This is a genomic window from Candidatus Formimonas warabiya, assembly GCF_002777255.1.
GTDB classification, from domain to species: Bacteria; Bacillota; Dehalobacteriia; order Dehalobacteriales; family Dehalobacteriaceae; genus Formimonas; species Formimonas warabiya.
Map to the genome: position 1 here is coordinate 4901652 of NZ_CP017634.1, position 115343 is coordinate 5016994.

Consider the following 115343-nt stretch of genomic DNA (forward strand, 5'->3'; position numbering starts at 1 on the left):
GTTGTCGACCCGGGAAGGAGGTGGAGTTTTTGCCAACTATCAGCCAACTGGTGAGAAAAAGCAGAGAAACGATGGAGAAAAAATCAACGGCTCCTGCATTGAAGGAGTGCCCGCAAAAAAGAGGTGTTTGTACCAGGGTTTATACGACCACGCCGAAAAAGCCTAATTCTGCTTTAAGAAAAGTAGCCCGGGTACGTTTAGTAAACGGGGTAGAAGTAACCGCATATATTCCGGGGATTGGCCATAATCTTCAGGAACACTCTGTGACCCTGGTAAGGGGTGGTAGGGTGAAAGATTTACCTGGTGTTCGTTATCATGTTGTTCGAGGCGCTTTGGATACGGCCGGCGTCAATAATCGGCTTCAGGCCAGGTCCAAGTATGGAACAAAAAGACCGAAAGCAAAAACAAAAAAATAGGTCCTCATTAAAAAAGGTGCCGTGACGCAAAAAACCGCCCCCCTTGCGGGCCGGTGTTTTTGCATGTACAACGAGGATGACCGAAAAACAAGAGACAAAGGGGGGAATTGAATGCCAAGAAGAGGAAATGTACAAAGAATTGAAATACTCGCTGATCCGGTTTATCACAGCAAAACGGTGACGAAATTTATTAACCAGATTATGCTTGATGGGAAGAAAAGTACGGCAGAGGCCATTGTTTACGGGGCCTTTGACATGATTCAAAGTAAAACGGGAAAAGACCCTTTAGAGGTTTTTGACGCCGCGATGAAGAATGTGATGCCGGTACTGGAAGTAAAGGCCCGCAGAGTGGGGGGCGCCAACTACCAGGTCCCGATTGAGGTGCGGTCTGACCGCAGACAGACTTTGGGCATCCGTTGGATGGTCAATTATGCCCGGAAACGCGGCGGCAAAAGTATGGAAGAAAAAATTGCCGGTGAATTGATGGATGCCGCAAATAACACCGGTGCCTCGGTGAAAAAAAGAGAAGACACACATAAGATGGCGGAAGCCAACAAGGCTTTTGCGCATTATCGCTGGTAAAGGTTTACTGGCAGCAGGGTAAGGGCAGTTAAGGAGGATCTTCATGGGTAGGGAATTTACACTCGAAAATACACGAAATATTGGCATTATGGCACACATCGACGCCGGAAAGACAACCACGACGGAACGGATCTTGTTTTACACAGGCCGGGTCCACCGCATTGGGGAAGTGCACGATGGTGCTGCAACGATGGATTGGATGGTGCAGGAACAGGAACGAGGTATTACGATCACCTCCGCTGCTACTACTTGTCACTGGAAGGGTCATCGGGTTAACATTATAGATACGCCAGGCCACGTGGACTTCACTGTGGAAGTGGAACGGTCTCTCCGGGTTTTGGACGGTGCCGTGGCGGTTTTCTGCTCTGTAGGCGGAGTGGAACCCCAATCGGAGACTGTCTGGAGACAGGCGGACCGTTATGGCGTACCTAGAATTGCTTATATTAATAAAATGGACCGGATCGGTGCAGATTTTTTCCGGGGTATGGATATGATCAGGGAAAGATTGGGTGCAAATCCGGTGGCGATCCAATTGCCCATAGGGGTAGAGGATCAATTTAGAGGGATTGTGGATCTAGTCAGGAATAAGGCTATTTTTTACGTGGATGATTTAGGGACAAAAAGTAATGAAACCGATATTCCTGCAGATATGTGGGAAATGGTGGCGGAATACCGGGAAAAACTCCTGGAAGCAGTTGCCGAAACCAATGAGGAGCTGATTGAGAAATATCTGGGCGGGGAAGAACTCACCGAAGAGGAAATCAAGGATGCCCTCCGGGAAGCAACGGTTCAGGTGAAGATTATTCCCGTATTGTGCGGTTCTTCTTTTAAGAATAAAGGCGTACAGCCTCTTTTGGATGCCGTGGTAGATTATTTGCCTTCTCCCTTGGATGTACCTGCGATTCGGGGAGTCGATCCTGAGAGTGAGATGGAAGCCATCCGGCATTCCAGCGATACGGAAGCATTTGCCGCCCTGGCTTTTAAGATTATGACCGATCCTTATGTAGGGAAGCTGACCTTTTTCCGGGTTTATTCCGGCATTGTGAAAAGCGGATCCTATGTGTATAATTCCACGAAGGGGAAAAAGGAACGGATCGGACGGCTGCTCCAGATGCATGCCAATCATAGGGAAGAAATTCAGGAGGCTTATGCAGGAGATATTTTAGCCGCCGTAGGACTAAAGGATACCACTACCGGGGATACCCTGTGTGAGGAGACCAAACCGGTGATTTTAGAATCCATGGATTTTCCGGAGCCGGTAATTGATGTGGCCATTGAGCCCAAGACCACGGCCGACCAGGAAAAAATGAGCCTGGCGCTGCAAAAACTTTCTGAAGAAGATCCCACCTTTCGGGTACGGGGTGACCAGGAAACAGGACAGACCATTATTTCCGGAATGGGGGAACTGCATTTAGAAATCATTGTGGACCGCTTGCTGCGGGAGTTCCGGGTTGATGCCAACGTGGGTAAACCGCAGGTAGCATACCGGGAAACCATCCGCGCCACGGTCAAGTCGGTGGGACGGTTTGTACGCCAGTCCGGGGGACATGGCCAGTACGGCCATTGTGTGGTGGAGTTCTCCCCCTTAGAGCCTGGATCAGGATTCCAATTTGAAAGTAAGATTGTGGGCGGGGTCATACCCAAAGAGTATATTACCCCGGTGGAGTCCGGCATCAGAGAGGCTATGGGCAACGGGATTCTCGCCGGTTTCCCGGTTGTTGATATCAAGGCGGTACTGGTTGACGGGTCCTATCATGAAGTGGATTCATCGGAAATGGCCTTTAAGATTGCCGGGTCTCTTGCTTTTAAAGAAGGCACCAGGAAGGCGGCCCCGGTCATTTTGGAACCGATTTTTAAACTGGAAGTAACCGTTCCGGATGAATATATGGGCGAAGTGATCGGCGACTTAAATTCCCGGCGGGGCCGGGTGGAAGGAATGGAGCCCAGAAACGGGGTTCAGGTGATCAGAGGATATGTACCTCTGTCCGAAATGTTTGGCTACGCCACTGATCTCAGGTCGAAAACCCAGGGGCGGGGCGTTTATGTGATGCAGTTTGCCCGGTATGAGGAAGTTCCCAAAAATATTGCGGAAACTATCGTGGCAAAACGGCAAGGATAAAAATTTTTAGTGGGCAAAACCTAAAAATAAATTTATTTGTTAATGATATGGAGGGAAAAATTCATGGCAAAACAGAAATTTGAAAGAACGAAGCCACACGTAAACGTGGGCACCATCGGTCACGTGGACCATGGCAAAACCACATTGACTGCAGCGATTACCATTTGTTTATCAAAGGTAGGGGGTGCCGTAGCTACGGCCTATGACCAGATTGACGCGGCGCCGGAAGAAAAAGCAAGAGGAATCACCATCAACACCGCTCACGTGGAATATCAGACGGAAAAAAGACACTATGCCCACGTAGACTGCCCGGGACACGCGGACTATGTAAAGAACATGATCACCGGCGCAGCCCAGATGGACGGCGCGATTCTGGTGGTATCGGCCGCTGACGGCCCCATGCCCCAGACCCGGGAACATATTCTCCTGGCCCGTCAGGTAGGGGTACCCTACATTGTGGTATTCCTGAACAAAGCAGACCAGGTTGATGATCCTGAATTGATGGAACTGGTAGAAATGGAAGTGCGGGAGCTCTTATCCGAATACGAATTTCCGGGAGACGACATTCCCATTATCGCCGGATCCGCCCTCAAGGCCATGGAATGCGGCTGCGGCAAAAAAGAGTGCGAGGCCTGCGGCGCGATTTGGAAGCTGATGGATGCGGTAGATGAATACATTCCCACTCCGGAACGGGATAAAGACAAACCCTTTTTAATGCCTATTGAAGATGTCTTCACCATTACGGGCCGGGGCACAGTGGTTACCGGTCGTGTGGAAAGAGGCCAGGTGAAGGTGGGAGATACCGTCCACATCGTCGGGTTAATGGAAGAAAAGAAACAGACGGTGGTCACCGGTGTGGAAATGTTCCGGAAATTATTAGACTATGCAGAGGCAGGAGACAACGTGGGATGTCTGTTAAGAGGTGTAGAGCGCAAAGAAGTGGAGCGGGGACAAGTATTGGCTAAGCCGAACAGCATCCATCCCCACACCAAATTCCAAGGGGAAGTATACGTGCTGACCAAAGAAGAAGGCGGACGCCATACGCCGTTCTTCAATGGATACCGTCCCCAGTTCTATTTCCGGACCACAGACGTGACGGGAGTGGCTCATCTTCCCGAAGGAGTGGAAATGGTGATGCCGGGAGACAATATCCGGATGAACATCGAACTGATCACACCCATTGCCATTGAAGAAGGACTGCGCTTCGCCATTCGTGAAGGCGGCCGTACCGTTGGCGCCGGTGTCGTCACAGGTATTGTGAACGACTAAGAAGAGATTTTCCGGATAGGATGAGGCTGGAAGCACCGTGCTTCCTGCCTCAGGCTTTAGTTTCAGGAACGCGATGAGGTGAAAGGTTGCGTGGGAAACGGAAATTTTCACAGAGCAGGTCCGTAAATAAATCGGGCGAAGAGGAGGTTATGAAATGGCCAAGCAAAAAATCCGCATTAGGTTGAAAGCATTCGATCATAAAATATTGGATCAGTCCGCGGAAAAAATTGTGGACACGGCAAAGAGAACCGGAGCGCTGGTTTCCGGACCGATCCCGTTGCCAACGGAGAAAAATATTTATACCATTTTACGTTCCCCCCATGTGAATAAGGATTCCCGGGAACAATTTGAAATGAGGACCCATAAACGTTTAATCGATATTTTGGAACCAACTCCCAAAACCGTAGATTCTTTGATGAGGCTGGATTTGCCGGCAGGAGTTGATATTGAGATTAAACTTTAATCTTTCTGAGGGAACGCGTGGATGCGTGGACAAAGAAAGAAGGAAAACAAGCGAGCAATGCCGGTTTCGACCGGTATCTAGCAAGTGAAACGGAGGTGGGATCATGGCAAAAGTGATTCTAGGCAAAAAGATTGGTATGACTCAAGTTTTCAGTCAGGATGGCAGGATTATTCCGGTGACGGCAATTGAAGCAGGGCCTTGCATCATTGAGCAGGTGAAAGCGGAAGCAACAGATGGATATAACGCCATTCAGATTGGTTATGGGGAAATTAAGAACAAAAATGTCAATAAAGCCATGAAAGGGCATTTTGCTAAGGCCGGTACGTCTCCCGTGCGTTTCTTGCGGGAACTGCGGGTGGAAAATCCCGGACAGTATCAGGTGGGACAGAATATCGATGTCTCAGTTTTTCAAGCGGGTGATAAGGTAGATGTGATGGGGGTATCCAGGGGGAAAGGCTTTGCCGGCACCATTAAGAGATGGAATTTTGCCCGGGGTCCCATGGCCCATGGTTCGAAAAATCATCGTCGCCCGGCATCGGCAGGAGCGAAAGGTCCGGCCCGGGTATTCAAAGGCAAAAAGTCACCCGGACGCTTAGGCGGCGCCAGAGTGACCGTACAGAATTTGGAAGTCGTGAAAGTTGACCCGGAAAGAAACCTGCTCTTAATCAAAGGTGCTGTACCTGGTCCCAAACAAGGACTGGTGATGGTGAAAACCGCGGTGAAAGCAGGCTAAGAGACCCGTAGGAAAGGAGGGCTAACATGCCTAAGGTAGCAGTATATAATATGCAGGGAAGCCAGGTAGGCGAACTGGAACTGAATGATAATGTCTTTGGAGTAACCGTAAATACCCATTTGCTGCATCAGGCGGTTGTGAGCAACCAAGCATCGTTGCGGCGCGGGACTCATGCCACCAAGACACGGGCTGAGGTTTCAGGCGGCGGCAAGAAACCATGGAGACAAAAGGGGACGGGACGGGCCCGGGTGGGATCCAGCAGAAATCCTGTTTGGACCGGGGGCGGCATTGCCTTCGGACCCCAGCCACGGCAATACGGTTTTAAGATGCCGAGAAAAACCCGGCGTTTGGCTTTAAAATCGGCTTTGACAGATAAAGTGAATAACGGCAACCTGGTTGTTTTAGAAGAATTAACCATGAATGAGCCCAAAACAAAAGAGATGGTTCAGGTATTAAACGCCCTAGAGGCGGTGAATGCTTTAGTAGTCATCGGCGACCATGACGAAAACGTCGTGAAGTCGGCGCGAAATATTGCGGGAGTGACTCCCGTCCAGGCAATAGGCATCAATGTATATAATATTTTAGCCCACAAAAAGCTGGTTATGACCAAGGATGCAGTTGCCAAAGTTGAGGAGGTGCTTGCCGATGCGTAATCCTCATGATGTTTTGATTAAACCTCTGGTTTCTGAAAAATCCATCAGTCTGATGGAACAAAACAAATATCCTTTTATCGTTGACAAGAATGCCAATAAAGTAGAAATCAAACATGCAGTTCAGGAATTGTTCAAAGTGACTGTGCTAAATGTCACAACAATGACGGTCAAGGGAAAAATGAAAAGAATGGGCAGGTATATTGGAAAAAGACCTGACCGGAAAAAAGCTATTGTGACCTTGAAACCCGGTGATAAAATTGAGGTTTTTGAAGGTCTGTAAGGCGACGGTATAGGAGGGAGTATTGTATGGGAATAAAAAGTTATAGGCCCACCTCGGCCGGACGACGGGGGATGACGGTTTCCACCTTTGAGGAAATTACGAAAGTTAGACCGGAAAAATCTCTCACCGAGCCTCTGAAAAAGACAGGCGGACGGAACAACCAGGGCCGGTTAACCACCCGGCATCATGGCGGAGGGCATAAGCAACTTTACCGAATCATCGATTTTAAAAGAGATAAGGATGGTATTCCGGCCCGAGTAGCCGGTATTGAGTACGATCCGAACCGGACCGCTAATATTGCTCTTTTACATTATGTGGACGGCGAAAAAAGATACATCCTTGCCCCCCAAGGCCTCTCTCTGGGTGATACGGTAATTTCCGGCCCGGATGCGGATATTAAAACAGGGAATGCTTTACCGCTTTTGAACATTCCGGTCGGTACCATTGTGCATAATGTGGAACTTCGTCCCGGGGTAGGAGGGCGCATGGTGCGCACGGCGGGCGGCGCGGCCCAGTTAATGGCCAAGGAAGGCAATTATGCTACCTTAAGAATGCCTTCCGGCGAAATGCGCATGGTGCTGATTCGTTGTAAAGCCACCATCGGCCAGGTCGGTAATTTGGATCAAGAGAATATTACCATGGGAAAAGCGGGACGATCCAGATGGCTGGGCATCAGGCCTACCGTCCGTGGTGTGGTGATGAATCCGGTGGACCATCCGCACGGCGGTGGGGAAGGACGTTCCCCGGTCGGGCGCAATCCGGTTACTCCGTGGGGTAAGCCGGCCCTAGGCGCGAAAACCCGGAAGAAGAAAAAAACATCTGAGAAACTGATTGTGAAACATCGTGGGTCAAAATAAATACCAGACCGCAGTGGGCTAGTTTGGTACTGCGGGACGGTAACCACTGTTGAAGGGAGGCAATTGTTTCTATGGGTAGATCATTAAAAAAAGGACCATATTGTGAAGAGAGCCTATTGGCCAAGATCGATAAGATGAATGGAACAGGTGACAAAAAAGTAATCAAGACATGGTCACGCCGTTCTACAATATTTCCTCAGATGGTAGGACACACCCTGGCGGTACATGACGGCCGGAAGCATGTTCCTATCTATATTACGGAAGATATGGTAGGGCATAAGCTGGGTGAATTTGCACCCACCCGTCTATTTAAAGGCCATGGTTCCCATACGGAAAGGTCTACTGCATTGAAGTAGTCATTTTGACTGAAGTGATACTCTGAATTGAGAGGGGGTTATCTTGTGGAAAGCAAAGCAGTGGCAAAATATATTCGCATTTCTCCCCGTAAGGTCCGTCAGGTCGTGGATTTAATCCGGGGCAAAAAGGTGGATGAAGCAGCAGCCATTTTAAAATTGCTGCCGAACCGGGCCACAGAGCCCGTAAGCAAAGTTTTAAAGTCTGCGGTGGCCAATGCGGAACATAATGCCAGTTTAAACCGGGATGATTTAATTGTTTCCCAGGCTTTTGTGGACCAGGGACCGAGTTTGAAACGGTTTAAGCCCAGAGCCATGGGACGGGCGGATCGCATGTTAAGGCGCACCAGCCATATTACCGTGATCGTTGGGGAAAGGAAGGAGGCTTAATTAGTGGGTCAGAAAGTGCATCCGAAGGGATTACGTCTTGGCATCATTAAGGACTGGGACGCCAAGTGGTACTCCCAAAAGGATTATCGAAAACTGCTTCATGAAGATTTTAGAGTCAGAAAATTTGTCAAAGAAAAATTATTTGCTTCCGGTATTTCCCGGGTGGAGATTGAGCGAGCGGCCAACCGGGTCAAAGTAAATATTTTTACGGCGAAGCCCGGGATTGTCATCGGCCGGGGCGGCGCGGAAGTGGAAAATCTGAAAAAACAATTGGAAGCCCTGACCGGGAAACGGGTCAATATTAACATTTCGGAAGTGAAGAAACCGGAATTGGATGCCCAGCTTGTCGCGGAAAGTGTGGCCAGCGCGTTGGAAAAACGGATTGCTTTCCGGCGGGCCATGAAACAATCTGTTTCCCGCACCATGCGCATGGGCGCCGAAGGAATAAAAATTATGTGTGCCGGTCGTTTAGCCGGTGCGGAAATTGCCCGTACCGAATGGTACGCCGAGGGAAAAGTGCCTCTGCATACCCTGCGTGCCGATATTGATTACGGTTTTGCCGAGGCCAATACCACTTATGGTAAGATCGGTGTCAAGGTCTGGATTTATAAAGGTGAGGTTCTTCCGGAGAAGGAAATTAAGAAGCAAGCTGTGGAGGGAGGCGAGTAATCCAATGTTAATTCCGAAAAGAGTAAAGTATCGCCGCCAACACCGTGGACGTATGGCAGGAAAAGCAAACAAGGGAAACCATGTGGCCTTTGGCGAATATGGGCTGCAGGCTGTGGAACCGGGTTGGATCACCAGCCGTCAGATTGAGGCTGCCCGTATTGCCATGACCCGTTTTATTAAACGTGGCGGTAAGGTTTGGATTAAAATTTTCCCGCACAAACCAGTAACGGTTAAACCTGCTGAAACCCGTATGGGTAGTGGTAAAGGGTCTCCAGAGTACTGGGTCGCAGTCGTGAAGCCAGGACGGATCCTGTTTGAAATGGCTGGGGTTACGGAAGAGATTGCCAAAGAAGCCATGAGATTGGCCCAACACAAACTGCCCATTAAAACCAAGTTTGTATATCGTGAAGAAACGGGCGGTGAAGTAGATGAAAACTAAAGAGATTCGTGATTTGACCAATGAAGAATTGGTGAAAAAGATCGCTGATTTGAAAGGTGAACTGTTTAATTTGCGTTTTCGTTTAGCCACCGGGCAATTGGATAATCCCATGGGCATTCGGGATGTCAAAAAGACCATTGCCAAGGTGCAAACGGTGATTCGGGAACGGGAATTAAAGGGCGCTCGGATATAACCAGGAGCTGGGCGGAAAGGAGGAAGGTACTTTGACCGAGAGAACAACCCGGAAAACGCGTATCGGCCATGTGGTGAGCGATAAAATGGACAAAACAGTTGTGGTTCGTGTAGAAACGCGGGTGCGTCATCCGCTTTACGGCCGTATTATCAAACAAAGTAAAAAGTTTAAAGCCCATGATGAGAATAATGAATCCCGCATCGGGGATAAGGTGAGGATCATGGAAACCAGACCGCTGTCCAAGGAGAAACGCTGGAGAGTGGTGGAGATTATGGAAAAAGCACCAATTGTATAAGAAGGTAATTTGCGGGAAAGAAAGGGGGCGGCGTTCATGATACAAGCCGAAACCAGATTAAAAGTCGGAGACAACACCGGTGCAAAAGAACTTCTTTGCATTAAAGTTCTTGGCGGCTCAAAACGGCGTTATGCTACGGTGGGCGATATTATTATTTGTTCGGTTAAAGAAGCGACACCTGGGGGCGTTGTTAAGAAGGGTGAGGTAGTGAAAGCGGTTGTTGTCCGCACGCACAAAGAGATTAAACGCCCTGACGGCTCCTATATTCGATTTGACGAGAATGCCGGCGTCATCATCAATGATGCCGGGCAGCCTAGAGGAACCCGTATTTTTGGCCCGGTCGCCCGGGAACTTCGGGAAAAGAATTTTATGAAAATTGTCTCCTTAGCGCCGGAAGTATTATAATCTCAGGCTTGTGAGACAATGGGAGGTGAAGCGAATTGGCAAATCCTAAGGTGCATGTGAAAAAAGGCGACACCGTTTTAGTGATCACCGGTAAAGATGCCGGAAAGAAAGGCAAGATTCTGGAAGTGCAGCCGAAAAAAAGCCGGGTCATCGTGGAAGGGATGAATATCGTGAAACGTCATACCAAACCTACCCAGGCGGCTCCCCAAGGCGGTATTGTGGAGAAAGAGGCTGCAATGGCCAGTTCCAATGTGATGCTTTTTTGCCCCAAGTGCAACAAGCCCACAAAAATTGCCAAAAAAGAAATGCCAAACGGTGCGTTTCTGCGTCAATGCAAACATTGTGGTGAAGTATTTGAAAAGTAATTCCGGAGAAAGGAGGTTCTTTCTGTGGCAAGAATGAAAGAAAAGTACGTAAAAGAAATCCGGCCTGCTCTTCAGGAAAAGTTTGGATATAAAAATGTGATGGAAATTCCCAAGATGGAAAAGGTTGTCATTAACATGGGTTTAGGAGAAGCAATCCAAAATCCCAAAGCACTGGATGCGGCCGTTCATGATTTAACTGCCATTGCAGGACAAAAACCGGTGATCACCCGGGCGAAAAAATCCATTGCCGCCTTTAAGGTGAGAACGGGAATGCCCATCGGGTGCAAAGTGACCCTGCGCGGCGACCGTATGTATGAATTTATCGACAAGCTGATTTCTGTTTCCCTTCCTCGGGTGCGCGACTTTAAAGGTGTATCGCCCAAGGCTTTTGACGGCAGAGGCAATTATACCCTGGGGTTAAAGGAACAATTGATCTTTCCGGAAATAGAATATGACAAAATTGACAAACTGCGCGGTATGGAAGTGGGGTTTGTCACATCGGCCCGCACAGATGAAGAATGTCGGGAACTTTTAAGGTTAATGGGAATGCCTTTTCAAGCATAGCCATCCCAACCATTTCAAATAAGGAGGGAAAAATGTGGCTAAAAAATCAATGATCACCAAGCAGCAGCGTCAGCCGAAATTCAGCGTGAGAGGATATAATCGCTGTCAGATCTGCGGTCGTCCTCATGCGTATATGCGTAAATTCGGAATGTGCCGTATTTGCTTCCGGCACCTAGCGTATAAAGGGGAAATCCCCGGTGTCACGAAGTCTAGTTGGTAAGGGATGCCATGGAAGGAGGTAGTTAAATAATGGTTATGACAGATCCGATTGCCGATTTCTTAACCAGAATCCGCAATGCCAATACAGTGTATCAGGATAAGGTAGAAATCCCTGCGTCCAGGACCAAGCAAGGATTAGCCGACATCCTGAAAGAAGAGGGATTTATTAAAGATGTCGAATTTGTCGAAGACGGCAAGCAAGGAATCCTGAGACTTTACCTGAAGTATGGAGCAAACAGGGAAAAGGTAATTACCGGGTTAAAAAGAATCAGCAAACCCGGTTTAAGAGTTTATGCAAAGAGAGATCAAGTGCCTAAAGTGTTAGGTGGTCTTGGCATTGCTGTAGTTTCCACTTCCAAAGGCTTAATGACCGATAAGCAAGCCCGCAAAGAAGGCTTGGGTGGAGAGGTAATTTGCTACGTATGGTAAGCACGGCAAGATGAATCTTGTATTTGGCACAAAAAGTTGCGGATTAGTTTTGCATAGGAGGTGTGAACATGTCCAGAATTGGAAGAATGCCCATTATAGTTCCTGCGGGAGTTCATGTAGAGTTGGACGGGAATACTGTGAAAGTAAAAGGACCGAAAGGGCATCTGGTGCGAGAATTCCATCCTGAGATTTCCATTCAGCTGGAAGAAGGTAAAATTTTGGTAACCAGGCCTTCCGACAGTAAGAATCACCGGTCCCTGCACGGTTTAACCCGGGCTCTGTTGAACAATATGGTTACCGGCGTCACAAAAGGATTTGAAAAAAAACTGGAATTGGTAGGAGTTGGTTACCGGGCGTCGAAACAAGGGAATAAACTTGTTCTCAACGTAGGATATTCCCACCCGGTGGAAATGGATCCCGGCGCTGATTTAAGCGTTGAGGTGCCGGCTCCCACAAAGATTTCCGTATTGGGAATCGATAAGGAAAAGGTGGGCGCATTTGCGGCAAATATCCGGGCGGTACGTGAGCCTGAACCATACAAGGGGAAAGGGATCAAGTATGAAGGGGAACGGATCAAGCGGAAAGCCGGAAAAGCGGGAGTTAAAAAGTAATGTGAGCCCGACTCGTTTAAGGAAGGGAGTGACCAGCGTTGTATAAAAGGATTGACCGAAAAGCCATCCGTACAAAGAAGCATCTGCGCATCAGGAAAAAAATCACCGGGACGGCGGAATTTCCCCGGTTAGCAGTGTACCGCAGCGCTAAACATATTTATGCTCAAATTATCGATGATCAAAAAGGTGTTACTTTGGTCGCAGCCTCCACCCTGGATCCTGATTTAAAAGGGCAGTTCGGCGGCAATAAAGAAGCAGCTAAAAAGGTAGGAATGCTCACGGCGCAGAAAGCTTTGGCAAAAGGGATCAAAAACGTGGTTTTTGATCGAGGCGGCTTAATTTATCATGGCAGAATCGCCGCATTAGCCGAAGGTGCTAGGGAAGGCGGCCTGGAATTTTAATTTCGGGAAAAGGAGGGAAATTGATGACAAGAATTAACGCAAGTAACCTGGAGCTGAGCGAAAAAGTGGTTAATATTAACCGGGTTGCCAAGGTCGTAAAGGGTGGTCGGCGCTTTAGCTTTAGTGCCCTGGTAGTCGTGGGAGACGGCCAAGGTACCGTGGGCGCCGGTTTAGGAAAGGCTGGAGAAGTACCTGAAGCGATTCGCAAGGGTATTGAAGATGCCAAGAAGAATATGATTAATGTGCCCCTGGTTAATGCCACCATTCCCCATGAGGTCGTGGGAAACTTTGGGGCCGGGAAAGTTCTATTGAAACCTGCCGCAGAAGGTACCGGCGTAATTGCCGGAGGTCCTGTACGTGCGGTGCTGGAGTTGGCCGGCATGAGAAATATTTTAACCAAGTCACTGGGTTCCAATAATGCCATTAATATGGTCCAGGCTACCATGGAAGGACTCAAATCCCTGAAAAAAGCGGAAGAAGTGGCAAAATTGCGGGGCAAATCCGTAGAAGAATTGTTGGGCTAGGGGGGATATGACGTGGCTAAGCAATTGAAAATCACCCTTGTAAAAAGTTTGATCGGTTATGAGAAAAGTCAGCGGGAAACCGTGAAGTCTCTGGGATTGGGGAAATTGAACAGTTGGGCAATCCAAAAGGATACACCGGATATTCGTGGTAAAATCAATACCGTACCACACCTGGTCAGAGTGGAAGAAATTGAAGCATAACAACACATTTCCGAGGGAGGTGTAACGATGAATCTAAGCGAGTTAAGACCTGCTCCAGGATCAAAGCCCAAAGCTACCAGGGTAGGAAGAGGGATCGGCTCCGGCTTAGGCAAGACCTCAGGCCGGGGACACAAAGGCCAGAAAGCCCGGTCCGGCGGTGGGGTGCGGCCAGGTTTTGAGGGCGGACAAATGCCTTTGCATCGCCGGTTGCCCAAGAGGGGATTCACAAATATCTTTAAGAAAGAAATTGTCAATGTGAATCTGGATGATCTCAACCTGTTTGAACAGGGGACCACAGTTACTCCGGAATTACTGGTGGAAGCAGGTATTATTAAATCTGTCAAGGATGGCGTGAAAGTACTTGCGAATGGAGAAATTGAGAAAGCACTCACGGTTCAAGTTCATGGGTGCAGTAAATCAGCCGCAGAAAAGATTGCTGCCGCTGGTGGAAAAGTAGAGGTGATTTAGGGTGCTGTCAACTCTGCAGAGCGCATGGAAGCTGGATGAATTACGGAGAAAGATCCTTTTTACGATGGGAATGTTTCTCGTCTTCAGGATCGGGGCGCACATTCCGGTACCGGGCGTTGATTCGGAGGCTTTGAAAGGTTTACTGAACCAAAATATTTTCGGGTTTATCGATGTGGTATCCGGGGGAGCCTTTAAGAAATTTACGGTGTTCGCAATGGGGATCATGCCTTATATTAATGCGTCTATCATCATGCAGCTGTTGACGGTGGTTGTTCCCTATTTCGAAAAGCTGGCCAAAGAAGGCCAAGAAGGAAGAAAAAAGATGGTCCAGTTTACCAGGTACGGCACCGTCGTTTTAGGCTTTCTTCAGGCCGTAGGAATGTCCTTTTATCTCAAAGGAGCGCTGGTACATCCCAACTTCTTTTCCTATGCGGTGATTGCCATCACACTGACCGCAGGAACGGCATTTCTGATGTGGATGGGCGAGCTGATTACGGAAAAGGGTATTGGAAATGGGATCTCGTTGATTATTTTTGCCGGGATTGTTTCCCGACTACCTTCAGGAATTAATACCATGGTCCAATATTTGAAGCAAGGGGAAACCAATATTTTTGCCGTCCTTGCTTTCCTGGTCATTGCCGTGGTGATTATTGCAGGCGTGGTGGCCATGCACGAGGGCCAGAGGCGGATTCCTGTTCAGTATGCGAAACGAGTAGTGGGACGTAAAGTGTATGGAGGGCAAAGCACCCATATCCCTCTCAAGGTCAATCAGGCAGGGGTTATTCCCGTGATCTTTGCCATGTCGATTCTCATGTTTCCCACCACGATTGCCGGATTCTTTCCTAATAATGGGGTGGCTGCGTGGATATCGCACGTGTTAAGTTTTAGGCATCCTGTTTACATGCTGCTGTACAGTTTGCTCATTATCTTTTTTACCTATTTTTATACTGCGGTTACTTTCAATCCCACTGATGTCGCAGACAACATGAAAAAATACGGGGGCTTCATTCCGGGATTGCGTCCGGGAAAACCTACAGCGGAATATATTGACCGTGTCCTGACCCGTATTACCTTAGCAGGTGCTGTTTTTCTGGCTTTTATTGCGCTCCTGCCGAATCTGGTTATGGCGATCACCGGTTTAAACCTTTATTTTGGCGGCACGTCATTGCTGATTTGTGTCGGCGTAGCGTTAGAGACCATGAAACAATTGGAGTCCCATTTGTTGATGCGGCATTACCAGGGATTTATGAAATAATGAGGGTGTAACCGGTATAACAAGGAGGGGAAATAAAAAATGCGTCTGATTCTTTTGGGCCCCCCTGGGGCAGGTAAGGGTACCCAAGCGGAAACCCTGATCGAAAAGCTTGCGATTCCCCACATTTCCACAGGCGATATGTTTCGCAAAGCCATTAAGGAAGGGACCGGACTGGGGAAAAAAGCCAAGGAGTATATGGATGCAGGACAACTGGTTCCCGATGAGGTGACCATTGGGATCGTCAAAGAAAGGATTTCTCAGGCAGATTGTGCCGGGGGATTTTTGCTGGACGGCTTTCCCCGTACCGTGAACCAGGCTGAAGCATTGGACCATATTTTGCAAGAGATGAATTTGACCTTGGATGCCGTGATTAATATTGAAGTTCCCAAAGAGAAGCTGGTGGGCCGATTAACGGGCCGGCGCGTGTGCAAAACATGCGGGGCTACCTATCATTTAATTTTTAATCCGCCTCTCCAGCAAGACAAATGTGATAAATGCGGGGCAGAACTTTACCAGCGGGCGGACGACAGCGAGGAAACGGTTGTGAACAGGTTAAACGTTTATGAACAGCAAACAGCTCCTCTCATTGAATTCTATGGGACCAAGGGTATTCTCAAAACGATTAACGGTGACCAGCCGATTGATCAGGTTTTGGGGGATATCGGCAAAAACCTGGGGAGAAATTGGGCGTGATTACACTTAAATCTGACAAACAAGTGGATTTGATGAGAGAAGCAGGGCGCATCGTCGCGGAAACCCATCAGTTATTGGCCAAGATGATTCATCCAGGCATTACCACCAAGGATTTGGATGAAGCAGCGGAAGAGTATATCCGAAGCAGAGGGGCAATTCCCGCATTCAAAGGCTATAACGGTTTTCCGGCCACGATTTGTGCCTCTGTTAACGATGAGGTCGTTCACGGCATACCAGGTTTAAGGAAATTGGAAAGTGGAGATATTATTAGTATTGACATCGGGGCGGTAAAAAATGGATATTATGGGGATGCCGCCAGGACTCACCCCATCGGCATAGTCTCGGAGGAAAAATTACGATTGCTCCAGGTTACCGAGAAAAGCTTCTGGGAAGGAATCAAGTATGCGATACCGGGGAATCGCCTCAGTGATATCTCCCACGCGATTCAAACCTTTGTAGAAAAGCAGGGCTTTTCCGTCGTGCGCGACTATGTAGGCCATGGTATCGGAAGAGAGATGCATGAAGAGCCCCAAATACCTAATTTTGGTAGGCCGGGGCACGGCCCCAGGCTGGCGAAAGGCATGACGCTTGCCGTTGAGCCTATGGTCAACATGGGTACCTATAAAGTAAGGACTTTACTGGACAACTGGACGGTGGTTACGGAAGACGGACAGTGTTCGGCCCACTTTGAACATACAATTGCCATCACGGCGTCAGATCCGGAAATTTTGACGAAGCTTTAAAGTGAGGTAAATGGTATGGAAAAGAGGATCATGGTTGGCCAGATAGTAAAATCCAAATCCGGGCGCGATCAAGGCAGGTATTTTCTCGTTTCTAGGATATCACCGGAACAAAAGTCGGTTTTCTTGGTTGATGGGGACAAAAGACTGTTAAACAATCCCAAGAAAAAAAATCTTTGCCATGTTCAGGTTACAAAAATGATTGCACGAGAAATCGCGGAGAAAATACAAAAAGGTGTTGCACCATGCGACCAGGAAATTAAAAGGTATCTAAAGGAGTCTAAGGTTGACTGAAGAATCAGGGTTGAGGTACAAGGAGGTTGGTAAGCGGATGTCAAAGCAAGATGCCATAGAGGTTGAAGGTACCGTGATTGAGCCTCTGCCAAACGCCATGTTTACGGTAGAGCTGGCAAACGGACATCGGGTATTGGCCCATGTATCCGGAAAGATTCGCATGAATTTTATTCGGATTCTTCCTGGAGATAAGGTGATTGTGGAAGTAAGTCCCTACGATTTAAAAAGAGGTCGGATTATCTATCGGTATAAATAAGTTTCTCATTAATTTGATTTTATAAAACGTAAAATAAATTAATTTATGAATTATTTAGATCGATATGAAATACGTACCTAATCCGTGTAAAGGGGGGTCAACGTTGAAAGTCAGAGCTTCGGTGAAAACGATTTGTGAAAAATGTAAAATTATCAAACGGAGAGGCAAAGTAATGGTGATTTGCGAAAACGCCAAGCATAAGCAGAAGCAGGGCTAGTCACACGACGCAAAGCATTATTTTGAGGCTTCGATTAAATTAATGGAGGTGCATAAGTTACATGGCACGTATTGCTGGCGTGGATCTACCCCGGGATAAACGGGCGGAAATTGCGCTTACCTATATTTACGGCATAGGCCTTTCAACTTCTCAGAGAGTGCTTACCCAGGCAGGAGTCAATCCCGATACCCGGGTGCGTGACCTTACGGAGGATGAGGTAGGCCGGATCAGGGAAATTATTGATAAGACTTGCCAGGTGGAAGGCGATCTTCGACGGGAGATTGCGTTAAATATTAAGCGTCTCATGGAAATCGGATGTTACCGGGGCATTCGTCACCGCCGGGGTCTTCCGGTGCGGGGACAAAAGACAAAAACCAACGCCCGGACCCGAAAAGGTCCCAAGCGGACGGTAGGAGTAAAACGTAAGAAGTAATGGAAAGGAGGCCGGTGAGAATTGGCGCGAAGACAAACACGCAGGAAAAAGGAACGAAAAAATGTTGAGTATGGAGTGGCCCATATTCAGTCAACTTTTAATAACACCTTGGTTTTGATTACAGACAAAGTAGGGAATGCCATTTCCTGGTCCAGTGCCGGGTCAATGGGATTTAAGGGATCGAGAAAGAGCACCCCCTTTGCGGCTCAAATGGCGGCAGAGACTTGTGCCAAAGAAGCTATGGAACACGGCATGAGACATGTGGAATGTTTGGTGAAGGGTCCTGGCGCGGGCCGTGAAGCCGCAATTCGATCATTACAGGCAGCCGGCTTGGAAGTAAGCATGATTAAGGATGTTACTCCCATACCTCATAATGGTTGCAGACCACCGAAAAGAAGAAGAGTATAGGAGGTACAGTGTAGATGGCAAGATATACAGGGCCAGTGTGCAGGTTATGTCGGCGGGAAGGGACCAAACTGTATCTTAAAGGCGATCGATGCTATTCAGATAAATGTGCGGTGGTAAAAAGAGCCTATGCACCGGGACAGCACGGTCAATCCCGCAAAAAGACGTCTGAATACGGAATTCAGCTCCGGGAAAAACAAAAAGCGCGGAGAATTTATGGTATTTTGGAAAACCAGTTCCGCAACTATTTTGAAAAAGCTGAACGACAAAAAGGGGTCACAGGGGAGAATCTGTTGCGCTTATTAGAGTGCCGTTTGGATAATGTGGTTTACCGTTTAGGCTTTGCCAATTCTCGGGTGGAAGCCAGACAGCTGGTACGGCATGGGCACTTTACCGTCAACGGGCGCCATGTGAATATACCTTCTTTTATTGTTCGGGTAGGTGAGCAAATTGCTGTGAGCGAAAGCAGCAGAAAATCTCCCAAAATTGCTGAGATCAGTGAATTGGCTGCGCATAAAACGACCCCTGCCTGGCTGGAAATGGATAAGGATCAGCTGGTAGGGAAGGTGGTAGCACTACCATCCAGGGAGGATATTGACGTACCAATTGAAGAACATCTGATCGTAGAGTTGTATTCACGTTAATTGTGATGAGAAAAGGGTTTATTTTGATGGATATTTTAGATCGGGTGTCCAAGAAGGAGGGCGAATAAATGTTAGAGATTGAAAAGCCCAAAATTCAGTGCATCGAGATGGCGAGCGACAAAACGTATGGAAAATTTGTGGTAGAACCTTTGGAAAGAGGCTATGGTATTACCTTGGGCAATTCTCTCCGCCGGGTGCTTTTGTCTTCTCTCCCCGGTGCAGCGGTTACGGCCGTAAAAATTGACGGGGTGTTGCACGAGTTCTCTACTATTCCAGGAGTAGTAGAGGATACCACGGATATTATCCTCCAGTTAAAAGGCCTTTCTGTAAAGATGTACTCTGATGAGCCGCAACAAGTCTATATTGAAGTTGACGGGCCTGGTCAGGTTACCGCCGGTGATATTAAAGGGGATTTGGATGTGGAAATTTTAAATCCGGATCATCCCATTGCCACCTTAGACGATTCCGGCCATCTGTTTATGGAAATTACCGTAGAGAAAGGCCGGGGTTACGTTTCCGCAGAAAAGAATAAAAAAGAGGGGCATGTCATAGGGATCATCCCGGTAGACTCTTTGTTTTCGCCGGTGACAAAAGTGAATTATCATGTGGAAGATACCCGGGTAGGTCAACAAACAGACTATGATAAGCTTACTTTGGAAGTCTGGACGGATGGGACCATCGCTCCTGATGAAGCAATCAGTTCCAGTGCCAAGATATTAAATGATCACCTAAAATTATTTATTGGTCTAACTGAGTCCATTTCCGACGAAATCACCATGGTGGAAAAAGAGGAAGAAAAGAAAGACAAGCTTTTGGAATTGACCATTGAGGAATTGGATTTGTCGGTACGCTCCTATAACTGCCTGAAAAGGGCGGGAATCAATACGGCGCAGGAACTCATTCAGCGCACAGAAGAGGATATGATGAAAGTCCGGAATTTGGGCCGGAAGTCCTTGGAGGAAGTTCAGGAGAAATTAAAGGAACTGGGACTCAGTTTAAGAAAGAGCGACGAATAATCTCAGGCAAAGGAGGTTTAGACATGGCATATCGTAAACTGGGAAAAACCAGCAGCCACCGTCGTGCAATGTTCAGAAACATTGTCACTTCATTACTGGATAAAGGACGTATTGAAACCACGGAACCAAAGGCGAAGGAATTAAAAAGCATCGCCGAAAAAATGATTTCTCTGGGCAAAAGGGGAGATCTCCATTCCCGGCGCCTGGCTTTGTCCTATTTGATGGACGAAGATGTGGTCACAAAATTGTTTGCTACTACAGCCCCTCGTTACCAGGACCGGCCAGGAGGATACCTGCGCATTGTGAAGCTGGAGCAGCGGCGGGGGGATTCAGCTCAAATGGTTCTGGTGGAATTGGTTTAATTAGCGTTTAAGTGCGGAACCCCATATTTTTATCGAAGTAAGAGTCAGGAGGCAGGTTCCTGGCTTTACTTTTTCATTCAAAGGATGCATCAATTTCGGGCTGCTGGAGGGGAGAAGCTTGATTTCCATTAAGAGCCTTTCGTATGCATATAAAACACAAAAGGGTGAAACAAAGGCCTTAGATGAGGTGAATTTGGACATTAAAAAAGGGGAGTGGCTGGCGATTATCGGACCCAACGGTTCGGGAAAATCAACTTTAGCCCGTCATCTCAATGCCCTTCTATTGCCGGAGTCAGGTACTGTAACCGTGGAAGGAATGGATACCTCTGATGCTGCCATGATCTGGAAAATCCGCCAGAAGGTAGCCTTTGTCTTTCAAAACCCGGACAACCAGTTGATTGCGACCACGGTGGAGGAAGACGTGGCTTTCGGTCCGGAAAACCTGGGGTTTCCTCCGCAAAAAATTGCCGAACAGGTTGCCCAAGCCTTACAGGTGGTAGGAATGATGGACTTTCGTGAGTCCGCTCCCCACCTTCTTTCCGGGGGGCAAAAGCAAAGAGTGGCCATTGCCGGGGCCTTAGCTATGAACCCGGAATATTTGGTGATGGATGAAGCAACTGCCATGCTGGATCCCCAGGGGCGGCAGGAAGTGATCAAGACATTAAGTCACCTGAATCAAGAATTAAAATTAACCATTGTTTACATTACCCATTTCATGGAAGAGGTAGTCTTTGCCCATCGGGTAGCAGTTTTAGATCAAGGAAAAGTAAAAATAACAGGGACACCCAAAGAGGTGTTCGCCCAGTCCGGTGCCTTGATGAAAATGGGACTGGACGTTCCGGAAATTACCCTTTTGGCGGATAAATTAAAGCAAAAAGGCTGGATCCGGTCGGGTGGCATCACGACGATAAATGAAATGGTGGAGAGCTTATGTCAATTGAAATAAAAGATCTCTCTTATATCTATCTGCCCGGTACTCCTTACGAAAAAACTGCCTTAAAAAAAATCAATATGCACATCGGCAAAGGGGAGTTTATTGGTCTGATAGGACACACCGGATCCGGTAAGTCCACCTTGGCCCAACATTTGAACGGGCTGTTGAAGCCTACCCAAGGCAGTATTTCCATTGACGGCGTGAGCCTCTGGGAAAAAAAGAAACCGCCCGCCGATTTATGCCGTAAAGTAGGCCTGGTATTTCAGTATCCAGAGCATCAGCTTTTTGCCGAGACGGTCTATGAGGATGTGGCCTTTGGGCCCCGCAACCTGGATATTCCGGAAGCAGAATTACCTTCCCTGGTCAGACAGTCTTTAGAGTGGGTAGGCTTGTCCTATGAGGAATTTAAAGACAGGTCGCCTTTTGCCTTAAGCGGGGGCCAGAAAAGAAGAGTGGCCATGGCAGGGGTGCTGGCCATGCAGTCTGACGTACTTGTGCTGGACGAGCCAACCGCGGGCTTGGATCCGGCGGGACGGAAAGAGATGATTAGCCTGGTCAAACAGCTATATCAAAAATACGACAGAACAGTGGTATGGATCTCTCACAATATGGATGAAATTGCCCGTTTAGTTAACAGGCTCATTGTGATGTACCGGGGGAAAATATATCTGGATGGCGCGCCCAGGGAAGTCTTTGCCCGGGAGCAGGAGCTAAAAAATATCGGCTTGGATATTCCGGCGGCAGCTGCTGTGGTACGGAGATTGAAGGAAAGAGGTAAGCCGGTACCGGGGAGAGCCATCACCATAGACGAGGCTTTTCAGGAAATATCACAATGGATGGGGGGCAACCGATGATCAGTAACTTTAGTATTGGTCAGTATTATCCCATAAAATCGCCCCTGCACCGGTTGGATCCCCGGACCAAAATCAGCGCGGTATTTTTTTTCATTATTGCCCTGTTTTTTGCCCATGATTATTACAGTTATTTTGTCGCCATCCTCTTTTCCCTATTGCTGATATTTTTGTCCCGGGTGCCGATAAAGATTTTGCTCAGAGGTCTGAAGCCCATCTTTATTTTTGTGATCATTACTGCCTTTATTCATCTGTTTTTTACGCCGGGAACGGAGATTTGGCGCTGGAAAATCCTTAAATTAACAAAAGAGGGGTTGGATCAAGCCATTTTTATGTCCATCCGATTGATCCTGCTCATCGGCGTATCTTCTTTGCTCACGCTGACAACGACACCTGTTTCTTTAACAGATGGGATGGAGCGGCTATTGGGGCCCTTTAAAAAAATAGGCCTTCCGGCCCACGAACTGGCCATGATGATGACCATAGCCCTCCGGTTTATCCCCACATTATTGGAAGAGACAGAGAAGATTATGAAAGCACAGGTATCCCGCGGGGCTAATTTCTCTTCAGGCAGCCTGCTGAAAAGGGCGAAAGTTTTGGTGCCCTTGCTGGTTCCTTTGTTTATCAGCGCCTTTAAACGAGCGGAAGAGCTGGCCTTGGCCATGGAAGCCCGGGGCTATCACGGCGGAGAAGGACGCACCAGGATGCGGGTACTGGTGATGAAATGGTTTGACTGGATATCTTTAGGAGTAATCATGCTTTTTTTAGCTTACATGGGATATTACAGGTGGCTGGCGTAAAGTCGAAAGTTAAAAGCCAAAAGTCAAAAGTCAAAAGCCTAAGTCCGAAAGCGAGTCCAAGAGCTTTGGAGGAAGATTAGACAGAATAGCTAGTAATAAGTGACTTTTGACCTTAGACTTTTGACTTTCGACTGAACCGAAAGGTAGGAAGAGCAGGATGACGCGAAATATTAAGCTCCTCATCGAATATGAGGGGACCAATTATGTAGGGTGGCAGAAACAGCCGGAAAGCCACGGAAAAAGTATTCAAGGACTATTAGAAGATAGTTTACGCACCATGGTCCAGCATGAGGTACACTTAACTGCTGCCGGGCGTACCGATGCAGGCGTTCACGCCCAGGGCCAGGTGGCGAATTTTTTTACCCCGAGCGCCATTCCTGCGGAGAGATTTCCCCCTGGACTGAAGGGATTGCTTCCCGCAGATATCGTGGTAAAGGGGGCCTGGGAGGTGCCGGAGCAGTTTCATGCCCGGTATAGTGCGCTTAGAAAGACCTATCGCTATACCATTCGAACGGCAAGGGCACCGAGTGCTTTTGAATGGCGGTATAGTCTGCATCTGCCCATACCGTTAAATGTGGAGGCGATGAAAACGGGGGCCGGTTTTTTCCTGGGAACCCATGATTTCACTTCATTTTGCGCCAAAGGCAGTCCGGCAAAAAAATTTATCAGAACGGTCCATGCCTGCCGGATATCTTCTGATCAAGAGCACATTTATTTTGAGGTTACGGCAGATGGCTTCCTATACAACATGGTGCGCATTATGGTAGGTACCTTAGTGAATGTGGGCCGGGGCAGATGGGCCCCGGAGCACGTAAAAACGATCATAGAAGCCAAAAATAGAAATCTGGCCGGACCGACGGCCGAACCGCAGGGATTGATGCTCTGTGAGGTAAACTATTAGCACCAAGTTTCTGGTACCTTTATCATCGGTTAGAGGCTCTTGACATATTTAGCTTATTTTATTAAAATAACTTTGTGTGAGTTTATCCAAGATTCATTACCAACCTAATGCAGAATATTGGCGTGCCTGTGATCTTCAGCCCCGTTGGTTATGGGCGAGACAATAGATGTTACTCAAGGTATAAGGAGGGAAAAAGCGTGCAAACATTTATGGCAACCCCCAAGGATATAGAGAGAAAGTGGTATATCCTGGATGCGACAAACAAGCCTCTGGGCAGGTTAGCGACTGAAGCGGCCCGCTTGTTACGAGGAAAGCATAAACCCATTTTTACCCCACATATTGACACAGGAGACCATGTGATTGTAATTAATGCAGAAAAAGTTTTGCTTACCGGTAATAAGCTTCAGCAAAAGAAATACTATCAGCATTCCCGGTATCCAGGTGGGTTAAAAGCGGTAGATTATCAAACTCTGTTGGCAACCAAACCGGAGCGGGCGATCGAAAAAGCTGTAAAAGGGATGGTCCCTCATAACCGTTTGGGAAGAAAAATCATGACCAAAATCAGAATTTATCGCGGTGGGGAACACCCCCATGCAGCTCAAAAGCCTGAAGTTTGGAACTTTGAATCTTAAGATTTTTTGAAGGGAGGATTCGATCAGTGGCAGAGGTAAAATATTATGGCACCGGGCGCCGGAAAAATGCCATCGCAAAAGTATGGGTTGTACCCGGCGAGGGAAATGTGTTGGTAAACGAGCGCCAGCTCGACGAATATTTCGGCAAGAAAACCCTGGAAATGATTGTGAAGCAACCTTTGGAGCTTACAGGTACTTTGTCCCGGTTCAATGTAATTGCCAAGGTTCAAGGCGGCGGCACCACCGGACAGGCAGGCGCAGTCAGGCATGGGATTGCCCGGGCCCTGGTTCAGGCCGATGCAGGTTTACGACCGAAACTGAAATCAGCCGGCTTTATCACCCGGGATCCCCGGATGAAGGAAAGAAGAAAGTACGGGTTGAAGAAAGCACGTAAAGCAAGCCAGTTCTCGAAACGTTAAAATATCAACAAGGCAAAAGCCATGGAGAAAAGTCCATGGCTTTTACGCTTTATGGGAAAGGAAATTCCCTAAAATTATTTTCTTTTTTATCGCTCTCTGATACAGGATTTATCTTGATCATCGCGAAACAGTTAAATATAGAATTGTATCCATGGATACTAGAAAGGGAACAAGCATGGAAAAATGGAAAAGGAACCTGTTTATTGTAGTACTTGCCCAGTTTGTGATCCGCGCAGCCCATACTTTTGTCCTCCCTTATTTAGCATTATTTGTCGCGGAGTTGGGGGTCAGTGATCCAAAACAAGTGGCATTTTGGGCCGGTGCCATTGCTTCGGCTAATTTTTTAGGCCAGTCTCTTTGCTCTCCTATTTGGGGTTCTTTAGCCGATCGATACGGGAGAAAGGCCATGCTCCTCCGGTCCATTCTCGCTATTGGCATTTTCACGCTCATGATGAGTATTGTGGTCAGTCCGCTGCAACTTTTTTTGGTGCGGCTGACATTAGGGTGTTTCAGTGGATTTAATGCCGCCGCCATCGCCTATATTTCCACGGAAACGCCGAAAGAAAAATTGGGGTATTCCTTAGGGTGGCTGCAGACCGGACAGATGGCAGGCTTTTTAATCGGACCGGCCATTGGCGGGGTATTGGCGCACATTTGGGGTTTCAAAGGAAGCTTTATCATTGCCGGTCTGATTACCCTGGGCTTGTTTGGTCTGGTTTATTTTGTTACGGAAACCCGAACCGGTCATCCTTCAGGCAATCCCACTCAGGAAAAGCGTAAAGGGATTCTGGAGGCCTTAAAAATTATTGGAAAACAACCGGTCCAGATGGCATTGTTTTTTATCATTATTATTACGCAGCTTTCCAATAAAAGTATTGAGCCCCAATTAGCGATTTTTTTGTCCACGATTTATGAGGGGAAAAATCTGGAATTGGTTATTGCCAATGTTTTTATGATTACGGCTGTTTCTAATGTGATTTTAGCCCCCATCCTGGGACGGTTTGGAGACAAAAACAACCATTTTCAGGTGTTGTTTTGGTGTCTCTTAGGAGCGGGCCTGGTTACCATCGGTCAAATCTGGGTGAACAACATCTGGCAGTTACTGATCCTCCGTTTTGCCTTAGGGGCTTTTTTAGCGGGTATTCTTCCTTCCGCCAATGCTCTGATTGGGACCCATACTCCCTTTGCCCAAAGAGGAGCCGTATTTGGCTTTTTGGCAAGTGCCAATGCTTTGGGAAATTTTGCCGGTCCTATTTTTGGGGGAAGCATCATTGGATTATTTGGCGTAGATTACGGTTTTTATCTTGTTTTTTGCCTTACGGGAATGATGTTTTTGTTGGGTGGTGCGTTCATTAGACGGTGGGGCAGATATGGGAGAGAGGAGGAGGCATAATGGGCCAAATCTTGTTTATCGCTCCGGAAGAAAAAACAGCCCAATTAGCCCGGGAAATTTCTGCAGGTTTGCATATCCCGATTCATGCCATGGTTATGTTTGGTCTGGAACGGGAGAAATTGTTAACTACCCTTTCACCCGACGACACAGAGGTGGTGGTGTCCCGGTGGGGCTTTGATTACCGGAGGCTTGTGGAGCTATCCCGGGTTCCTTTGATCGAAATTCCCTTAACAGCATTTGACTTAATCGATTCTACCTACAGGGCGATGCAGTATGCCAAACCTATGGGCATCATCCATTCCAAGTGGGTGATAGAGAAATGCATGGATCTTGCTGCTTATTTGGGATTAAACAATTTGGTCCATTTTGAGATCAGCCGTCTTGACCTGGAAGAAATAAAAAAAGGACTATTATCTTTGAAAAAAAATGGGGTAAAAATTGTCCTGGGGGGAATAACGGCCACGAATATGGCCAATACATTGGGATTGACGGGGATCTTAATCCGGGCGGGACGTGAATCCATCGAACAGGCTTTAACCGAGGCGGCAAGGCTGATTCCGGCCCGGAAAATAGAACGGGAACGGGCGGAACGCTGGGAAACCATTCTCAGGTCTTCCCATGACGGCATTATTGCCGTCGATACAAAGGGCCTGGTGACCCTGTTCAACCGAAAGGCGGAAAAAATCTTTTCCTGCCAATCCAGCCGGGTTCATGGGTGTCACTACCGCACAGTAGATCCTTCCCTGCCGTTTGCCCAGGTCCTGGCCGGGAAAAAAAATTATGAAGCGGGAGAACTGCTCTGGTTTGACCACAAACCCTATTTAACGAAAATTGTCTCTATTACGGTGTCGGGTAAGACCGTTGGCGCTGTGGCTACAATTTTAGAAGCATATGAGCTGCAGAACATGGAAGCCCGGTTAAGAAAAAAGCTGCACAGCCAGGGATTTGTGGCAAAATCTACTTTTGAAAATATTATCGGAGAAAGTGAGGCCATTCAATACACCATTGCATGTGCCAAAAAATACAGCCGGGTGGAGAGTGCGGTCCTGATTCAGGGAGAGTCCGGCACCGGAAAAGAAATATTTGCCCAAAGCATCCACCGCAACAGCCCCCGGGCCAAGAAACCCTTTGTGGCGATCAATTGTGCTGCTCTGCCCCCCTCTCTTTTGGAGAGCGAATTGTTTGGGTACTCGGAAGGGGCTTTTACCGGAGCCAGGCGTCAGGGAAAGCAGGGAGTTTTCGAACTCGCCCATGGCGGAAGCATTTTTTTAGACGAGATTACCGAGGTTCCCCTGGATATTCAAGGACGATTTCTCCGGGTTTTACAGGAAAAAGAGGTGATCCGGATCGGCGATGATAAAGTAATTCCTGTGGATATCCGGGTGATCGCCGCCACAAATAAAAATCTGCAGAGCGTAGGGGAACAGGGAAAATTCCGTAAGGACCTGTTTTTCCGGCTCAATGTTCTTCCCCTGTGGATTCCTCCCTTGCGGGAGAGAAAAGAAGACATCCCCATTCTATTCCAATTTTTTTTAGAGAAAACTGCGCCTAAGTTAGGAAAAGTGTGCCCCCGGGTAGAAAAAGGGGTTGATGCGTTATTATGCCGGTATCACTGGCCCGGAAATGTGAGACAGCTGGAGAATCTGGTGGAAAGGGCATTGGTGTTATGGGATACCAAGATTCTCACTGTAAAACAGATTGATCAATTGCTGGAATGGAATATGGGATATGGTGATGTGGAGGAAGTAAATGATCTAAAAACCTTTGAATCCGATGTGATTTTCAAGATTCTGGACCAATACGGGGGAAACCGCAAAATGACGGCGAAGCACTTAGGGATCAGCACCACCACTCTTTGGCGGCGCCTTAAATTAAAAAACATTCCAAAATGAAATCATAGCTTCCAAATTGTAATGTTTTTTGAGCAGAAAAATTAAATAGCTCGTGCAAAATGAAGCACCGTGCCTCAAGTTGTTTGGTTTTTACGATTGGCACGGTTTTTGCTTTATCTACCCTTTGAAAAGAAAAAATTAGGTGAGCGCTGAAGGGGACATCTGAATACCAAACAACAAAAAGAATGGTGAATAAAAAATTATCAAGGATGGTGAAGGGGACGTGCGTGATTTAAGGGATTGGTTAAAACAAGTAGAAGCCATAGGTGAACTAAAAAAAATCAGTGGAGCGGCCTGGGACGGCGAAATGGGGGCATTAACGGAACTTACGGCAGAAAAATATCCAGGCAAGGCTCCCGCGCTGCTTTTTGATGATGTACCGGGGTATCCCGGTGGTTTTCGGACCTTGTATGGTCATTTTACCACTCTGAAAAGGGTTGCCCTCACTTTGAATATTCCTCTTGAAGAGGCGGAGAATAAGGTGAAATTGGTAAAGGCTTACCAAGACAAATGGACGAACATCAAACCCATTCCCTATCATTTTGTGGCAGATGGACCTATTCTGGAGAATGTCCTCACGGGAGGCGATATTGATTGTTTTAAATTTCCTGTTCCCAGGCATCATCAGAGAGACAAAGCCAGGTTCATCGGTACGGCTGCCTGCGTTATTACCAAGGATCCGGACCGGGACTGGTACAACTTAGGGACTTATCGGTCTCAGGTTTATGACGCGGCGACCATCGGCTGCCAGATTACCGAGGGAAAACATGGACGGATTCACCGCGACAAGTATTTTGAGCGGGGAGAAACCATGAAAGTGGCGATCGTCGTCGGTCAAGATCCTTTGCTTTACCTGTTATCCGCAAGCCAGGTTCCGGAGGGTGTTTCCGAATATGATTATGCCGGAGCCATCCTGGGAGAGCCCTATCCGGTGATAAAAGGCGTCTATACCGGTTTCCCGGTGCCGGCTAATGCGGAAATCGTTATTGAAGGCGATATTACTCCCGGTGACCTCTTGGACGAAGGACCCTTTGGCGAGTGGATGGGCTACTATTGCAGCGCACCGGTAAAAAGGCCTTGTGTCCGGGTGAAATCCATTATGCACCGTAATCAGCCGATTTTATGCTGTGCGCCCCAGCATAAGCCTGTGGACGAAACTGTGTTGTTAAAAGCAGTGGCCGGGAGCGCCGCGATCTGGGATGCTCTTAGGCTAGCGGGGATACCTGACATCAAAGGGGTTTGGCAGCATGAAGGAGGTATGGGTGTTCGTTTTTTAGTAATCTCCATTCAGCAACGCTATCCCGGCCATGCCCGTCAAGTCCTCCATGTGGCATCCAGCTGCCAGGCCGGAGCCTACAACGGCAAATGGGTCATTGTAGTGGATGAGGATATTGATCCTTCTAATATGGATCAGGTGATGTGGGCGCTGACCACCCGTTTTGACCCTGTTGACGATATTGACATCATCAAGAAGGCTTGGTCCTCCGGACGGGATCCCCTGGTGCAAACCGGTAATTTTAATAACCGCATCCTTTGTGATGCCTGTATCCCTTATCACAGAAAATTAAAGGGTGATTTCCCGGTGGTGGTGGAAGTAGGTGCCGAGGAAACTGCCCGGCTTCTTGAGAAATGGAAAGGCATACTTTTTTAACCTGACTAACTTGGCGTAGGTCTCCCCCATAATTGGGACATTGCCTTAGCCGCTCTACGAGGAGTGGCCCTCAATAGTGTTCCCTGACCGCTAACGGCGGGAGTCCAACGCCTATTAAGTCATGCATTCGCAGTTCTCACGCTGTATTAGCAGTTCTAAAACTTGCTAAGAAAACCACTTAGCAAGTTAAGAACTTGCGTCAAAATTCAGGTGGAGTAAAAGAATCTCCATCGAATTAAGAACTAGCTTCAACCAAGCTGCTGCTAAGCTTGAAAAGGAGGGCAAAATGGGAGAAACGCAGTATCAGACAGTCGGGCAGCCCATCACGAGGACGGATGCGAAAGAAAAGGTGATGGGAAGGACGATTTACGGGGTAGATTTAGTCTTACCGCGCATGCTTTACGGAAAAGCCTTGTTGAGTCCCTATCCTCATGCCCGTATTGTAAATGTAGACACCAGGGCGGCACGCCATCTTCCTGGGGTCAAGGCCATTGTAACCGGCCAAGAATTACCTTATACCTATGGATCCACGATCAAGGACCGGCCGATTCTGGCCCGCGATATTGTGCGCTTTGCCGGAGAACCTGTCGTAGCCGTAGCTGCAGTCGACTTAGACACGGTGGAAGATGCTTTAAGTCTGATCCAGGTAGAATACGAGGAACTGCCCCCCTTGCTGGACCCGGAGATTGCTATGGAAGCCGGAAGTCCTTTGGTGCATCCTGAATTAATGAGCTACTCTCACAGCTATGCCGCCCGTCCTATCGTGAACACCAATATCTGCAGCCACTTTAAATTAAGACATGGGGATATTGAGGCCGGTTTTGCCCTGGCCCACGATATTATTGAAGAAACCTACACGACCCAAATGGTGGAGCAAATGTGTATGGAACCGCATATGGCTATCGCCCAGGCTGACCCGGTGAGTGGAAGATATACCCTTTGGGTGAATACAGCCGCTCCCTATATTTCCCGGACCGAATTAGCCCAGGCCCTGGAAATTCCCATGAAGGATATCCGCATTATCGTCCCTCCTGTGGGTGGTTCTTTTGGGGCAAAAATGTATTTGAAGGTTGAGCCAATTGCAGTGGTGCTGGCCCAAAAAACAGGGAACCGGCCGGTGAAGGTTGTGATGACCCGGGCGGAAGAACTGACCACCATGGTGGTGAAAGGGCCGACCAAAACCACTCTGAAAAGCGGCCTTACCAAGGAGGGCAAGATTATTGCCCGTCAGGTAACAACGATATGGGATACCGGGGCCTATGCGGATTGTGGTCCCAGGATTAGCCGCAACGGGGGGCACACTTCGGCAGGACCTTATTACATTCCTCATATCAGCATTGACGGGTATTGTGTCTATACCAATAAAAATATCGGCGGGGCTTTTCGGGGCTATGGGGTGCAGGAAGTTTCCTGGGCTTATGAAAGGCACATGGAGACCATCGCCCATCAGCTGGGCATAGATCCCCTGGAATTTCGCCTCAGGAACATTCTTCAGGAAGGCGATGAAAACCAGACCGGGCAAAAAGTACACAGCGTAGGTCTAAAGGAATGCCTGGAAAAAGCTGCTGCAGCTATTGAGTGGGGTAAACCGTCTCCCAAAAGCGGGGAAAATGGAAGTATCCGGCGCGGCAAAGGAATCGCGTGCATTCATAAAGCAACGGGAGCACCGTCCAGTTCTTCCGCAATCGTCCGGGTGAACGAAGACGGCACGGTGGGATTGCTCATGAGTACGATTGAACAGGGACAGGGGTCCAATACCATTCTGGCCCAAATGGTTGCCGAGGAACTGGGCGTGCCCACGAACGCAGTTGCTGTCAGTCAGCCGGATACAGATTATACGCCTTTTGATTCTTCTACTACTTCCAGCCGGTCTACTTTCCATATGGGTAATGCCATCCGTTTGGCCTGCGCAGATATTCTAGAACAACTGAAGCGGATTACGGCTGAGACTTTTCAGGTAACCATGGAAGAGGTGGAAAGTAAAAACGGCAAAGCCTGGGTGCGGGAGAAACCGGATCAGGTGCTGAATCTGAAACAGGCCATCGGCAAATATTTTGGGGCCAGGGGGGGCACCTTAATCGGCCGGGCTTCCTATCGGCCGGATGTGATTGCCATGGATCAGGACGCCCAAAGTCCCAAAGCGGTCCCCTATTATATGTATGCTGCCCAGGCTGCTGAGGTGGAGGTCGATATAGAAACCGGGAAAGTTAAAGTCCTCAGGTTGTCGGCGGCCCATGACGTGGGGCAGGCGATTAATCCGGTTACCTGCCTGCAGCAGATTGAGGGAGCCTTGGGTATGGGTTTAGGAGGAGCGCTCACGGAAGAGGTAAAAGTGGATGCCGGAATCACCCGCAATCCCAATTTTCATGACTATAAAATCCCTACGGCGCTGGATATGCCCCTCTTCATTCCCATGATTGTGGAAGTGCCCCACAGGGATGGCCCTTATGGGGCAAAAGGGGTAGGAGAACCCGGATTGGCGCCTACGGCTCCTGCCATCGCAAATGCAGTTTACGACGCAGTTGGCGTCGCCTACAATGATTTACCTTTAAACCCGGAACGAGTTTTAAGAGGAATAAAAAAGCAAGTTTAAATAAACCAATCAGGGAGTGATCTCACGCTCAGCTTTTTAGACAACTAAGGCAGGGTAATAAATTTGCAGGGGAGGGAATTATTTTGATTGAGGCAATGTGGCAGGGATTAAGCCTTACGCTTCAACCGGATGCATTCATCTACCAATTCATCGGTATTCTTTTAGGGTTAGTATTTGGTGCCATCCCAGGTTTATCAGGAATTCAAGCTCTCGCGATTTTGATCCCGTTTATTTTTACCATGTCCCCGGCGGTGGCATTTTCCTTTCTGCTCGGTGCCCACGTAGCAACTTGTTTCGGTGGTTCTGTCACGGCGATTTTGCTGAATGTTCCGGGAACATCCCTTAGCATTTCCACCTGTTGGGACGGCCATCCCTTAGCGAAACAAGGGAGGGCGGGATATGCCCTGGGCATCTCGGCCATGTCCAATGTCCTGGGGGGCTGGTTCGGGGTAATTGTCTTAGGATTATCTATACCGGTGATGCAGCCCATGATTTTGGCGCTTCAGCCTGCGGAGTTTTTTATGGTTGCTTTATTGGGCTTAACCTTAATTGTCACCTTAAGCGGCAAATCAATGATCAAGGGTCTGGTTTCCGGGATCCTGGGCTTATTAATCTCCTTCATCGGTCAAGATCCCGTCACCGGTGTGTCCAGATATACTTTTGACTCGGTATTTCTTATGGATGGCATCGATTTGATTGCCGTCGTTTGCGGCCTTTACGCCGTAGGAGAAATGATTAAGCTCTTTGTCGAGGGTAGTTCTATCGCTTCCACAAAGGTATCAACCAGCTTTGCCGGTGTTTGGGAGGGAATGAAGCAGCCCTTCAAACATAAACTTTTATTTATTCGGTGCAGTATTATCGGCGCCCTCATCGGTGCCTGTCCCGGGGTGGGAGGCACTGTGGCGAATGTGGTAGCTTACGGTCATGCCGTCCAAACCTCAAAAAATCCGGAAACATTCGGCACGGGAAGAGAAGAAGGGCTGATCGCACCGGAATCTTCCCATATTGCCAAAGAAGGGGGCCAAATGATCCCTACTTTAGCTTTGGGTATTCCGGGCGGGGAAGCAACCGCAGTATTGCTGGGGGCCTTTTTAATCCTGGGCCTGCAGCCGGGACCGGCCATGATTAGGGAACACTTGGATATGACTTTCTCCATTATGTGGATCATCGCCCTTTCCAGCTTATTTGCCAGTGCCATAGGCCTTCTGCTGGCGGGACAATTAGCCAAAATCACTTCCGTGCCGTCGGACATATTGGCACCCATGATCGTGATGTTTGGCGTGGTAGGCGCCTTTGCCAGTAAAGGGAATATAGCCGATGTCTTTTTGTGCCTGGGCTTTGGGGTAATAGGATATTTTATGCGGCGTTTCAACTATTCGGAGGCCTGCCTGATTATTGGTTTAGTCCTGGGGACCATCTTCGAACGCAACTTCCAAATGGCCAGAATGATGTATGGGTTAGGTTTTCCTTTTACCCGGCCCATCAGCTTCGTTCTTTTAATTTGTACGGTTTTATTACTTTTGTATCCTAGCCTCAAAAAGAAATTCGGTAAAAAGGAAGCAGGTGCAGCGGTATGAAAATAAGTGGGGAAAAGATTTTCAATTTGGGTATCCTTTTGGTTTTATGCCTATTCGTCATCATGTCTTTGACATTTCCACCGAAAGCAAAGCTGCTGCCCTTAATCATCGGTATTCCTGGGATCATTTTAATGATTGTCTTGTTGGTCAGCGATTTTCTTAAGCCTCAAAAAGAAGCGACGTCTTTAACAAAAGAAGAAAAGAAACGTCAATATCAGATGTTTCTTGGCGTGGTCGCTCTTTTTTTCATCATTATCTGCACCGGCATTAGTTTAGGTGTAGCTCTATTTTTATTCGCCTTTATCCGCTTTGTAGCGAAAAGAAAGCTTCTGGTTGCTTTTGGGATGGCCTTGTTTGGCTTTGCCCTTACCTATGGTCTTTTTGGAGTAGCCTTGCATTACCCGTTATATAAAGGGCTGCTTAATTTAATTTGACAAATTAACCTTAAAGGGGAAGGGGGGGAGTTTGTCAACCAACCAAAGAGGAAGGCTGGAAAAAATGTTGTAAACCCAAAAAGGGATGAGGAGGGGTAGTATGAAACAAAGGAAAAAAGCACACCGAGCCATGGTAATGTTATTCATCTGTGCATTCTTAGGCACCATGTTTTTAGCCGGGTGTGGAGGGAGCAATACCGCACCCGCACAGGATTCCGGCACGCAGGCACCATCGGAACAAACCAATCCGGTGGCGGGAAAAACGATTACCTTTATTGTGCCCTATTCCCCCGGCGGCGGTTTTGACACTTATGCCCGTTTAATGGCTCCTTTCCTGGCCAAAGAAACAGATGCCACGGTGGTTGTGCAAAATGTGCCTGGGGGCGGTTCCATTATCGGCACCAATAAGCTTTATGAGTCCCCGGCCGACGGCACCGCAATCGGCATCCTGGGTGGGGCTAACATTGTATTTGCCCAGACCTCCGGAGCCGATGGCGTGGTATTTGATGCGGCCAAATTTAATTATCTGGGACGTGTCTCCGCAGACCCTAGCGTTCTGATCGCTTCAACCAAGAAGCAATTTAAAAGCGTTAAAGATTTTCAGGATGCTCAAGGGGAAATTAAGACAGCCTGTACCGGTGTTGGTGAAGATGATTTTTACACCACCAGTGTAATTTTCAAAGCTTTTGATATCACGAATTACAAAATTGTCACGGGATGGGAAGGCACTTCCCAGTGGCTGGCGGCGGTTGCTGCCGGAGAGATTGACGGTGGGCAGATTTCTCTAAGCAGTGCTTTGGCGCCAATTGAAAATAAGTTTGCCGTTCCCTTATTAATCGTGGCCCCAGAACGAAACCCCCGTCTTCCGGATGTTCCTACCGCGATAGAACTCTTATCACCTGGTGAGAATAGGGACATGGTGGAAACCCTGACCAATATCCTGGTGGCTGACCGTATTATTACCATGCCTCCGGGGGCAGATCCCGCAGTAGTGGAATTTATGCGGGCTGCAATTGGCAAAGTGCTGAATAATCCCGAATTTCTGGATCAGGCAAAGAAAGCTGAACGGGATGTACTTTATTTGCCTGGGGCTGATGTGCAGTCTGCCGTAGAAAAAGCTATGGAATCGGCTCAGGCGTTAAAACCGATTTTTGACGAGGCGGTAAAAAAGGCTAAATAGTACTGCTGTTATAGAGAGCAGGGAAGGGACTCCCTTCCCTGCCCCAAAGTGTCGACAGGGGGAAAAGGCTGAAGCCAACGCCGTTAAAGAGGAATGCTTCCCCGTACTGTTCCAGGATAAAAATTTATTTATTACTGCGAAGAAAATAGTATTTGTATACCTGCATACGATAAGTATTTACGATAAATGAGCCATCCACTCGGCAAATGCCGAGAGACGATAGATGTAAAAGGAGGAAAATCCGGCAGAACTGGCGGGAAAAAGTTTTTAGCCCAAGTTGCTTGGTAAATACCAAGAGTCTATGCAAATATGGGGGTGTTTCTATGCAGCGTTTAACCAAATTTGAGTATGTTTTTCCGCAAAACCTAACAGAAGCTTTTGTTATTCTTAAGGAAGAAGGGGCAGGTGCCAAAATATTAGCCGGGGGAACCGATGTTTTGGTGGCCATAAAAGAAAAAGGACTTAAACCTGCAGTTCTGGTGGACCTTAAGGGGTTGTCCGAATTAAAAGGGATTAAGGTTAATGAAGACGGTTCCGTGGAAATTGGCGCTCTGACAACCCTGCACGAAGTAGAGATGAGTCCGTTGATCCGCAAAAATTATTCCGCACTTGCCGATGCGGCCGGTTATGTAGGATCATATCCGGTGCGTAACCGGGCTACTTTAGGCGGAAATGTCTGTAATGCTGCCCCATCGGCGGACACCTCACCTGCGCTGATTGCCTTTCAAGCGAAAGCAAATATCGTGGGTCCCGAAGGCAGTCGCTCCATTGCCTTAGAAGAGTTCTTTACCGGTCCCGGTAAATCTGTTCTACAGCCAGGAGAATTGTTAGCTTCTTTTTCTCTCCCGGCGGCGGATGCCCGTATGGGGGGAGCCTATCTGAAACACGGACCCCGGGAAGCAATGGATATAGCGATTGCAGGCGTGGCAGCAACAGTGCTGATGGATGAACAGGGGATCTGCCGGCAAGCTAGAATTGTTATGGGGGCAGTTGCTTCAACCCCTCTCCGGGCTAAGACGGCCGAAGAAATATTGGTGGGGCAAAAGATAAGTACAGATCTGATCGCGAAAGCCGGAGAAATTGCCGGAGGGGAAGCCAGGCCAATCAGTGATCTGCGCAGTTCGGCAGATTATCGGCGTAAAATGGTGATAGTCTTAACACGCCGGGCCCTTCATGAAGCCCTGAGCAAAATTTCTTAAGCGGAGGGAAGACATAAAATGGAAAGATATTTAGAAAAGAAAATCCAAGTCAGAATAAATGGTGAAATCTATGTGAAACGGGTTCCTTCCCGGCGTACCTTACTGGATTTTCTCCGGGAGGATTTAGGTTTAACAGGTACCAAGGAAGGCTGCGGGTCGGGAGACTGTGGCGCCTGTACCGTATTACTGGATGGTAAACCCGTTAATTCCTGTCTCGCTTTAGCCATAGAAGTAGACGGCCATGACATTATTACCGTGGAAGGCTTGTCTAAAGAGAATGTGCTTGATCCGCTGCAACAAGCTTTTATTGATGAAGGAGCAGTGCAATGCGGCTTTTGCTCCCCCGGCATGTTAATGACGGCCAAAGGTCTACTGGATGAAAACCCCCATCCCACGGAGCAAGAAATTCGCAAGGCCATCGCGGGAAATCTCTGCCGTTGTACGGGCTATGTCAGAATAATCCAGGCCATAAAAAAAGTAGCCGACCAAAAGGATTAAAATAGAAATGATTTATGTATACATGGATTCCAAGAGTAGTAAGATTTTTCAAAATTTATTATATAAATGGGGTATCCTTTTTAAAAACTTTACCTAATTTTAAAAAAAACCAAGATATTTTTATTCATAAAAGAGGAAAATGAGTAAAAAGTCAGAATATATCTCTTATAAAATTAGTTGGTCGGGATACATGTATTCGAAGGGAGGTGGGTTAAAGGTCAAGAAGAAGACTTTCTGCATGTGCAGGGTCAAAATTAATTATTTAATAAAAAAACCCACCTTCCGGAAAAGCTTGCTTCAATTAAACCCATAAAAAAGTTGGAGCACAACCTTAGGTTTGTTGATGGAACTAAAAAAATTTACAGGTAATGAGGAGGCAAGAAATGTTTAAGAAGCGATACTTGATTATAATGGCTGTATTATTAACATTTATGCTGGGGATTACCGGATGTAGTTCTACGCAATCGACGCAATCTACAGAACCTGCTAGTGGTGATGAACAAACGCAAGCCGTAAATTATCCTACCAAGCCCATCAAGTTAGTGATTACGCATGGACCGGGCAGCGGAACCGATATTATCGCCCGGATTATGCAGCCGTTTTTGCAAAAAGAACTGGGCCAGCCCGTGGTTGTGGAAAATATGGAAGGCGCCGGTGGGCGGCTAGCCCGGGCCACGGTTTTTAAAGAAAAAAATGACGGCTATACCCTCTTAGTTACGAACTTTCCTTCCACCCAGTTAGGAGAATTATTGTATAAAGGTGATTATAAGACGTCGGAATTTACGCCGATTTACTCTTTCGTAGGCAGTGAAGCTTACTTTGTGCTCTATGTAGCCCAGGATTCACCTTTCAAGACGTTGAAAGATATGGTTGACGCCTCACAGAAAAAACCCGTCACGTTAGGGGTACCCGGCTTAGGGTCCGGCGCCCACCTGGCTGCTGCTCTATTCAAGGAGAAAGCAGGGTTGAAGGCTGATTTAGTACCCTTTGATGCGGCCCAGGTGTTGTTAAATGTGGCCGGAAAGCAAATTGACGGCGGCACCGATACCGGTGATGGGGTGGCGGCAGAGAACGGGAAGCGGATTCGTGTTTTGACCCAGGCCAGTGATTCCGGACGTTCCCCCTTGTACCCGGATGTGATGACTACGGCGGAAAACGGCTATCCGGGGATGGAACTGGCCAATTCGACCTGTCTTTTAGCTCCCCCCAACACGGATCAAGCCATTGTGGACGTGTTAGTTGCCGCGATGGAAAAAGTCGCCGCCAATCCGGAATATATTGCCAACGCGGAAAAGGCCGGCTATATTCCCTGTGCCCTGGGGCCGGATGAGGTGAAGAAGATGAATGACGACATGATGGCGAATCTGCAAGAGATTGTACCGACCATGCTGAAGGAAATGGAATCTTCCGGGCAGACCAATTAAGGAGTCTTATGCGTAAGGCGTGTTAGGAGGAGCGAAAGTGTTTGCGAAAAGATTTTTCATCCAGGAAAACTTTTTCCTCATGGGACTTGGCGTTTTCTGTATAGGGTTTTTACTTCAGAGCATAGGCATACCGTACTTATCCGCCCGGTTTCCCCGTTTGGTAGCGCTTTTTGCCTTAGTTTTGATCCTTTGGCTGTTGGCGGGAAGAGCAGTTAAGGCTGCCCGGTCCGCAGGGGCTTCAGAAGCCCCTGCGGCCGCAGCGGATGCTCATGAAGAGAATCATGAAGCTGCGCCAGCCAAGCCGGGTAAGACGATCTATTGGGGAACCATGTGGCTGTTAAGTTTACTGTATCCGGGACTAATGCTTATCGTTGGTTTTCCCATCGCCACATTTACTTATCTTTTCGGCATCGGCCGTTTGATGGCTTATAGCTGGAAAAAAGGGCTCGCTTTTTCTTTAATTTATTCGGCAATTACAGTAGCTGTTTTTCAATACTTCCTGAATGTGCCATTGCCGATCGGCATGCTCTGGGAAATGGCGCTGGGATTGTAAAGAATCGTAGGTAAATCATCATCCAATTGAAGCTGTAAAGGGGATTATATATATGGAAATTGCTTCAGCATCTTTGTGGTTGCATGGTTTTGGAGAGGTATTTTCCCTAAATAACCTGATGTTTTTAATATTAGGTACTCTGTTAGGCATGATTGTGGGAGTCTTACCCGGGATCGGCCCTAACTTTGGAGTAGCTTTACTGCTGCCCATGACCTTCACAATGCCGCCGGCAACTGCAATTATCTTTTTATGTTCTGTACATGCAGCAACGGCTTATGGTGATTCCATCGCCTCCATTTTGATCAATGTACCCGGCGGTGGAGGTTCCGTTCCCGCTTGTTGGGACGGCCACCCCTTATCCAAGCAGGGACGCGGCGGTTTGGCCTTGGGACTGTCGGCAACCGCTTCTCTTACCGGGGGGGTTGTGAGCTGGTTTTTTATGGTGCTTTTTTCTCCGCTCCTGGTGGCCTTTGCATTAAAACTGGGCCCGCCGGAGATTTTTATGGTCGCTCTCCTGGCTTTATCTATGCTGGCGGTAGCGGTGAAAGGGAATACCATCAAGGGCATGATCATGGCATGTATCGGCTTGATGCTGTCCTTTATCGGCATGGATGAAATGACGGGTCTTTACCGGTATACCTTTGGCATTCCCTATTTGGAAGACGGTATCGATCTGATTCCGGTGGTCGTAGGGATGTTTGCCATGGCGGAAGTCTATACCATGGTCAACGAAGGCGATCTTACCGGAAAGCTGACGAAGGTACAGGATAAAGCCTTTGATGCGGTAAAATTAGCTTTCAAAAACTATAAATCTTTAATCAGAGGCGTGATGACAGGCGTCTGGATGGGCATTTTGCCGGCACTGGGCATCAACGCGGCCAGTATGTCGGCTTACCTGCTTGAGAAGCAATCTGCCAAGGATAAAGCGGACCAGGATTCCTTCGGCAAGGGTAATCCCAAAGGTGTGATTGCGCCCGAGGGGGCGAAGGGGGCCTGTGTCATTGGCGATCTGGTCCCTACCTTTACCCTGGGTATACCCGGATCCGGCAGTGCCGCCTTGTTAATGGCCGCCTTGATTGTACACGGCTTAAGACCGGGACCGGATTTTTTTCAAGGGGATTTTCCCTATATTGTTTTTGCCGGAATTTTAATTGCCCAGTTTAGCTACTTCTTGGTGGGGATCTTTACGGCAAAGTATTGGGCAAAGATTATTCAGTTTCCTGTGGCCGTCTTGGCCCCGGCTATCGCCGTGATTGCTTTTGTAGGCGTATTTGCCGATAATAACCGCTTGGAAGTTGCTATTGTCTTATCCGTGTTTGGTTTTATCGGTTACTTTATGAACAAGTACGATTATCCGGCTGCTGCTTTAATCCTGGGGCTGGTCCTGGGAAATTTAGTGGAATCAAACTTTAGCCGCTCCATGATGCTTTCTAAAGGCAGTTATTCTTGGGCTTATATGCGGCCGATCACCTTGGTATTGCTCATTATTACCATCGCTTCCTTTGCTTGGCCGTGGGTGAAAGGATTTTTTATCTGGGTCCGCGGGCGAGGAAAAGAGGGCCTGAAAGCGGATTAGGTCAACGCCAAAAGGGGGTGTAACGAAGCTTTTTAGTTTCGCTACACCCCTCCTTCATATTTGAATTTATCATAAATATTAAAAATAATTAATGGGACAAATATGGAACGATGGAAGAAAAATTTAGTTATTTTAGTCTTGGCCCAATTTGTGATGATGGCATCATTTACGATGATGCTCCCCTATTTTGCCTTATTTATTGGCGAACTTGGCGTAAAGGATCCCAAACAAGTTGCTTTTTGGGCAGGCACTATTGTATCAGCCAATTTTTTGGGCCAAGCTCTTTTGTCTCCTTTTTGGGGTTCATTAGCTGACCGATACGGAAGAAAAGCAATGGTTCTGCGGTCTGCCGTGGCGTGCGGCATTTTTACGATCATGTCGAGCTTTGTTCAGACCCCGTTTCAATTGTTGGGAGTCAGGCTTCTCTTGGGAAGTTTTAGTGGATACAATGCTGCTTCTATAGCGTTTATCTCTACTGAAACTCCTAAAGAGAGAATAGGATATGCTCTCGGATGGCTGCAAACCGGACAACAGGCCGCTAATCTAATAGGTCCGGCCCTAGGAGGGGTCATGGTGAGCTTTTGGGGATTCAGGGAAGGCTTTGTTATAACAGGTATTATGAATCTTTTCGTGCTTGCAGCAGTATCCCTGGGAACTAAGGAAACCTTTAAGCCGGCCCCTGAAAAGCGGGTTCCTCAAGAACGGGAGAATACGTGGGGCGTATTAAAATGGCTGAGCACACAGCCTTTGTTGGTATCCTTATTTTTGGTTATTATTATTACCCAACTTGCCAGCAAGAGTATCGAACCTCAAATGGCGATTTATATTTCCCCAATATACCACGGGGATAATACCAGATTAATTATTGCCTATGTTTTTATTGCTACGGCAATTTCTAATGTAATCCTGGGGCCAATTCTAGGAAAGCTTGGGGATCGGCATAACAGTTTTAAGATCCTGTTTTGGTGTTTATTTGGGGCGGGTCTCGTTAGCATTGGCCAAATCTGGGTCGGAAATATGTGGCAGTTGTATGTGGTGCGTTTTGCTTTTGGAGGTTTTTTGGCAGGGATTCTGCCCTCTGCAAATGCTTTAATCAGTATCCATACGCCAATGGAGCATAGGGGATCCATATTTGGTTTTATGGCGAGCGCCAGTGCTTTCGGTATGTTTACCGGACCTATTTTTGGCGGAAGCATCATTGGATTGTTTGGGGTCAATAACGGTTTTTTGGCTGTTTTTGCCCTTACAGGAATTATGTTTATTATGGGAAGTGTTTTCATCAACCAATGGGGTAAAGGCCGGGAAGGATCGGAGATGTTCATGAAGTAGAGGGACAATTTGGTGCATAACCAAATAGTTTGCTCCGGACATAGTAAAAAGCTGATTTGGTGGGAATATTTAATTTTCCAGAAAAACGCAGGATAATTTATTTGTCCATTACTGGGCGCCATACCGTCAATTTATATCTATTTTCTAAGTAGGAGGAGAACAGCGTTGGTTACTTTATCAGAACTGCTGTCTAAAGGGGGATTGGCAAAGGGGCGGGTAGTTGCCGGTAAGGATTATCTAAGCAATATTGTGACATGGTTGCATGTATTAGAGAGTCCTAGCATTGTAGATTGGATGGCGCCGGGCGAATTAGTCATTACGAATCTATACTCTCTCATAGAAAAACCGGATATGCAGCGGGAACTTATCCGGCGCATGAAAGATGCTCAAGCAGCGGGCATAATCATTAAAGTCCGCCGGTGGGTGGAGGATATTCCCAAAGCCATATTTGAGGAAGCGGAAAACTGTGGACTCCCCATCATTGAGTTACCGCCGGAAGTGAGTTACCACCAAGTGATGCAGCCAGTGTATACGATTCTTTTAAATCAGCAACTGGAACTGTTGGAAAGGTCGGAGCAGATCCATCGCAGTCTTACGGAGGTCATTGTAACGGGTGGGGAAATTGATACGCTTTGTGCGACGATTTCTGAGCTTGTTGCTAATCCGGTTTTGATTTTTGACAGTACGGCGACCCTTATTGCAGAATATGGTGCCAATGACTGCAAGGGGGAAAACCTGGCAGTTCTGGACGAGTATTTTACAAAGGCTATATCGGAAGGGGCGCAAACCAAAGGACCCGTAGAAATACAATTTTCCTTCCAGGGTAGACCGGTGGATGCCTTAATTACCCCGGCTGTGGCTGGAGAAGAACTGTGGGGGTTTTTAATGGTGCTCCAATCCGGTCGCCCCATTGACAACCTGGACAGAAAAACCATGGAACACGGAGTCCTGATATTAGCCCTGCTGGAAGCAAAAATACGGTCCATGCGGATCGTGGAAAGCCGCCTGAAAGGTAACTTCTTGCATGACCTGCTGGCGGGAAAAGCGGGCGCTGAAGAACAAATGATTTATCGCAGCCAAGCGCTGGGTCTGGATCTGACAGCTAGTTTGACAGTTGCCGTCTTTTCCTTGCCGGAGACAACTTGTAGAGATATTTCTGATGAAGAGACCTTTCGGCTTTGCTCTCGTATCTTGGAGCAAATAATTGCCGAAGTAAGCGCGGCAAGGGTGCCGGCGATATTTAACCATGAAGGGCTTAAAATCATAGCACTTTTTGAGACAGAAGGTCAATCAGTACCCCGGCTTGTTGAAGCTTGTATAAAAAGAATCAGACGAAGTTTCCCGAGCGTAGAATTAAATGTTGGGATCGGCGGTAACAGTACAGGGAGTTCCCAAATTATCCAGAGCTATGAAGATGCGCTTCAGGTCTTGCGGGTTGGGAAAAAGCTCTCCGCTGGAAAGCCGGGTATCTACACTTATGAAAATTTGAGAATTTACTGTCTGTTGGATAACATTGCGTCAAATCCAAAAACGAATATTTTTATCTCTGAAAAATTAGGCGCGCTCATCGAATATGACAAAACAAAAGGTAATATGCTGGTCCCGACAATGGAAGAGTATTTTAGCTGTCACCGGAATGCCAAAGAAACCGCAGCCAGATTGTACATCCATCGGCATACTCTAAGCAATAGGCTGCGTCAAATTGAAGAGATTACCGGTTTGAGTTTTGACAACCCGGAAAATTTTTTTGTATTAGAGCTGTTGTTGCATCTAATAAAACTTAAAGGTTAAATAAAATTAGATAAGGAGAAAAAGGAGTACCCGGAAGCTTAAATAAACTTCCGGACACTCCTATCAAATTATACACTTTGTACATTTTATTTAGCCAACAGCAATATTGAATACCAGAGAGTTCAAAACTATCATAATAGTATAACATATAGCACCAAATTAAGTTCCTCTTCTAAAAAAAATTATCATCTCAAGCAGGAATCTTATTGTTAATGTATAATAGTATACTTGTATACAATAATTTTGTTGCTGTTTTCAGTCCGATGGTGCTGTATTCTGAAGAAGAGGAAAGTATGTACAGGTTGGCTGAATTATTGGCAATATTAAGCGCTTTATTTTATGACTTGAGCAGCTTTTTTTCAAACTTGGTAAGGATAAACTATCCTCTGAGCACGCTTACATTAAGCAGGATATTCTTTCAAGGGGTGGAGAATGTTACCAAGCGCGCCTGGTTATATAGCGTCTTAATTGTTTTGGGAACTATTTTGTTGTTGCTTATGTGAAATAATGGGGTCAAAAAAATTTTTCAGAAAGAAGGATTTTACACAAGAAAAACAGTATTTATTGTATACAAGTACACATTAAATAAAATGGACACAGGCCCCATAAACCTAACAGCCAACAAAGACCTGGTCTTAACAAATAATAAGGAGGGTAAAACGATGAGTGAACAATACTCACTGGCAGCCAAGGTTGCCTTGGCATGTCGCATTGTAGTCATGGAGGGACAAGATGATTTTAGTTTAGGGCACATTTCCGCTCTGGACGAGGATGGTTTGATTTGGATGAAACCAAGCGGCCTGGGATTGGAAGAAGTCAGAGAGGAAGATATTATTGCCCTGAATTTTAAAGGGGAAGTAGTAAAAGGTACCAGGAAGCCGCACAATGAACTGACCATTCATACGGAGATTTATAAAGCCCGTCCGGATGTGAAGTGTGTTATTCATACCCATCCTTTTCATGCCATTGCCCTAAGCACTTTAGAAAGACCGCTGGCTATTCTGAATCATGACGGTGTTCCCTTAGCAGGGGAAATGGCTTATTTTAAGGAGACGCCGGATCTGATCACCACCGAAGAAGAAGGTAAAAGCCTGGCCCAGTGCTTAGGATCAAAAAGAGCGGCTTTGCTCAAAAATCATGGTGCGGTTATTGCTGCACCCAGTGTAGAAGCGGCTACTTGCTGGGCCTTGCACCTGGAAAAGGCCGCCAGGATGCAGCTGGTAGCCGGCCCCGAAGCACAGGAAATAGGTCTTGAAAAAGCCGTAGAAATGAGAAAGTCCTTTGAAAAAATGAGCGGCCGGTATCCCGGATTTTTTGCCTACGAAGTACGAAAACTGGCGCAAAAAGGTTACTAAAACATGGTTTTTTATGGAAAGGGGTGAAAAGATATGCTGCCTCCATTTGAGTATATTCGACCTAATACTTTAGAAGAAGCAGTTTCCCGTTTGGCAGAATTGGAAAGCACAAGGATCTTAGCAGGAGGAACCGATGTTTTGGTGCAGATGAGGGCCGGGAGCAGCAATCCCGGGGCTCTGGTAGACATAAAAAAATTAGATGCCTTGAAAGGTTTTGAGTTTTCCCCGGAAAAAGGGCTGGTCATTGGGGCTTTGGCGACCCACAGCGAGCTTGCCAACTCGAAATTGATTCAGGAAAAATATGCTATTTTATTCGACGGGGTGAGCCGGGTGGGGTCGGTGCAGATTCGAAACCGGGCTACCGTGGGGGGAAATTTGTGCAGTGCACTCCCTTCTGCCGATAGTGCGGGCCCGCTTCTGGCGTTAAATGCGGTTTTGGAAATATATGGTCCGGAAGGAAAGAGGGAAGTTCCCTTGGATCAATTTTATCTTGGCACCAAAAAAACCGTTCTGAAAAAGGGAGAAATTCTCACAAGGATTTTTATTCCCGCTTACGGTAAGAACAGCGGTGGTGCATATATCAAATTTACCCGCAGAAAGGCAATGGATTTAGCCCTTCTTGGGGTATCGGTATTCCTGGAAACTGAGGAGGATCAAAAGACCTGTAAAGGGGCAAGAATTGCTTTGACGACTGCTGCTCCTACCCCGATCAGGGCATATCAGGCCGAAGCGGTATTAAAAGGGCAGGTTCTGGATCAAGAGCTGTTCAGCCAAGCTGCCGCCGCAGTCCTTAATGAAGCAAAGCCGCGCAGCAGTTGGCGTGCTCCTGAGGAATTCCGGAGAAGGCTGATTAAGCATCTGGTCCCAAGAGCAGGGATGCTTGCCTGGGAGAGACTTAAAAAGCCGGTTCTTGACTAAGCGGGGAGGTGAAATGATGAAAAGGGTACCTATAAAACTCAAGGTAAATGGCCAGGCATATGTTTTTGACGCTGTGCCTGAAAATAAAACGTTATTAAGCCTGATTCGGGACGATATCGGTCTAACGGGCACGAAAGAGGGCTGTGCGGAGGGAGACTGCGGCGCATGCACGGTTTTGCTCAATGGGAAGACGGTGGATTCCTGTCTGGTTTTGGCTGTTGAGGCGGATGGGGGAGAAGTGCTGACCATTGAAGGGCTGTCCCGTGACGGGAATCTTCATCCGATTCAGCAAGCTTTTGTTGATGAAGGCTCCGTTCAGTGCGGCTACTGTATCCCGGGAATGATTATGTCCACCTATGGACTGCTCCAAGAAAATCCATCACCCACAGATGCCGAGATAAAAAAAGGGTTAGAAGGGAATATTTGCCGGTGTACCGGCTATGTAAGGATTCTCAATGCAGTGCACAAAGCCAGTGAAATGATGGCCAAGGAAAGTAAGTAACAGGAGGTGATTAAGATGCCAGAACATTTCGTAGGAAAACCAATTGTTCGAGTTGATGCCGCAGAAAAAGTTACCGGTACGGCAATTTTTGGTCCGGATGTGGTATTGAGCGGGATGCTGTACGGGAAAATACTGCGCAGCCCCTATGCCCATGCCAAAATTAAATCCATCGATGCCTCCCGGGCCTGGGAGCTCTGGGGTGTACGGGCGATCGTTACAGGTGATGACTTCCCCGGCATTTTGGGCGGCGAGGCGATGAAGGATTTGCCTTTTTTAGCGCAGGGGAAGGTTCGTTACGTGGGTGATCCTGTGGTGGCTGTTGCTGCAGAAAGTCTGGAGATTGCGGAAGAGGCGATCAAGTTAATCCAAGTTGAGTATGAAGAGATTCCCGCGGTCTTTGATCCCCGCGAGGCGATGAAGGAATCTGCCCCGATCGTTCATGAAAATCACCATCAGTATCAGCATATTCCGGTGATGAAACCAGTACCAAACAGTAATATTATGACAGTCAGTGAGTTTAGCAAAGGAGACACAGACCAGGGATTTGCGGAAGCAGATTGCGTTTTTGAAGATACTTTTTACAGCCATTCTATCCAGCATGCCCCCATTGAATTACATTCGGTAGTAGCACAAATGACAGCGGACGGGAAATACACCGTCTGGGTGCCGAACGACGGGCCCCACCGTTTGCGTAAAGATTTGTCTGATGCCCTGAAAATTCCCTTAACGAAAATCAGAGTTCTTTCTACTTATATCGGAGGAGGTTTTGGCAGTAAGGGAGGCCTGAAGCTTGAGCCTGTGGCCGTTGCTTTGGCCCAGAAGGTTAATCACCGGCCTGTAAAAATTGTCAATACCAGAGAAGAAGAATTTTCTGCCTGTGTTGTCAAGCATGCTACCTATCTTACCGTTAAAACAGGGATCAAGAAAGATGGGACGATTACAGCACGGGAGGTTACTTCTATTTGGGATGCCGGGGCTTATGCGGAAAAGAGTCCTACTGTCTGCATGCAGGCTACGGCAGCATCCGCCGGTCCGTATAAAATTCCTCATGTTAAGTTGAAGGGATATTGCGTCTATACCAACAAAGTGATTGCCGGAGCCTACCGGGGTTACGGGGTTCCTCAGGTAACCTGGGCCTATGAATCCGCGATGGATGTAATTGCCCGGAAAATGGGCTGGGATCCCCTGGAATTCAGATTGAAAAACATCCTTAGAGAAGGTGATGAAAATCCCACAGGGCAGCCGGTACACAGCATTGGCGTAGAAGAGTGCCTGAAAAAAGCTGCCGATGTAATTGGTTGGGAAAAACGGAAGAATGCTCCTGCTCCCGCTGAAAGCTACAAAAAAAGAGGATTTGGCATTTGTTGCGCCGCTAAAAACACGAAAACACCTTCCGGCGCTGCGGCCGTTGTCCTCCTCAACCAGGATGGTACCGCAAATGTAGTGACAAGTACGGTAGAGATAGGACAGGGAGCAAAAACCATCTTTACTCAGATTGCTGCCGAGGTCTTAGGAATTCCGGTGGAAAAAGTATGCGTCTCTAATCCCGATACGGATTTGTCTCCTTACGATGCTTCGACTACTTCCAGCCGGGCTACCTTCCATATGGGGAATGCCGTGAAAGAGGCCGCAGAAGACATTAAAAAGCAGCTCTGTAATTTGGCCGGAGAGATCATGGGATGTCCCGGTGATGATTTGATCGCAGAGGGCGGGGAAGTAAGACCTAAAGACCAAGCCGGTTTAAATAAAGAACCTCTTCCATATAAACAAATCATGATGAAGAAGTATGGGGCCGGTGGTACCATATTGGGCCGCGGTTTCTATTATCCCGAAGTAAAAACGAACGGCATGTGGTCGGCGCCCAGTATTTTCTGGATGTATTGCGCCCATGCGGCTGAGGTTGAGGTCGACACCGAAACAGGGAAAGTTGACATTATAAAACTAGTAGCTGCTCAAGATGTCGGCAAGCCCATAAATCCCGTCACCTGTTTGCAGCAGGTGGAAGGAGGGGCAATTATGGGCATGGGAGCGGCTATGTCCGAAAGTTTAATTTTTGATAATAAAGGAAGAATGTTAAATCCCACATTGCACGACTACAAGCTTCCCACATTTATGGACCTTCCCGATTTGGAATCTTTCATTATTGATGCGCCTGATCAAAACGGTCCTTTTGGCGCCAAGGGAATCGGGGAAATTGTGGTAGCTCCTACGATGGCGGCACTTGCTGCTGCGATAGAAGATGCCGTAGGTGTCCGGATCAAAGAAGGGCCGCTTTCCGAGGAAAAGGTGATTGCAGGATTGGAAAAACTTGAATCCGGGCAGGAAGCCCGCTAATTAAACCAGGGTAGGGCCTCTTTAGAGAGGAAAAATATATCAAAATTATTCAAGGAGGGAATTTTTTCATGAAAGTAGATCTATTAATCAAGAATGGTAAAGTGGTAACCCCAGAGGCCACCTATGACGCAGCAGTGGCGATCAGTGGAGGAAAATTTGTCGGTCTGATTTCCGGTAAGGAACTTCCCGAGGCGGATGAAGTATACGATGCCAGCGGCAAGTATGTTTTGCCGGGTTTAATTGATTGTCACGTACATTTCCGTGAGCCGGGTGTAACCTACAAGGAAGATTTCCAAACGGGTTCTTTGGCTGCCGCTTGCGGCGGTATTACCACGGTTGTGGATATGCCCAATGTGAATCCTGCTACCTCCACGGTAGAAGCATTTAATTTGAAATTGGATGCGGCTGAGGATCATTCCTATGTAGACTTTGGTATTTACGCGGTAATTCTTCAGGAAAACATTAATGATCTGATTCCTTTGAGAGATGCCGGGGTAGTCGGTTATAAAATTTTCCTGGGCGCCACAGTAGGAAATATTCCTGCACCGGATGACGGCATGATGTATGATGCCATGAAGGTTGTCGCCAGTACCGGGCTGCGTATTGGTTTCCATGCGGAAAATAATGAAATTATTAACCACAGAGTTAAGCAATACAAAGGGCAAGGAATTATGGATCCGAAGATTTGGGCCGAAGCCCGTCCGGCTGTGGCGGAAGCCGATGCCATTGCCAAACTGATCCGTTTTTCAGAATATACCGGCGTAAAAGTGCACATTTACCATATGAGCAGCAAGGAAGGCGTAGAACTAGTACGGGCCGCAAAAGAAAAAGGAATCGATATTACGGCAGAAAGCGGACCCCATTATCTCTTAACGGATGTTAGTTTAAGTGATAAGGTTGGGTCCATGCTGAAGATGAATCCTCCTGTGCGGTATAAAGAAGATTCCGAGAAATTATGGGAAGGCCTGAATGATGGTACCGTAGAAGCTATTGCTACTGACCATTCACCTCATACCATGGAAGAAAAAGACAAAAACATTTGGGATGCCATTCCTGGCTTCTGCGGCGTGGAAACGAGTGTTCCTTTAATGCTTACGGCGGTCAATGAAGGCAGAATGACCCTGAACCAGTACGTAAAGGTTGCCTCTGAAGGACCGGCGAAGATTTGGAACATGTATCCCCAAAAAGGAAGCTTAAACATTGGTACCGATGCGGACCTGACCATTGTGGATATGGAAAGAACAGGTGAAATTAAAGCGGAAGAACTGCACAGCAAAAATAAAGTGACCCCCTTTGACGGCTTCAAAGTAAAAGGGATGCCGGTCTGCACCATCGTCCGGGGCAAATTTGTCATGAAAGACAGTGAAATTGTGGGTAAACCGGGACATGGGACCATTGTAAAACCTGCAAAATAAGAGGAGGAAAAAAATCATGTTTCAGGGAATTAACATTATTCGTGGGGCAAGCTATGACCGGGGCGTTCAACACGGGGAAAATGTCCGCGAATTAATTGACAGCAACTTAAAGCGTTTTTGGACCGGCGTGGAAACCTGCGGCCTGAATAAGCTGGAATTGATGCGCGCGGCTGAAAGCCTTCAGGGCGTGCTCAGCCTGAACACTCTAAAAGAAATCGCGGGAATCGCTGCAGGCGCAGGTAGGAATTTTAAGGACCTGTTAGCTTTTAACCTGTACCATTCCGTAATCTTGCCGGAAGATTGCACGGTCTATATGGCTGTAGGCTCTGCCAGTGCTACCGGATATACGGTTTTCGGCAAAAACAGCGATAAAGTAGGCGGCACCAGCTTGGTGGGCGACCGCTTTTATAAAAACAAAGAAATAAATGTGGTGTCATTTTCTCAGGCAGAAGACGGCAGCCGCATTGTGGGAGTTTGTGCCGCCGGCGCTACCGGCCTGAAATTCGGCATGAACAGCAAAGGGGTTGCTGCCGGAACCAATATCGGCCGGACCAAAGAATTAAAAGCAAAGAATTTGGATCTCACCAAGCTTCGCGCCATTGATAGAGCCCAAATCATCCGGGACGGCCTGGAATTTGGTGCCGCTCTGCCTGCCGCCCAACAGGCTGCCGCTAGTTTGATAGCAACGCCAACGGCCACGCCGGGAACGGTAGAATTTGCCGATGCAAAAGAGGCCTATATTGTGGAAAGTTCCTATGACCGCATCGCGGTGAAAAAGGTTGTGGACGACATTGACTCCCGGTCCAACTGCTTTGTCGTCTTGAAAGAGCTGAACCAGGAGGATGACTTGTCCAGTATTGGCCGCTACTATCGCACCCAGGAAATGCTGAAGGCGAAAAAAGGCCAGGTTACGGTGGAAGACTTAAAGGCCATCTCTATGGATCATGCCAACGGGCCCGGACCGAACTCCATCTGCCGGCACGATAGCAGGATTGAAGAAGAGACGTCCTTGAGCGCCGGTTTAATGGAATTAAACGGGGAAAACCCGGAAAAATCAAAATTCAGTATTTGCCTGGGCAAACCATGCCAGGCATGGCGTGAAGCAGACGGACATATTACCCTGACCATGGATGTCAAATTAGAAGATATTCCGGAAAGCTTCCGTAACGGCGAGGTATTTAAGAAGTATTACATCGAAGAAGCTCGGTATGAATAGTCATTAGGAGCTGAGGTAAAATGGATGGCGCAACAGATGAAATTAAGGTTAGCTTTACCGTAAATAGAAAAGCGGTGGAAATTGTTTGTAGTTCCGATGCGACCCTGCTGGAAGTGTTAAGAGATCAGTTGCGGCTTACCGGCACCAAGCACGGATGCGGTGTGGGAGAGTGCGGGGCCTGTACAGTGATTTTGAATGGAAAAGCGGTAAATTCCTGCCTGATTCTGGCGGGAAGCGTGGAGGGACAGGAAGTTCTTACCATTGAAGGCCTGGCGGAAGACGACCTTCACCCGATACAAAGAGCCTTTATTGAAGAGGGAGCCGTGCAGTGCGGCTATTGCACGCCGGGGATGATCCTTTCGGCCAAGGCTTTATTGGATGAAAACCCCGCCCCCTCCCAAGAAGAAGTTAAGGTGGCTATTTCGGGTAATTTATGCCGGTGCACCGGCTATCATCAAATCGTATCCGCCATCCTCAAGGCATCACAAGAAATTGCCGGGAGGGGATGAGAATGATGGAATATGTAGGTCATAATCTGTTAAAAGCGGATGCACCTGACAAAGTGACGGGAAAGGCCAAATTTGTGGCCGATCTGTCAAAAGAAGGGATGCTTTGGGCAGCTGCCGTGCGCAGTCCTTATGCCCATGCGAAAATTACCGCTGTTTCCGTGGAAGATGCCTCTGCTTGTCCGGGAGTCCGGGCGGTTTTAACCGCCCGGGATATTCCCGGTATCAATGCCGTCAGTCCCACAGGGGTTGAGGATCAACCGGTATTAGCGGAAGACAAAGTGCGCTTTTTCGGTGAGGCAGTCGCCCTTGTGGTAGCAGATAGTTTAGCGGCGGCAAGAAAAGGGGCGGCCCTGATCCGGGTGGATTATCAGCCTCTGCCCGTGGTGGAAAGCCCGGAGGAAAGTTTGCAGACCGATAGTCCCAAGATTCATGATCAGGGGAATCTTTGCCAAGCCAAAAAACTCCGGAAAGGAGACTTTGCGGAGGCGGAAAAACAAGCGGATCTGCTCATTACCAATACCTACCGGACCCATGCCGTGGATCATGGCTACCTGGAACCGGACGCCTGCTTTGCCGATTGGGTGGAGGGAAAACTAATCGTCCGTACCACCACCAAGAGTGCCCACCACGATCAGCATCAGATTTGCCGGGTTTTAGGTTTGCCCAGTGATCGCGTACGGGTGATCGCCGCAGTGATCGGGGGAAGCTTCGGCGGCAAGGCGGATATGCCCTTGATCTGTATGACCAGTCTTGCGGCCTGGAAAACCGGGTGCCCGGTGAAGATTGTTTATTCCCGGGAAGAATGTTTGCAGACCACGACCAAAAGACATCCCTGCATCGTTACCTTTACCCATGCGGTGCGGAAAGACGGCCGGATACTAGGCGTTAAGGGAGAGATCCTGCTTGATGCCGGTGCTTACAGCGGCTATAGCTCATCTGTATTAGGGAGGTCCTTGGGCAACGCCGTGGGACCTTACGCCGTGGAGCACATTGAAATTGACGCCAAGGCTGTTTTTACCAACAACCCCAGTTCCGGGGCCATGCGGGGGTACGGTACGCCCCAGATGTGCTTCGGCCATGAAGGTCAAATGGACCAGATTGCAGAGCAATTGGGCCTTAACCCCTGGGATGTCCGCTTGATCAATGCCTTGAAGCCGGGGGATGACTCGGCGACAGGACAGATGATGCGGGAAGATATTAAGTTTCAGGAAACGATTTTAGCAGCACGGGAAAAAGCAGGGACCTTGCCCCAAGGAAACAATCCCCTCTGGATCAAAAAAGGGTGGGGGGTGGCCTGTTTCTGGTATGGCAACGGACGCACCGGCCTGCCTAATCCGGGCCTCGCCCATGGGGAACTGAATCCGGACGGTACCATTACTTTTTATGTGGGGTCTCCGGACATAGGGCAGGGCTCCAATACGGTGTTCCGGCAGGTGGCGGCGGAGGCACTGCATATTTCGCCCCAAAAAATAAATGTGGTGTCTGCGGATACCTTGCTCACGCCGGATTCCGGAACTACTTCGGGAACGAGATTGACCTTTATTGTGGCCAACGGGGTGAAACGGGCGGCGGAGGACCTTTTGCTAAAAATAACTGATTTTCAGAAAAAAGAAGGGTTGGCAGGCTGCCTGCCCAAAGTCATGAAAACATTGGGCCGTCTGGCGGGAGAAAAGGGGATTTTGCTCCGGGGGGAAGGACGTTTTGACCCGCCCACGGTACCGCCGGATAACGAGACCGGTCAGGGGATCCCCTACGGAACTTATACTTTAGGCACCCAGTATGTGGAATTGACGCTTAACCTCTTGACAGGCCGGGTCCAGGTAGACCGCATTATCGCCAGCTATGATTGCGGCGTGGTGGTGAATCCGGTCTTATTTCAAGGACAATTGGACGGGGGAACCGCCCAGGGCATCGGTTATGCTCTTCTCGAAGAGCTGGGCCTGAAGAAGGGTAAAGTGCAGAATGACAACTTTGACCGTTATTTAATGGCTACGAGTATGGATGTAGGCCAAGTCGATGCCTACACTGTGCCCAATTACGACCAGTTAGGGCCTTTTGGCGCCAAGGGCATCGGTGAACCGGCCACCATTCCTACCGCGGCAGCAATTATTAATGCCATCAACAGAGCGACGGAACATAAATTTAGAATGCTGCCGGTGATACCCGAAACACTGGTAGCTGCTGGAAGGAGTGGTGCTCATGGAAGGTCTTAAATTTTGGCGCCCCAGAACCCTGGAGGAAGCTGCAGAACGCATGTCTCAGGAAAATTCCGTTCCCCTTGCCGGGGGGACGGATTTGGTGATTGAAATCAAGAAAGGGCACTGTTCGGCAGAACATGTGGTGGACCTTACAGCCATTCCTGAACTGGCCCGGATCGAACGGTCGGGAGAAACCATGGAAATCGGTTCTTTGGCATCCTTTAGCGCACTGGGGGCAAGTCCTGTTATTCAGGAATTCTGCCCTGCCTTGGGGGAGGCTGCCCTGAGTGTAGGTTCTCCTCAGATTCGGAACAGGGGAACCATCGGGGGAAATATTATGAATGGTTCCGCTGCCGCCGACACAGTCAGTCCCCTGGTGGCTTTGGATGCGGATGCGGTTTTGCTGAGTAAGGCCGGGGAACGGGTCCTGAAATTAACGGAACTTTTGGCCCGCCCTGGAAAACCGGTGCTCCAACCGGGGGAATTTCTTAAAAAGGTGTGCTTTCCTGTGCCAAAAAAAGGTCACCGTTGGGCATTCGTGAAGCTAGGCAGGCGAAATGCCTTAGCGATCTCGAGACTGAGCATGACCATGATGGCGGATCCAGGAGAAACCGGAGAGATCAATCGGGCCTTTCTGGCCATAGGAGCTGTGGCTCCCCACCCGGTACGTGTTCCGGCGGTGGAGCGCCTCCTTGAGGGCATGAATGAAGCAAGCGATTTTGCGCCGGTTGCGGAATTATTAAGTGCGGTGGTCAGTGACTTGATTGGGCAACGGCCCTCCGTTGTTTATAAAAAGGAAGCCATACAAGGTGTAGCCTGGGAAGCCTGGAATAAAATGTGGCAAATCAGGGTACAAGAAAGTTGAGGGGAAGAAAATGGATGGAGAAAAAATGATCCGTCTTATGAAAAGCAGGCGCAGCGTCCGGGGGTATCTGAAAAAGCCGGTGGACCGGGAGACCGTGCTTGCCGTTGTTGAAGCAGGCCGGTGGGCGCCTTCCGCCTACAATAAGCAGCCCTGGAAGTTTATTGTCGTAGAGGAAGCAGAGCAGAAAAAAAGACTCATTGAGGCCATCGGCACAGAAATAGCAGAAACGAAAAAAAGAGTACCGGGTTTTGCGGGGCAGTTAGCACCCTACTTAGCGGATGTCCCGGTATTTATTGTTGTGGTGGGATTTCCGGAAGTGAGGCAGGAGTTTCCGGCCAATCGCTCCGGTGTCAGCGCCGATAAAATCTACTATGCCGGTGTCGGCGCCGCGGTAGAAAACATGCAGCTGGCCGCCGCCGGTTTCCAATTAGGCACGGTATTTTTTACCATCGGTTCAGAGCCCTGGGCCCAGGACCAATTTAAAAAAGTATTGGCCATTCCGGAAAAAGGGGAAGTATTGTTCTGCCTCCCACTGGGCTATCCTGCTCAGGAAATGGTGCCGGACGAAACCAAACGCAAGCCTCTGGAAACAATATTATGCTGGAATAAATACCAGGAATAGGAGGATATTGACGTGCAGTGTCGAATAACGTGTACAGTCATGCGTGGGGGAACAAGCCGGGGATTATTTTTTCATCAAAAAGACCTTCCTGAGGATATCCGTTTAAGAGACCGGATTCTGCTCGCTGCTTTCGGCAGCCCCGATCCTAAACAAATTGACGGGCTGGGGGGCGCTGTTTCTGTAACCAGCAAGGCGGCCATCATCGGACCGCCCACGGCACCGGACGCGGATGTTGATTATACTTTCGGCCAGGTCAGTATCACCCGGCCTTTGGTGGACTATAAAGGAAACTGTGGGAACATTTCTGCCGCCGTAGGGCCCTTTGCCATTGACGAAGGATTGGTGGAGCCGGTTGAGCCGGTTACTACCGTAAGAATCCACAACACCAATACGAATAAGATCATTGTCGCCCACGTGCCTGTGAAAAACGGTAAGGCTGATATTGAGGGGGACTGTGAGATTGCGGGGGTACCCGGAAAATGGGCGCCCATTCTGATCGAATTTGAGTCTCCTGGGGGTGCCGTGACAGGAAAACTTTTACCGACCGGATCTCTTCAAGACGAGATTGATCTGGGCGAAGATGGATTATACCACGTTTCTATTGTCGACGCGGCCAATCCCTTGGTTTTTGCCCTGGCGGAAGAAATGGGGCTGACAGGCAGGGAAACCCCTGGAGAAATCGACAATGATCCCAGAGTATCCAGGATCCTGGAAAGCATTCGGTCCGAAGCCTGTTACCGGCTCGGGCTGGTGGACAGTCCTCTCAAAGCAACAGAACTGAGTCCGGCTATTCCTAAAGTCGCTTTTGTTGCCCCCAGCGGTTCTTACCGGACTGCGGAAGGGAAATTGGTGGAAAAGGATCAGATGGATTTTTTGGCCCGGTCCATGTCCATGCAGAAGGCCCATAAATCTTTTGCCATTACGGGAGCTGTTTGTACCGCCGTGGCAGCCTCTCTCCCGGGAACGGTTGTGCACCGGGTGGCCCGGCTGCATCACCAGGGAAAAGTAACCTTCGGCCATCCTGAAGGGCTGATTACCCTGGAAATTGAGATCAGAGAGTCCGGTCCCTCCCAATTCCAGATCATAAAGGCTGCTGTGGAACGAAGCGCCAGAAGAATTATGGATGGTTCTGTTTATATTCCGAAAAAAATATTTCAGGAGGAGAAACGATGACGCAAGCAGAGGTTTTGGACATTCTCAGAAAGACAGGGGTTTTGCTGGAAGGTCATTTTCGCCTTACTTCCGGTAAACATGCAGACTTCTATATGCAATTTGCCCAGTTAATGCAGTACCCTGAAGAGGCCGGCCCCTTATGTGATGCACTTGCTGGGATGTTTAAGGAGGAGGGAGTCCAGGTAGTAGTCGGTCCTGCCACCGGTGCCATTATTATGGCCTATGAAATCGCAAGAAGCCTCGGAGCAAAGGCGATGTTCGGCGAAAGGGATAACGGCGTCATGAGCCTGCGCAGAGGATTTACGATTCATCCCGGAGAAAAGGTTCTGGTGGTAGAGGATGTAGTTACAACGGGAGGTTCTGTGCGAGAAGTAATGGAGGCAGTGGAAAAAGCGGGAGGAAAGGTGATCGGGGCGGCTGTTTTCGTGGACAGAAGCGGCGGCCGGGTTGACCTGGGCGTGCCCATCAAAAGCTTGGTGACCATGGATACAAAGGTGTATCAGCCGGAGGAATGCCCTTTATGTGCCCAAGGAATTCCGGCGATCAAACCGGGAAGCAGGCAGGTATAATTTAAGAGCAACACAACAATAGGTTTTATGAGGGGTTTTATCTTTGCCAATGGATACTCGGATGCGGGAGGAGAAAAATGGATCACTTTGATGATTTTACGGACTTAATTGAGAAGAATCAGTTTGTACCCATGCGGGAGTTAATTTTTCAATATTTGCGGGAGGCCATTGTTACGAGCAGGCTCATGCCTGATGATCACCTGGTCGAGGAAGAACTGGCAAAAAAGCTGAATGTATCCCGCACTCCGATTCGTGAGGCTATTCGTAAACTGGAGTTAGAAGGTCTAGTGAAGCATAGTCCGCGGCGTGGCGTAATCGTAAGAAAATTTTCCACCAAGGATGCGGAAGAGATCTACGATCTCCGGGCTGTTTTAGAAGGGTATGCCGCCAGTCTGGCTGCCCAGCATATTGAGGAGAAGGAACTTAGTAAACTGAAGGCCCTTTTAGAAGTGATGAAAGAAGATATTAATAAAGGTGAAAGTTTTTCTGAGATGGATCACCATAAGGAATGGCACCTGGCGCTTTATGCGGCCAGTAAGAATCAACGTTTAGAGCAGTTACTCAACGACTATGCCGATTATCTCCGCATATTTCGGATCATCTCCCTGAAACTGCCCGGAAGGTTAAATGAAACCTGGGAGGAGCACGATCGTCTCTTAAAAGCCATTGAGCTGGGGGATGGTGAATTAGCGGAACGGAGGGCCAGAGAGCATGCCGCCCGGTCCAAGGAAGCTTTCCTGAAGGAATGGCCCATGCTATCAAACCATGGGGGAGACACAGAATGAAGGAATCCTACGCAAAAGTGATTTACAATGAAACAGTGGGAGCAGGTTTTGCCAAAATTTGTTTGGAAGTACCGGAAATTGCACGCCTGTGTCAACCGGGACAATTTGTTCATGTGAACTGCGGGGGCGGGGTATACAGTTTAATGCGCCGACCCTTAAGTATCCACCAGATTGAGGATGGGGCGCTGGTGCTGTTATTCCAGATTAAGGGGGAAGGGACAAAGTGGTTGTCCCAGAGGCAGGCTGGTGAGCAAGTTGACCTAATAGGGCCTTTAGGGCGAGGATTTGAGCTTCCCGACCGGGGTCCCGTGGTTTTGGCGGCAGGTGGCATCGGCATTGCTCCTTTGTTTTTTTTGGCCCAGGAAGCACGAAAAAAGCAACTTCCGGTGACGCTGCTCTTTGGGGCACGCAATCAGGCAGGGCTTTGCCTTTTAGATGGGATCGGCGCTTGGTGCACGGAAATAATGGTTGCTACAGAGGACGGCAGTGAGGGCGTACAAGGAAAGGTTACCGACTTGCTCCACGATTTCATAAGTAAGTCAAAACCGGAGGCCGTCTACGCCTGTGGACCTGAGCCCATGTTAAAAACAGTCGTCTCCCTGGGCAATGACCGGGACATTGAGACACAGATTTCTTTAGAAGCACGGATGGCTTGCGGCGTGGGAGCCTGCCGGGGTTGTGTCACCCTGGTGCGCAAAAGAGGGGAATTGGTTTACGAAAATGTGTGTAGTACAGGTCCTGTGTTCCGGGGCAGGGAGGTGGTTTTTGATGCATAGACCGAACATGGCTGTGGAGGTAGCCGGCATCAAAATGAGAAATCCTGTGATGCCTGCGTCAGGATGTTTTGGTTTTGGAGAAGAGTATGCCCATTTTATGGATTTGAATGCCTTGGGTGCCATTGTGGTTAAATCTGTGACCTTACGGCCCACCATGGGCAATAAACCGCCCCGGGTTTGCGAAACCCCGGCAGGGATGTTAAATTCTATTGCCTGGCAGAACCCGGGGCTTGACATTTTTTTAAAAGAAAAACTTCCTTTTTTGCGGCAGTTTCAAACACCGGTGATCGTAAACCTGGCCGGGAAGACGGCCCAGGAATATGGGGATCTGGCCGGGGAATTGGAAGGAATAAAGGGTCTCGCCGGTTTGGAGCTAAATATCTCCTGCCCCAATGTGGAAGAAGGTGGTGTGGCTTTTGGGACAGACCCTGTGTTAGCTGCCCAGGTCACTGCTGCTGTTAAAAAACGCACTACCTTGCCTTTAATTGTGAAACTTTCTCCCAATGTCACGGATATTACCAAGATTGCTGCCGCGGTAGAAAGTGCGGGAGCAGATGCCATCTCGTTGATTAATGCCTTTACGGGAATGGCCATTGACATTCGTACCCGGCGTCCTGTCCTGGGCAATATTACAGGGGGATTGACCGGTCCGGCCATTAAGCCTGTAGCATTATATATGGTGTGGCGGGTGGCTCAGACGGTAAAGGTTCCGGTGATCGGCATTGGGGGCATTCTCCGGGCGGAGGATGCGATTGAATATATCCTCGCCGGTGCCCGGGCTGTGGCGGTAGGATTGGGTACTTTTATTCAACCCACGGCCATGCTGGATGTGATCCGGGGGATTGAGGACTATTTACAGGAAAATGGCATCGATGATGTGAATGATCTGGTGGGAAAACTTAGGACGGATTAATAAGAAAAAGGAGAGGATGATCATGGGTCTAAGCCTGGCCCATAAAATTATTCATAGCCACCTGGTTGAGGGGAGCATGGAACCGGGAAAAGAAATTGCCCTTCGGGTGGATCAAACACTTACCCAGGATGCCACGGGTACTATGGCCTGGCTCCAATTTGAGGCCTTGGGCCTGGCCCGGGTGAAAACAGAACTCAGTATTACCTATGTGGATCACAATACCCTGCAAACCGGATTTGAGAATGCGGATGACCATCGTTTTCTGCAGGATATGACGGCAAAATTCGGCGCTTATTATTCCCGGCCGGGAAATGGCATCTGTCACCAGCTCCATCTGGAACGATTCGGGAAACCGGGAAAAACTCTCCTGGGGGCGGACAGCCATACGCCCACCTGCGGGGCCCTGGGCATGCTGGCCATTGGGGTGGGCGGTCTGGACGTGGCCTTGGCCATGGGGGGCGTTCCCTTTTCTTTAGTAATGCCGAAAGTAATTAACGTACAGCTCCACGGCAGGCTTGCACCCGGTGTGAGCGCCAAAGACGTGATTCTGGAGGTGCTGCGGCGCCTGTCCACCAAAGGCGGCCTGAGAGCGGTGCTGGAATATTCCGGGGACGGCTTGCAGTATCTTTCTGTTCCGGAGAGGGCTACCATTACCAACATGGGCGCGGAAACCGGGGCGACCGCATCTATTTTTCCCAGTGATGAAAAGACCCGGGAATTTTTAGCCGCCCAGGGCCGGGAATCAGATTGGTGCTCCTTAGGTCCGGATGCGGATGCCCATTATGATCAAGTGATGGAGATTTCTCTTGGTGATTTAAGCCCCCTGGTGGCCTGTCCCCACAGTCCGGATCAGGTCAAAGAAGTGACGGAATTGGCGGGAATGCCCGTTGACCAGGTGGTGATCGGCAGTTGCACAAATTCTTCTTATTTGGACTTAGTGAAAGTGGCACGAATTTTTCAGGGAGGAAAAGTCAGCCCGGGGGTCAGTCTGGTGCTGGCACCCGGATCCAAGCAGGTATTGACCATGATCAGCGAGCATGGTTATTTGGGCGATATGCTCCGGGCCGGGGCGAGAATTCTGGAATGTACCTGCGGCCCGTGTATCGGCATGGGGCAGTCTCCTCCTTCCGCAGGGGTTTCTTTGCGCACCAACAACCGGAATTTTAAGGGAAGAAGCGGTACGGCAGATGCCCAGGTTTATTTGGTCAGCCCGGAAACGGCCGCGGCCAGCGCCCTGGAAGGAAAGCTAACCGATCCCCGCAAGTATGGGGATATTTTGCATCTTTCCATGCCGGAAAAATTTATGGTCGACGATGGCATGGTGATTCCGCCCCAACCAGCAGGCAGTTCCGGGGAAGTACGACGGGGGCCCAATATAAAACCCCTTCCCTTAAAATCGGAGCTTCCCGCAAAGGTGGAGGGAGAAGTGCTGATCAAAGTAGGGGATCATATCACCACGGATCATATTATGCCTGCCGGAGCAAAAATCTTACCGCTGCGCTCCAATATCCCAGCCATTTCGCGCCATGTTTTCGGATCCTTGGATCCCACTTTTGCGGAACGAGCCCTAACGGCAGGCGGCGGTTTTATTGTGGGAGGAGAGAATTACGGCCAGGGGTCCAGCCGGGAGCATGCGGCACTGGCACCCATGTACCTGGGGATTTGGGCTGTATTAGCCAAGTCTATTGCCCGGATTCATTTTGACAATTTAATTAATTTTGGTATTGTTCCTCTATTTTTTGCCTGTCAGAATGATTATGAGGTCCTGGCTCAGGGTGACCGGATCGCTCTGCCGACCCTGCGCGCCGACATTGAGGCCGGCAGGGAGCTCACCCGGGCAGTTCGTTTAGCCACAGGAAAAGAATTAGAAATGAGATTAGAGTTAAGCCAAAGACAGCGGGTGATTCTTTTGTCCGGAGGGTCCATTAATTGGGTCCGTTTAAAAAACAAGGAGCAATGAACAGGCAGCCCGAAAGGACGGAAGAAACTGTGCTCTTGCATAAAAGGAGGCTAACAGTCCCATGAGCAATGATGGCCTGTTAATTGGCCGATCGGTGGCCAGACCGGATGCTCTTACCAAAGTAAGAGGCGAGGCGGTCTTTTGTGATGATATTTATCTCCCTGGGATGTTATACGGGGTGGCGTTAAGAAGCGAGTGCCCCCATGGCGTATTGAAGCATATTGATGTATCCGACGCCCTTGGGTTGCCCGGAGTAGCGGTAGTAGCCACAGCCAAGGATATTCCGGGGCTGAATGGATTCGGACGGGCGGTTCCGGACCAGCCGGTGATCGTATCGGACCGTTTTCGCTTTATCGGCGATGTGATCGCCATGGCGGCTGCCGATACCGTAGAGCACGGGCGTGCTGCTTTACGGGCGGTAAAAACTATTTCTGAACCCTTTCCTGTTGTGACCGATCCCCAGGAAGCACTGGAGCCGGACGCCCCCAAGATCTGGCCGGAGGGAAATCTGGCTGCTCATCTTACCGTGAAAAAAGGGGATGCGGAGTCGGCTTTTAAAGATTGTGATGTGATTATCGAAAACACCTATACCACACCCATGGTGGATCATGCCTATCTGGAAGTAGAGTGTGCCGTGGCGGATGTGGATGCGCGGAAAAATACCGTGATCTGGGCTTCTACCCAGGATCCTTTACCCATTGTGCGCAATGTGGCCAAAGTTTTAGGCATAGAACCCCAAAAGGTCCATGTAATTCAGGCTGTTACCGGAGGCGGATTTGGGGGAAAACTAGACGCCGGAATCGATGTGGCCGTTCGTGCTGCCCTTCTTTCTTTCTTGTGCGGCCGTCCGGTAAAAATGGTTTATAGCCGGGAAGAATCCATGATGGGATCCAGCAAAAGGCATGCTTCCATCATCAGGCACAAGTTGGGGGCAACCAAAGAGGGTAAACTGATGGCGGTTAATATTGATATTTTATACAATAAAGGGGCTTATGCCTCCATGGGCGGTGCCTCGGGAGGAGTCCCCACCAAGGCCATCGTACATGCCGCCGGTCCCTATATCATTCCCCATGCGGAGATCCATTTGAAAAATGTCTATACAAACCTTCCGTATGGCGGTGCCATGCGGGGTTATGGCGTACCCCAGGTTAGTTTTGCCTATGAATGCCAAATGGATGAACTAGCCCGTGCCCTCCACATGGATCCGGTTCATGTGCGGGAAATTAACCTAATAAAACAGGGTGATGAGACGGTTACCGGTCAGGTTCTGGGCAGCAGTGTGGGCAGCCTGAAAACCTTAAAAAAAGCGGAAAAGGTTTCCGAGTGGAGGAATCCCCTTGCCGCCGAAGAGAAGGGGCTGATCAGGCGAGGAAGAGGGATCAGTTTTGGTTATTACGGGATCAGTACCGCCCGGTTTCCCGATACAGGGGCAGCCCTTATTTTTCTTACTACGGATGGCAGGATCCGGGTGGCGACAGGGATTACGGAGATCGGCCAAGGCGTACAGAGCGTGTTCACCCAGATTGCCGCTGAAGAGATCAGTTGTCCCATGGATTGGATTGATATCCGTGAGGTGGATACGGCGGTTGATCCAGACAGCCAATCGACCTCTGCCAGCCGGGGAACCTCTGTGGTGGGACCGGCCGTTCAGATTGCCGCCCAGGAGGCAAAACGTCAGTTGTTTAGTCTGGCGGCCTCTGTTTTGGAGGTGGATCCGGCTCAAATCGTGGTGGTCCCCCAGGGGCTTGCCCACTGGAAGACACCTCAAAAGCTGGTTAGTCTAAAGGAACTGGCAGGCTATTATGCCCCTGCGAAAGATCGCATCATCGGTTCCGGTGTGTGGAATAAGCCCCGGTCTACTTTCCGGTCCGGGGATGGGAAAGGGAACCCCTTTTATGTCTATGTCTTTGGTGCTCACGTGGCGGAGGTGGAAGTAAATACCCGGACAGGAAAGATTGATTTAAAAAAGTTTACTGCCGTCCACGACGTGGGAAAAGCACTCAATGTGCAGCAAGTGGAAGGACAGATCCGGGGCGGCGTTTCAATGGGGGTAGGATTTGCCCTGCTGGAGGAGATTACCAACCGGGACGGGTATCTGAACCATGTGAATTTCGACCGTTACCTGATTCCCACGTCTCGGGACCTGCCCCAGATTGAGCCGGTGATCGTAGAAGAGAACAATCCCTTGGGACCTTATGGTGCGAAGGGAATAGGAGAACCTCCGGCAATACCGGCAGCTGCTGCTATCGCCAACGCAGTCTATGATGCTGTAGGCGTGCGGTGCCGTGATCTGCCCATTATTCCGGAGCGGCTTTTAGATGAAATGACGAAAAAGCAGAAAACCCGGTCTTAAAAATGAACCTGAGGCCCGGCAACGACTCCGTGCCTCAGGCAAAAAACTGTTTTGGAGGGGGCGGCATGACGGGAACGGGAACTACCATAAAAGATATGACAGGGGTCGGGGTCAAGGGACTCAGACCAATGATGTTCGGCCTAGCGGTGATTCTGGTGAGTACGCTTTTGCCTCCCATGGGCGGGATTACCCCTCAAGGATGGAAAGCCCTGGGCATTCTTATTTTTGCAATTGTCTTTTGGGCCAGTGAAGTGGTAGAACCGGCGGTCACAGGGGTCGCCATTTTAGTGTTGCTGCCAATGCTAGGGATTCTGGCCTATGATGAAACCTTTCTCGGCATGGGTACCGTGATGATCTGGCGGCTGGTAGGGATCTTTATGGTGACGGAAGCCATCCAAAAGGTTGGTTTGGATAAAAGGATTGCTTACAAAGTACTTCTTCTTGCCCGGGGAAACGTAAAGAAAAGCCTGTTTTTAATTGTGATGCTGTCTTATTTTTTTGTTTTCGTGGTGCCGGGGGCCCTGTCCCGCACCCTTTTGTTGGCCACCATCAGCCTGGGGATCTTAAAAGCCGTGGATATTCATCCCCCCAGCAATGTGGGCAAGTTTCTTTTTATCGCCATTCCTGTGATCGGCCTGATCTCCAGCTCCAGTGTCATCGTAGGAGCCTCGGTGGAAGTTTATGCCGTTACTCTTTTTGATGCCTTATTGGGTGTGAAATGGACCTACTTTCCCTGGATGATTGTCAACATGCCTATCGGGCTGATTACCACGGTCATCGTTTATTTCCTGTTATTACGCTTGTTTCCTCCGGAGATCGCCGAACTTCCCGGTGGTAAAGCATTTATCGAGCAAGAATTGAAGCAGCTAGGTGTGATGGGCAGGCAGGAAAAATTAGTGTTGGTCCTTTTTATTTTTTTGCTTTTTCTCTGGTTTGCCGACCTGTCCGAGAAATTTCCTGCCGAGCTGTTTATGGCCTTGGTGCTGTTCTTTCCCGGACTGAAAGTCTTAGAGTGGAAAAAGTCTGTCAAAATGGTAAACTGGGATATCATTATTCTGTTTGGGGCCAGTACGGCCCTGGCGGTAGGATTACAGAAAAGCAATGTGGTGGCCTGGATGGCGGAGGCTGCTTTGCAGGGTTTGGGTAATTTGGGCCCCGTTGGATTAGCGTTAGCGGTGGCAGTGCTTACCGCGTTGATACGGCTGGGCATGTCCAGCATGACAGCGACAGTAGCGACACTTCTTCCCCTGGTCATCATCATCGCCAACAAACTGGGTATAAACCCTACCTGGTTAGGAATGGTCTGTGTCGTTTCCAGCAGTATGGCTTTCTTTATTCCCTCTCAATCCCCCAATACCCTTGTTACCTATGCTTATGGCTACTATTCTGCGCGGGACCTTTTGAGGGCGGCTTTGTGGTTGGCACCCGTCTATATTTTTGTTAGTATTGCGCTGGCCTATTGGTACTGGCCTTTAGTGAATTTGCCCCTAAGATGATCCTAAAATGATGCATGTAGATCAATTAATATTTCGTAAAAAAGAAATGAAACAGAAGAATAGAGAGATATATTGAATCCTTGTATACAGAATTTGCGAATGTAAAAACGGGTTTTACCACATAAGCCTGTGACAAAAAGTGGTTAAATTAGGGATCTATTTATTCAATAAAAAAGGCCTTGATGGAGAGGGTTATGGTTAAATACCCAGATCTATCAGGCCTTTTTAGATTTTTCGGTACAAAAATTTTTGATTTATGGAAACATGAAATAAAATATTTTTTCAAAGAAACTAAAAGAAGGATTTTTAGTCGAAAGAAAGAATATATAAAGCAGAGTATACAAGTATACATAAGATTTAGTTTGTTTGATCAGATTGCGATGATAAATGGACGAATGATTTATGGTGATAAAGGGTTCAGGAAAGCTGCTGAAAGCCGGCTGTGAGAAGGCAGAGTTGGGAGGAGGTGTTTTACTCAGATAAGCGAAGGGATTTGTGCTCAGGTATTTTCATCAATGAGAAAGGGTTTGGAGTAAGGTTGAAAACAGTACTGTAAAGAAAAAAGCTCGAAAATTTGGGAGGTTTGAGAAGATGAAACGGTATTGGGGGATGTTATGGTTTTTTGTGTTGATGACATTTCTTCTTATTTCAACTGCAGGGTGTGGTACGAAAGACAGTTCTGATTCAGGGACAACCTCGGAAAAAGCAGCACAAGTAGTTAGAGTAGGGCTAAATTCCGGCGCGGATACATTTGATCCTGCTATTTCTACTCAGTTGACTGAGCGCTATATTATGTATGCAACATTTGATACGTTGGTGCAGTATGACAAGGACTTTAATATTCAGCCGGGTTTGGCAGTATCCTGGACAAATCCGGACCCCAAGAGTTGCGTTTTAAAATTGCGGGAAGGCGTAAAATTCCAGGATGGGACAGATTTTAACGCGGATACTGTGAAATGGAATTTTGACCGCATGCTTGATCCGGCCACGAAATCTCCGTGTAAGAAACTGCTGGGACCTCTTAAAACTGTAGAGGTATTGGGCCCCTATGAAGTGAAATTTACTTTCGACTCTCCTTACCCTAGTTTTCTTTCCGTCTTAGGGGAGAGACCTGGTTTTATGGTATCGCCTGATGCGGTGCAAAAAGCAGGGGACATATTTGGACAAAATCCGGTCGGTACGGGACCCTACAAGTTGACGGAATGGGTGAAAGATGACCATATCACCCTTACCAAATGGGACGGTTACTGGGATACATCCAAAACTTTTGCTGATCAAATCGTCTTTAAATTTGTGCCGGATACGACAGTGCGGGAACAAATGCTTCGCACCGGCGATTTGGATATCATCGACGACGTTTTACCCACCGACATTGCCTTGCTTGAAAAAGATGCCAATATTAAAGTGGGTAAATACGACAGCATGACATTTATTGAACTTGGTATGCGGTGTGACCAGCCGCCTTTCAATAATTTGGCTTTGCGGCAGGCAATTTCCTATGGCATTGACCGCCAAGAAATCATTGATTTGGTTGCCAGCGGTAATGGTAAGCCCGGGCTCGGGCCGTTACCTACAGGATGGGCGGCGAATCCCAATTTGCAGGCATACAGTTATAATCCTGAAAAGGCAAAAGAGTTGTTAAAACAAGCGGGTGTACCGGCTAATTTCAGTTTTGTGATGACTGTTTCCGCTACGCCGATTTATCAAAAAATAGGTGAGCTTGTCCAGCAGCAATTGAGTAAGATCGGCATCAATGTGCAGGTAAAACCTGTTGATTACAGTCAACACTACAGTATGGAGCAAAGCGGGGAGACTTATGCATTTATTGAACGATGGACGCCGCGGGCAGACCCGGGCACGATTCTGGACATGCATTTCAGTCCTGCCGGTTTTTCCAATAATGACAGATATAATAACAAGGAGGTCGCCGATCTGATCAGCAAGGGTAATGCCACCTATGATCAAGCCGAAAGAACAAAGCTGTTTCAACAGGCCGAGCAGTTAATCGTCAATGATGCGCCTATGGTATGGATTTATTATCCTTCCATGCTGGTCGCGCAAAGAAGCAACGTCACGGGTTACGAGTTTATCCCCGATGGGATTATTCGGGTGCGTGATCTTAAGGTCGAATAGGTTTCTTAGAAGGATGGTGGGGGGGCCTACCCCCTCCCTTCCCAATTTGGGGGGAAAGAAATGTATACTTATACGTTAAAAAGGCTACTGGGTTTGATTCCGGTCATGATAATTCTCAGCATTGTAGTATTTTTGATGATGCATTCTTTGCTAGGCGACCCGTCATCAATGATGGCCGGCGTAGAGTCGGATCAGGCTACTATAGAGCGGATTCGTGAAGATTTGGGCCTTAATCAGCCCCTATATGTTCAGTATGGACATTGGTTTGAGAAGGCGATCCAAGGAGATCTGGGCAAATCCTATCGTACCCAGATGCCTGTGGTGCAAGTAATGCTGCAGCGGTTGCCTGTGACGATGGAACTTGCTTTTTTATCCATTGCAATTGCGATTGTTTTTGCTCTTCCTTTGGGAATTTGGTCTGCGGTAAATGAAGGGAGCCGCTTTGACAGATTCGTTTCCGGTTTGGCCGCTTTCAGCGTTGCCATGCCGAATTTTTGGATTGGCATATTGCTGATTTATCTGTTTTCCATCATTTTACGGTGGCTTCCTCCGGCCGGATATATACCGATTTCGCAGGATCTGGCGGGTAATCTTCGGCTTATTCTTTTGCCTACCGTAACTTTAGCTACTTATTATCTGGGAACATTTGTCCGGTATGTACGCAGTACGATGACCGATGTGTTAAAACAGCGTTACATTTTGGCAGCTAGGGGAAAAGGGGTTCCCTGGCGCAGAGTCTTGATACGCCATGCTTTAAAAAATACTCTGATTCCTACGGTAACCATATTAGGGGTAGAAATGGCAAAGCTTTTTGGCGGCGCTGTGGTTACTGAAACCATTTTCGGTTTGCCGGGGATGGGACGACTGATGGTTGATGCGATTTTTCAGCGGGACTTCCCGGTATTGCAGGGTACAATTTTGTTTATCGCTATTTCAGTGCTCTTAATTACCCTTGTTGTAGATATTATCTATGCTTTTCTTGATCCACGGATTAAGTATTATTAATGATTTGAAGACAATATTAGAAAGAAAGTAGGTTGGGCCAGTGCCAGACATCAATAAACACGCTGATATCCCACCTGTTGAAGAGCCTATAAAAGACGAAAATTGGATTCATGCTGTGTTTTCCGTATTTATACGTTGCTTTAAAACGAAAGAAGGGGCTATTGGGCTTATTGTCTCGCTGTTTCTGCTGGTCGTTGCTATATTCAGCACGCATCTTGCGCCTGCAGATCCTTTTGCCCCAAGTACCACCGCTGTGCTGCAGGCTCCAAGTTCCCTTCATTGGCTTGGCACGGATGATTTGGGCCGTGATGAGCTAAGCAGGATCATCTATGGTGCCCGCGTCTCTATGATTGTTGGTCTAGGATCCGTTGCCGTTGCTACTATTGCCGGTGTGTTCATTGGACTTGTTACCGGTTACTTCGGAGGATGGATGGATTCTATCGTCACCAGAACGATGGATATTATGATGGCTTTTCCAGGTTTAGTTTTAGCCTTAATTATCAGTGCCCTGATGGGAATAAGCCTTACCAATACGATCATTGCTTTGGGGATCGTGTCAGTACCCCGTTTTGCCCGCCTGATCAGAGGGCAGGTCATGACCGTAATGCAAAGAGACTTTATTGAATCAGCCCGAGCAGTGCATGCCGGTCATATCAGAATTATGACGAAGTACGTATTTCCCCACCTGGTCCCCTTAATTGTCATTGAGGCCACTTTAACCATTGCATTTTCTATTTTAACTGAAGCGAGTCTGAGTTTTTTAGGATTAGGCGTGCAGCCGCCGCATACAAGTTGGGGACAGATGCTGAAAACAGGTTATCCATATTTGGAGACAGCCCCATGGATAGCTTTTGCTCCGGCCACTATTACATTAGTTGCGGTTTTGGGATTTAACCTTTTAGGGGATGGGTTGCGTACCGTGTTGCAAAGTAATAAGAATTAGTATTTCTAAAACAAATTAGGGTTGATAGTGGGTTTTAGGAGGGTAATTATGCAGGAAAATATTCTAGAAGTATCTAACCTAAAAACGTATTTTGACGTCCCAAGAGGCACTGTGAAGGCTGTCGACGGCATCAGCCTGACGCTTAAACCGGGTGAGACTATCGGGGTAGTGGGGGAGTCAGGGTGCGGGAAAAGTGTATTAGGTCTTTCCATATTAAATCTTATTACCCCGCCAGGGAGGATTAAGAGCGGAAGTGTCCATTTTAAGGGGAAAAATTTATTTTCCTGTTCCGAGGCTGAACTCTCTCATATCAGAGGAAAAGAAATGGCGATGATTTTTCAGGAACCTTTACGCTCTCTTAATCCGGTACGTACAGTAGGAGATCAGATTGCTGAGGTTCTGCAAATCCATGAAGGAATGAGCAAAACCGAAGCCCTTCAAAAAGCTGTGCAGCTGCTGAAACAAGTAGAGGTAACTGATCCCGGGCGTCGTGTCCATAATTACCCGCACGAGTTTTCGGGCGGTATGCGCCAGCGGGCGATGATTGCTATGGGCTTGGCGTGTAATCCACAGGTATTATTGGCTGACGAGCCTACAGCCGGTCTTGATGTTACGATCCAGGCCCAAATTCTTGACCTGATGAAGCGTTTGAAAGAAAGCGCAGAAATGGCGATGCTGCTTATTACTCATGACTTGGCCATTGTTTCCCAAATGTGCAGCAGGGTGCTGGTGATGTACGCAGGACAAGTGGTGGAGCAGGGAAGTGTCCGTGAAGTCTTGCATCACCCCAAACATCCCTACACGCGCGCTCTGCTTGATGCTATTCCGGGCGCTGCCAAGGACCGAAACAGATTAGGCGTATTAAAGGGAATTTCTCCTGACCCGGCAGATCTTCCTCAAGGATGTCATTTTCATACCCGGTGCCCGAATGTTACAGAAAAATGCCGGATTGAGGAACCAACAGAGGTAGTTGATGGTGAAACTGTTGTTAAGTGTTGGGCCAGGGCAGAAAAGGGGGCGATCACCGTATGAGCGAGAGTTTGATGCAGGTCCAGAACTTAAAAAAATTTTTTCCCATTCGCAGCGGACTTCTTTCCCGGGTCACCGCGGAAGTTAAGGCAGTGGATGATGTTTCGTTTGTGATTGAAAAAGGAAATACTTTTGGCTTGGTGGGGGAGTCCGGGTGCGGAAAAACGACTGTCGGGCGCATGCTGGCAGGTTTACTGGAGCAAACAGACGGTGGTATTGCCATGGGAGGCTGGCGTGCGCATAAATTAACGAATTCAATGAAAAAAGAGCTGCATAAAAGGGTTCAAATTATTTTTCAGGATCCTTCTGCTTCCCTGAATCCTTTTATGACTGTGGAAGAGTTGATTAAAGAACCGCTAGAGATTTATAAAATCGGTGATAGGGCCCAACAGCGGCGACGCGTAAAGGAACTAATGGAAATGGTAGGTCTTCCTGCTTATTGTTTAGGACAGCGCACCTCCCAATTTTCCTCCGGGCAGCAGCAGCGGGTGGCCATTGCCAGGGCATTGGCCTTGGAGCCGGAACTGGTCGTTGCGGACGAGCCGGTATCGGTTCTTGATACTTCGGCTCAGGCGCAAATTCTTAATCTTCTTCTCGATCTGCAGCAGCGTACTGGAATTAGTTATTTATTTATCTCTCATGCTCTGGATGTGGTGGAGTTTATTTCTCACCAGGTGGGTGTGATGTATTTGGGCAAGCTGGTGGAAACAGGTCCCAAAGATGTGTTGTTTAAAAAACAGCTTCATCCTTATACGAAGGCCTTGTTCTCTGCCATACCGACCTTGGATACGAAAAAAGCTAATGAGCGAATCGTGCTCCAGGGAGAAGTGCCAAGCCCCATTAACCCGCCAAGCGGCTGCTATTTTCATACCCGCTGTAAAGATGCCACAGAAAAGTGCAGACATGAAATGCCTTTATTAAGGCAGGTTGATGAAAAACATTTTGTGGCCTGCCACTTTGCATAATATTTGTCTTGGATGGAATTTTTCGTTTTCGATACTATCATAGCAAACAAAAAAACTAGAGGTGATGAAGTTGGCTAAATTAAGCGGATTACAAATTTTGTCCCAAACTGAGATGGAAAAAATACATGAACAATCCCTTGGGATACTTGAAAAACTGGGTGTTTCTATCCCGCATCGTGAGGGATTGAAAGCACTGGAAGAAGCCGGAGCAACTATTGATTATCAAAATCATCGTGCTTATATTAAACAGGACCTGGTAGAACAATCCTTGAAATCAGCCCCCAAAAGTTTTGTATTGGCAGGATTTGATCCCCAAAACGATATTGTGCTGCCCCACCCGGAAAACGGCTTTTATTCCCGTACCGGGACCGGTTCTCAGGGGTGCATAGACCTTGAAACGGATACCTTCCGGTATGTGCAGACGAAAGATGTAGAACACTGGGTCAGGCTTATTGATAAACTGGAGCATATTGATATTTGTGCGGTTCCTACACCCATGGACACCCCTCAGGAAACAAGGGATATTCATGCTTTTAAATGCGCTTTGGAATATACAAAGAAACATATTATGATCCAACCATACAGTTCGGAAAGCCTTAATTACCTATGTGAAATGGCAGTACTGGTAGCGGGCGGAAAGGAAGAACTAAAAAAACGACCGGCGATCAGCATGGTTGCCTGTTGTACATCGCCTCTAAGTTATAAGGCCTTTGATGTTGACGTGATCTTTGCAGCTGGGGAATACGGGTTACCTGTACATGTTGCTTCTCTGAATTGTCCGGGCGGATCCGGTCCAGTCACCATTGCCGGCAGTGTGCTGCAAAGCAATGCAGAATTTTTAGCAGGCTTAGTATTAACCCAGGTGATAAGTCCTGGTTTACCGGTAATTGGTGTGACGCAGCAATTACCCCTGAACATGGTCAACGGCATCGCCTTACAGACTTCAGTCGAAGCGACCCTGGGAAATGCGGCCGGGGTTCAGCTCACGAAAGAATTCTACGGGATTCCAAGCCGGACATACAGTTTTGGTTCCGATGCCTTGTTTGGAGACAGCCAGTCTATGCTTGAACGTACTTTCCTGGGACTAGTAGTAATGCTTGCTAAGACAGATATATTAAGCGCTGTGGGAAGTCTGGAAGGGGTAAATACGATTAGTTTAAGACAGTTGGTCGTAGATAATGACCTTTTGGGAATGTTTAAAAGATTGAATCACGGCGTGGATTTGAGTGAAGATCAGCTGGCAGTACAATGCATCTTCGATGTGGTTTCAGGAAAAGGAAGTTTTATGGCACACCGCCATACCTTTGAACATTGCCGGGAAATTTTTCAACCGTCGGTATTTGACCGGAATGGACGGATTAGAGGAAAGATAGAATCAAAATCTGAAATTATGGATAGGGCAAAGGTCAAAGTAAACAGTATCCTGGGCGAAGAAACACAAACATATTTACCTGAAAACACCGTTCGTCTTTTAGAGGAAATAGTAGAAAAAGCTGATTGCGAACTGGCAAAAAGGGTAGACGGTTGAATTTTTAAAATAATTCGTCAATTTTTAACGGAAACCAAATAAAAATAATAATTTCACAGGGTGACAGGAGAAATCAAAAATGGCAATTTTCGAAGCATGGAACCAAAGTGTGATAGATTTTGTGAGAATCTAAATAACAGCCTTTTTTGCCCCCATAAAAAATAGACTAAAGGAAGCGATAATACGTATCACTTCCTTTAGTCATCTGAAGTGCTGTTTATCTTTGTGAGGTACCGGGTTCTACTTCCCAGTGCATTTAAATTACAGGATTAATTTGACAGAAGGAGGAGGTAAGTTTTTTTTGCCGAATAGGAGGGTATTAGGTAAGAGTTATGAGAAAAAGGGCTTTCCTAAAAAATAGAGTTAAGGGTGGGGAACAATGGATCAGGCGTTGATTAGTGCGGTGGAAAGAATAGACGAAAAGCGGGCAATGGAATTAGTGGAAAATCGGCTTCAGAATGGGATAGACCCGCTTTTTATTCAGGAACAGATACGCATAGGTATGGAAAAGGTTGGAGAGCTTTATGAAAAAGGGGAATGCTTTATTGCAGATTTAATCATGGTAGGAAATTTGTTTAAGAGTATTCTGGAAATGGAAGAAATGAAGCCAAGGCTGAATGCCTCTGCAAATAAGGCGGGCTCCATCGTTTTAGGGACAGCTTTTGGTGACTTGCACGATATCGGAAAAAACATATTCGGGAGTATGATGAAAGCAGTAGGTTTTGAGGTAATTGATTTAGGTATTGACGTTTCCGCAGAAGACTTCTGTAAAGCTGTTCAGGAAATCCAGCCTGATATTGTAGGGATCAGCGGAGTGCTAACTTTAGCTTTAGACAGCATGAAAGTGATCATTGGGGAATTAGAAAAGGCCGGGTTAAGGGACAAGGTTAAGATTATCTTAGGAGGGAATTGTATTAATCCTGGTGCTGGTTCCGGTTTAGGAGCGGATGCAAGTACGAAAGACCCCTCAGAGGGATTGCACATATGTTTATCATGGGTGAAACGGAATTAAATTCTGTAGCGAGTTATTTTTGAAGGAGAAACTGAATGGTATGAGCTTTCCAATTTATATCGAAATCTACAAAGATCTTAAACAAAAAATATTTCAGGGTGATTGGAATCCAGGGGATATGCTCTGGTCTGAAAATGAACTGGCGCAAAAGCATCAAACCACTAGGCTGACGGTAAGAAAAAGTCTAGCCATGCTCGAGAATGAAGGGTTTATTTATTCAGTCCCCGGTAAAGGATATTATATTGTTCAACCCGATCACAGTAAATATACTTTACTCTTTAATGAATTGAACAATGGAGAAAAAAATACCAGTTATAGTAAACTATTGGGTGTAGATGCCATTACACCTGACCCGGAGGTAAAGCAAAAGCTTCATATTACCGGTGAGAAAAAAGTTGTGGTGATCCTAAGGTTGGTGTATTCTAATGAAGAACCCATCGCATACGATGTGAAGTACTTACCCTATGACCGGGGAAAGCCGATTGTGGAAAAAGAGATCCAGTATGCCACCTTTCCAGATATGGTAGCTAAAAAGAGTTCTCCCTTTGCCATAAAAAAAGAATTATCTATCTTTACTGAACCATCTAAGCCCAAAATTAACAAAATGTTGCGTTTAAAGGAATCGGAGCCCTTATTAGTTGTGGAGCAGAGTCTCTATGATCAAGAAGACCAGCCGATTGGATGGGGGAAAACATATTACAAAGGGGACTATATGAAAATCAAAGCATATTCTTATTTTGTAGGAGTGCGGTAGTTAATAAAATTGGTTTTTCTGAATTTATCAAAATGCAATCGATCTTGATTGGTACGGGTGTAAGGTTTCTTCACCCGTATTTTATTTTCTTGTCCGAAAATATTAAAATTTAAGTTTTCTACTTTCTCAGCTGTAAGGTTGGATAGGATAAATTTTTATGATGCGCGGGGAGGAAATTAATTAAAAAAATAGAATTACTCTTTTATTGAATACTTGTATCCTATATTTCCGCTTTTTTATCCATTCTCTTTTATTTTTTGGGCAAAAGAGCAGGATAAAGGAATTTAGTGGTATAAGTTTGTATCCAAGTATACCAAATATTACTCAGGGGAAATAAGAAAAAGGGGGTATGGTCAAATTGGAAGGCGTTAACAAAATTCAAATGAAGGTCCCCTTAGTCGAAATGGACGGGGACGAGATGACCAGGATTATTTGGAATTCCATCAAAGAGATTTTGATCAAGCCTTATGTGGACTTAAAGACGGAATATTATGACCTGGGGTTACTGAAACGGGATGAAACGGACGACCAAATTACTATTGATTCTGCTTTGGCCACGAAAAAATATGGTGTGGCGGTAAAATGTGCCACGATTACTCCAAATGCCCAAAGAGTAAAAGAGTACAACCTGAAACAAATGTGGAAAAGCCCCAATGGCACCATTCGAGCGATCTTAGACGGTACCGTTTTTCGTACGCCAATTATTGTTGAGAGCATCAAGCCTTTGGTGCGAAACTGGAAAAAACCTATTTGTATTGCCCGTCATGCCTATGGTGACGTATACAAAGATGTGGAATACCGGGTACCGGGGCCGGGAAAAACGGAATTAGTCTATACGCCTGAAAAGGGAGAGGTGTCCAGACAGACTATTTATGATTTTGATGGCCCGGGAGTGATCCTGGGCATGCATAATCTGGACAAGTCCATTAAAAGCTTTGCCCGTGCTTGCTTTAATTTTGCCCTTGATCAAAAGAAGGAACTGTGGTTTGCCACAAAAGACACGATTTCGAAAAAGTATGACCACACTTTTAAAGATATCTTCGAGGAAATATTTGAAAAGGAATACCAGGATAGATTTGCCAGAGCGGGTATTGAATACTTTTATACCCTGATTGACGATGCCGTGGCCCGGGTGATCAGATCGGAAGGAGGTATGATCTGGGCCTGTAAAAATTACGATGGAGACGTGATGTCCGATATGGTGGCGACAGCCTTCGGCAGCCTGGCCATGATGACCTCTGTCTTGGTATCACCTGACGGGTGCTATGAATATGAAGCAGCCCACGGCACGGTAACCAGGCATTATTATAAGCATCTGAAGGGGGAAGAGACGTCTACCAATTCCATGGCCACCATTTTTGCCTGGACCGGAGCATTAAGGAAACGGGGAGAATTAGATCAGATCAATGAGCTTGTTAGATTTGCTGACAGGCTGGAAGAGGCATCGATCAGGACCATCACAGAAGGAGTCATGACCAAAGATTTAGCACAGCTTTCAGATCATGAAAACAAAAAGATTGTCAATACGGAAGACTTTCTCAGGGAAGTTAATCAGCGTCTGGCAAAATAATTAATTTTCCAGGTTTGATCATACTGTAGTGAACCTTCTGGGGTTTTGAGGATAAATTTATGCCTACTAACCACTATCAAGGAGGCAAGACATGAAAAAGTACAGTGTCAGTGTCAACGAAAAACACTGTAAAGCGTGCGGTATCTGTATCGGGTTGTGCCCTAAAGGAGTATTCCGGGAAAACTATCTGGGCAAAGCCGTAGTAGAAGAGGCGGACAAATGTGCGGGCTGTAAAATCTGCGCCCTCCATTGCCCCGACTTTTGCATTGAGGTAGGTGAAGATCATGACCGGTAAGAAAAATATCCGGCTCTTGCAAGGGAACGAGGCCTGTGCCCTGGGGGCTTTAAAAGCCGGGGTGAGATTCTTTGCCGGGTATCCCATCACCCCGTCCACGGAAATCGCCGAAGTCATGGCCAAAGAACTGCCCAAAGTGGGGGGCAAGTTCATCCAAATGGAAGACGAAATCGCCGGCATGGCGGCCGTGATCGGGGCCAGCCTGACGGGGAAAAAAGCGCTCACGGCCACCAGCGGACCCGGATTCTCTTTAAAACAAGAAAACCTGGGCTATGCCTGTATTGCCGAAATCCCTTGCGTCGTTGTCAACGTGCAAAGAGGAGGTCCTTCTACCGGTCTGCCCACCAGTCCTGCCCAGGGCGACGTGATGCAGGCCAGGTGGGGCACCCACGGCGACCACCCGGTGATTGCCCTTTGTCCCGCCTCCATCAAAGAATGCTACACCCTGGCGGTACGGGCTTTCAATCTGGCGGAAAAATACATGACCCCGGTGATCCTGCTCATGGACGAAGTGATCGGCCACTTAAGAGAACCCCTAAACTTCGACGAGGTCGCAGAGCTGGACATCCTGGAGCGGAAAAAACCGGAAGTTTCTCCGGAAGCATACATCCCCTTTGGAGCGGGAGAAGACGGCGTGCCGGCCTTGGCTCCCTTCGGTACCGGATACCGTTACCACGTCACCGGACTCACCCATGACGAAAGCGGGTTCTCCACCATGGCGCCCCAGGCGGTAGCACGCATGAACCAAAGAAACAGCACCAAAATCCAAAACCATCTTGCCGACATCCTGGCCTGGGAAAGCCAGGATATCGAAGACGCCGAAATCGTCATCATCGCTTACGGAGGCAGCGCCCGGTCCGCCAAAGAGGCCATGGACCGGTTAAACGCCCTCGGGCATAAAATCGGCTTCTTCCGGCCCATCACCATCTGGCCCTTTCCCGAAAAAGAAATCAAAAAAATCGCCGGCAAAGTCAAAGCCCTTATTGTCCCCGAAATGAACATGGGACAGCTCAAGCTGGAAATCGAACGGGCGGCGGGGGGGCTGACCAAGGTCATCGGCGTCAACAAAATAGACGGAGAACTGATCACACCCCAAGAAATCATCGATGCGGTAAAGGGGGTCCAATAACATGCAGCAAGCTTACGAAAAATACTTCCGGCAGGACCGGCTCCCCCACATCTGGTGTCCCGGGTGCGGCAACGGCGTCGTGCTCGGGGCCTTTGCCCGGGCCATGGCAGAACTGAACATCGATCAAAATCAAACCGTGGTCATCTCCGGCATCGGCTGCTCCTCCCGGGCCACCACCTACCTGGATTTCAACACCCTGCACACCACCCACGGGAGAGCCTTGGCCTTTGCCACCGGAGTCAAACTATCCGAGCCAAGACTGAATGTCTTTGTCTTCATGGGAGACGGGGATAGTTCCGCCATTGGGGGGAACCACCTGATCCATGCCTGCCGGAGGAACATCGACATCACCGCCGTCATCATCAACAACAACATTTACGGCATGACCGGAGGTCAATACTCCCCCCTCACGCCCACAGGGAAAAAAGCCACCACCGCTCCTTACGGCATGATCGAAAGGAACTTTGATCTTTGTGAACTGGTCAAAGGGGCCGGGGCCACCTATGTGGCCCGGGGTACCACCTATCATGCCAAACAGCTTACCGACCTCATTGTGGCGGGGGCCAAACACAAAGGGTTCTCCCTGATTGAAGCCGTCTCCCAGTGCCCGGTCAGCTACGGGAGAAGGAACAAAATGAAAAACGCTTTAGAAATGGTCAACTGGGCGAAAGAGCATGCCGTAAACCAAAAAGCGGCGGAAAAAATGACACCAGCCGAACTGGAGGGAAAATTCCTCATCGGAGAACTTCATCAATCAGCAGCTCCCGAATACACGGCGGAATACGACAAGCTCATCGCCAAACTACAGGGAGGAATAGCTTAATGGATCATGTACAATTGACAAGGGGCAATGAGATAGACTTGAATGCCTGGGAAGGGAATGAATGACAATGGGGGACAAATGGGAAGTGAGACTAAGCGGCACCGGAGGGCAGGGACTGATTCTGGGCGGCATCATTCTGGCCGAGGCGGGGATCCTCGACGGGTACAAGGCTGTCCAGTCCCAAAGCTATGGGCCTGAGGCCCGGGGCGGGGCGAGCAAAGCCGAAGTGATCATCAGCACCCGGGAGATCAACTACCCCAAAATCGGGGAAGCGGACATCCTGCTGGCCATGTCCCAGCAGGCCTATGATAAATACGCTACGGATCTCAGAGAGGGAGGAATCCTGATCATTGACAGCACTTTGGTTACGAATATCGGGGCGAACAAGGCGGCACACATTTACCGGATTCCCATCACGGAAATCGCCAAGAAAGAAACGGGCCTGGGAATGACGGCCAACATCGTCGCCCTGGGGGCCATCGTGGGCGTGACCAAAGTGGTAACCGAGGAAGCCCTGAAAGAAGCGGTGTTGGACAGAATTCCTGCCGGGACGGAAGAAATCAATCTAAGGGCTGTGCAGGCGGGGCTTACGGTGAGCCGGACGCTGGTGATATAAGAGGTTCAGGCATTTTAGAGACCGTTTGCCTATAAAATAAATTTTTCGTTAAATTTTTGTTAAAGGAAAGGAGGATATTGAGGCGGAGGGCCGAATATACCACAGTAATAATGGTATACTTGGATACATTAAAAAAGGAGGTATGCCCGCGTACTTTGTCTTGATTAAGTAGTACAATTGATGCTGAATAGCGAGCTCGAAATGTAGGATTGTTGACAATAGAACTCGCCGCAAACTGCTGACAGGTACAAGAAAAGCTACAGAAAACAGGGGAGGGAGGTAATGCTTAATAGGAAACAGAGAGGTAGGCCGTAACGTTTGTCCGGGAAAATCAGGCAACAAAAAGGGCCTACATTAGTATCCGAGGATGCAAGAGGAGAAGCACTTAGAAAAATTTAATAGTTAGTATATTAGGGGTGAGAGATTTGTGGTTAGATGGATTTGTTGCGGCACTCAGTTCAACTAATATACTGTGGCTGTTACTGGGTACATTGTTTGGGCTTGTGATCGGAGTTTTGCCTGCACTAGGCTCAAATTTTGGCGTGGCTCTAATGCTGCCCTTTACCTTTGGCCTTGATCCTGCTGCGGCGATGGTCTTTTTGACCGCAGTTCATGCTTCCTGCAATTACGGAGACTCTCTAAGCTCAATTCTCATTAATGTTCCCGGCGGGCCAGGTACAGTGGCCACATGCTGGGACGGTTACCCTATGGCGCAACAAGGCAGGGCCGGCCGGGCGTTGGGCATTGCTACCTTAGCTTCTTTTGTCGGCGGTGCGATTGCTTGGTTTTCCCTTGTGCTGTTGGCAAAACCGATTGGAGTCTTCTCTATGCAAATCGGTGCCCCGGAATATTTCGCCTTAGGTGTGATGGCACTTAGTTTGGTTTCTATCGCGTCCAAGGGAGAAACGATGAAGGGTATCATCATGGTTTGTCTCGGATTGGTGCTGGCATCTATTGGCCAGGATCCCGTAACCGGTACAAGTGTCCGTTATTCCTTCGGGATCCTCTGGCTGGAGGCCGGGATACCGGTAGTGGTATCCACACTAGGAATTTTTGCTGTTTCTCAGATTATGAATATGTTGGAAGAAGGAGGCTCCATTGCCAAGGCTGCCCATATTCAGGATCGGATTCTTTCCGGCTTCTGGGAGGTGGTGAAAAGACCTGTATCCATCATCAGGGCAGGAATTGTGGGGTGGTTTGTCGGTATTCTTCCGGCCCTGGGTGTTTCTTTAGCGGGAATCTCCACTTACCTGGTCGAAAAGAAGTATTCAAAAAATAAAGACCAGTTTGGCAAGGGTGCTCCCGAGGGGTTAGTGGCAGCTGAAGTGGGCAAAGGGGCCTGCGTAGTTGGTGATCTGATTCCCACGTTAACTTTAGGCATTCCAGGCTCTGTAACAGGGGCGATTCTGATGGGGGCTTTAGTGATTCACGGTATTGACCCGGGTCCCCGGTTTATGACGGCAGGAACGCTGCCTTACATCGTATTTGCCGGTTTATTGCTGGGGCAATTGGCTTACGTGATTTTCGGGCCCATGCTGTGCAAAATCCTGGTTCCCGTAATTACGCTTCCTAATGCACTGCTGGCACCCGTGATCACAATTCTCTCATTTTTAGGGGCCTTTGTAGAACGAAATTACCTGTTTGATCTTTTCATATTGATCGTCTTTGGCCTGATTGCCTATGGTTTAAATAAGGTTGGTTATCCGGTTGTCTGCCTAGTTTTGGGTTTGATTCTGGGGCCGATGGTGGAGCAGAACTTACACCGCTCCTTAGGTATTGATTACGGCTCACCATTGGTTTTCCTTCATCGTCCCATATCTGTTACGATCCTGGCCATTACGGTTCTTTTTTTAGCAGGCCCATACCTGATCAGCTTTTTTAAACGTTTCATCAAGGTAGAAAATGACATCTTCCAGGTATCAGCAGGGGAGACGCCAAATTCAGAACAAGTCACGGGAAAAGAGATCCTGACACTGGTGATATTAGCCGTCGTGTTTGTCACTTTTATTGTTTTAGGCCGAAACTATGAGCCCAGGGTAGCCTTATTTCCAAGTCTGTTTTGTATCTTGGGCCTTGCCCTCATTGGCATACGCGCACTGCATCTGGGATTATTCGCGTATCGTCATGGAAAAACAGGGTTGGTGGCAGCAAAACAAGAGAAAACCGGGAATGTTCCCATGATTCCCATGTGGTTGTTTAGTATCATGTTGCTGGTATTTGTGATTTGCGTATACCTGATTGGTTTTGCCCTAAGCAGCGCCTTATTCTTGCTGGCAGTCGCTCTTCGTGCCGGTTATAAAAATTGGTTGGTTCTAATACCTCTTTCCGTGGGTTCGGGAATTTTCACGCTGATTTTTGCCTGGCTATTAGAAATTTCCCTTCCTGCGGGGTTGTTATGGGAAAGTATACAGAGGCTCATATAAGGGGAGGTACTAACATGAGAAAAACAATGATTTCTTTAGGCTTGGTGCTCATTTTGACCGCCTTGTTGTTAGGGGGGTGCGGCGGAACCCAGACTACCGATACTTCCACACCGGAAGCTTCCCAGGCAGAGGTTAACTGGCCTGAAAAGGACATTACCTTTATTGTACCCTATAATGCAGGGGGCGGATATGATCTGAAAGCACGCTTGCTTGCCGAGTACATGCCCAAATATCTACCCAAGCAAGTGAACATTGTGGTGAAGAATGTACCTGGTGCAGATGCCAAGATTGGTACCTTGGAAATGCTCAAAAGCACACCCGACGGTTACACCCTGGCCTTGGCGGATCCTTTACATTTAGCCTTACTAGAGCTTGCAGGAGGTTTAGAGGGCCATGATCCCGCGAGTCTGGCCTGGATCGGCCAAATTACCAATTCACCCAGTCTCGTAGTCATCAGTGCCAACGGCAAATATAAAACACTTGATGAGATGAAGGGACAGAAGGTATCTTTTGCTACCTCGGGAGACAATATTCCGGCGATTAACTGCCTGGCTAAAGGAGTAGAGTGTGTTCCTACGCTCATTGCGTATAACGGTTATCCCGAGGCCTGTATGGCTGTAGCCCGTGGCGACGTGGATGTATTTATGGGTACGGCGGAATCGGTGTTTAAAAATATCACTTCCCTGGAGGGGAAATTATTACCGGTTGCTTTAATCGGGGGTCAAAGTTCCCTCGTACCTGACGTGAAAACAACGGAAGAACTTGGGTTTAGCAGTGTTGACGGCATGTCCGGCCGCTTACGCGTGATGCTGGCCGGCCCGCCGGACCTGGATGCCAATGTTACCAAGATACTGGTTGATGCCATGGATAAAGCCATGCATGATCCCGAATTTGTGGCTCAAGCGGAGAAAACCGGTTATGTGGTAGAACCGATCTCACAGGAAGAGGTAAAGAAAGCTGTTCAGGAATCCGTTGATGCAGGTAGGCAGTACGGTAAATAATCTTTTTCGACTCACGCTTAAACGGAACTGCCTCAACATGGAAGTTGAATTTAACCGGGATAACTTATCGTAAGTCTCCCGTGCTCATGGGGACTTCCCCAGCGCGGTCAGGGGATCCGCTTTTACCAGAAATGCCCCCCAAATAGTGCGCCCCTGATCGTTGCCCGCGGGAGTTCCAGCGAGCAAATTATGAAAATAAATCGATGGAGATGTTATGAATATCACTGAGAAAGTGTTCAACCGGATCGATGGCGAGGAAATTGCCTCTTTGGCCCTCCTGCTCGCAGATATTTACGGCCCTGTCGGTCATGAGGAACAGGTAGGCGAAACTGTCTTCAAATGGTTGTGTGATCAGGGATTTTCCGCCCAGAAGCAGATCGTTGCGGGAACCCGTTTCAATGTACTGGGGATGGTGAAAGGAACGGGCGGAGGAAAAAATTTGGCCTTTAACAGCCACATGGATACCCTTCCCGTTTTCCAAGGGGAGGCCCAAACCGGGGTGGAAAACAGGAAGGCATACCGGGCCTGGCGGGAAGGAAACAGGCTTTTTGGGTTGGCCATGCTCAATGACAGAGGCCCCATGGCTGCCTTTTTGATCGCGGCCAAGGCTTTGAAAGAGTCTGGAATCCGACTGAAGGGGGATCTGCTCCTAACTGCCGTGGTGGGAGAAATAGGCAGTGCTAAGATCGAAGAATATCAGGGAGCGGAATACCTGGGGAAGGGAGCGGGAACAAAACAGGCCATTATCGAGGGTCCACCCCTGGATTATGCCCTCGTTGCCGAGACCACAAATTTTGGCATTTCATGGGTCAACTCAGGAGTGGCCTATGTGAAAGTTACCGTTGCCGGGCAGAGCATTTATACACCGCGTCTCCGGGTGGAAGCCGGATCCCCTGTGACGGACCATCCCAATGCCATTGTAAAAATGAGCCTGGTCATGGAAAGGATTACCCGCTGGGCCCAGGAATACCAGGAAAAACACAAAAAATCGTCCCCCTGCGGGATGATTAGACCCAAGGTAAATATTGGTGCGATCAGAGGCGGCATTCCCTATTCCCCAAGCCAAACGGCGGCAAGCTGCAGTATCTATCTTGACATTTGGCTGCCTCCGGAAACGAGCCTGGAGGAAATACTTGAGGAATTGCAGGACGTTCTGGACCGGACCGGATTAAAGCTTCGGCCGGAAGTATATTTGTACCGGAAGGGATATACGGGAAAGGGCGGGGAGGAGTTAGTGGGCGCCGTATCCCGGGCTTACCGGGAGATCAGCGGTACGGAGCCACCTAGTGTTTCTGAGGATATTACCAGCATGTGGCGGGATACCAATGTCTATCATGAAATGGGGATTCCCTCTGTAACATTTGGGCCCATCCGGCACCAATCTCCGGATTTTCCGGACAAATATTTAACCGTTGCCGACCTGGTGATGACAGCGAAAATATACGGCAAAACAGCGATGAAGATTTGTGGCGTTGCGGAAGCATAAACTGTTTTAGGGACGGGAAAAGGCAGTTTAAGGAAAAAGTCAAAAGATTAGAAAAAATTTATCCGAACGAGGGAGAATTATAGAGGATAACAGACTTTATTGTCAAATATACATTGTGTATCATTAACACACTAAAGTAAAAATTTTTTTAAAAGCAGTGGATACTTGTATACGGGAGCGTGGTAACAATGAAAATTAAATTATCCCTCGCGTGCGGTGATTACGACAGAACACGTGCCCTGATTGATGGTACTGTCCGGATTCAAGGAATAGAATTCATTCCCGTCATTTTGTCTTCGCCTGAACGCCATAAAAGAATGTTGAAATGGGAGGAATTCGATGTCTGTGAATTATCGATGTCTTCCTATTTAGTTGCCCATGAGCAAAACCGGGATTATGTGGCCATCCCGGTATTTCCCCACCGGCGCTTCCGGCACGGCTATCTTTTCGTGCGGGAGGATTCTGAGATCCGGCATCCCCTGGATCTGGTGCATAAACGGATTGGTGTGAGAAGGTTTCAAAATACGGCCGGGCTCTGGCTGCGGGGAATCCTGGAAGAATATTATGGGGTGGAGCGAAAAAATGTACACTGGGTTACCGAAGATGATGAAGAATTAGATATCGTGTTTCCTCCCGGGCTTGATGTCAGGCGCATCGGGCCGGAAGACAAGAATCTGGACCAGTGCTTGTTGAAAGGAAGCATCGATGCGCTGATTTATCCCCAAGAGACACTCAGTCTCAATCAAAAAGACGGTACAAGGCGGCTATTTGATAATTATGCTGCCGAGGAAATGACCTATTTTAAAAATACCGGGATTTTTCCCATCATGCACACGGTGGTGATTCATAAACGAATCCTGGACAGGTACCCTTGGGTTGCCGGCGAAATCTATAAAGCCTTTTGTCACGCAAAAAAAGAATGCTATAAATACCTAAGGGATCAAAGGAAGTCAAGCCTGGTCTGGCATAATCATTATTTACAGGAGGAAATGGGCATGTTCGGGGGCGATCCCTGGCCCTATAACCTGAAAGATAACGAAAAGGCTTTAAATACCATGATCGGATATTCTTTGGCTGACGGCTTAATCAAAAAGAAGCCGCAGTTAGATGATTTGTTTGTAAGCAGCACTTTGGAAGCGGAAAAAGATGAACAATAAGGAGGGAAAGATTGTGTCAGAAAAAGTGTTGGAAGCTTGGGAAGTAAAAGGAAGGCTTCATGTCAGAGGTCTTGAAGGAGATTATGACCTCAAAGAAGAAAGGAGAAGACTCCGGGAACTACCCCGGGTGATTAAGGCCAGTCAGGTGCCTTTTAAGGGCGGTCCCAGAATGTTTAATAAAGTTCTTCTCGATCCTAAATACGGCAGCATACAGACCATCTACACCCATGTAAAGGAATTTCTGCCTGGGACGGAATCCCAACTGCATGGCCATCAAAACGACGCTTTGATGTACGTGCTCCAGGGCACTGGTTTTGATGTGCAGGATGGTGTCAAAATCGAGTGGGCCGCAGGTGACCTGGCCATCATTCGGGGAGGCACGGTGCACCAGCATTTCTGCACCAGCAAGATTCCGGCCAGAGTGGTGATCTTGAAGCCCAAATCTTTGGCCATGTTTGCCAATCTAACCTATCAGGAACTGATCAAGCCGGCAAGCAAAGAGCCGCTGATGGGCTGGGAAGGCTTTAAACCTGAGGACTAAAGGAAGGAGAGACGATCGATGAAAAAGTACCCAGAATCTGAGGTTTGGAATAAAGGGAGCAAAACAACCACCTATTATGAAGATATTCTGAAGGCAGCCAAGGAACGGCCGGAAAAACACGCAAAATTGATGAAGGTGATCCATCCGGAAGATATGCCTTGGGAAGAATGCTGTCATGGAAAAATCAAGCATGTGATCAACGATGAAATGGACGCCATCAGTAAAGCGATGAACCTCTATATGCAAGAGATTCCAGCGGGCAGTAAATCCGGGAAGCATCGCCATATGGCGGAGGAAGTGATTTTTGTCCTGGAGGGCCGGGGCTATGACCTGCACTGGGATGTGGATATGAAACTGACGGACCGCTATGAATGGATTGTCGCTGAAGAGCCGAAAAGATTTGACTGGGAAGCGGGGGACTTGATCGTGATTCCGGTCAATACGGTGCACCAGCATTTTAATGCTGATCCGGACCACCCGGCGCGCATTATGTCGGCGATTAATAATGTGTATAAAATGTTGGATTTTGACGATCTTGAGCAAATTGAACCGGCCCCGGAACAGGTAAAATAAAATCCCCCAAATCGCAAAAGGCATAAGAATGAAAAAGCCTGTCAAATTGAATGAATACTTAAAAGAGGGAGGTTTTTATGTTACATGCAGCTATAATGGGCCTTGGTGCCCTGCTAAGTCCACTCGCTCTGTTATTATTGGCGGTTGGCGTAATATTCGGCTTAGTGGTTAGTTTTTTTCCCGGGCTCGGCGGAGTAGTAGTTTTGGTACTGCTGATGCCATTTATTTATAATCTGGAACCGGCGCAGGGCCTTGCCCTGCTCTGGGGCGCCCATGTTGCCGTCTGTTTTGGCGGATCACAAAGTGCCATTCTTTTTAATGTGCCGGGGTCTTCCAAGAATGTGGCCGCCTGTTTCGACGGCTATCCCATGACCCAAAACGGGGAAGGAGCGAGGGCTTTAGCCGCTTCCGCCACATCTTCCCTGCTGGGGGGGATTTTCGGCGCCCTCGTATTATTGGTTAGTTTGCCCGTGATCCGGCCCATTATTCTGGTCCTTGGTCCGGCGGAGTATTTTATGCTGGCCTTGTGGGGCATCTCGGTGATTGCCTTATTTACGTCAGGCTCTTTCCTGAAGGGTCTGGCGGCGGCCGGCCTGGGGCTATTGATAGCCTTTGTCGGTATGGACCCCATGACAGGAACGCCCCGCTTTACCATGGGTTTAGTTTCTCTGTGGGAAGGAATTACGTTCCCTCCGGCTGTGCTTGGCATGTTTGCCCTTGCTCAAATGATTGAGTTGTTTGTGAGGGGCGGCGCTATCGTGAAACGTCAGGCTCCTGCAGCAACAAGCGGACCGCTGCAGGGCATCAAGGATACCTTAAGAAACTGGAGTTTAGTAATCCGGTCCAGTGTTCTGGGTGTCTTTATCGGCGCCCTTCCCGGAGTGGGCGGTACGGTGGGGAATATTATGGCCTATGGACAAGCAGTCCAAACTTCCAAACATCCGGAAAAATACGGCACAGGAATTCCGGAAGGGGTCATTGCTTGTGAAGCTGCCGTCGCTTCCAACGAAGGCGGCGGATTGATTCCTACCCTCACTTTCGGCATTCCGGGGGGAGAGGGTCCGGCGATCCTGATGATTGCCCTTTTGATCATGGGGATTGCTCCGGGACCGGAAATGATGACCAAGCATTTGGATATAGTGCTGATGATGGTTTGGATTATTGTACTGGCAAATGTGCTGGCCACCGGGATCGGGTTAGGGCTGGCCAAAAGGCTGGTGCGCATCAGCAGCCTGCCGGGAACGACATTGATTCCCTTTGTTTTTGTCATTTGCCTGATCGGCGCTTATGCAGTGAACAGAAGTTTCAGTGATGTGATCATCGCTGTCATTTTTGGCATTGTTGGTTATTACATGAAGAAATATGATTATTCAAGAGCAAACCTGGTCATCGGCATGGTCATGGGCAGCCTGATTGAACGGTATTACCACATTTCGGCGCGTCTCTTTGGCGACACGTTTTTTGTGACCCGCCCCATCGCACTGGGTCTCCTAATCGTGATCATTCTTACTACGGCCTATCCTCTTTACAGCAAACACCGCCGTAAAAAGAAAGGAGAGCTTACCGTATGAGTAATAGAACGCAAGAAAACATTGCAGCCGTGTTACTTTTAGTGGTTTTTGTTGCCATTGGCATCATGTCTCTTGATTATTCTCCCAGAGCCAGATTAATGCCATTAGCGATATCCATTGTATCAACAGTTTTAATCATCGCTCAGCTCATTGTCCAAAACAGCAAGGCTAATGATGTGGACTTGGCCATTGACACCATGGAACTCTTCGGCGCCACCGGCCTCAAGAAAGAGGGCCGGCGCAAAGCCGATGAAGAAGCGGCAAAGACCTTGGAAAAGGAAGTCATTAAGGGAACAAAAGAATCTACGGCCATTGGCATTCTATTGGGGCTTTTCGCCATGATTTATGTGTTTGGATACGTGATTACCATCCCGGTTTTTATTACCTTGTATTTTCGGTTATTCAACAAGTCTCCATGGTTGCGGTCTATCATTACCGGGATTGGAGCTACGGCAGTGCTTTATTTCTTTTTCAGCGTACTTTTGCAGATTAGCTTATACCCAGGGCTTATCGGCAAAATGTTTTAATCTATTGATATAAGGAGGTGAAATTCTCATAACAACCCTTTTTGTTCAATATCTAGGAAGTACAGTTGGAAGATGAAAAGGAGGAGATTAGATGTTGAAGAAGAAAATTTTGGTGGTTTTCTCAATCCTTGCACTTGCTGCATTATTTATGGCAGGCTGTGGCGGTAATTCTGCGCCTGCTGAAAACGGCACAGACGACCAAACCCAAGCAGAAGGAAATTTCTACCAGGGTAAGGAACTGCACATTGTGGTACCGCATGGTGCGGGCGGCGGCTATGATACCTATGCCAGACTGGTTCAGCCATACCTGGAGAAAAACCTGGACGCTACGATCGTGATTGATAACGTTACCGGCGCCGGCGGCAACGTAGGAAGAAACCAGGTTTGGGCTGCACAGCCGGATGGGCTGACGATTGGATTTACCAGCGGCACGGCAATGGTTTACAGTCAATTGTCTAAAAGTGAAGGGGTCCAATATGATGTAAACAAAGTAACTTGGTTACCTCGTCTCTATGGGGAGCCTTCCGTACTGGTTGTTCCTGCCAAAGGAAAATACCAGAGTATTCAGGATGTCATGGCGGCTAAGGATCCTGTTAGTTTTGCCGTATCCGGCGTGGGTGACGACGACTTCTTTGCTCTAGGTATTGAAGCCAAAGCATTGGGATTTGATGTTTTACCTGTTACGGGATATGACGGCACGAAAGAGGGTTCCCTGGCAGTCGTGCGTGGTGAAGTTGACTTATTCCAGACCTCTCTAAGCACCATGCTTCCGATGATTAAATCGGGTGACGTAAAACCGATTATGGTTGTTTACGACAAAGAAGTACCGGAGCTTCCCGGGGTTCCTACCGCAATAAGTCTGGCCCAAGGAGAGGGTGCAGATATGATCCAGACGGCGATCAACTTAATTAAGGTAAGCCGGGTCTATTTTGCTCCTCCCGATTTCCCGGCAGACCGGATCAAGGATCTTGAAGCAGGTATTGAAAAATCACTGCAGGATCCCGAACTGGTCCAAAAAATGAAGGATTCGGAAAAACCGGTTGAATATCTAAGCAGCGCAGACGTTAAGCAGCTTATTACCGATAGTATGGCCGCGGGAGATAGTATTGCTCCTATTCTGCAGGAAATTCTGAAAAAAGCTGAATAATTTTTATTCCCTATTCCAGGAGTCGGCATTTTTCATGCTGATTCCTGGAATCACTTTCTTCCTACCTGAGTTATTTATCATGGAGGATTTATTTGAAAAGTGTTAAGCATGAAGAAAATAAAAATAAAATAAAGATAGAATAAAGAAACAGAATGGAGGGGTTAGGCTTGACATTGTTATTATCCAATGAAGATGTAGAAAAAGTCATTACAATGTCGGAGACAATTGAAGCTTTGGAAGCAGCCTATCTGGAGATGGCCGACCAAAAAGCTTTATCACGACCCCGTTCGGATATTCTGATGGCGGGAGGGCAGCAAGGTCAGGATGTCTATGGATTCAAAAGCATGGAAGGGGCTTTGCTGAAAGAAGGCGTTGTAGCCCTCCGCTTTAATTCTGATATTATTCGCTGGCCGGAAAGGGCCGGTGTGGTGATTAGAGAGAAAGTGCCTTCCTTACCTGGCGGACGCTGGCTCGGTTTGATCCAGCTTTTTAGCGCCGTGACAGGAGAATTGCTGGCGATGATCTCGGATGGTGTGATCCAGCGTTTTAGAGTGGGCGGTACCAGCGCCCTGGGCGCCCGTTATTTGGCCCGTGAGGAAGCGGCAACCGTCGGACTTGTGGGAAGCGGCTGGCAGGCAGGAGCCCAAGCCATGGGGTTGTGCGCTGTCCGGCCGGTGCGCAAAATCCGGGTTTACAGTCCCAATTCGGAACACCGGCAAAGTTTTGCCGCAGAGTGGTCAAAAAGGTTGGGCATTGGGGTGCAGGCGGTACCGACAGTCGAGGAAGCGGTGAAGGATAGCGATATTGTGTGTCTGACCACCAATGCGGTAGAGCCTGTCCTGAACGCCGGGCTGGTGAAACCGGGTCAACATGTTTCCGCCATTAAGCGGGGAGAAATCGGTGATGACATTTTAATGCGGAGCGATGTTTTGGTGCTTCATACCCAAGAAGGAAAGCCTAAGCATTATTTTGTGGGCGGACTGGAAGTTTCCGGCCTTAACAAAGCTTATCGCCCCATGCCTCGGGAGGCTGATGGGGATATCACGGCTTTAGTGCAGGGCCGGGTAAAAAGAAAGGACCAGGCCCAGATCACCTGTTTTCTGAATAACATGGGACTTGGTTTACAATTTGCGGCGGTGGCCCACCTGGTGTATCAAAAGGCACAGGCAGCGGGGTTAGGCAGAATATTACCCACGGAGTGGTTCACCGAAGATGTCCATCCGTAAACTTGGGAAACCTCATGGAAAAGAGGCACTATTATCAGCAGGTTAACAAGGAAAGACTTTTCAGTTGGTGTATGAAGTGAAATAGTGCTTTGCATAGAAAGGGCTTGTTTGATCGAAAAAAAGGTGGATGAAAGGATCTGCCTTTTTCTATAGGTTCTCCTGGAAATTTTAGCAAAACATTTATTTCGCTGGCTTCCATGATTCAGGAAGGAATATTTAGAAACTTGCTTCCATTACGGCAGGAATATGACCACATAGAAAGGACGTTTTCGATGGAGGGTCTGGGACAATTACAGGCGCGCATACAGGAAGTGCAAAATGCAGTAGGCAAGGTGATCATGGGCAAACCGGAAGCAGTAGAATTGTTATTGGCAGCACTGCTGTCAGGCGGGCATGTCTTGATTGAGGATCTGCCCGGTACAGGCAAAACGACTTTAGCCAAAGCTTTAGCCCGATGTTTGGATTGTTCCTTTCAACGGATTCAATTTACCCCGGATTTGATGCCGGCAGATGTCACCGGGTATAATTATTTTGATCAAAAAGATGAAATATTTCGCTTCCGGGAAGGACCCGTGATCAGCAATATCGTCCTGGCGGACGAAATCAACCGGGCTATCCCCCGCACCCAGTCAAGCCTTTTAGAGTGTATGGGTGAGGGCCAGGTAACAATTGATGGGGTAACCAGAGTGCTCCCCCGTCCCTTTATCGTTTTGGCTACCCAAAACCCCATTGAGCAGGAAGGGACCTTTCCTTTGCCGGAGGCTCAGTTAGACCGGTTTTTGTTTTGTTTGCATATCGGCTATCCCAGCTCAGCAGAGGAGAAATCCATGCTGCATGCCTATAGCAGTAAGGAACCGATCCATGCTTTAAGGCCCCTGTTGACTCCGGTAGAACTGGAAGGTTTCAAGAAATTGTGCACCCAGATTAAGGTGGAACAATCTCTGCAAGATTATTTGATTGATATTTGCCGTGCCACTAGGACCCATAAAGCGGTAGCCGTAGGGGCCAGTCCCCGGGCCAGTCTGGGATTTTTCTATGCATCCCGGGCCTTAGCGGCTCTCCGGGGCCGGGATTACGTAACTCCGGACGACATCAAATACCTGGGGGAAACGGTTTTGACCCACCGTTTAATTCTCAAGCCTAGGGAAAGAATGGGGGGCTTAACCGGAGCGCATATCGTCCAGGAAATTTTAGAAACGATTCCGGTACCGGTGTTTGGGGAGGAAAACGGTCATGCCGAATAGTGCCCGGGTGCACCCCTATCATGGTTATGTGATTTTTAGCGACCGGGGACTGTGGGGATTAATAACCCTGATCCTGATCGCGGTATATTGGCGCTATTACCCGCTGGCCATACTGGTTACCCTTGTGGCCCTTGTCTGGCTCTTAAGCCGTGTGTGGGCTAAATTTGCCCTGGAGGGTGTGATATTTGGGGAAACGGCCACCATCGGGGAGGTTTTTCCCCACACTCCTGTGAAAGTAGAAATATCGGTAGGAAATAAAAGTCCTTTGCCTGTACCCTGGCTGGAGCTGGAGCAGGCCCCATCCAAGGAAGGGGGCAAAGTGGAAGAAGGAAGTCCTTATCAACTGGAAGAAGATGGCCGGCGGGTATGCCGTCTGGGGTGGATTTTCCGGCATCAAAACTATACCTGCGCATATGTGATCAGTTTTAAACGCAGGGGGTATTTCCGTTTTGGGACAGCCCGGCTCAAGAGTGGGGACCCTTTTGCCTTCTTTGCCCGGGAAAGGGCGGTAAAAAAAATTCCTGAGCTCATTGTCTATCCCCACCTGCTGCCTGCCGACCGGTTTGAGCTTCAGCGCAGAGACCCCCTGGGGGAAAAAGCCGATCTCAACTTTCTCTTCACAGATCCTTTACTGGTGACAGGAATTCGTGATTATCAAGAGACAGATCCGCTCCGGCGCGTAAATTGGAAAGCCAGCGCCCGCTTTCACTCCCTAAAATCAAATATCTGGGAAGGAAAGGCGGCCCACCGGAGCTGTATTTTTCTGGAGACAGCCAGCCTGGCGGCCCGGCCCTGGTCCCCGGAAAAGGCGGAATTTGCCTGGGAAATATTACTGAGTTCGGCGGCTACCATCGCAGAAGGGATGACAGAGAAAAATCAGGAGTGGGGTTTTCTTACGGATGTGCTGCTTCAGCCGGAAAATCCGCAGCCTTATTTCATGGCGCCGGCATCCGGCAATCAAAGGGGCCGTTTTTTTCAACTTCTTTCTCTGCTTGCCTGTTTGGAAAGCGGGTGCACTAGAATAAAGCCGGACCAGGTGTTCCAGGCGGTAAGCATTCCCCCCGGGGTCACCTTAATTATTCTTTCCGCAGCGTCCGGCTGTGAACTTCATGAGAGCTTGCAAACGGTTGCCCAGCGGCACAAAGTAATTTGGATGCAGTTGGAACCGGAAAGGGAATATGAAGGAGTCTGGGAGCAAATCTCATTGATACCGGGCTGGGAAAAAGACGCCTCTCTAAAAGAGTTCCTGGGCTTAACTCCGGTGGACGAAGCGCCGGAAAGTGGGCCCAAAGGTAAAAGGGGAAATGAAATATGACCGCCCTATTAGAGGGAGTACAAATTGTTTGTTTGATTTATCCCTTGGCAGCGGCCCTAAATCCCGGGTTTGGACTGGGGAGTGCCATGATTCCCTGGTGGCTCTGGGGAATCACCATCGCTTTGGCCCACATGGGCAACAGGTGCTTTCTGCGCCGGGCCAGGAGTATGCTGGGGCTGATCCTGTTTAACATCTTCCTGGGGCTGCTGGGTGGCGCTTTACCGGTAGTCGTTTTACAGATGCTTACTGCTGCCCGGTGGTGGCCGGGCGCATGCCCCGGGATCGTGGAAATAGCCCTGCTGTGGCCCCTTTGTGTTTACCTGCTCATGGAACCGCTGTCTTCAAGGGACCGGGTCCGGTTTTTAGAAATCGGGCTGGGCATCATGACGCTGCTGGTCATGGCGCAGCAGCATTTTTCCCTGGAGATCCCCTTCTTTTGGCTGGGGGCAGGCGGTTTTGTATTCATGGGATTACTTCGTGAGGCCTTAGCCCATTCCGAAGGATTTCCTTCCCGGCTAAATTTTAGCCGGTGGAGCGCCGGGTTCCCCCTTTTGCTCAGTGGTTTCTTTATGGCAGCAGGCCTCTTTTTAGGGTGGCTTGTGGCGACGGATCGATTCACCCACCTTTTGGATAAAGTGATCCAGGCCTGCGTCCAACTATTGGGCCTGATCGCCCGCTTTTTCCAGATCACCGGGTTAGACAGAACTGTTGAACCAACAAAAAGCCTGCCCAAAATATCCGGGAGTGGTTCCGCTGGGGCCTATTCCGCTTTTGGGGATAGCGCTCCCTTATGGTTCATGATCATTCTCTGGACAATTCTGGGCATCCTGCTCATCCTGATCTTGATCCAGGCTGTAGTCGGCTTACGGAGAATCCTCCGGGTCCTTCTGGATTTGAAACAGTCTCTTCCCCACGATCAAAAAGAGGGTGTTACCTTTCGTTTTCATGGGAAGAGGCTTAAGGAACAGCTGGCCCGTATCTTAAAATGGTTTTTTCACCGGGTCAAAGAACTTGTACGAGAATGGTTACCCCTTCCTCCCCGGGGTGTGAAAGATTTATATTATTTCTTTCTCAGATGGGGGCGGCGAAATGGTGTGCGCAGGGCTGTAGGAGAAACACCCCAGGAGTACCTGGACCGGCTATGTCCTCTGCTCAAAAAGAAATATCCTCAAATGGCGGATTCCCTTGCGGATTTAACGGCAGTTTTTTATCTGGAACGTTATAAAGAAGCCGGTCAGCCCTTTTCCCAGGAAAAAATTAATTTTGTCCTCAGGAGCTTAAAAGTGGTAAAATTAGACCAGGGAAAGAAAATGAATTAATCCGGCGAAAAAATTTATATTTTTTGCATGAAAGAGAAGGGAAAAGAAATTTTTTAGAGAATAAATATTGTATCCAAGGATACAACAAATTTTACGATGGAGGTAGATCGATGATTAGAGATTTAAGAGATTGGTTGGAAGAAGTTAAAAAAATGAACGATTTGCAAGTGGTAGAGGGTGCCCACTGGGATAAGGAAATCGGGGGCATTATCGACCTCTATCAAAGGAAAATGGGGCTGCCTGCATTGATGTTTGACAAGGTGCCCGGTTATCCTTCCGGTTACCGTGTTCTGGCCAATTCCTGCACTTCTTTGAAGAGGATTGCTTTGTCCTTTGGTCTGCCGGAAAATACCAATGAACTTGATCTGGTGATGTTTTGGCGTAACTATTTGAAGGACTTCAAAAAGATTCCCCCCAGACTGGTGGAAACCGGCACCATTATGGAGAATGTTTCCCAGGGAAAAGATGTGGATATTATGAAGTTTCCCACTCCTCTATTCCATGAATTGGACGGGGGCAGATTTATTGGCACCGGGTGTATGGTCCTAATGAAAGACCCGGATACGGATTGGATTAATTATGGCGCCTACCGGGTGCAGATTTATGATGCCACCACGGCATCCGTGATGATTTCCAAGGGGAAACAAGGCCATATCATTATGGACAAATACTTTAAGATGGGTAAACCTTGCCCGGTTGTAATAGTGGCGGGAATGGATCCCCTTTTGTTTATGATGTCCGGGATGGAAATACCTTATGGCGTAGGAGAATATGATGTATGCGGCGGGCTAAGAGGCGAAGCCGTTGATATCATTAGCGGCCCCGTTACCGGCCTTCCCATCCCTGCTGATGCGGAAATCGCTTTTGAAGGATTTATCCATCCGGATGATACCATCAAGGAAGGTCCTTTCGGAGAGTGGACCGGCTATTACGCAAGCGGCGTGAGAAACCAGCCCGTGATTCGTGTGCAGAGCCTGCTGCACCGGAATGATCCTGTCATTCTCGCTGCTGTTCCTGCCGCTCCCCCTTGTGATGATACCTATTACAGAGGATTCTTGCGATGCGCCGCCATCTGGGATGAGGTGGAAAATGCCGGGATTCCGGGCGTTAAAGGAGTGTGGGCCCATGAAGCAGGGGGCGGCCGCATGTGGACGACCGTCGCCATTAAACAAATGTATGCAGGACATGCCAAGCAGGCCGGCCTGATTGCTTCTCAATGCCATGCCGGCGCATACGCAAACCGGTTTACCGTGGTCGTTGACGACGATATCAATCCGGCCGATATGGATCAGGTAGTATGGGCCATGTGCACCAGGACCGATCCCAGGGAAGACGTGGAGATCCTCAGAGGGTGCTGGAGCACGGCCCTGGATCCTATGAGCTATCCCGACGACAAACACGTGATCAATTCGCGCTTGGTCATTGATGCCTGCCGGCCTTATCACAAGCTGGACAAATTCCCCAAAACCTGTGAGAGCAGTCCGGAACTGAAGGAAAAGCTGATCAAGAAATGGCCGGAATTATTTCCCCCGGAAATACTGAAACAGATTCTTTAAATTGGGAAAGGGGTTTGCCCGCATGAAAATAGTGGTTGGCTTATCAGGGGCATCAGGGGCAATTTATGGCATCCGCATGCTGGAGGCCTGTAAGGCCTTAAGCATTGAGACCCATTTAGTGGTAAGTGCATGGGCGGAAGTGACGATTAAACAAGAAACCGAATACAGCCTGGACCAAGTTTATGGTTTGGCAAACTATGTTTACCCGAATCAAGATATGGGCGCAGCCATATCCAGCGGTTCTTTCCGTCATGACGGCATGGTGATTATCCCGGCCAGCATGAAGACAGTAGCCGCCCTGGCTCACGGCTTCACAGATAATTTAATTCACCGGGCCGCCGACGTGACCATGAAAGAAAAACGAAAATTGATCCTGGTGCCCCGGGAAACCCCTCTTCATGTGATTCACCTGCGTAACCTCCTCACCTTAGCGGAGGTGGGCACGGCGATTATACCGCCCATGCCGGCGCTCTACCAAAAGCCGGTTACCGTAGGTGAAATTGTCGATCATTTGGTGGCCCGTGTGTTGGACCAGTTGGGCGTAGAGCATAACATGATCCACCGGTGGACGGGGATACCCAATGCCCCTTCTCTCGGGCCCCGCGGGGAAGATTAAGAGAAGGATCCTTAGAAAAGGTTAAAAAATTAGGGGCGGACCGAAAATCCAATTTCGTTCCGCCCCTGTTTTTCACGATATCATCCTATTCACCTTTTCCCATAGTTCTTTTTCGCAGCAACAGCCGGAGAATTTTTCTATCACTTCGCCTTGTTTAAAAATCACCACACTGGGTATCGTGGTAACACCATATCTTTTCGCCACTCTTTGGTTGCGATAGGTATCAATTTTAACCAGTTTTACTTTACCATCTGTTTTTGAAACGATTTTCTCCAATGTGAAAACCGCTTCAATACTGGCTTCTATCTGGGGAGTCCAAAAGGCAACCAAAACCGGTTCTTGAACAGCCAGCACGCTTTCCTGAAAACCTTCTTCTTCCGCCAAGTATTTTTCTGCGGCAACGGCGGCAATCGCCCCGTCACTGGCGGCGGTAATTACCTGGCGCAGATACTTCATTCGGGCATCTCCCGCCCCATAAACCCCCGGCACCGAGGTTTCCATCAGATCGTTGGTAATCATATATCCCTGCTCATTAAGTTTCACTTTTCCTTTGAGCATTTCGGTTTTAGGCACCGTTCCCACAAAGAAGAAGACGCCGTTGGTTTCCCTTTCGGAAATCTCGCCTGTTTTGATGTTCTTGATCATCACGCTTTCCACCAGGCCGTCTCCCTTAATCTCATCCAGCACGGAATTCCACACCCATTTAATTTTCGGATGAGCAAAGGCAACTTCGGCACTGGCTTTGTTGCAATCTAAAATCCCTTCGTCATGAATCACAATAATCGTCACGGTTGACGCGAATTTAGTCAGGTATATGGCTTCTTCCACTGCGGCGTCGCCGTTCCCTACAACGGCTACATCCAGTTCCTCAAAAAAATCGGCGTCACAAGTGGCGCAATAGGACACTCCCTTGCCCCTGAATGCTCTTTCTCCTTTAATATTTAAAGTTCTGGGTTCCGCACCCGGCGCCAAAATAGCAATTCTGGCCCGGTACTGGTGGCCGCTTTTTGCTTTAAATATTTTGATCTCGCCGCCCAAATCCAGATCCACAACTTCTTCTCTGATGATTTCCGTGCCAAAACTTTTGGCATGTTCCGCCATTGCTTCCATTAATGCCGGACCCGTTGTCCCCCTGGAAAACCCGGGGTAGTTTTCCAGGTCCTGCGTAGTAGCGGCCTGCCCGCCCGGTTTTCCCTTTTGCAGAATTGCGGTTTTTAAACGTGACCGGGACCCGTATATACCTGCAGCTAAACCGGCCGGCCCTCCACCAACAATAATGATGTCGTAAATCTCAGACATGTTTTACCACCCTTGCTATTTTATTTGCAGCTTGAAATGATAAAATTATCAGGTATATCTTAACAGAATCTTTATTAAATAGAATATATCTTAGTCTGACTCCCAAACTGCCTCGATCAGGGGCTCCGGTAGGCCCGGCATTCCTTGATGATGTCCTCTACGGGGAATACCGTCTCCATGAAGCCGATATGTTCTTCGTACACTTCGGGAGGGATTTCATCCTTTAGTTCAAAGATGTGATAAGCCTTTAGTCCCAACGGGATTTCTGACAATGGACCGGCGTAGGAGGGATCGCCGGTGGATACGGTCTCGACGGCAATGCCGCAAACATCTGCCTCCGCTCCGCCCAGTATGACGATCAGGTCCCGATTGCCGTATTTCTCGGCAGATTCTTTGACGCGCGCCTGATTCCTCAGGTCCATTGCCCCGCCGGTTATTCAAAGGAAACATTCGGTTGAGGAAAAGACAACCTCACCCCCGGCCGCTTTGACACAAGCTTCAATGGCCTGACCGCTGATGCCGTTCTGGTCACCCAGGACAGCAACTTTTTTTCCTGAAAGCATTTTTTTCACTCCTCATATCACATTTTTAGAGATCTGAGTTGAATCCATGATAAACGTTCTTAGTAACTCATCGGTACGGTAATATGCTTGGTTAAGGCTGTCAGAGCCTTAACCACTAAAGCCTGCCTGCCCGTCTTCTCTTTTTCTGCCGATACTTCAGGATCTCCGAGAGGACTTGTTACCGTCAAGCCACGGACGATACGATAGGCGCCAAATTGCATGGCTAAGTCAACTAAAGGGGTGAGAACCACAGTGGGAATTCCTGCCGACTCAAACACCTTGGCCATTGTTGCTCCGCAACGTGTTCCTGTCCCTCATGTACTGGTAAGAAAAACCCCGTCAACTTGGTCTTGAATTAAAAACCGTACAATCTCTGATCCCATTTGTTTCGAATCTTTTACGGAAACCAGATTGCCGCAGGTAACAAAATACCACGGTACCAACCGGCCAATGCCCCCACTTTTCTCCATGCCAATCAGCGTATCTACCGGGAGTATCCGGTTAAAATCAATGGTCGCGTAATTGGTATCAAAACCGCCATGGATGCACTGAAATCTTGCCATTTCTCCTTCAACCAGGGGTAAATCATAACGGAACCAACGGGTTTCTCTGGCCGAGCGCAACCTGTTCGGGTTGCCTAAGGGCACGATTCCTCCCTCGGTAACGAGAGCAATGCGGGCAGTAGACAAATCTGCGATAGGAGGGGCAGATCGGATCCCATTGTTTTTGGCAATGGGTATTTCAGAGCCAGCCTCTTCGTCATGAAGAATCCGGACCAGCATCTGCACAGCTCTCGTCGCCCCATTGGCGCTAACCAGGGTATTACCCCTTTTGCCGGTTAAAAAAGCCCCGTCAGTGTCAATGATCCCTCTCTGCCCTTGCCTTAATTTGTCTATCATTTTGCTAAATTGACGGACATCATTTTTCATATCTCTGATTGTTTCACCAGCAGGGACAAAATAGATATCAGGCGGTAGAATAGAAAAGGCCGGATTGTGGGGGGACATACTTAATACCGTAGGAATGCCCAGTTCCCGGGATACCCGGCTGCATATCCAGGCACAGGCTAAGCCATAGCGCCCCATACATAAACAAGGGCCGGCGATAAAAATATCCGGGTTCATCTTTTTGACAAACGCCATCACTTTTTGCAGGGCCAAATCCTTATGTTCAACAAAGTAATTGTCACCTGCCATGATGGTTGCCACTATTTTGTAGTCGGTTCCCAATAATTCCTGAATTTTTTTGGACGGTCCAATGGGCTCATTCTTTACTTGTGGCTTTAGGTCCGCCATTTCCTCTCCACCCATGCCGCCGAAGAATTGGTTTAAATAATGAACGATACGGACAGGATTTTGGTATCTAGCCATTCGCTCGGATCACCCCTCCACCGCACGGATTAATACTGCCTACCATCGTCTGTATAGGCACTTTAACTTCGTTCATGGCGTTATTGCCTCTGATATATTTACCGCCATAGACCCGCTTGACCTCCGGCAGGATGATTTCTTCCTCCCCATTGCCGATGCTAATTAGATTGTCAAACTCTTTGACCTGCTGCCGCCGTCCCATTTCGGCGCATTGTTCTCCATTAGCAGGCATCATCACTACCTTGATACCGAGCGCATTACATTTATCATGTAAAACGCACATTCTCTTTACTGCGAGCTTATTACGCCCTCCGCAAATGATCGCTCCCGTAGCATTTAGCAGCTGAAGCATTTGTACGAGAACCAGACATTCGTCTTCAATCGACCGCAATTGACAAGAACTTTTTTCCGTAAGGAGAATTAAACCATTAAAGCTGACCATCTGGCCATGGGCTTCCATCAATGCGTTGACAAGGGGGTTATTTTGGTAAAAATAGGTCGTGTTCCGGTTTGCGGAATCCCTGATCAGGCCGCTTACGATAGCGCCATCCACAAGTTCATTGGGGTGGATCGTGCAAATATCTTCCTCAACTGTCTGGCCATAGAGTAAATCACCGGATAGTCTGCCCCCGCCTGCTAGTTCCAGGATACCTATTGCCCCAGGTAAGTAATGAGCCACCTTATTAATTTGGTAAATTTGATGGGAGTCCGGGTAGGATGAAGAATGGGTCCATTCCGCTATTAATGCTGCGCTCTTAAGTCCCGCCAACTGCAGACTTTTTATGATATCGGGTTTAGGATACCCCGTGTCTGGGGTGATTTCTATGATGATGCCGCATAATGAACTAAAAAGTGAAAATCCCAGAAGTGACGTCGAATAATCAATGATTGCCTCCTGAACTTCAAAGGGCAGATTGCAGCAGGTAACAATGCACATGCCGGACAATTTTATCGTAGTGCCCATACCCACCCCGTTTTTCTCCCCCAATAAATTGGGGAATAACCCCAGCATGTCGGGTTTCCAAGTGGGCTCAATCACATCCAAAACATTGATCACCCGGCAACAATCTCCGGGATGCACGATATTGATTTCCAGTGATTTTAGATGGCAGTCTTTTAGTAGTTCATTCTTTAGTTTTTCCATGTTTATCGTCAGCAGTCCGTGCTCAACCGAAAAATGCTTTCCGAATTCCACACGGTTAACATGGATCTTTTGCAAAGAAAGCTTCATAAATGATCCCCCATCATTAATTTTACATTTTCGCGAAAATAGCGCCATGGAGCGATAGACAAAGTGTTTTGTCTATTGGGGACAAAATGAAGAAGATTAATAATCAAGAAAAGCAGGGAATCCACTAGTCATGAAACGGTGCAGTTTCAGTGCCAAAAGTAGGTTAAAGAGATCTTCCGTTTTATCCAGGCTGAGTTTGGTTAGCTCCTCTACTTTACCCAGCCGGTATTTTACGGTATTCCGGTGCAAAAACAGATTGTCTGCAACCCGGTTAATATTACAGTCACAACGGAAAAAACTGTATAAGGTAGGCATTAACGAGGGCCCCTTTTCCTTATCATGCAGTATTACGGATCCTAGATATTGATCAATATATTCCTGTATCTCTTGATTTTTCGGTATTTGGCCTAACACCTTATAGGCTCCTAGGCTTTCACAATGGTAAACACCACTTTGGTTACGCACCAGTTGAAAATTATTATCGATGGCCAAATGGGCTTCCAGGTAACTTTCATAGAAGTATGAAAGGTCCGTTTTTATGCCGCCCACACCTACGATAAAACAATAGCCCGGCATTTTTTTCTGAACAGCGGTAAACAAATCTTCCGCAAGTGCCTGTGCTTTATTCCCGTCAATCAAGATCACCAGCTCATTATGGTTTTCAAAAGCGAATGCCTGAGCGTAACTGGTGCTATTTGAAATGCATTGTAAAGCAAAGTTGATCCAACTGTTTTCGACGGATGATAGATCTTCCTTTCCCATTTTGCCGCCATTATTGTCGTAAATCAGATGAACAATAATGATGGCGCCTGTTTTTGGGATAGTTAATCCCTCTCGCTCAAGGTGGAGGATTTCTTCTCGGGAAATCTGACCGAAAATCAACTGTCTCATGACTTCAGTGTTCCGTTTTTGTTTGACCAATATCGTTTCTTTTTCCCAGCCCCACCTAAGGGATAAAATCAGTGCGACTAATTTGAGTAAATCCAATGTTGATTGTGTACATGGATGCAATGGCGGATGAAGAAGGGCACACAGCACTCCTTCCATTCTCCCGGTATGCGCAGTGATCGGTAACAATACCAGATGATCGTTATGCCTGGAAATATGAACCGGTTCATCCCGGTAATGCAGAGAAGAAAGAACACCTTCCTGCCATAATTCCTGATAATCCCATGGCAAATTCTCACCTTGCATACGATCAGGTTTACTGGAAGCCAACAATTGAAAATGGGAATTTAGGATGAATATTTCCCCGCCCAGTTGGTCAGCGACAACCCGGCAAATTTCAAACAGGTTTGCTCCTTTTTTAGCGATTTGAATGATTCGTTCCTTTTTATCATCGTTCATTCCGCATCACCCTCATCCATCATCCATACACGCCCCCTGGCCATTTATGCAGGACTTAGTCCTTTGCGCCAGAATATTTATGGTACCGTCAACTGGAAGGAAATTACGACTCTCCCAGCTAAAACAATTTTCAAGATAAATTTCTTTAATCCTTCTTGCTATTTTACAAAATTTCTTTATTATTTTTATGCGCTTTTTGTGACCAATTAACAAAATACTTTGGTTGGTATAGCTATGGCGGTATTTACGTAAAGCTGTAAAATATAAAATAGATCAGTAAAGACTTGATAAGTAGGTGAATACGATGATTGAAGTCACAAAGGAAAATTTTGCGGAAGAGGTACTAAAAGCACAGAGTTTGGTAATGGTTGATTTTTGGAGTGAAAAATGTGAACCATGCAAGGCATTAATGCCCAGCGTCCATCAGTTGGCAGAAAAAAATGCAGGCAAGGCAAAATTCTGCAGTTTGGATACCGCCAGTAACAAAAGGCTTGCGATCAGTCAAAAGGTTTTAGGTTTGCCCACCATCGCATTTTACAAAAATGGAGAAAAGATTGCCGAATTGGTTAAGGATTTCGCTATTGAAGATGTACAGGAAAAATTGGATGAGTTGGGATAAAGACTGGTGCAGCTTTTTCTAAACAGGAGACAAAGATAGAATCAAAACGAAGGGGGTAGGCACAATGCTGCAAGGAAAAAAGGTGGCCATTCTTGGCGATCGTGACGGCATTCCCGGACCGGCCATCGAAGAATGCGTGAAATCTGCCGGGGCAGAGGTAGTATTCTCAACCACAGAATGCTTTGTCTGAACGGCGGCTGGAGCAATGGACCTGGAAAATCAGGCAAGGATTAAAGATTTAACGGAAAAGTACGGTAACGAGGACTTGATTGTTGTGCTTGGCGGAGCGGAAGCGGAGGCTTCCGGTCTCGCCGCGGAAACCGTATCTACCGGCGATCCTACCTTTGCGGGTCCCTTATCCGGAGTCTCGTTGGGACTCAAAGCTTATCATATGTTTGAACTGAAAGAGGAAGTTGACCCGAAAGTTTACGATGAACAGATCAGCATGATGGAAATGGTTCTGGATGTAGATGAAATCATCAATGAAGTGAAGACCTATCGGGGTTAGCTAGGGGAGGAGATTTCATGTGTTTTCCGGTTGTCAAAGGTGCCGCATATGCTTTAATACAGGCTACCGATATGCTGATACACCACGGTACAACGCAAACGTCGGAACGGCGAAAAAATCCGGTGTCCGAGCATTTAGGGAAATTACCGGAATACCTGAGAAGTTTTCAGGATGCCGTCAGTTATGCGCCCAATCAAGTCTATATCGGCAACATGGCCCCTGATGATTTAAAAGATATTTCCCGTCCCTGGTACCGGGCACCTGTTGCCGGTGCCTCCCGAGAGGGGAAGTATGGGGAAATTATGCCGGAGGATGAATTTCTCGGGCTCATGAAAATTGTTGATGTCTTTGATCTGGTGGTTTTGGAAGAACAGTTCCAAGCAGCTGTCCAAGAAAAGATCACCGGCCACCCCATCTTGGGGGGCATGAAAGATCTCGATAAATTATCCAAGAATCCTGGCCACGCTGAGAAAATAAGCAAACTGGTAGAGGGCTATTTGGCGCAGCCCATGTATTTTAAGGGAAGGCTTGTGGGATGTGTGAAGAAAGCCCATGAATTTGATGAAGCCTTATCCGGCCAGGTGATGTTTGAAAATCTCGTCTGTAAAGCTTCCGCCGTATTTGCTTTAAAACTTCTTCTCGCCAAAACCGAATTGCAGGCGGAAGAGGTGGAATATATTATCGAGTGTTCAGAAGAAGCCTGCGGCGATATGAATCAAAGAGGCGGGGGCAATTTTGCCAAGGCGATCGGAGAAATGTGCGGATGTATTCACGCTACCGGTTCTGATACCCGAAGTTTTTGTGCCGGTCCGGCCCATGCTTTGGTTGAGGCTGCAGCTTTGGCCCAATCAGGCGTTTATAAAAATGTTGTCGTTTTGGCCGGGGGCGCTTCTGCTAAGCTAGGCATGAATTCCAAGGACCATGTGAAAAAAGGGATGCCGGTTTTGGAAGATATGCTGGGTGCATTTGCCGTTCATATCACGGAAAATGACGGCGTCAGTCCGGTCATCCGCACCGACGCTGTAGGACGCCATCAAATTGGTTCCGGCGCTTCACCCCAGGCGGTGATGACGGCCATTGTGGCGGATCCTTTAGACAAGCTAGGGTATAAGATTCCTCAGGTGGACTATTATTGCCCGGAAATGCAGAATCCGGAGATTACCGAACCTGCCGGGGCAGGAGACGTTCCCCTGGCGAATTACAAGATGATCGGCGCCCTGGCTGTGAAACGGGGAGAATTGGACAAAGCAAATCTTCTTCAGGCGGTTGCACGTTTTGGCATGCCGGGTTTTGCTCCCACCCAGGGCCATATTCCTTCCGGCGTCCCCTTTATCGGTCATGCCCGGGATATGATCTTGACCGGGAAAATAACCAGAGCGATGATGATCGGTAAGGGAAGCCTCTTCCTGGGCAGACTGACCAACCTATTTGACGGCGTGTCCTTTTTGATAGAAAAGAACAGCGGGGTATCCCAGGAAACCGGCTTTAACAAAGAAGAAGTCAGAGCCCTGATTGGGGAAGCCATGCGGGATTTTGCCCAAGCATTTAGAACCGAGTAAAAAGAATCAGAGCAATTCCCGGAGGGGGTGAAACCATGGGCGTAAACCAGACCAGAGAAGCAATAGCTGAGGTATTTGAAGAAGTAGCCGACGCTCTGGAAACAGGGTCCTTTGGTAAAAAAATACGAGTAGGGCTGACCATTCTCGGCAGTGAGCACGGGCCTAAAGAACTGGTCGAGGGAGCTGAGCTGGCGCAAAGGCAGAATCCGGATATAGAGGTTGTGGTGATCGGCGGCGGCGCGGAAAATCAGCTGGAAATAGTAGAGGCAGGAGACGAAAAAGAGGCACACGCCAAAATGGATGAAATGCTTCTCAAGGGGACCTTAGATTCTGCTGTAACCATGCATTACAATTTTCCCATTGGTGTCTCTACGGTAGGCAGAGTAGTAACCCCTGCCAAAGGCCGGGAGATGTTTCTCGCCACCACCACGGGTACCTCTGCTACCGAACGGGTGCCCGCCATGATGCGAAATACCATTTACGGGATTGCCGTCGCCAAAGCCTGCGGAAAGAGCTGTCCTACGGTGGGAATCTTGAATATTGATGGAGCAAGACAGGCGGAAAGGGCATTAAAAAAACTTCAGGAAGGGGGATATCCTCTTCACCTTGCCGAATCCGCCCGGGCGGACGGCGGAGTGGTCATGAGAGGCAATGACCTTTTGATGGGTGTTCCCGACATTATGGTTCATGACAGCCTAACCGGCAATGTGCTGATGAAAGTTTTTTCCGCCTATACAAGCGGGGGGAGTTACGAGTCTGCCGGTTACGGCTATGGTCCCGGAGTAAGCGAAGATTATGACCGGATCATCTGCATTATTTCCCGCGCCTCGGGGGCACCGGTAATTGCCGGCGCCATTCGATTTGCGGCCGACTGTGCCCGGGGAAAACTGCCGGAAAAGGTAAAGGCGGAATTTGCTTTAGCCAGGAAAGCCGGTTGGGATCCGATCATAAAGTCCTTGCGTTCTTCTGCGGTGCCGAAAAAAGAAGAGGCAGAAAGGGAAGCCGTCGCTCCGCCCAAGAAACCGGTAGCGGATGCTATCCCCGGAGTTGAGGTGATGCAGCTGGAAGATGCGGTATCCGTTTTGTGGAGGGCTAACATCTATGCGGAAAGCGGCATGGGCTGTACCGGTCCAATTGTGATGGTCGCTCCGGAAGATAAGGAAAAAGCTTTGGAAATTCTTAAGCAAAAGGAATACCTCTAATTTATTATCAACTATGTATACAAGTATGCAAAAAACAACGGAGGTGAAGAACATGAGTTTACGGCTGAATTTTTTTCCGGTAAAAGAAGTGGCTATAGGGGAAAAGGCCGGGTGGACCGACGGTCGTCTGGACATAAACCTGGATGATGTACGCACCCAGATTATGAAGGATGCTCATGTAAAGCAGGTTTGTTTCGACTTGGTTCATCCGGGCGAATCTACCCGTGTGATCCATGTATTGGACGTGATTCAGCCTCGGGTCAAGGCAGACGGCAGTCCCTGTTTTCCGGGCTTTTTGGCACCGTCCAACAGTGGAGGCCAAGGAGTGACAAACGTCTTAGAGGGGTTATTGGTGGCTTCCTGTGCTCAGGTTGAGGGGGCCAATCCTCTATTTACCCCTAAAGAGGGGATTATTGATATGGGTTGCCCGGGGGCAGATTTATCTCCTTTTGCCGGAAGTCACTTGTTTGTTTTAAAGCTGGAATTTCTGGATGGCCTGGGAGATGAAGACCTGGCTCAAAGTATTAACCTTGCCGGCTTCCGGGCGGCGACAGTTTTAGCCGGCATCACCCTGAGGGAGATTCCGGCACGGCAGCAGGTATTGGACAGCAGGGTGATAAGCCCCAACCTTCCCGGAGTTGGAGTAGTGATGCAGCTGGGGGGAGAAGGGCCTCTTCATGATACTTACATCGCCGGGCACTCTGTTACCGGGATGCTGCCATTGCTGACCCGGTATGAGAAACTGGCTGACGGAATGGTAGTAGCCAATAATTTTACCTATGCCAGTCAACGAAATTATACCTGTCTTTATCAACAAAATATGCTTTTAGAATCCTTGCTGGCCCGTGCAGATGAAGTCGCCCTTCGTGGGGTCATCCTTACGCGCGGGTACAGCCAATCCCGGGACAGTAAACTGCGCATGGCCGGCTTAGCGGCCGAAATAGCAGATGCCTCCGAAGTTGAAGGCGTGATCGTCACCACGGAAGGAGCAGGCAATGCCCATATTGATACCATGCTAACCTGTCAGGAGTGTGAAAAACGTGGCCTGCACACAGTGATATTATTAAATGAAATGTCTGATACCAATGGGAATGACCCGGGATTTATTGATTTTGTCCCGGAGGCAGACGCCATCGTTAGTGTGGGGAACAGGGAAGAAATCATAGAGTTGCCTCCGGTAGATCAGGTTGTGGGAGGTACCTTGTTGGAAGGTAAAATACTTGCTGCGGGTGAAATCAAAGTTCCCTTGCGTGATATTTGTGGCGCTACTAATGAAATGGGGGCCTGGCGTAACGGAGCCCAAGCTTTTTGAAAGGAGGAAAAAGGCCGTGGAAAATTTCCGGGTAGTACACTACCTCAATCAGTTTTTTGCAGGAATTGGAGGCGAGGATCAGGCAGACATGTCTCCGGCGATCAGAGAAGGGTGCGTGGGACCGGGACTTAGTCTGGACAGGCTATGGCAAGGACAGGGGAAAATAGTAGCGACTGTGATCTGTGGAGACAACTATTTTTCCACCAATCCGGAAGCGACGGTTCAGGAGCTCTTGCCGTTGATCGAAGCCCATCACCCGGATGTGGTCATCGCCGGTCCGGCTTTTGCTTCCGGGCGGTATGGTTTATCCTGCGGGTATCTTTGCCGGGCGGTCGTTTCCAAATTGAGAATCCCCTGTGTCACATCGATGGAGCCGGAGAATCCCGGGGTCCAAGAGGCGAAAGGATTGGCATACATCATATCGGCGTCAGACAGGGTAGCCAGAATGGGGAGAGTCTTGCCTAAGGTGGCAAGGTTAGCGGCAAAATTAGCTTGCGGACAATCGCCGGGAGCAGCGCAGGAGGAGGGCTATCTTCCGCGCGGGTACCGTTTAAATACGCTTCGGACAGAATCTGGGGCCGTGCGCGCAGTGAATATGCTGCTGGCCAAAATGAACAAACATTCTTTTATGACAGAAATTCCTTTGCCTCAGTATGATCAGGTTACTGCGGCTGCTCCCCTGGAAACAGGGGGTAAGATCCGTTTGGCTCTGGTGACCGAGTCGGGGCTGGTTCCTGAAGGCAATCCGGATCATCTGGAAAGCTCCCGGGCCACCAAGTGGTTGAAGTATCCTATCCCCGGTGAAAAATATGTGGCCAATAAGCACTATTCTTTGCATGGCGGATATGATGTCAGATTTGTTAATGCTGATCCCAACCGAGTAGTACCTTTGGATGCGGTTGCTACACTGGTGCGGGAGGGGGTGATTGGGGAAGTTTGTCAGCACTATTATGTGACGACCGGGATGGCTGCGCCCATTGCCCGGGCCACCAAGTTCGGGTCGGAGATAGCCCATGACCTGCTGCAAGAAGGCGTGAATATGGTGATTGTAACCTCTACCTGAGGGACCGGGACGCGTTGCGGCGCAACGCTTGCCAAAGAAATTGAAAGGGAGGGGATTCCGGCAGTGATCATTACTGCTTTGCCTGATGTGGCACGCAATATTGGTACGCCACGTATTGTTCAGGGAGTGGCCATTACTAATCCTACGGGTGATCCGAAAAAATCGGCCGAAGGAGAAGTGCAGTTACGCCGGGATCTGGTACTAAGATGTATCCGGGCGGCACACACACCGATTGAAAATCCAACGCTTTTCCAGAATGAATAGGTCCATTACGTGGATTACCATTTTATGCATTAGAGGTTTAAAGTTAACAGTGCCCTAGGTTGATTAAATTAAGGAGGCGGATTGGATGAAAAAGTATTTATTTGTCACAACGTTATTGGTTATGTTCTTAATGGTGGCCTTAGCCGGATGTGGCGCTAAAGAGGGGCAGAATCCTCCAGGCGAAGGCTCGAATGCGGCGGGGACCCCGGCTTATAAAGCCGACGACGTCATCAAGGTTATCGTGCCGTTTTCTGCCGGCGGTGGATATGATCGTTTAGCCCGGCTGATTCAGCCCTATTTTCAGGATGCCATTAACGAAGCAATTGGTGGGGGATCCGTCACGGTTCTTGTGGAAAATATTACTGGCGCCGGCGGTGTATTGGGGTACAGCGAAATGTTCCGGGCACCCGGAGATGGCAAAACCTTAGGGGTTATTGGTACTGCGGCGTCACCTTACCAGCAGCTTAGCAGCGGCCAGTTCGATCTTGGCAAATTCGTCCAACTTGGTCAAATGAACAATGATCCGGACGTACTGGTTGTTTCCGCTAAATCACCTTTCAACAACATTAATGACTTAGTTGAACGTTCTAAACAGCAACCGATCTTGTTTGCCACTGAGGGGCAAGGTGCTTCCGGCCATTTAGATCCCTTGGTAACGCAATCGATTTTGAAAGATAACGGCATAAATTTAAATATTGATTTCTTGCATTATGAGGGAACTAGCCAGGCCTTGCTGGGCGTAGTTAAGGGAGAAGCAGAGGCTGAGCTGGTAACGGAAAGTACTGCGCTGTCTTTAGTAAAGTCTGGTGATTTAAAGGGTATCGCCATTACCAGTTTGGAACGGGGCAAATATGTTACGGATGCCCCCACGATGAAGGAGCAAAACATTTCTGGGGCGGAAGATATTAGTAACGCTATCGGTATGACGCGGATTCTCGTATCATCTCCCGGTACGCCTGACAACGTGGCCAAAGTATTACGTGACGCGTTGAAGAAAGCAATAGAAAATCCCGATTTCCTGGACAAGGCCAAGACAGCAAGCCTGCCGGTCTTCTATGCATCGCCTGAGGATGTACAAAAGAATATGGACATTCGCTTACAGGTAGCCGACAAGTATAAGGATCTTATTTTGCCTCTTATGAAGTAAAGCAAGTTATTGATTTTATCGGTTTTCCCTTGATAAATATGGAGGGGCAGTCCTAGATAAATTCGTGCCGGGACTGCCCCCTTAAGGAAATCTTTTTTGGCAGAATCCTGGATTGTCTCCGATTTCTTAATGGAGGAGTTGATAATATTGCTGGAAAGTGCATGGTCAGGGTTAGCGATCTTGTTTCAACCTGACTCTCTTCTTTACATGTTGGAAGGCAGCATGTTAGGCATAATTCTAAGCCTGGTACCCGGACTAACCGGGGTTAATGCCATGATCTTACTGATTCCTTTAACCTACCATATGGGCGCCAGCCAGGCCATGGTGATCATGGTATCGATCATAGGGGCGTCAATGTGCGGCGGCTCAGTGCACACCATCTTAATCGGCATTCCCGGTGCGGGAGTAAACACCCCCACGGTTTTTGACGGCTTCCCCCTAGCAAAGAAAGGGCGTGCGGCTGAAGCTATTGGGGCGATGGCGGCAGCTTCCGCTTATGGCGGCATGTTCGGTGCTTTGGTATTGATGATCTCCTTGCCCGTGATGCGCAAAATCGTGCTGCTTCTTGGTCCGCCGGAATATTTTATGATTGCGCTATTGGGTCTTTCCATCGTCGGTTCTTTGGCCGGACGCTCGATATTAAGCGGTTTATTGGCTGTATGCATTGGGCTGATGATGAGCTACGTGGGCTTTAACCCGGTGGTAGGAGGGGAGCGTTTTACATTTGGGATAATGGGTCTTTGGGATGGGATCCCCATGACTTGTGCTTTTATTGGGTTATTCGCCGTTTCAGCAGTGATGGACATGGCTCTGGAAGGCAGCCCTATCGCGGAAATAAAGGTGAAACTGAAAGGCTCTTTCAACCAAATGCTTACGGGGGTGAAGGCACCTTTTCATCATTTGGGTCTCTTATTACGATGCAGCGCGATGGGAACGGTTCTGGGCGCCGTACCTGGTCACGGCGGTGTGGTAGGGGCTTTCCTGACTTACGCCCATGCGGTGCAGAGTGCTAAGGATAAGTCTATGTTTGGAAAGGGAGATATCCGCGGTGTAATTGGACCGGAGAGCGGGAAAAATGCAGTGGGGGGCGGGGCCCTGATACCGACCCTGTCTTTAGGTATTCCGGGAAGCGAGATGACAGCCTTATTGCTGCCCGTATTAATGCTTCATGGGATTACTCCAGGTCCGGAGATGATCACGAGGCATCTTGACGTAGTCTGGGTTATGGTCTGGTCATTAGTTATTTCCCATATTTTTGGCAGCATAATTTCTTGTCTGGCTTCACCTCAACTGGCCTTGATCACCCGGGTTCGTCCCTCCTATTTAGTACCGATCATTCTGGCGGTTAGCCTGATCGGGAGCTATACCTACAATAAAAGGATGGAGGACGTGCTGATTACTTTAGTGATCGGTTTCATCGGTTACGCGATGAAAAGTTACAAGATACCTGTTGCCGCGGCGGTTATGGGTTATATTCTCGGTAGTGTGATGGAAAAATCTTTTTTCCAGTCGCTTCAAATGGGTCGGGGAAATTTTATGGTTTTCTTTAACCGCCCGATTTCTTTGTTCCTTTTGATTGTTACCATTGTTGCCTTTTTCTGGCCCTATATTAGTATTGCAATTAAAAGGATGAGAACAGGAAAGACTATTGCCGGTCAAGAGCAAGGAGGGGATTAATGATGGAAAACAGGAATGCAATCATATTTCATCTTATGCTGCTGGCATTGTTTATTTTCCTGACCTTCATGTCAATAGGGGAGCAGATTCATTCGTTTGTTTTTCCATTAATTATCTTAGCCCTGTCGATTGTTATCTGTATTTTAAAAATTTTGGCTTTATGGAAAAAGGAATGGGGCATGGTTCTCGATCCTGGGGGCGTGTTCGCTAATGTTGACAAATCATCAGCGCTGCCCACTAAGGAGGAGAATGAAAAGGAGGATGATGAGATTGATCAAGACGTCACTCCTAAGGAAATTCCTAACAAGTTATCATTAGTTTCGGTTTTAGTTTGGTTAATTGGAACCGTTGTTGCTTATTATCTGGTCGGTATTGTTGTGGCCACAGGTCTTTCCATTATTACCTTCATGATTTTCCTGGCACGTGAGAAGCTGTTGCGGTCGATAGTGACCGCTATCGCGGTACCGTTAATACTCCACCTGGGATTTGATGTTCTTTTGAATATGAAACTTTTCCCCGGAATATTTTTTAAGTGATTCTGACATGAGTGAGTCAGGGGACGGTTCCCTGACTCACTGCCTCATGCAAACTTTGGGATAGTCTCAAAAAAGCAGTCATTAGGGCTGCTTTTTCAAATTACTACGGGGATGGTTCACAATATTAAGCTGTTTTTTTAAGGCTGTTTGAAGAGTTTGGGAAAAATTAATACCTGCTTTTTCAGCCTGATCGTTTAGCCAACTTGGTAAAGTGAGATTTTTACGGATAGTTCTATTATCGTTGGCCTTACGGTAAGCATCAAAGTCAATATCTACCAGGGTAACGATTTCATTTGATGCATGTTCGGGTAATTGAAGAGAAGGTTCCGGGATAGAACGCCCCATATCTTCTTCACATATACCCCACAAACCAATAGCATCCCGAGCCATTTCAATAGCATTTGCAATATCTGTACCCTGGGTATTAATTTCAAGATCAGGGACAGAAACAACATATCCAAGTTCGCAAGGGGTTAATATGACAGGATAAGCTTTTTTCAATTGTCACACCTCCATATATTTAAAGAGCCAGCAGAGGGCTTTTATATTAGCCCCTGCCGTTTGATAATTGCCTTTGCTAACATTTCGCTTATTTCTCGATGGCGAGGAATCGGTTCGCTTTTAGATCCGTTGGTGTATATGTCATGGTTTGCGCCTTCCCTTAATAGCCACCATCCGTTTTCAGTTAGCTTTTTATTAAATCTTTCCGTTTCATTTCCCCACCTCTTGATTATATTATACATATATAATACGCATTGGTCAAAAGGCTAAAGATATAAGTCAAAGGCTTTTTATTTTGAAGTTGATGGTACATAGAGCGGTCGGTCAGCCTACACCAAACAAGTCTCGGTCTCTTAGTCTCCAACACCAATTCAGTGAGTCAGGGGACGGTTCTCTGACTCACTTTTTCGATTAAGTTACAGTCTAATTTTGTTAAAGGATTAAAAGATGGGCAGGAAATAAGAATATAAAAGAGAATAGCTTCAAGGACCACCATGGTAACATGTTCTTTGTGGTATCATACCCAGCACCCTTAGATTTATCTAAAAGCCCGCAAACTAATAATCTTATGGATACTTGTATACACATAAGACAAGGGGATCGTTGAAAAGGATACTGTCTTTGTCGCTGGCACAATAATATTCAATACTTTATATGTCAGAGGGACGGGGTGGTTGTTGACATTCCCGGCTCGAACAAATTACCCAAGAGTACTGGCCGTATTTTTAGCCAAAAGGTACTTTTTCAGGGGAATCTATGTTAGTACTTTCTTAACAAAAAGGGGAGGCGTGGGTTAATATGAGTTATACAAATGCTTTTATGCATATACTTAGTAATAAATTCCCGGCAATGAAGTACCATAATTTTCGTAATTATTGGTTGGGTCAATCCATTTCGTTAATAGGGAATTTTATGCAAATTACTGCCTTGCAATGGCTTATTTATACGCTTACTAAATCTGCTCTACTAATGGGCTTGCTGGGGGTTGCTCAATATGGGCCTATTATGTGCTTGTCTTTGTTTGCGGGTGTAATAATTGATCGTTACCCAACTAAAAAAATAATCTTGATTATACAGTATGGGTATTTGTTACAAACACTGGTTTTAACAATTTTAGTCTGGTCTGGACATGTTCGGTATTCGTATGTCTTAATCTTAGCTGCATTTAGAGGTATATTTCAGAGTTTTGATCAAACTTCGAAAAATGCATTCGTAAGAGAGCTGGTTGAAAAAAACGACCTTCGAAGTGCGATCGGACTTAATTCAACTATATTCAATACTGCTCGAATGCTGGGCCCAGCCATAGCGGTTTTATTAATGGACAGGTTTAGAATAGAATTTGTGTTCTTTTTAGACTGTATTAGTTTTTTTCCGATGATCATTAGTCTTTATTTGATTAGGGCCAAACCGTTCCTGATCAAGAGAACCGAAAAAAAGATCCTTACTGAAATTGGAGAAGGATTGAATCACATTCGCCAATCCGCCGCTCTACTCGGTGCAATTTTTTCAATGTTGGCAGTGGGCACTCTGATAATGAATTTCAATGTCACAGCACCTGTATACGCAGATAAAGTTTTTAAGCTTGGTGCAAATGGGTACGGAGTACTATTGACTTCTAATGGTGCGGGTTCGCTTGTCGGAGCTCTGTTTGCTACCCAGGCCCGGGGTAATCCAAAGCTTAAGAATTTATTTGCTCTTGGATTAATAATTTCTTTTCTCTTAGCCTCCTTATGCTTTATGTATTATCTGCCACTAGCCGTGATCACTTTCTTCCTTATTGGATTCTTCGTTCTTATTTTTAATACAACTGTAAACTCGACCATGCAAATTAATTCAAGTGAA

The 115343-nt window shown here is 48.0% G+C and carries 119 protein-coding genes (1 of these 119 only partly in view); 113 read left to right on the forward strand and 6 right to left on the reverse strand.

Features of this window, described 5'->3' with window-relative positions:
- Positions 1–29: 29 nt before the first annotated feature.
- The 103 genes from rpsL to DCMF_RS22775 all read left to right on the forward strand — a co-directional run bounded on the left by rpsL (position 30) and on the right by DCMF_RS22775 (position 97303).
- On the forward strand, positions 30–416 hold the full coding sequence (gene rpsL, locus DCMF_RS22270) for a 30S ribosomal protein S12 (RefSeq protein ID WP_148136455.1): 387 nt from the start codon (positions 30–32) through the stop codon (positions 414–416).
- 111 nt (positions 417–527) lie between these two features.
- Positions 528–998, forward strand: coding sequence for a 30S ribosomal protein S7 (gene rpsG, locus DCMF_RS22275; protein WP_148136456.1), 471 nt, complete (start codon positions 528–530; stop codon positions 996–998).
- Positions 999–1041: 43 nt separating this feature from the next.
- Positions 1042–3117, forward strand: a complete 2076-nt coding sequence (gene fusA / locus DCMF_RS22280; RefSeq protein ID WP_148136457.1) for an elongation factor G — start codon at positions 1042–1044, stop codon at positions 3115–3117.
- 63 nt (positions 3118–3180) lie between these two features.
- Complete coding sequence (gene tuf, locus DCMF_RS22285) at positions 3181–4386, forward strand: elongation factor Tu (RefSeq protein WP_148136458.1); 1206 nt, start codon at positions 3181–3183, stop codon at positions 4384–4386.
- Between the two features lie 154 nt (positions 4387–4540).
- Positions 4541–4849: a 30S ribosomal protein S10 gene (gene rpsJ / locus DCMF_RS22290; RefSeq protein WP_148136459.1), complete on the forward strand. Its 309-nt coding sequence runs from the start codon at positions 4541–4543 to the stop codon at positions 4847–4849.
- A 103-nt stretch (positions 4850–4952) separates the two neighbouring features.
- A complete protein-coding gene (gene rplC, locus DCMF_RS22295; protein WP_148136460.1) occupies positions 4953–5582 on the forward strand; it encodes a 50S ribosomal protein L3 in 630 nt (209 codons plus the stop codon).
- A 26-nt stretch (positions 5583–5608) separates the two neighbouring features.
- On the forward strand, positions 5609–6235 hold the full coding sequence (gene rplD, locus DCMF_RS22300; protein WP_148136461.1) for a 50S ribosomal protein L4: 627 nt from the start codon (positions 5609–5611) through the stop codon (positions 6233–6235).
- The gene (gene rplW / locus DCMF_RS22305; protein WP_148136462.1) at positions 6228–6515 is read left to right on the forward strand and encodes a 50S ribosomal protein L23; all 288 of its coding nucleotides are present in this window, start codon (positions 6228–6230) and stop codon (positions 6513–6515) included. The genes rplD and rplW overlap by 8 nt, the downstream gene beginning before the upstream one ends.
- A gap of 26 nt (positions 6516–6541) precedes the next feature.
- On the forward strand, positions 6542–7372 hold the full coding sequence (gene rplB, locus DCMF_RS22310; RefSeq protein ID WP_148136463.1) for a 50S ribosomal protein L2: 831 nt from the start codon (positions 6542–6544) through the stop codon (positions 7370–7372).
- A gap of 71 nt (positions 7373–7443) precedes the next feature.
- Positions 7444–7728, forward strand: a complete 285-nt coding sequence (gene rpsS, locus DCMF_RS22315; RefSeq protein WP_148136464.1) for a 30S ribosomal protein S19 — start codon at positions 7444–7446, stop codon at positions 7726–7728.
- A gap of 45 nt (positions 7729–7773) precedes the next feature.
- Positions 7774–8115 (forward strand): 50S ribosomal protein L22, encoded by a 342-nt coding sequence (rplV, locus tag DCMF_RS22320; RefSeq protein ID WP_148136465.1) that lies wholly within the window; start codon positions 7774–7776, stop codon positions 8113–8115.
- Positions 8116–8118: 3 nt separating this feature from the next.
- A complete protein-coding gene (gene rpsC / locus DCMF_RS22325; protein ID WP_148136466.1) occupies positions 8119–8784 on the forward strand; it encodes a 30S ribosomal protein S3 in 666 nt (221 codons plus the stop codon).
- Between the two features lie 4 nt (positions 8785–8788).
- A complete protein-coding gene (rplP, locus tag DCMF_RS22330) occupies positions 8789–9223 on the forward strand; it encodes a 50S ribosomal protein L16 (RefSeq protein ID WP_148136467.1) in 435 nt (144 codons plus the stop codon).
- Complete coding sequence (rpmC, locus tag DCMF_RS22335) at positions 9213–9416, forward strand: 50S ribosomal protein L29 (RefSeq protein ID WP_148136468.1); 204 nt, start codon at positions 9213–9215, stop codon at positions 9414–9416. Before rplP ends, rpmC begins: the two co-directional genes overlap by 11 nt.
- Positions 9417–9447: 31 nt before the next feature.
- Positions 9448–9711, forward strand: a complete 264-nt coding sequence (gene rpsQ, locus DCMF_RS22340) for a 30S ribosomal protein S17 (protein ID WP_148136469.1) — start codon at positions 9448–9450, stop codon at positions 9709–9711.
- A gap of 36 nt (positions 9712–9747) precedes the next feature.
- A complete protein-coding gene (gene rplN / locus DCMF_RS22345; RefSeq protein WP_148136470.1) occupies positions 9748–10116 on the forward strand; it encodes a 50S ribosomal protein L14 in 369 nt (122 codons plus the stop codon).
- Positions 10117–10151: 35 nt separating this feature from the next.
- Positions 10152–10481 (forward strand): 50S ribosomal protein L24, encoded by a 330-nt coding sequence (rplX, locus tag DCMF_RS22350; protein ID WP_214658811.1) that lies wholly within the window; start codon positions 10152–10154, stop codon positions 10479–10481.
- 24 nt (positions 10482–10505) lie between these two features.
- Positions 10506–11045, forward strand: a complete 540-nt coding sequence (gene rplE / locus DCMF_RS22355) for a 50S ribosomal protein L5 (protein WP_148136471.1) — start codon at positions 10506–10508, stop codon at positions 11043–11045.
- A 34-nt stretch (positions 11046–11079) separates the two neighbouring features.
- The gene (locus DCMF_RS22360; RefSeq protein ID WP_148136472.1) at positions 11080–11265 is read left to right on the forward strand and encodes a type Z 30S ribosomal protein S14; all 186 of its coding nucleotides are present in this window, start codon (positions 11080–11082) and stop codon (positions 11263–11265) included.
- Positions 11266–11294: 29 nt separating this feature from the next.
- A complete protein-coding gene (gene rpsH, locus DCMF_RS22365; protein ID WP_148136473.1) occupies positions 11295–11693 on the forward strand; it encodes a 30S ribosomal protein S8 in 399 nt (132 codons plus the stop codon).
- Between the two features lie 68 nt (positions 11694–11761).
- Positions 11762–12304, forward strand: coding sequence for a 50S ribosomal protein L6 (rplF, locus tag DCMF_RS22370; RefSeq protein ID WP_148136474.1), 543 nt, complete (start codon positions 11762–11764; stop codon positions 12302–12304).
- 38 nt (positions 12305–12342) lie between these two features.
- A complete protein-coding gene (gene rplR, locus DCMF_RS22375) occupies positions 12343–12705 on the forward strand; it encodes a 50S ribosomal protein L18 (protein ID WP_148136475.1) in 363 nt (120 codons plus the stop codon).
- 23 nt (positions 12706–12728) lie between these two features.
- On the forward strand, positions 12729–13229 hold the full coding sequence (gene rpsE, locus DCMF_RS22380; protein ID WP_148136476.1) for a 30S ribosomal protein S5: 501 nt from the start codon (positions 12729–12731) through the stop codon (positions 13227–13229).
- Positions 13230–13241: 12 nt separating this feature from the next.
- Complete coding sequence (rpmD, locus tag DCMF_RS22385; RefSeq protein WP_148136477.1) at positions 13242–13430, forward strand: 50S ribosomal protein L30; 189 nt, start codon at positions 13242–13244, stop codon at positions 13428–13430.
- A gap of 27 nt (positions 13431–13457) precedes the next feature.
- Positions 13458–13898: a 50S ribosomal protein L15 gene (rplO, locus tag DCMF_RS22390; RefSeq protein WP_148136478.1), complete on the forward strand. Its 441-nt coding sequence runs from the start codon at positions 13458–13460 to the stop codon at positions 13896–13898.
- 1 nt (position 13899) lies between these two features.
- Positions 13900–15153, forward strand: coding sequence for a preprotein translocase subunit SecY (gene secY / locus DCMF_RS22395; RefSeq protein ID WP_148136479.1), 1254 nt, complete (start codon positions 13900–13902; stop codon positions 15151–15153).
- Between the two features lie 39 nt (positions 15154–15192).
- A complete protein-coding gene (locus tag DCMF_RS22400) occupies positions 15193–15846 on the forward strand; it encodes an adenylate kinase (RefSeq protein ID WP_148136480.1) in 654 nt (217 codons plus the stop codon).
- Positions 15843–16589 (forward strand): type I methionyl aminopeptidase, encoded by a 747-nt coding sequence (gene map / locus DCMF_RS22405; RefSeq protein ID WP_148136481.1) that lies wholly within the window; start codon positions 15843–15845, stop codon positions 16587–16589. The genes DCMF_RS22400 and map overlap by 4 nt, the downstream gene beginning before the upstream one ends.
- A gap of 328 nt (positions 16590–16917) precedes the next feature.
- Positions 16918–17136: a translation initiation factor IF-1 gene (infA, locus tag DCMF_RS22410; RefSeq protein ID WP_148136482.1), complete on the forward strand. Its 219-nt coding sequence runs from the start codon at positions 16918–16920 to the stop codon at positions 17134–17136.
- Positions 17137–17239: 103 nt separating this feature from the next.
- A complete protein-coding gene (gene rpmJ, locus DCMF_RS22415) occupies positions 17240–17353 on the forward strand; it encodes a 50S ribosomal protein L36 (protein ID WP_148136483.1) in 114 nt (37 codons plus the stop codon).
- A 61-nt stretch (positions 17354–17414) separates the two neighbouring features.
- On the forward strand, positions 17415–17786 hold the full coding sequence (gene rpsM, locus DCMF_RS22420; RefSeq protein ID WP_148136484.1) for a 30S ribosomal protein S13: 372 nt from the start codon (positions 17415–17417) through the stop codon (positions 17784–17786).
- Between the two features lie 21 nt (positions 17787–17807).
- Entirely contained in the window at positions 17808–18194 is a 387-nt protein-coding gene (gene rpsK / locus DCMF_RS22425) for a 30S ribosomal protein S11 (protein WP_148136485.1), read from the forward strand.
- A 14-nt stretch (positions 18195–18208) separates the two neighbouring features.
- Positions 18209–18835, forward strand: a complete 627-nt coding sequence (gene rpsD / locus DCMF_RS22430; protein WP_148136486.1) for a 30S ribosomal protein S4 — start codon at positions 18209–18211, stop codon at positions 18833–18835.
- Between the two features lie 68 nt (positions 18836–18903).
- Positions 18904–19851: a DNA-directed RNA polymerase subunit alpha gene (locus tag DCMF_RS22435; RefSeq protein WP_148136487.1), complete on the forward strand. Its 948-nt coding sequence runs from the start codon at positions 18904–18906 to the stop codon at positions 19849–19851.
- A gap of 23 nt (positions 19852–19874) precedes the next feature.
- Positions 19875–20213 carry a 50S ribosomal protein L17 gene (gene rplQ, locus DCMF_RS22440; protein ID WP_148136488.1) on the forward strand — a complete coding sequence of 113 codons (339 nt, stop codon included), beginning with the start codon at positions 19875–19877 and terminating at the stop codon, positions 20211–20213.
- A 118-nt stretch (positions 20214–20331) separates the two neighbouring features.
- Positions 20332–21159 carry an energy-coupling factor transporter ATPase gene (locus DCMF_RS22445; RefSeq protein WP_236860093.1) on the forward strand — a complete coding sequence of 276 codons (828 nt, stop codon included), beginning with the start codon at positions 20332–20334 and terminating at the stop codon, positions 21157–21159.
- The gene (locus DCMF_RS22450; RefSeq protein WP_148136490.1) at positions 21144–22001 is read left to right on the forward strand and encodes an energy-coupling factor transporter ATPase; all 858 of its coding nucleotides are present in this window, start codon (positions 21144–21146) and stop codon (positions 21999–22001) included. The genes DCMF_RS22445 and DCMF_RS22450 overlap by 16 nt, the downstream gene beginning before the upstream one ends.
- Positions 21998–22798: an energy-coupling factor transporter transmembrane component T family protein gene (locus DCMF_RS22455; protein ID WP_148136491.1), complete on the forward strand. Its 801-nt coding sequence runs from the start codon at positions 21998–22000 to the stop codon at positions 22796–22798. The genes DCMF_RS22450 and DCMF_RS22455 overlap by 4 nt, the downstream gene beginning before the upstream one ends.
- Positions 22799–22955: 157 nt before the next feature.
- Positions 22956–23699: a tRNA pseudouridine(38-40) synthase TruA gene (gene truA, locus DCMF_RS22460; RefSeq protein ID WP_148136492.1), complete on the forward strand. Its 744-nt coding sequence runs from the start codon at positions 22956–22958 to the stop codon at positions 23697–23699.
- Between the two features lie 209 nt (positions 23700–23908).
- The gene (rplM, locus tag DCMF_RS22465) at positions 23909–24331 is read left to right on the forward strand and encodes a 50S ribosomal protein L13 (RefSeq protein WP_214659423.1); all 423 of its coding nucleotides are present in this window, start codon (positions 23909–23911) and stop codon (positions 24329–24331) included.
- 26 nt (positions 24332–24357) lie between these two features.
- Entirely contained in the window at positions 24358–24750 is a 393-nt protein-coding gene (rpsI, locus tag DCMF_RS22470; RefSeq protein WP_148136494.1) for a 30S ribosomal protein S9, read from the forward strand.
- 35 nt (positions 24751–24785) lie between these two features.
- Positions 24786–24959, forward strand: a complete 174-nt coding sequence (locus tag DCMF_RS29370; protein WP_214658812.1) for a hypothetical protein — start codon at positions 24786–24788, stop codon at positions 24957–24959.
- Positions 24926–26143 carry an MFS transporter gene (locus DCMF_RS22475; protein WP_214658813.1) on the forward strand — a complete coding sequence of 406 codons (1218 nt, stop codon included), beginning with the start codon at positions 24926–24928 and terminating at the stop codon, positions 26141–26143. The genes DCMF_RS29370 and DCMF_RS22475 overlap by 34 nt, the downstream gene beginning before the upstream one ends.
- Positions 26143–28035, forward strand: a complete 1893-nt coding sequence (locus tag DCMF_RS22480; protein ID WP_148136496.1) for a sigma 54-interacting transcriptional regulator — start codon at positions 26143–26145, stop codon at positions 28033–28035. Before DCMF_RS22475 ends, DCMF_RS22480 begins: the two co-directional genes overlap by 1 nt.
- A gap of 223 nt (positions 28036–28258) precedes the next feature.
- Positions 28259–29686 carry a UbiD family decarboxylase gene (locus DCMF_RS22485; RefSeq protein WP_214658814.1) on the forward strand — a complete coding sequence of 476 codons (1428 nt, stop codon included), beginning with the start codon at positions 28259–28261 and terminating at the stop codon, positions 29684–29686.
- A gap of 286 nt (positions 29687–29972) precedes the next feature.
- On the forward strand, positions 29973–32279 hold the full coding sequence (locus DCMF_RS22490) for a xanthine dehydrogenase family protein molybdopterin-binding subunit (protein WP_148136498.1): 2307 nt from the start codon (positions 29973–29975) through the stop codon (positions 32277–32279).
- An 83-nt stretch (positions 32280–32362) separates the two neighbouring features.
- The gene (locus tag DCMF_RS22495; RefSeq protein WP_148136499.1) at positions 32363–33856 is read left to right on the forward strand and encodes a tripartite tricarboxylate transporter permease; all 1494 of its coding nucleotides are present in this window, start codon (positions 32363–32365) and stop codon (positions 33854–33856) included.
- Complete coding sequence (locus DCMF_RS22500; RefSeq protein ID WP_148136500.1) at positions 33853–34290, forward strand: tripartite tricarboxylate transporter TctB family protein; 438 nt, start codon at positions 33853–33855, stop codon at positions 34288–34290. The genes DCMF_RS22495 and DCMF_RS22500 overlap by 4 nt, the downstream gene beginning before the upstream one ends.
- A 100-nt stretch (positions 34291–34390) precedes the next feature.
- Positions 34391–35470: a tripartite tricarboxylate transporter substrate binding protein gene (locus tag DCMF_RS22505; RefSeq protein WP_214658815.1), complete on the forward strand. Its 1080-nt coding sequence runs from the start codon at positions 34391–34393 to the stop codon at positions 35468–35470.
- Positions 35471–35793: 323 nt separating this feature from the next.
- Positions 35794–36669 (forward strand): FAD binding domain-containing protein, encoded by an 876-nt coding sequence (locus tag DCMF_RS22510; protein WP_214658816.1) that lies wholly within the window; start codon positions 35794–35796, stop codon positions 36667–36669.
- An 18-nt stretch (positions 36670–36687) separates the two neighbouring features.
- Positions 36688–37167: a (2Fe-2S)-binding protein gene (locus tag DCMF_RS22515; RefSeq protein WP_148136503.1), complete on the forward strand. Its 480-nt coding sequence runs from the start codon at positions 36688–36690 to the stop codon at positions 37165–37167.
- Positions 37168–37550: 383 nt separating this feature from the next.
- A complete protein-coding gene (locus DCMF_RS22520) occupies positions 37551–38591 on the forward strand; it encodes a Bug family tripartite tricarboxylate transporter substrate binding protein (RefSeq protein WP_214658817.1) in 1041 nt (346 codons plus the stop codon).
- A 37-nt stretch (positions 38592–38628) separates the two neighbouring features.
- Positions 38629–39144 carry a tripartite tricarboxylate transporter TctB family protein gene (locus DCMF_RS22525; RefSeq protein WP_148136505.1) on the forward strand — a complete coding sequence of 172 codons (516 nt, stop codon included), beginning with the start codon at positions 38629–38631 and terminating at the stop codon, positions 39142–39144.
- 52 nt (positions 39145–39196) lie between these two features.
- A complete protein-coding gene (locus tag DCMF_RS22530) occupies positions 39197–40720 on the forward strand; it encodes a tripartite tricarboxylate transporter permease (RefSeq protein WP_148136506.1) in 1524 nt (507 codons plus the stop codon).
- A 102-nt stretch (positions 40721–40822) separates the two neighbouring features.
- A complete protein-coding gene (locus DCMF_RS22535; protein WP_148136507.1) occupies positions 40823–42049 on the forward strand; it encodes an MFS transporter in 1227 nt (408 codons plus the stop codon).
- A gap of 165 nt (positions 42050–42214) precedes the next feature.
- Positions 42215–43840 (forward strand): PucR family transcriptional regulator, encoded by a 1626-nt coding sequence (locus DCMF_RS22540; RefSeq protein ID WP_148136508.1) that lies wholly within the window; start codon positions 42215–42217, stop codon positions 43838–43840.
- A 662-nt stretch (positions 43841–44502) separates the two neighbouring features.
- On the forward strand, positions 44503–45195 hold the full coding sequence (locus tag DCMF_RS22545) for a class II aldolase/adducin family protein (protein ID WP_214658818.1): 693 nt from the start codon (positions 44503–44505) through the stop codon (positions 45193–45195).
- Between the two features lie 33 nt (positions 45196–45228).
- Positions 45229–46113: an FAD binding domain-containing protein gene (locus DCMF_RS22550; RefSeq protein WP_148136510.1), complete on the forward strand. Its 885-nt coding sequence runs from the start codon at positions 45229–45231 to the stop codon at positions 46111–46113.
- 13 nt (positions 46114–46126) lie between these two features.
- Complete coding sequence (locus DCMF_RS22555; RefSeq protein WP_335582360.1) at positions 46127–46615, forward strand: (2Fe-2S)-binding protein; 489 nt, start codon at positions 46127–46129, stop codon at positions 46613–46615.
- 15 nt (positions 46616–46630) lie between these two features.
- Positions 46631–48949: a xanthine dehydrogenase family protein molybdopterin-binding subunit gene (locus DCMF_RS22560; RefSeq protein WP_148136511.1), complete on the forward strand. Its 2319-nt coding sequence runs from the start codon at positions 46631–46633 to the stop codon at positions 48947–48949.
- Positions 48950–49017: 68 nt separating this feature from the next.
- A complete protein-coding gene (gene allB, locus DCMF_RS22565) occupies positions 49018–50364 on the forward strand; it encodes an allantoinase AllB (protein ID WP_148136512.1) in 1347 nt (448 codons plus the stop codon).
- Between the two features lie 16 nt (positions 50365–50380).
- Positions 50381–51580 (forward strand): C45 family autoproteolytic acyltransferase/hydolase, encoded by a 1200-nt coding sequence (locus tag DCMF_RS22570; RefSeq protein ID WP_148136513.1) that lies wholly within the window; start codon positions 50381–50383, stop codon positions 51578–51580.
- Between the two features lie 20 nt (positions 51581–51600).
- Positions 51601–52089: a (2Fe-2S)-binding protein gene (locus tag DCMF_RS22575; RefSeq protein WP_148136514.1), complete on the forward strand. Its 489-nt coding sequence runs from the start codon at positions 51601–51603 to the stop codon at positions 52087–52089.
- A gap of 2 nt (positions 52090–52091) precedes the next feature.
- Positions 52092–54302, forward strand: coding sequence for a xanthine dehydrogenase family protein molybdopterin-binding subunit (locus tag DCMF_RS22580; RefSeq protein WP_214658819.1), 2211 nt, complete (start codon positions 52092–52094; stop codon positions 54300–54302).
- Positions 54289–55152, forward strand: coding sequence for an FAD binding domain-containing protein (locus tag DCMF_RS22585; RefSeq protein ID WP_148136516.1), 864 nt, complete (start codon positions 54289–54291; stop codon positions 55150–55152). The genes DCMF_RS22580 and DCMF_RS22585 overlap by 14 nt, the downstream gene beginning before the upstream one ends.
- Positions 55153–55162: 10 nt before the next feature.
- Positions 55163–55774 (forward strand): nitroreductase family protein, encoded by a 612-nt coding sequence (locus DCMF_RS22590; protein WP_148136517.1) that lies wholly within the window; start codon positions 55163–55165, stop codon positions 55772–55774.
- A 12-nt stretch (positions 55775–55786) separates the two neighbouring features.
- The gene (locus DCMF_RS22595) at positions 55787–56947 is read left to right on the forward strand and encodes a 2-methylaconitate cis-trans isomerase PrpF family protein (RefSeq protein ID WP_268724832.1); all 1161 of its coding nucleotides are present in this window, start codon (positions 55787–55789) and stop codon (positions 56945–56947) included.
- On the forward strand, positions 56944–57516 hold the full coding sequence (gene pyrE, locus DCMF_RS22600; protein ID WP_148136519.1) for an orotate phosphoribosyltransferase: 573 nt from the start codon (positions 56944–56946) through the stop codon (positions 57514–57516). Before DCMF_RS22595 ends, pyrE begins: the two co-directional genes overlap by 4 nt.
- Positions 57517–57593: 77 nt before the next feature.
- A complete protein-coding gene (locus tag DCMF_RS22605) occupies positions 57594–58301 on the forward strand; it encodes a GntR family transcriptional regulator (protein ID WP_148136520.1) in 708 nt (235 codons plus the stop codon).
- Complete coding sequence (locus tag DCMF_RS22610) at positions 58298–59077, forward strand: dihydroorotate dehydrogenase electron transfer subunit (RefSeq protein ID WP_214658820.1); 780 nt, start codon at positions 58298–58300, stop codon at positions 59075–59077. The genes DCMF_RS22605 and DCMF_RS22610 overlap by 4 nt, the downstream gene beginning before the upstream one ends.
- Complete coding sequence (locus DCMF_RS22615) at positions 59070–59990, forward strand: dihydroorotate dehydrogenase (protein ID WP_148136522.1); 921 nt, start codon at positions 59070–59072, stop codon at positions 59988–59990. Before DCMF_RS22610 ends, DCMF_RS22615 begins: the two co-directional genes overlap by 8 nt.
- Before the next feature lie 22 nt (positions 59991–60012).
- Entirely contained in the window at positions 60013–61950 is a 1938-nt protein-coding gene (locus tag DCMF_RS22620; RefSeq protein ID WP_148136523.1) for an aconitate hydratase, read from the forward strand.
- A 61-nt stretch (positions 61951–62011) separates the two neighbouring features.
- The gene (locus tag DCMF_RS22625; protein ID WP_148136524.1) at positions 62012–64303 is read left to right on the forward strand and encodes a xanthine dehydrogenase family protein molybdopterin-binding subunit; all 2292 of its coding nucleotides are present in this window, start codon (positions 62012–62014) and stop codon (positions 64301–64303) included.
- Positions 64304–64368: 65 nt separating this feature from the next.
- A complete protein-coding gene (locus DCMF_RS22630; protein WP_214658821.1) occupies positions 64369–65799 on the forward strand; it encodes an SLC13 family permease in 1431 nt (476 codons plus the stop codon).
- Positions 65800–65993: 194 nt separating this feature from the next.
- Positions 65994–66245, forward strand: coding sequence for a hypothetical protein (locus DCMF_RS22635; RefSeq protein ID WP_214658822.1), 252 nt, complete (start codon positions 65994–65996; stop codon positions 66243–66245).
- Between the two features lie 145 nt (positions 66246–66390).
- Positions 66391–67932, forward strand: a complete 1542-nt coding sequence (locus DCMF_RS22640; protein ID WP_148136527.1) for an ABC transporter substrate-binding protein — start codon at positions 66391–66393, stop codon at positions 67930–67932.
- A gap of 60 nt (positions 67933–67992) precedes the next feature.
- A complete protein-coding gene (locus tag DCMF_RS22645; RefSeq protein ID WP_148136528.1) occupies positions 67993–68937 on the forward strand; it encodes an ABC transporter permease in 945 nt (314 codons plus the stop codon).
- Positions 68938–68977: 40 nt separating this feature from the next.
- A complete protein-coding gene (locus DCMF_RS22650; RefSeq protein WP_214658823.1) occupies positions 68978–69880 on the forward strand; it encodes an ABC transporter permease in 903 nt (300 codons plus the stop codon).
- 48 nt (positions 69881–69928) lie between these two features.
- Positions 69929–70912: an ABC transporter ATP-binding protein gene (locus DCMF_RS22655; RefSeq protein WP_148136529.1), complete on the forward strand. Its 984-nt coding sequence runs from the start codon at positions 69929–69931 to the stop codon at positions 70910–70912.
- Entirely contained in the window at positions 70909–71874 is a 966-nt protein-coding gene (locus DCMF_RS22660; RefSeq protein WP_148136530.1) for an ABC transporter ATP-binding protein, read from the forward strand. Before DCMF_RS22655 ends, DCMF_RS22660 begins: the two co-directional genes overlap by 4 nt.
- 70 nt (positions 71875–71944) lie before the next feature.
- Positions 71945–73402 carry a trimethylamine methyltransferase family protein gene (locus DCMF_RS22665; protein WP_214658824.1) on the forward strand — a complete coding sequence of 486 codons (1458 nt, stop codon included), beginning with the start codon at positions 71945–71947 and terminating at the stop codon, positions 73400–73402.
- Positions 73403–73781: 379 nt separating this feature from the next.
- Positions 73782–74414, forward strand: a complete 633-nt coding sequence (locus tag DCMF_RS22670; protein ID WP_148136532.1) for a cobalamin B12-binding domain-containing protein — start codon at positions 73782–73784, stop codon at positions 74412–74414.
- A 40-nt stretch (positions 74415–74454) separates the two neighbouring features.
- Positions 74455–75168 carry a GntR family transcriptional regulator gene (locus DCMF_RS22675; RefSeq protein WP_148136533.1) on the forward strand — a complete coding sequence of 238 codons (714 nt, stop codon included), beginning with the start codon at positions 74455–74457 and terminating at the stop codon, positions 75166–75168.
- Positions 75169–75517: 349 nt separating this feature from the next.
- The gene (locus tag DCMF_RS22680) at positions 75518–76738 is read left to right on the forward strand and encodes an NADP-dependent isocitrate dehydrogenase (protein WP_148136534.1); all 1221 of its coding nucleotides are present in this window, start codon (positions 75518–75520) and stop codon (positions 76736–76738) included.
- Between the two features lie 91 nt (positions 76739–76829).
- Positions 76830–77033 (forward strand): 4Fe-4S binding protein, encoded by a 204-nt coding sequence (locus DCMF_RS22685; protein ID WP_148134251.1) that lies wholly within the window; start codon positions 76830–76832, stop codon positions 77031–77033.
- Positions 77023–78162: a 2-oxoacid:acceptor oxidoreductase subunit alpha gene (locus DCMF_RS22690; protein WP_148136535.1), complete on the forward strand. Its 1140-nt coding sequence runs from the start codon at positions 77023–77025 to the stop codon at positions 78160–78162. Before DCMF_RS22685 ends, DCMF_RS22690 begins: the two co-directional genes overlap by 11 nt.
- A 1-nt stretch (position 78163) precedes the next feature.
- Positions 78164–78985 (forward strand): 2-oxoacid:ferredoxin oxidoreductase subunit beta, encoded by an 822-nt coding sequence (locus DCMF_RS22695; protein WP_148136536.1) that lies wholly within the window; start codon positions 78164–78166, stop codon positions 78983–78985.
- A gap of 61 nt (positions 78986–79046) precedes the next feature.
- A complete protein-coding gene (locus DCMF_RS22700) occupies positions 79047–79601 on the forward strand; it encodes a 2-oxoacid:acceptor oxidoreductase family protein (protein WP_335582362.1) in 555 nt (184 codons plus the stop codon).
- Between the two features lie 425 nt (positions 79602–80026).
- Positions 80027–82024, forward strand: coding sequence for a tripartite tricarboxylate transporter permease (locus DCMF_RS22705; RefSeq protein ID WP_148136537.1), 1998 nt, complete (start codon positions 80027–80029; stop codon positions 82022–82024).
- Between the two features lie 14 nt (positions 82025–82038).
- A complete protein-coding gene (locus DCMF_RS22710) occupies positions 82039–83025 on the forward strand; it encodes a tripartite tricarboxylate transporter substrate binding protein (RefSeq protein WP_214658825.1) in 987 nt (328 codons plus the stop codon).
- Positions 83026–83239: 214 nt separating this feature from the next.
- Positions 83240–84511, forward strand: coding sequence for a M20/M25/M40 family metallo-hydrolase (locus DCMF_RS22715; RefSeq protein WP_148136539.1), 1272 nt, complete (start codon positions 83240–83242; stop codon positions 84509–84511).
- Positions 84512–84699: 188 nt separating this feature from the next.
- Positions 84700–85668 carry a substrate-binding domain-containing protein gene (locus DCMF_RS22720; protein ID WP_148136540.1) on the forward strand — a complete coding sequence of 323 codons (969 nt, stop codon included), beginning with the start codon at positions 84700–84702 and terminating at the stop codon, positions 85666–85668.
- 13 nt (positions 85669–85681) lie between these two features.
- Complete coding sequence (locus tag DCMF_RS22725) at positions 85682–86209, forward strand: cupin domain-containing protein (protein ID WP_214658826.1); 528 nt, start codon at positions 85682–85684, stop codon at positions 86207–86209.
- Between the two features lie 18 nt (positions 86210–86227).
- Positions 86228–86782, forward strand: coding sequence for a cupin domain-containing protein (locus tag DCMF_RS22730; protein WP_148136542.1), 555 nt, complete (start codon positions 86228–86230; stop codon positions 86780–86782).
- Between the two features lie 77 nt (positions 86783–86859).
- The gene (locus tag DCMF_RS22735; protein ID WP_148136543.1) at positions 86860–88353 is read left to right on the forward strand and encodes a tripartite tricarboxylate transporter permease; all 1494 of its coding nucleotides are present in this window, start codon (positions 86860–86862) and stop codon (positions 88351–88353) included.
- Positions 88350–88880, forward strand: coding sequence for a tripartite tricarboxylate transporter TctB family protein (locus DCMF_RS22740; RefSeq protein ID WP_148136544.1), 531 nt, complete (start codon positions 88350–88352; stop codon positions 88878–88880). The genes DCMF_RS22735 and DCMF_RS22740 overlap by 4 nt, the downstream gene beginning before the upstream one ends.
- Before the next feature lie 91 nt (positions 88881–88971).
- Complete coding sequence (locus DCMF_RS22745) at positions 88972–90027, forward strand: Bug family tripartite tricarboxylate transporter substrate binding protein (protein WP_148136545.1); 1056 nt, start codon at positions 88972–88974, stop codon at positions 90025–90027.
- Positions 90028–90194: 167 nt separating this feature from the next.
- Complete coding sequence (locus tag DCMF_RS22750; protein ID WP_214658827.1) at positions 90195–91253, forward strand: ornithine cyclodeaminase family protein; 1059 nt, start codon at positions 90195–90197, stop codon at positions 91251–91253.
- A gap of 272 nt (positions 91254–91525) precedes the next feature.
- Entirely contained in the window at positions 91526–92497 is a 972-nt protein-coding gene (locus tag DCMF_RS22755; protein WP_148136547.1) for an AAA family ATPase, read from the forward strand.
- Positions 92487–93812: a DUF58 domain-containing protein gene (locus DCMF_RS22760; RefSeq protein WP_148136548.1), complete on the forward strand. Its 1326-nt coding sequence runs from the start codon at positions 92487–92489 to the stop codon at positions 93810–93812. The genes DCMF_RS22755 and DCMF_RS22760 overlap by 11 nt, the downstream gene beginning before the upstream one ends.
- Positions 93809–95131: a DUF4129 domain-containing protein gene (locus DCMF_RS22765; RefSeq protein WP_148136549.1), complete on the forward strand. Its 1323-nt coding sequence runs from the start codon at positions 93809–93811 to the stop codon at positions 95129–95131. The genes DCMF_RS22760 and DCMF_RS22765 overlap by 4 nt, the downstream gene beginning before the upstream one ends.
- 110 nt (positions 95132–95241) lie before the next feature.
- Positions 95242–96687: a UbiD family decarboxylase gene (locus DCMF_RS22770; protein ID WP_148136550.1), complete on the forward strand. Its 1446-nt coding sequence runs from the start codon at positions 95242–95244 to the stop codon at positions 96685–96687.
- A gap of 22 nt (positions 96688–96709) precedes the next feature.
- Positions 96710–97303, forward strand: a complete 594-nt coding sequence (locus DCMF_RS22775; RefSeq protein WP_148136551.1) for a UbiX family flavin prenyltransferase — start codon at positions 96710–96712, stop codon at positions 97301–97303.
- A 72-nt stretch (positions 97304–97375) separates the two neighbouring features.
- On the opposite strand, the gene trxB is transcribed toward DCMF_RS22775, so the two are convergent.
- From trxB to DCMF_RS22805, 5 genes are all read right to left on the reverse strand, one after another.
- Positions 97376–98602 (reverse strand): thioredoxin-disulfide reductase, encoded by a 1227-nt coding sequence (trxB, locus tag DCMF_RS22780; protein WP_148136552.1) that lies wholly within the window; start codon positions 98600–98602, stop codon positions 97376–97378.
- A gap of 116 nt (positions 98603–98718) precedes the next feature.
- On the reverse strand, positions 98719–99165 hold the full coding sequence (gene grdA / locus DCMF_RS22785) for a glycine/sarcosine/betaine reductase complex selenoprotein A (protein WP_148136553.1): 447 nt from the start codon (positions 99163–99165) through the stop codon (positions 98719–98721).
- A gap of 59 nt (positions 99166–99224) precedes the next feature.
- Positions 99225–100535 (reverse strand): glycine/betaine/sarcosine/D-proline family reductase selenoprotein B, encoded by a 1311-nt coding sequence (locus DCMF_RS22795; RefSeq protein ID WP_257790931.1) that lies wholly within the window; start codon positions 100533–100535, stop codon positions 99225–99227.
- On the reverse strand, positions 100528–101766 hold the full coding sequence (locus tag DCMF_RS22800; protein ID WP_214658828.1) for a glycine/sarcosine/betaine reductase component B subunit: 1239 nt from the start codon (positions 101764–101766) through the stop codon (positions 100528–100530). The genes DCMF_RS22795 and DCMF_RS22800 overlap by 8 nt, the downstream gene beginning before the upstream one ends.
- 96 nt (positions 101767–101862) lie before the next feature.
- A complete protein-coding gene (locus tag DCMF_RS22805; protein WP_148136557.1) occupies positions 101863–103113 on the reverse strand; it encodes a PucR family transcriptional regulator in 1251 nt (416 codons plus the stop codon).
- Positions 103114–103417: 304 nt separating this feature from the next.
- Between DCMF_RS22805 and trxA the strand changes: the two genes are divergently transcribed.
- The 9 genes from trxA (at position 103418) to DCMF_RS22855 (ending at position 113000) form a co-directional block, all read left to right on the forward strand.
- On the forward strand, positions 103418–103732 hold the full coding sequence (gene trxA, locus DCMF_RS22810) for a thioredoxin TrxA (RefSeq protein ID WP_148136558.1): 315 nt from the start codon (positions 103418–103420) through the stop codon (positions 103730–103732).
- 64 nt (positions 103733–103796) lie between these two features.
- Positions 103797–104240, forward strand: a complete 444-nt coding sequence (grdA, locus tag DCMF_RS22815; RefSeq protein ID WP_148136559.1) for a glycine/sarcosine/betaine reductase complex selenoprotein A — start codon at positions 103797–103799, stop codon at positions 104238–104240.
- A 17-nt stretch (positions 104241–104257) separates the two neighbouring features.
- Positions 104258–105799 (forward strand): glycine/sarcosine/betaine reductase complex component C subunit beta, encoded by a 1542-nt coding sequence (gene grdC, locus DCMF_RS22820; RefSeq protein WP_148136560.1) that lies wholly within the window; start codon positions 104258–104260, stop codon positions 105797–105799.
- A gap of 35 nt (positions 105800–105834) precedes the next feature.
- Positions 105835–107001 (forward strand): glycine/sarcosine/betaine reductase complex component C subunit alpha, encoded by a 1167-nt coding sequence (gene grdD, locus DCMF_RS22825; protein ID WP_148136561.1) that lies wholly within the window; start codon positions 105835–105837, stop codon positions 106999–107001.
- Between the two features lie 52 nt (positions 107002–107053).
- Positions 107054–108313 (forward strand): glycine/sarcosine/betaine reductase component B subunit, encoded by a 1260-nt coding sequence (locus DCMF_RS22830; protein ID WP_214658829.1) that lies wholly within the window; start codon positions 107054–107056, stop codon positions 108311–108313.
- Between the two features lie 16 nt (positions 108314–108329).
- Complete coding sequence (locus DCMF_RS22835; RefSeq protein WP_418219610.1) at positions 108330–109640, forward strand: glycine/betaine/sarcosine/D-proline family reductase selenoprotein B; 1311 nt, start codon at positions 108330–108332, stop codon at positions 109638–109640.
- Between the two features lie 85 nt (positions 109641–109725).
- A complete protein-coding gene (locus tag DCMF_RS22845) occupies positions 109726–110787 on the forward strand; it encodes a tripartite tricarboxylate transporter substrate binding protein (protein WP_148136565.1) in 1062 nt (353 codons plus the stop codon).
- A 147-nt stretch (positions 110788–110934) separates the two neighbouring features.
- Positions 110935–112464: a tripartite tricarboxylate transporter permease gene (locus tag DCMF_RS22850; RefSeq protein WP_214658831.1), complete on the forward strand. Its 1530-nt coding sequence runs from the start codon at positions 110935–110937 to the stop codon at positions 112462–112464.
- The gene (locus DCMF_RS22855; protein ID WP_148136567.1) at positions 112464–113000 is read left to right on the forward strand and encodes a tripartite tricarboxylate transporter TctB family protein; all 537 of its coding nucleotides are present in this window, start codon (positions 112464–112466) and stop codon (positions 112998–113000) included. The genes DCMF_RS22850 and DCMF_RS22855 overlap by 1 nt, the downstream gene beginning before the upstream one ends.
- Before the next feature lie 81 nt (positions 113001–113081).
- On the opposite strand, the gene DCMF_RS22860 is transcribed toward DCMF_RS22855, so the two are convergent.
- A complete protein-coding gene (locus DCMF_RS22860) occupies positions 113082–113501 on the reverse strand; it encodes a type II toxin-antitoxin system HicB family antitoxin (protein ID WP_148136568.1) in 420 nt (139 codons plus the stop codon).
- 798 nt (positions 113502–114299) lie between these two features.
- On the opposite strand from DCMF_RS22860, the gene DCMF_RS22870 reads away from it, so the two are divergent.
- A protein-coding gene (locus DCMF_RS22870; protein ID WP_236860095.1) for an MFS transporter crosses the window boundary here: on the forward strand, positions 114300–115343 show its 5' portion. It continues 204 nt past the right edge of the window; only the first 1044 of its 1248 coding nucleotides appear in the window; it begins with the start codon at positions 114300–114302; its stop codon lies beyond the right edge, outside the window.

Excerpts from the sequence above, each read along its gene's own strand:
- rpsG (WP_148136456.1), top strand. The coding sequence starts at position 528 with ATGCCAAGAAGAGGAAATGTACAAAGAATTGAAATACTCGCTGATCCG.
- fusA (WP_148136457.1), top strand. The coding sequence starts at position 1,042 with ATGGGTAGGGAATTTACACTCGAAAATACACGAAATATTGGCATTATG.
- tuf (WP_148136458.1), top strand. The coding sequence starts at position 3,181 with ATGGCAAAACAGAAATTTGAAAGAACGAAGCCACACGTAAACGTGGGC.
- rpsJ (WP_148136459.1), top strand. The coding sequence starts at position 4,541 with ATGGCCAAGCAAAAAATCCGCATTAGGTTGAAAGCATTCGATCATAAA.
- rplC (WP_148136460.1), top strand. The coding sequence starts at position 4,953 with ATGGCAAAAGTGATTCTAGGCAAAAAGATTGGTATGACTCAAGTTTTC.
- rplD (WP_148136461.1), top strand. The coding sequence starts at position 5,609 with ATGCCTAAGGTAGCAGTATATAATATGCAGGGAAGCCAGGTAGGCGAA.
- rplW (WP_148136462.1), top strand. The coding sequence starts at position 6,228 with ATGCGTAATCCTCATGATGTTTTGATTAAACCTCTGGTTTCTGAAAAA.
- rplB (WP_148136463.1), top strand. The coding sequence starts at position 6,542 with ATGGGAATAAAAAGTTATAGGCCCACCTCGGCCGGACGACGGGGGATG.
- rpsS (WP_148136464.1), top strand. The coding sequence starts at position 7,444 with ATGGGTAGATCATTAAAAAAAGGACCATATTGTGAAGAGAGCCTATTG.
- rplP (WP_148136467.1), top strand. The coding sequence starts at position 8,789 with ATGTTAATTCCGAAAAGAGTAAAGTATCGCCGCCAACACCGTGGACGT.
- rpmC (WP_148136468.1), top strand. The coding sequence starts at position 9,213 with ATGAAAACTAAAGAGATTCGTGATTTGACCAATGAAGAATTGGTGAAA.
- rplN (WP_148136470.1), top strand. The coding sequence starts at position 9,748 with ATGATACAAGCCGAAACCAGATTAAAAGTCGGAGACAACACCGGTGCA.
- rpsH (WP_148136473.1), top strand. The coding sequence starts at position 11,295 with ATGGTTATGACAGATCCGATTGCCGATTTCTTAACCAGAATCCGCAAT.
- rplF (WP_148136474.1), top strand. The coding sequence starts at position 11,762 with ATGTCCAGAATTGGAAGAATGCCCATTATAGTTCCTGCGGGAGTTCAT.
- rpsE (WP_148136476.1), top strand. The coding sequence starts at position 12,729 with ATGACAAGAATTAACGCAAGTAACCTGGAGCTGAGCGAAAAAGTGGTT.
- rplO (WP_148136478.1), top strand. The coding sequence starts at position 13,458 with ATGAATCTAAGCGAGTTAAGACCTGCTCCAGGATCAAAGCCCAAAGCT.
- DCMF_RS22400 (WP_148136480.1), top strand. The coding sequence starts at position 15,193 with ATGCGTCTGATTCTTTTGGGCCCCCCTGGGGCAGGTAAGGGTACCCAA.
- infA (WP_148136482.1), top strand. The coding sequence starts at position 16,918 with ATGTCAAAGCAAGATGCCATAGAGGTTGAAGGTACCGTGATTGAGCCT.
- rpsM (WP_148136484.1), top strand. The coding sequence starts at position 17,415 with ATGGCACGTATTGCTGGCGTGGATCTACCCCGGGATAAACGGGCGGAA.
- rpsD (WP_148136486.1), top strand. The coding sequence starts at position 18,209 with ATGGCAAGATATACAGGGCCAGTGTGCAGGTTATGTCGGCGGGAAGGG.
- DCMF_RS22435 (WP_148136487.1), top strand. The coding sequence starts at position 18,904 with ATGTTAGAGATTGAAAAGCCCAAAATTCAGTGCATCGAGATGGCGAGC.
- rplQ (WP_148136488.1), top strand. The coding sequence starts at position 19,875 with ATGGCATATCGTAAACTGGGAAAAACCAGCAGCCACCGTCGTGCAATG.
- DCMF_RS22450 (WP_148136490.1), top strand. The coding sequence starts at position 21,144 with ATGTCAATTGAAATAAAAGATCTCTCTTATATCTATCTGCCCGGTACT.
- DCMF_RS22455 (WP_148136491.1), top strand. The coding sequence starts at position 21,998 with ATGATCAGTAACTTTAGTATTGGTCAGTATTATCCCATAAAATCGCCC.
- truA (WP_148136492.1), top strand. The coding sequence starts at position 22,956 with ATGACGCGAAATATTAAGCTCCTCATCGAATATGAGGGGACCAATTAT.
- rplM (WP_214659423.1), top strand. The coding sequence starts at position 23,909 with ATGGCAACCCCCAAGGATATAGAGAGAAAGTGGTATATCCTGGATGCG.
- DCMF_RS29370 (WP_214658812.1), top strand. The coding sequence starts at position 24,786 with ATGGCTTTTACGCTTTATGGGAAAGGAAATTCCCTAAAATTATTTTCT.
- DCMF_RS22475 (WP_214658813.1), top strand. The coding sequence starts at position 24,926 with ATGGAAAAATGGAAAAGGAACCTGTTTATTGTAGTACTTGCCCAGTTT.
- DCMF_RS22480 (WP_148136496.1), top strand. The coding sequence starts at position 26,143 with ATGGGCCAAATCTTGTTTATCGCTCCGGAAGAAAAAACAGCCCAATTA.
- DCMF_RS22490 (WP_148136498.1), top strand. The coding sequence starts at position 29,973 with ATGGGAGAAACGCAGTATCAGACAGTCGGGCAGCCCATCACGAGGACG.
- DCMF_RS22500 (WP_148136500.1), top strand. The coding sequence starts at position 33,853 with ATGAAAATAAGTGGGGAAAAGATTTTCAATTTGGGTATCCTTTTGGTT.
- DCMF_RS22505 (WP_214658815.1), top strand. The coding sequence starts at position 34,391 with ATGAAACAAAGGAAAAAAGCACACCGAGCCATGGTAATGTTATTCATC.
- DCMF_RS22510 (WP_214658816.1), top strand. The coding sequence starts at position 35,794 with ATGCAGCGTTTAACCAAATTTGAGTATGTTTTTCCGCAAAACCTAACA.
- DCMF_RS22515 (WP_148136503.1), top strand. The coding sequence starts at position 36,688 with ATGGAAAGATATTTAGAAAAGAAAATCCAAGTCAGAATAAATGGTGAA.
- DCMF_RS22520 (WP_214658817.1), top strand. The coding sequence starts at position 37,551 with ATGTTTAAGAAGCGATACTTGATTATAATGGCTGTATTATTAACATTT.
- DCMF_RS22530 (WP_148136506.1), top strand. The coding sequence starts at position 39,197 with ATGGAAATTGCTTCAGCATCTTTGTGGTTGCATGGTTTTGGAGAGGTA.
- DCMF_RS22535 (WP_148136507.1), top strand. The coding sequence starts at position 40,823 with ATGGAACGATGGAAGAAAAATTTAGTTATTTTAGTCTTGGCCCAATTT.
- DCMF_RS22545 (WP_214658818.1), top strand. The coding sequence starts at position 44,503 with ATGAGTGAACAATACTCACTGGCAGCCAAGGTTGCCTTGGCATGTCGC.
- DCMF_RS22550 (WP_148136510.1), top strand. The coding sequence starts at position 45,229 with ATGCTGCCTCCATTTGAGTATATTCGACCTAATACTTTAGAAGAAGCA.
- DCMF_RS22555 (WP_335582360.1), top strand. The coding sequence starts at position 46,127 with ATGATGAAAAGGGTACCTATAAAACTCAAGGTAAATGGCCAGGCATAT.
- DCMF_RS22560 (WP_148136511.1), top strand. The coding sequence starts at position 46,631 with ATGCCAGAACATTTCGTAGGAAAACCAATTGTTCGAGTTGATGCCGCA.
- allB (WP_148136512.1), top strand. The coding sequence starts at position 49,018 with ATGAAAGTAGATCTATTAATCAAGAATGGTAAAGTGGTAACCCCAGAG.
- DCMF_RS22570 (WP_148136513.1), top strand. The coding sequence starts at position 50,381 with ATGTTTCAGGGAATTAACATTATTCGTGGGGCAAGCTATGACCGGGGC.
- DCMF_RS22575 (WP_148136514.1), top strand. The coding sequence starts at position 51,601 with ATGGATGGCGCAACAGATGAAATTAAGGTTAGCTTTACCGTAAATAGA.
- DCMF_RS22580 (WP_214658819.1), top strand. The coding sequence starts at position 52,092 with ATGATGGAATATGTAGGTCATAATCTGTTAAAAGCGGATGCACCTGAC.
- DCMF_RS22585 (WP_148136516.1), top strand. The coding sequence starts at position 54,289 with ATGGAAGGTCTTAAATTTTGGCGCCCCAGAACCCTGGAGGAAGCTGCA.
- DCMF_RS22590 (WP_148136517.1), top strand. The coding sequence starts at position 55,163 with ATGGATGGAGAAAAAATGATCCGTCTTATGAAAAGCAGGCGCAGCGTC.
- pyrE (WP_148136519.1), top strand. The coding sequence starts at position 56,944 with ATGACGCAAGCAGAGGTTTTGGACATTCTCAGAAAGACAGGGGTTTTG.
- DCMF_RS22605 (WP_148136520.1), top strand. The coding sequence starts at position 57,594 with ATGGATCACTTTGATGATTTTACGGACTTAATTGAGAAGAATCAGTTT.
- DCMF_RS22610 (WP_214658820.1), top strand. The coding sequence starts at position 58,298 with ATGAAGGAATCCTACGCAAAAGTGATTTACAATGAAACAGTGGGAGCA.
- DCMF_RS22615 (WP_148136522.1), top strand. The coding sequence starts at position 59,070 with ATGCATAGACCGAACATGGCTGTGGAGGTAGCCGGCATCAAAATGAGA.
- DCMF_RS22620 (WP_148136523.1), top strand. The coding sequence starts at position 60,013 with ATGGGTCTAAGCCTGGCCCATAAAATTATTCATAGCCACCTGGTTGAG.
- DCMF_RS22625 (WP_148136524.1), top strand. The coding sequence starts at position 62,012 with ATGAGCAATGATGGCCTGTTAATTGGCCGATCGGTGGCCAGACCGGAT.
- DCMF_RS22630 (WP_214658821.1), top strand. The coding sequence starts at position 64,369 with ATGACGGGAACGGGAACTACCATAAAAGATATGACAGGGGTCGGGGTC.
- DCMF_RS22635 (WP_214658822.1), top strand. The coding sequence starts at position 65,994 with ATGGTTAAATACCCAGATCTATCAGGCCTTTTTAGATTTTTCGGTACA.
- DCMF_RS22640 (WP_148136527.1), top strand. The coding sequence starts at position 66,391 with ATGAAACGGTATTGGGGGATGTTATGGTTTTTTGTGTTGATGACATTT.
- DCMF_RS22645 (WP_148136528.1), top strand. The coding sequence starts at position 67,993 with ATGTATACTTATACGTTAAAAAGGCTACTGGGTTTGATTCCGGTCATG.
- DCMF_RS22655 (WP_148136529.1), top strand. The coding sequence starts at position 69,929 with ATGCAGGAAAATATTCTAGAAGTATCTAACCTAAAAACGTATTTTGAC.
- DCMF_RS22660 (WP_148136530.1), top strand. The coding sequence starts at position 70,909 with ATGAGCGAGAGTTTGATGCAGGTCCAGAACTTAAAAAAATTTTTTCCC.
- DCMF_RS22670 (WP_148136532.1), top strand. The coding sequence starts at position 73,782 with ATGGATCAGGCGTTGATTAGTGCGGTGGAAAGAATAGACGAAAAGCGG.
- DCMF_RS22675 (WP_148136533.1), top strand. The coding sequence starts at position 74,455 with ATGAGCTTTCCAATTTATATCGAAATCTACAAAGATCTTAAACAAAAA.
- DCMF_RS22680 (WP_148136534.1), top strand. The coding sequence starts at position 75,518 with ATGGTCAAATTGGAAGGCGTTAACAAAATTCAAATGAAGGTCCCCTTA.
- DCMF_RS22685 (WP_148134251.1), top strand. The coding sequence starts at position 76,830 with ATGAAAAAGTACAGTGTCAGTGTCAACGAAAAACACTGTAAAGCGTGC.
- DCMF_RS22690 (WP_148136535.1), top strand. The coding sequence starts at position 77,023 with ATGACCGGTAAGAAAAATATCCGGCTCTTGCAAGGGAACGAGGCCTGT.
- DCMF_RS22695 (WP_148136536.1), top strand. The coding sequence starts at position 78,164 with ATGCAGCAAGCTTACGAAAAATACTTCCGGCAGGACCGGCTCCCCCAC.
- DCMF_RS22700 (WP_335582362.1), top strand. The coding sequence starts at position 79,047 with ATGACAATGGGGGACAAATGGGAAGTGAGACTAAGCGGCACCGGAGGG.
- DCMF_RS22710 (WP_214658825.1), top strand. The coding sequence starts at position 82,039 with ATGAGAAAAACAATGATTTCTTTAGGCTTGGTGCTCATTTTGACCGCC.
- DCMF_RS22715 (WP_148136539.1), top strand. The coding sequence starts at position 83,240 with ATGAATATCACTGAGAAAGTGTTCAACCGGATCGATGGCGAGGAAATT.
- DCMF_RS22720 (WP_148136540.1), top strand. The coding sequence starts at position 84,700 with ATGAAAATTAAATTATCCCTCGCGTGCGGTGATTACGACAGAACACGT.
- DCMF_RS22730 (WP_148136542.1), top strand. The coding sequence starts at position 86,228 with ATGAAAAAGTACCCAGAATCTGAGGTTTGGAATAAAGGGAGCAAAACA.
- DCMF_RS22735 (WP_148136543.1), top strand. The coding sequence starts at position 86,860 with ATGTTACATGCAGCTATAATGGGCCTTGGTGCCCTGCTAAGTCCACTC.
- DCMF_RS22740 (WP_148136544.1), top strand. The coding sequence starts at position 88,350 with ATGAGTAATAGAACGCAAGAAAACATTGCAGCCGTGTTACTTTTAGTG.
- DCMF_RS22745 (WP_148136545.1), top strand. The coding sequence starts at position 88,972 with ATGTTGAAGAAGAAAATTTTGGTGGTTTTCTCAATCCTTGCACTTGCT.
- DCMF_RS22755 (WP_148136547.1), top strand. The coding sequence starts at position 91,526 with ATGGAGGGTCTGGGACAATTACAGGCGCGCATACAGGAAGTGCAAAAT.
- DCMF_RS22760 (WP_148136548.1), top strand. The coding sequence starts at position 92,487 with ATGCCGAATAGTGCCCGGGTGCACCCCTATCATGGTTATGTGATTTTT.
- DCMF_RS22765 (WP_148136549.1), top strand. The coding sequence starts at position 93,809 with ATGACCGCCCTATTAGAGGGAGTACAAATTGTTTGTTTGATTTATCCC.
- DCMF_RS22770 (WP_148136550.1), top strand. The coding sequence starts at position 95,242 with ATGATTAGAGATTTAAGAGATTGGTTGGAAGAAGTTAAAAAAATGAAC.
- DCMF_RS22775 (WP_148136551.1), top strand. The coding sequence starts at position 96,710 with ATGAAAATAGTGGTTGGCTTATCAGGGGCATCAGGGGCAATTTATGGC.
- trxB (WP_148136552.1), bottom strand. The coding sequence starts at position 98,602 with ATGTCTGAGATTTACGACATCATTATTGTTGGTGGAGGGCCGGCCGGT.
- DCMF_RS22800 (WP_214658828.1), bottom strand. The coding sequence starts at position 101,766 with ATGAAGCTTTCTTTGCAAAAGATCCATGTTAACCGTGTGGAATTCGGA.
- DCMF_RS22805 (WP_148136557.1), bottom strand. The coding sequence starts at position 103,113 with ATGAACGATGATAAAAAGGAACGAATCATTCAAATCGCTAAAAAAGGA.
- trxA (WP_148136558.1), top strand. The coding sequence starts at position 103,418 with ATGATTGAAGTCACAAAGGAAAATTTTGCGGAAGAGGTACTAAAAGCA.
- grdC (WP_148136560.1), top strand. The coding sequence starts at position 104,258 with ATGTGTTTTCCGGTTGTCAAAGGTGCCGCATATGCTTTAATACAGGCT.
- grdD (WP_148136561.1), top strand. The coding sequence starts at position 105,835 with ATGGGCGTAAACCAGACCAGAGAAGCAATAGCTGAGGTATTTGAAGAA.
- DCMF_RS22830 (WP_214658829.1), top strand. The coding sequence starts at position 107,054 with ATGAGTTTACGGCTGAATTTTTTTCCGGTAAAAGAAGTGGCTATAGGG.
- DCMF_RS22845 (WP_148136565.1), top strand. The coding sequence starts at position 109,726 with ATGAAAAAGTATTTATTTGTCACAACGTTATTGGTTATGTTCTTAATG.
- DCMF_RS22855 (WP_148136567.1), top strand. The coding sequence starts at position 112,464 with ATGATGGAAAACAGGAATGCAATCATATTTCATCTTATGCTGCTGGCA.